Here is a 114573-nt window from a genome sequence, read left to right as displayed (position 1 = left end):
CACCCAGTCCGCTCAGCGTGAGCAGCCCTGCTGCAGCCCCAGCCAAGGCCCTTCCGGCACTCCGCTGTCCCGAGGCGAAGCGCAGTGCGGCCAGGCCGGTTCCTGCGAGGACATACCACTGGGCTACCCAGAACGGGTCAGGCAGGCCACTGGAAAGCCGGTAGTTCAGGCCGTACTCCCCGTCCAGCTCAAAGATCGCGGCCCGCTGTACCGCAGCCACCACGGTCACGAAACCTGCTTCGGCGACGACCCGGCGCACCGTTCCCGGCGCCTCGTTGCAGGCGACACCCACAGCCGCGGCCAGTGCAACGGCCGCTGCCCACGCCGTCGCGTCGGGCCGGACACCGGTCGACGCGACCAGGCAGAGCCCGGCAAAGGCGGCTCCAGCCAGCGACCAGCGGCGCACGGCGTCAGCTGTAAGCTGTCCGCGTCGGTACAGCCGCGCAGAGTACAGCCCCACTGCCGCCAGGCCGGTCCCGCACAGCCAAGGCAAATACCTGCCCCACGCCCCCGGAACGTCCTGGAAAATCGAGTCGCCGAGCGTTGAGCCGCCGGCCAGTACCGCCAGGGACGCCGGCGCATACAGCCAGGGCAGTCCCTCAACATGAGAGGCAGCGAAGCACACCGTGGCGAGGACCAGCAGCGCGGCCCCAAGCACCCAGTCCGATGCCATCGGTGCCACAAACAGGGCTGCCACGGCGAATGATCCAGCCGCGGCAAGCCACTGCCAGTGCTCGACATCCGCGACGGGCACGTTCCGCCCGCGCCGCAGCACGCCGGCGACGGTAGCGAGCAACGCCATACCCAAGAGCACCGCCGCCGTCCCCGTGTAGTCCAGGACGGGAGCCGCCAGGAACGCCATGCTGCCTCGCTGGCCGGCGTTGGCGAACCCGACCACCGGGCCCAGCGCGAGTACGGCAAACAACAGCGCGTAGACCCCGAAGTAGAGGGAGCCGCGTGCCACGAAGAACCGGCTGGCCACGACGGCCGAGACCAGCAGCAGAACCAGCTCCAGGAGCACCACCCAGCGTCCGCCGTCGTCGTCGGAAACCCTCCCCCAACCGCTTTGCGCCTGCCAGGCGTAGGCCAGCGGAAGCAGAGCCTGGCCCGCCAGGGTGATCCAGACGGCCGCCTGCTGGAAAGGGACCTCAGCCAGCCGCGAACGCATAATCCAGCGGACGCCGTGCTGCGCGGCAAGGACAAAGGCAAAGGTCACTGAGACCGCCGTCGGAGATGCTGTGACGTCGTAGCTGAGGACAGCAGCGAGGGCCGCTGTGAGCAGCCTGGCCGCCGCAAAATACCAGCCCTTCCGGGCCGGCTGGGCGGATGCCACCACCATGACCGCAGCGAACACGGCATGGATGCCCAGAAGCCCTTCAACAACCAGAAGCTCACCGCGGCTGAACGCCAACAGGAAAGCCAACGACGACGGCGCAAACCAGACCGCGGTGCCGTTCGACCTGAAGACGTACCCCGCAGCCGTCGAGGAAAGCGCGGTCACGGCCGCGGCGAAGGTTGCCTGCCAGCCCTCCGGCTCGGTGGTCAGCAGCGCTGCGGACGCCAGTAGCTGGAGCAGCAGCACGACGCCGGGATCCACCAGGACTCCCCGCGGCGCCTCTCCCCGGACGGCGGCGGCCATCGGGAAGACCAACTGGATGGCCAGGAAGAGGACCAGCACGGCGGCAGGTTGGATTTCGTCGCCCGCGATGACTGTTGCTCCGGCCTCTTCCTGGAGAAGATCAAAAGCGGTCAGCACCAGTACCGTCGCCGCCAGGCGTCCGAGCCACCAGTAGGTCCAGCGATGCTGCCGCACGCGCATCCGGACGCCGGAGGCGAACAGATAACCCAACACCAGCAGCAGAGCAGTGTTCCCGGCTGCCTCGGTCACAGCAAGGAATGCCACCGGGACACATAGCGTGGAGGCCGCCAGCGGCAGGGCCTCCCACACCGTTGCGTTCCACGCAAGCTCGCTCTCCGGCCGCGGCACAACGAACAGGCCTATCGCCAGCGCGGACAGCAGTTGGATGATGACGGCAGCCCAGACCCACCCATGCCCCGGCGTAGTGTCAAGGAGCACCAGCAGGACGACCATGGCCAGTCCGGCGGCTCCGAAGCCGGCAAGCGTGGCCTCCGGGGCCAGGGACCTGGCTCCTGAACGCTCCAGGACCGCCGAGAACGCCTGCTGGCACACCAGCGCCACCAGCAGGCCGAAAACTGAGGCGATGATGCGGTCCGGGCCGCCGTCAATTACCGCAGCGACCGTAAAAGGTACCGCCAGGGTCACCGATATCCGCGCTCCGAGCGCCAGGTTCCGCCGGAGTGCTCCCACCGCAAAAAAGGCGCGGGCGGTCCAGAAGAGGAACGCCAGTGCCAGCATGATTGCCACAGGCCAGGCTCCCATCGCATCGCCAAGCACTGCGGCGAGGAGCAGGGAAGCCACCGGAGCCCACTCGGCTGGCCCGCCCAGTCTGGCGGCCAAAACAAAGCTGGTGGCCAGCGCCACCGCCACGGGCATCCACAGGGGAACATCGCCCACCTGGCCGGGCGTCCCGTACCGGAAGAACTCCGCGGACAGGACGAGGCTGGCGTACACCACCGTGAGAAGTACCTGGATGCCGAACGTGGCCACCGCGTCCACGAGCCAACGCCGCCGGGGTGTGCCCGCGGACGCTTCGTGCTGGTTCTGCCGGCTGTCAGCCTGGGGGAACCACTGGCTCAACCTGGCAGCCCCGAAGGCCACGGCCACTCCCTGGACAGCGAGTAATCCTGCCGCGGCCAGAAAGGCGTCACTCCCCCGGCCGGTCAGGTGCCAGATTTCGACGGCGGCGGCCAGGCTAAGTGACATCCGCGCCGCGTAGAAGTTGGCAAGCCGGAGGCGGGTCCCGGGCACTGCGGCCAGCAGTCCAAAGTAGCAGCCGCACACGGCCATGATGAGCGCGTATTCGGCTTTGTCCAGCAGCAGCGGAACGCACGTGGCTGCCGCTGCGACGGCCGGCACCACCAACGGGTGCAGCACCATCAGGGGCCGCACATAGACCGGCGGCAGCCAGCCGGGCCGGACCAGGGCCAGGAGTGTGAGCATGACCGCCACACCGATCAGGGAAGCGAAATACCAGACCAGTGCCCCGCCCAGGACTGAGACGCCGGACCACGCCGTGGATGCCACGAAGGTCAGCGACAGATAAACCAGCACGCGGCTCTCCAGGCGGACTGCCGCGGCCACGTACGCCACGGTGCCAATCAAGGAGGTGATCAGCCAGGCCGTGGGGCCATGGTGGAGGGCGAAGTTGTACAGGGCTAGTCCGGTGACCGGAACCAGGGCCAGTCCGGTACCAGCAAATGCCACGGCCGCCGGCCGCAGGCGTGGCACCCGGGCGTGAAGAACGAACCCTGAGGCGTAGAACGCGGCAGTTACGGCGACGACTCCGGCGAAGCGCAGCATGGGAGGAAGGCTGGTACCGATGAACAGTGCAGCTGCGGCGACCAGGAGGAGGCTGGCTACGTAAAGCGTGATGTTGATGTTCTGCCTGTCCCGCTTCTCCCGCCGTGCCTGGCGTTCTGCCGGCGTCTCAGCCTGCTGCGGAGCGGCGAAGGGAATAGACGGCGGCACCGGGAGGTCCACTCGGGCTACCGGTGCCTGCCGGGCGACAGGCAATTCGGAAGCCGGGCCAGGCTCGATGAGGGAACCAACAGTGTGGACCGCTGCCAGTTCGGGCGAAACCACGGGGACTGCCAAAGGCGGCGGAACCGGCGCCGCAGAGCTGGTGGCCGGCCGGGGGCCATCCACTTTTGCCATAGCGTCCAGCCACCCCTGAAGGTGGCCGGCGCGATAACCCGCTTCATAAGATTCGTCCGGCATGGTGAACCCTCTCCGACGGGCAGGATGACCCCAGCCCCAATTAATCCAGTGATTGGATTAATTGTAGCAAAGAACAGCCCCGCTGCACTAGCAGCGGGGCTGTTCCAAACTTCTCGTCAGGCCGTCAGACGGCCATACCGATCAGTGGGATCAACAAGAATTACTTGATGATCTTGGTAACGCGTCCTGAACCAACGGTGCGGCCGCCTTCGCGGATAGCGAAGCCGAGGCCCTCTTCCATTGCGATCGGCTGGATGAGCGCAACGGTCATCTCAGTGTTGTCGCCAGGCATAACCATTTCCGTGCCTTCCGGCAGGGTGATAACGCCGGTTACGTCCGTGGTGCGGAAGTAGAACTGCGGGCGGTAGTTGGAGTAGAACGGGTTGTGACGCCCGCCTTCGTCCTTGGAGAGGATGTAGACGTTAGCCTCGAAGTCGGTGTGCGGGGTGATGGAACCCGGCTTGACGACAACCTGGCCACGCTCTACGTCATCGCGCTTCAGACCGCGGAGCAGGAGGCCACAGTTCTCGCCGGCCCATGCTTCGTCGAGCTGCTTGTGGAACATCTCGATACCGGTAACCGTGGTCTTCTGGACCGGGCGGATGCCGACGATCTCGACCTCGGAGTTGATGGCGAGGGTTCCACGCTCGGCGCGGCCCGTTACAACGGTGCCACGGCCGGTGATCGTGAAGACGTCTTCGATCGGCATCAGGAACGGCTTGTCACGGTCACGTACGGGGTCCGGAACGGACTCGTCAACGGCTTCCATGAGGTCCTCAACGGACTTGACCCAGATGGGGTCGCCTTCGAGGGCCTTCAGGCCGGAAACGCGAACGACGGGAGCGTCGTCGCCATCGAAGCCCTGAGCGGAAAGCAGCTCACGAACTTCCATTTCAACGAGGTCCAGCAGTTCTTCGTCGTCAACCATGTCCGACTTGTTCAGCGCAACCAGCAGGTAGGGAACGCCAACCTGGCGGGCGAGCAGAACGTGCTCGCGGGTCTGAGCCATCGGGCCGTCAGTGGCGGCAACCACGAGGATCGCACCGTCCATCTGTGCAGCGCCGGTGATCATGTTCTTGATGTAGTCAGCGTGACCCGGAGCGTCTACGTGTGCGTAGTGGCGCTTCTCGGTCTGGTACTCAACGTGGGAGATGTTGATCGTGATACCACGCTGGCGCTCTTCCGGAGCAGAGTCAATCGACGCGAAGTCGCGCTGCTCGTTGAGAGTCGGGTACTTGTCGTACAGCACCTTGGAAATGGCGGCAGTCAGCGTCGTCTTACCGTGGTCAACGTGACCAATGGTGCCGATGTTGACGTGCGGCTTAGTCCGCTCGAACTTTGCCTTTGCCACAGGTTCCTCCTAGAACGTTTTCAAATGACTTACCCTTCAACCGCGCTTGTCGCGGCAGAAACTCAGGCAAGTCTACTTGGGGGGCTTTGGATTGGTGAAATTGCAGATTCAGGAACTAATACTAGTCCCTCGAGCCTGTTCGTGCAGGTGGCCGGAATCCGGTCTGGACCGGGCCCCGGCCACCTGCACCAGGTGAGTTTCCGTCAACCGGAAGCGCACCCGAGTTTTTGCTGCGAAGTCGTAACGACTACTCGCCGCGGTTCTTCTGGATGATCTCGTCGGCAAATGCCTTCGGGACCTCGGCGTAGCTGTGGAACGTCATGGAGTACACAGCGCGGCCCTGGGTCTTTGAACGCAGGTCACCGATGTAGCCGAACATGCCGGACAGCGGAACGTGCGCACGGATGACCTTGACACCCTGTGCATCTTCCATGGACTGCATCTGGCCACGGCGGGAGTTGAGGTCACCGATAACTTCACCCATGTATTCCTCAGGGGTGCGGACCTCGACATCCATCAGCGGTTCGAGCAGGACAGGGTTCGCCTTGCGTGCGGCTTCCTTGAAAGCCATACGGCCGGCGATCTTGAATGCCATTTCCGAGGAGTCAACATCGTGGTAAGCGCCGTCAATCAGCGTCGCCTTGATGCCGACAACCGGGTAACCGGCCAGGACACCGTCGTTCAGTGCATCCTGGATACCAGCGTCAACCGAAGGGATGTATTCGCGAGGAATACGTCCACCGGTCACCTTGTTCTCGAACTCGTACAGCTCGCCCTCGGAAGTGTCCAGCGGCCCAATGGCAATCTGGATCTTCGCGAACTGGCCCGAGCCACCGGTCTGCTTCTTGTGCGTGTAGTCGTGACGCGCAACAACATTCTTGATGGTTTCGCGGTACGCGACCTGCGGCTTGCCGACGTTGGCTTCGACCTTGAATTCGCGGCGCATGCGGTCCACCAGGATGTCCAGGTGGAGCTCGCCCATGCCGGCGATGATGGTCTGGCCGGTGTCTTCGTTGAGGGAGACCTGGAAGGTCGGGTCCTCAGCGGAGAGCTTCTGGATGGCCGTGGAGAGCTTCTCCTGGTCACCCTTCGTGTTCGGCTCGATCGCAACAGAGATCACGGGCTCCGGGAAGCTCATGGACTCGAGGACGATCTGGTTGGCGGAGTCGCACAGGGTGTCGCCCGTGGTCGTGTCCTTCAGACCGATCGCTGCGTAGATGTGGCCGGCGGTAGCGCCCTCAACGGGCATTTCCTTGTTGGCGTGCATCTGGAACAGCTTGCCGATGCGCTCCTTCTTGCCCTTGGTGGAGTTGACCACCTGTGCGCCTGCTTCCACGTGACCGGAGTACACGCGGATGAAGGTGAGCTGGCCGAAGAACGGGTGCGCGGCAATCTTGAACGCCAAAGCCGAGAACGGCTCCTCGGAGGAAGGCGCGCGGACGATTTCCTTCTCTTCGTCGCGGGGATCGTGACCGATCATCGGCGGGACGTCGAGCGGGTTCGGCAGGTAGTCGATGACAGCATCGAGCATCGGCTGAACGCCACGGTTCTTGAATGCGGAACCACAGAAGACCGGGTAGAGCTCGGAGTTGATGGTCATCTTGCGGATGCCGGCCTTGAGTTCCTCGACGGAAATCTCTTCGCCTTCGAGGTACTTCTCCATGAGCTCTTCGGAGGACTCAGCAACGGTCTCAACGAGCGCTGCGCGGTACTCTTCAGCCTTTTCCTTGAGGTCAGCCGGGATCTCCTGGACCTCGTACTTCGCACCCATGGTGACGTCACCCTTGGAGTCGCCCGGCCAGACCAGCGCGCGCATTTCCAGGATGTCGACGACGCCGACAAAGTCGTTCTCAGCACCGATCGGCAGCTGCATGACGAGCGGCTTGGCACCGAGGCGGCCAATGATGGTGTCAACGGTGAAGTAGAAGTCAGCGCCGAGCTTGTCCATCTTGTTGACGAAGCAGATACGCGGAACGTTGTACTTGTCAGCCTGGCGCCAAACGGTCTCAGACTGCGGCTCAACGCCTTCCTTGCCATCGAAAACAGCGACAGCGCCGTCGAGGACGCGCAGGGAGCGCTCAACCTCAACGGTGAAGTCAACGTGGCCGGGGGTGTCGATGATGTTGATCTGGTTGTTTTCCCAGAAGCAGGTCACGGCGGCAGACGTGATGGTGATGCCGCGTTCCTTTTCCTGTTCCATCCAGTCGGTGGTCGAAGCGCCGTCGTGCGTTTCGCCGATCTTGTGGTTCACACCCGTGTAGAACAGGATGCGCTCGGTGGTGGTGGTCTTGCCGGCATCAATGTGGGCCATGATGCCGATGTTGCGGACCTTACTAAGGTCGGTAAGCACGTCCTGTGCCACGGTGTCTCCCTTTCGGATGGACTACACGTTCGCCGCCGGCTCGTGACGAGCCGGCGGCGTCCGGAAGTATTACCAGCGGTAGTGTGCGAAGGCCTTGTTGGACTCGGCCATCTTGTGGGTGTCTTCGCGACGCTTCACAGCGGCACCGAGACCGTTGGAGGCATCCAGGATTTCGTTCTGGAGGCGCTCGGTCATCGTCTTCTCGCGGCGGGCCTTGGAGTAGCCAACCAGCCAGCGCAGTGCGAGGGCGGTGGAGCGGCCCGGCTTGACCTCAACCGGAACCTGGTACGTTGCGCCACCGACGCGGCGTGAGCGGACCTCAAGGGAAGGCTTGACGTTGTCCATGGCCTTCTTGAGGGCTGCAACGGGGTCGCCGCCGGACTTGGCGCGAGCACCTTCGAGGGCACCGTAAACGATGCGCTCTGCGGTGGACTTCTTGCCGTCAACCAGCACCTTGTTGATCAGCTGGGTGACCAGCGGGGAGCCGTAAACGGGATCTAGTACGAGCGGCCGCTTGGGGGCCGGACCCTTGCGAGGCATATTACTTCTTCTCCATCTTTGCGCCGTAGCGGCTGCGGGCCTGCTTACGGTTCTTCACACCCTGGGTATCGAGGGCGCCACGGACGATCTTGTAGCGGACACCCGGGAGGTCCTTCACGCGACCGCCGCGAACGAGCACAATGGAGTGCTCCTGCAGGTTGTGGCCTACACCGGGGATGTAAGCGGTGACTTCAATGCCACCATTGAGGCGCACACGTGCCACCTTACGGAGAGCCGAGTTCGGCTTCTTCGGGGTGGTGGTGTAAACGCGGGTGCAAACGCCGCGGCGCATGGGGCTGCCGTTAAGCGCAGGAGCCTTGGTCTTTTTGACCTTAGGCGTGCGGCCCTTGCGGACCAGCTGGTTAATCGTAGGCACTCTCGTGTTCTCCGTTGGTTTGATCTCTACCGTCACGCGCAGGCGCCAGCCTGGGCACGATGGTTTTGGCGTTGCTCCTTGCAGCGGCCTCCGTAAACTTGCGCAGGCGTGCAAAAGCGTGGCATTCGTTGCGCACCTTACCCGCAACCCGGAAACAAGCTCCACCCAGCATCATGAGAACAAAACCAAAATGATGCTGCGGCGGCCTTCATCCACTGCCACACAGAACAATTACACAAAGTTTAGCACGGCTGGATCGCGGGCCTTAATCGGGTGTATGCGGAAGGCCCCGCCTCCACCAAGTGGAAACGGGGCCTTTCAACGCAATCGACTACCGGAAGTCGTTGCCGAGATCGTAGTCATCCAGCGGGATGGCGTGGAACTCAGGTGCTCCGTCGCCGCCCAGGGTGTCGTACGAGAAGTCACTGAATGCGCTCGGGCCGGTGAACAGGTTGGCCTTTGCTTCTTCAGTGGGCTCCACGGTGACCTCGGTGTAGCGCGGGAGGCCCGTGCCGGCCGGGATCAGCTTACCGATGATGACGTTCTCCTTGAGGCCGAGCAGCGGATCACTCTTGCCTTCCATGGCCGCCTGCGTCAGGACGCGGGTGGTCTCCTGGAAGGAAGCTGCGGACAGCCAGGACTCGGTGGCCAGGGACGCCTTGGTGATGCCCATGAGCTCAGGACGTCCGGAAGCCGGAGTCTTGCCCTCGGACACAACGCGGCGGTTGGCTTCCTCGAAGCGGCTGCGCTCGGCGAGCTCGCCGGGCAGCAGATCCGATTCGCCGGACTCGATGACCGTGACGCGGCGCAGCATCTGGCGGACGATAACCTCGACGTGCTTGTCGTGGATACCGATGCCCTGGCTGCGGTACACGCCCTGGACCTCGTCCACCAGGAACTTCTGCGCGGCACGGGGGCCCATGATGCGCAGCACCTGCTTGGGATCCACCGGACCGTTGATGAGCTTCTGGCCCACGGTGACGTGCTCGCCGTCCTCAATGAGGAGGCGTGAACGGCGCAGGACCGGGTAAGCGATCTCTTCGGATCCGTCATCAGGGGTGATGACGAGGCGCATCTGGCGCTCGGACTCTTCGATGGCGATGCGGCCGGCTGCTTCAGCAATCGGTGCGACACCCTTCGGAGTACGGGCTTCGAAGAGCTCCTGGATACGGGGCAGACCCTGGGTGATGTCGTCGCCACCGCTGGCGGAAACAGCACCACCGGTGTGGAACGTACGCATGGTCAGCTGGGTACCGGGCTCACCGATGGACTGTGCGGCGATGATGCCCACGGCCTCGCCGATGTCCACGGTCTTGCCGGTTGCCAGCGAACGTCCGTAGCACAGGGCGCAGGTGCCGACGCTGGACTCACAGGTGAGTACGGAGCGGACCTTGACCTCGGTGATGCCGGCTGCGAACAGCTCAGCGATCACAACGTCGCCGCAGTCGGTGCCTGCCGGAGCCAGGACATTGCCCTTGGAGTCAACGACATCCACGGCCAAGGTACGGGCGTACGCGCTGTTCTCGACGTTCTCGTCCAGGACCAGCTCGCCGTTGGCGTCTGCGACGGCGATGGCCGTCACCAGGCCGCGTTCGGTACCGCAGTCCTCTTCGCGGACAATAACGTCCTGGGACACGTCCACCAGTCGACGGGTCAAGTAACCCGAGTTGGCGGTACGCAGTGCGGTATCGGCCAGGCCCTTACGGGCACCGTGCGTAGCGATGAAGTATTCCAGCACCGACAGGCCCTCGCGGTAGGAGGACTTGATCGGACGCGGGATGATCTCACCCTTAGGGTTGGCCACCAGGCCACGGATACCCGCGATCTGGCGGACCTGCATCCAGTTACCACGTGCACCGGAGGACACCATGCGGTTGATGGTGTTCATCGGGGACAGGCTGTCACGCATCGCCTGGGCGATCTCGTTGGTTGCCTTGTTCCAGATCTCGATCAGTTCCTGGCGACGCTCGTCGTCGTCGATCAGGCCCTTGTCGTACTGGCCCTGGATCTTGGCGGCGCGCTCTTCGTAACCGGCGAGAATCACCGGCTTGTCCTTCGGCACCTCGATGTCGGAGATGGCGACCGTGACGCCTGAACGCGTGGCCCAGTAGAAACCTGCGTCCTTCAGGTTGTCCAGCGTTGCCGCCGTGACCACCTTCGGGTAGCGCTCGGCGAGATCGTTGACGATCGTGGACAGTTCGCCCTTGTCCGCAACGTTCTCAACCCACGGGTAGTCGGCCGGCAGGGTCTCGTTGAAGAGAACCTGTCCGAGCGAGGTCTCAACAAGCGCGGTCTGACCCGGCTCCCAGCCCTCCGGAGCTTCCCATCCGGCGTAAGGGACAAAGCCCTCAAGGCGGATTTTGACCTTGGAGTTCAGGTGCAGCTCGTGCAGGTCGTAGGCCATGATGGCTTCCGAAACCGAACTGAAGATCCGGCCTTCGCCAGCTGAACCGACACGCTTGGTGGTCAGGTGGTACAGGCCGATGATCATATCCTGCGAAGGCAGGGTGACCGGGCGTCCATCGGAAGGCTTCAGGATGTTGTTCGACGACAGCATCAGGATGCGTGCCTCAGCCTGGGCTTCGGGGCTCAGCGGCAGGTGCACTGCCATCTGGTCGCCGTCGAAGTCAGCGTTGAACGCGCCACAAACCAGCGGGTGGAGCTGGATTGCCTTGCCTTCAACGAGCTGCGGTTCGAACGCCTGGATACCGAGGCGGTGCAGGGTAGGTGCACGGTTGAGCAGCACCGGGTGTTCGGTGATGATCTCTTCGAGCACGTCCCAGACCTGCGGACGGTAACGCTCGACCATGCGCTTGGCCGACTTGATGTTCTGGGCGTGGTTGAGGTCAACCAGGCGCTTCATCACGAACGGCTTGAAGAGCTCCAGGGCCATCTGCTTGGGCAGGCCGCACTGGTGCAGCTTCAGCTGCGGGCCGACGACGATGACCGAACGGCCGGAGTAGTCAACACGCTTGCCGAGGAGGTTCTGGCGGAAACGGCCCTGCTTGCCCTTGAGCATGTCGCTCAGGGACTTCAGCGGACGGTTGCCCGGTCCGGTGACCGGACGGCCGCGGCGGCCGTTGTCGAAGAGGCTGTCAACAGCTTCCTGAAGCATGCGCTTCTCGTTGTTGACGATGATCTCCGGAGCACCCAGGTCAAGCAGTCGCTTGAGTCGGTTGTTGCGGTTGATCACGCGGCGGTAGAGGTCGTTGAGGTCGGAGGTCGCGAAGCGGCCACCATCCAGCTGGACCATCGGGCGCAGTTCCGGCGGGATCACCGGGACGGCATCCAGAACCATGCCAAGCGGGCTGTTGTTGGTAGTCAGGAACGCGTTGACAACCTTCAGGCGCTTCAGGGCGCGGGTCTTGCGCTGGCCCTTGCCGTTGGCGATAATGTCGCGCAGCAGGTCAGACTCGGCCTGCATGTCAAAGCCCTCAAGACGCTTCTTGATGGCTTCGGCACCCATGGAGCCTTCGAAGTAGATGCCGTAGCGGTCGCGCAGTTCGCGGTACAGGCCTTCGTCACCTTCGAGGTCTGCAACCTTCAGGTTCTTGAAGCGGTCCCAGACCTGCTCGAGGCGCTCGATGTCGGCGTCGGCGCGCTTGCGCACGTTGGCCATCTGGCGGTCAGCGGAGTCGCGGGCCTTCTTCTTGTCGGCAGCCTTGGCGCCTTCACCTTCCAGGCGCGCAATTTCGCCTTCGAGGTCCCGGGCGATCGCCGCGATGTCGGAGTCGCGGTTGTCGATCAGCTGCTTCTTCTCGATGTCGTGCTCAACCTGCAGGTTGGGCAGTTCCTCGTGGCGGGAAGCTTCGTCGACGCTGGTGATCATGTAGGCGGCGAAGTAGATGACCTTTTCGAGGTCCTTCGGAGCCAGGTCAAGGAGGTAGCCCAGGCGGGACGGAACACCCTTGAAGTACCAGATGTGCGTGACCGGTGCGGCCAGCTCGATGTGGCCCATGCGCTCACGGCGGACCTTGGCACGGGTGACTTCAACGCCACACCGCTCGCAAATGATGCCCTTGAAGCGCACGCGCTTGTACTTACCGCAGTAGCATTCCCAGTCACGGGAAGGGCCGAAGATCTTCTCGCAGAAGAGGCCGTCCTTCTCGGGCTTGAGCGTGCGGTAGTTGATGGTTTCCGGCTTCTTAACCTCGCCGTAAGACCAGCCACGGATGTCTTCCGCGGTGGCGAGGCCGATCTGCATGAGGCCGAAGGAGGATTCGCTGGACATATGGTCCCTGTTCTCTCTTGTTCTCTAAATTCTGAAGTCTTGGGTTACGGGAAGAGGGAGGCTGATGTCCGACGGCGGGTGGTCACCCGCCGTCGGACATCCACCTGCTAAACCTCTTCTACGGAACTGGGCTCTGCACGAGACAGATCGATGCCCAGTTCTTCCGCAGCCGTGAAGACTGCGTCATCAGAGTCACGCATTTCAATTGTGGTTCCGTCCGTGGAGAGTACTTCCACGTTCAGGCACAGTGACTGCATTTCCTTGATCAAGACCTTGAAGGACTCAGGAACGCCCGGCTCGGGGATGTTCTCGCCCTTGACGATTGCTTCGTAGACCTTCACACGACCATGGATGTCATCCGACTTGATGGTGAGCAGTTCCTGGAGCGTGTAGGCGGCGCCGTAAGCTTCGAGCGCCCACACTTCCATTTCACCAAAGCGCTGGCCACCGAACTGTGCCTTACCACCCAGCGGCTGCTGCGTGATCATGGAGTACGGGCCGGTGGACCGGGCATGGATCTTGTCGTCCACCAGGTGGTGGAGCTTCAGGATGTACATGTAGCCGACCGAGATCGGGTCCGGGAACGGCTCGCCGGAGCGGCCGTCAAACAGGCGGGTCTTGCCTGAGGAGTTGATCAGGCGCTCACCGTCGCGGGTCACGTTGGTGGAGTCAAGCAGGCCCGTGATTTCCTCTTCGCGGGCGCCATCGAACACCGGCGTTGCAACAGTGGTCTGGCCACTCTCGCGCGGCAGGTTCGGCAGCTGCTTGACCCACTCGGGCTCGCCTTCGATCTTCCAACCGGTCTTGGCAACCCAGCCGAGGTGCGTTTCCAGCACCTGGCCGACGTTCATACGGCCCGGAACACCCAGCGGGTTCAGGACGATATCAACGGGGGTACCGTCGGCAAGGAAGGGCATGTCCTCGATCGGAAGGATCTTGGAGATAACACCCTTGTTGCCGTGACGGCCGGCGAGCTTGTCGCCGTCGGTGATCTTACGCTTGGCAGCCACGTAGACGCGGACCAGCTGGTTGACGCCCGGGGGCAGTTCGTCGTCGTTGTCGCGGTCGAAGACGCGGACGCCGATGACGGTGCCGGACTCGCCGTGCGGAACCTTCAGGGAGGTGTCGCGCACTTCGCGGGACTTCTCACCGAAGATGGCGCGCAGCAGGCGCTCTTCCGGGGTCAGCTCGGTTTCACCCTTCGGGGTGACCTTTCCGACCAGGATGTCGCCGGCTTCAACTTCGGCACCGATGTGGATGATGCCGCGCTCGTCCAGGCCTGCCAGGACTTCCTCGGACACGTTGGGGATGTCACGGGTGATTTCCTCGGCACCAAGCTTGGTGTCGCGGGCATCGATCTCGTGCTCCTCGATGTGGATGGAGGAAAGAACGTCCTCGGCAACAATGCGCTGCGAGAGGATGATGGCGTCCTCGAAGTTGTGGCCTTCCCATGACATGAATGCCACGAGCAGGTTCTTACCGAGGGCGAGTTCACCCTGGTCCGTTGCCGGGCCGTCAGCGATGATGCCGCCGACCTCAAGGCGCTGGCCTTCGTTCACCAGGACACGGTTGTTGTAGCAGTTGCCCTGGTTGGATCGGGCGAACTTGTTGATGCGGTAGTTGGTTTCCGTGCCGTCGTCGTTGAGCATGATGACGAGCTCAGCGGAGACCTCGGTGACCACACCGGCCTTCTTCGCGATGGTGACGTCACCGGCGTCGACTGCAGCGGCGCGCTCCATGCCGGTGCCCACGAACGGGGCCTCGGACCGGACCAGCGGCACAGCCTGGCGCTGCATGTTGGCACCCATGAGTGCGCGGTTAGCATCGTCGTGCTCGAGGAACGGGATCAGGGCCGTAGCCACGGACACCATCTGGCGCGGGGAAACGTCCATGAACTCGACGTCGGCGGCGGGAACCAGCACGGGCTCGCCTCCACCACCACGGGCGCGGACCAGGACGGTCTCTTCGGCGAACTTCTTGTTCTCATCCAGCGGAGCGTTGGCCTGAGCAATCAGGACCTCTGCTTCGTCGTCGGCCGTCAGGTACTGGACCTCATCGGAAACGACGCCCTCGGACACGAGGCGGTACGGCGTCTCGATGAAACCGAACGGGTTGATGCGGCCGTAGGAAGCCAACGAACCGATCAGACCAATGTTCGGGCCTTCAGGGGTTTCGATGGGGCACATACGTCCGTAGTGGGACGGGTGAACGTCTCGGACTTCCATGCCTGCGCGGTCACGGGACAGACCACCCGGGCCAAGCGCGGACAGACGGCGCTTGTGGGTCAGGCCCGACAGCGGGTTGTTCTGATCCATGAACTGGGACAGCTGGGAAGTTCCGAAGAACTCCTTGATGGCTGCAACAACCGGGCGGATGTTGATCAGGGTCTGCGGCGTGATGGCTTCGACGTCCTGGGTGGTCATACGCTCGCGGACAACGCGCTCCATACGGGACAGGCCGGTGCGGACCTGGTTCTCGATGAGCTCGCCGACGGCGCGGATACGGCGGTTGCCGAAGTGGTCGATGTCATCGATCTCGACGCGCAGCTCGTGGTCCTGGCCGTCGCGCTTGCCCGTGAGGGTCTTCTCGCCGGCGTGCAGTGCAACCAGGAACTTGATCATCGCCACGATGTCTTCAACGTGCAGGACCGAAGCTTCCTTGTCGCCAAGGGAGCGGTCGATGCCAAGCTTGCGGTTGATCTTGTAACGGCCGACCTTGGCCAGATCGTAGCGCTTGGAGTTGAAGTACAGGTTGTCCAGCAGGGACTGGGCAGCCTCGACTGTGGGCGGCTCGCCCGGTCGCAGCTTCCGGTAGATATCCAGCAACGCGTCTTCGCGGGTCTCGGTGGCGTCCTTCTCCAGCGTCGCGCGCATGGAGTCGTACTGGCCGAATTCTTCGAGGATCTGGCCTTCGGTCCAGCCAAGGGCCTTCAGCAGGACGGTGACGGACTGCTTGCGCTTGCGGTCGAGGCGTACGCCGACCTGGTCGCGCTTGTCGATCTCGAGCTCGAACCAGGCACCACGGGACGGGATGATCTTCGCAGTGAAGATGTCCTTGTCGCTGGTCTTGTCGGCGGTGCGCTCAAAGTAGGCGCCCGGGGAACGGACCAGCTGGGAGACGACGACACGTTCGGTGCCGTTGACAACGAAGGTACCCTTCTCCGTCATCAGCGGGAAGTCGCCCATGAACACGGTCTGCTGCTTGATTTCGCCCGTGTTGTTGTTCATGAACTCGGCCTTGACGTACAGCGGTGCCGAGTACGTTGCGTCCCGGTCCTTGCACTCGGCCATGGTGTACTTCGGATCAGCGAATTCCGGATCGGAGAAGCTCAGGGACATGGTGCCCTGGAAGTCCTCAATCGGGGAGATCTCTTCGAAGATGTCCGACAGTCCGGACGTAGTGGCGACGCTGAGGTCGTTTTCTTCGACGGCTTTCGCGACGCGTGCCTGCCAGCGTTCGTTTCCGACCAGCCAGTCAAAGCTGTCCGTCTGCAGGGCAAGAAGATTCGGAACGTCAAGCGGTTCGTGAATCTTTGCGAATGAGAGCCGGCGAGTGGCACCATCAGTGCTGTCGGCGGTGTTAGCGGTTTCGTTATTAGAGGTGCTCGAGGCGACCAAGAGGGATCCTTCCACAGACCTTCAGGCGTTTTCAGATCTCCCCCGCTGTGCACCCTGCAGAATGACTCCGCAGTGCTACCAATCCGGTTCCGCTATATGACCCGGGGCCCGCGCTGCCCATACAATGACGTTGTTGACGGCACGTTGATGGTCAGCTGCCAGGCAAAGCCCACCGCTATATGAAGGCTGAAGGTAAACAGGGAAGACGCAAATATCTACGATACGGCAAAACCGATTACGTGTCTACCCCACATCGTGCGTTATTGCAAGACCCATCTTTTTTGTTCCGGCAGACCGCCTCAGAGCAGGAGCGTGACGCCCTCGGCAGTGCACTCCTGTGCGTTGGCAAAGACCGCGTCACGGACCAGATCCTTTGACGACTCATCCACCACGCCGCCGCTTTTAACCGCCGAAGAGCGGTCCAGGGACAGGACGCTCAGGGACGTAAACAGCCCCTTTTGGTTGCCGGACACAGCATCTTTGGCGTCCTGGGCGGCCAAGTAGATGTCTTCGTAAGCGTTAGCGTCACCCTGGATGGCCTTGTACTCAGCGAAGAGCGCATTGAACTGCTCGCAGGCGGCCTTGACCCCTCCTGCCTGGGGAGCCGGGGCGTCGGAGGAGCGCGACGGCGTCGACTGCGAAGGTGCGGGGCTGGACGTTTCCGACGGCGACGGACTGACCGGAGCAGGTGTGGCTACGGAGCAGGCAGTCAGCCCGGCGAGGCCGGCGAAAGCCGCCGCGGCGAGGATTTTCTTCACGATGCTGCTCCCTGTATGCGATCTGCGAGTGCCATTGCGGACGGAGGGTCCCTGTGCTTAAGTGCCCGCCGTCCACCCTACTGAGGCGTCCGCCGTCGTGCACGTCGCGGGGATGGGTAGTTCTCCCCGGCCGCCGGATGGAATTGCCCTGCCCCGGCCGGTGTTTGGATAATTAGGTGAGGAAGCTCACGGTAGCCTTGGCCTACATCGTTTCAGATCGGGAGAGATAACAATGGGCAACTCCACAGACAACACTGACGTTGTCATCCTTGCAGCGGCGCGGACCCCACAGGGCCGGCTGAACGGGCAACTGGCGAGCTTCACCGCCGTCGAACTCGGCGCCCACGCCATCAAGTCCGCCATCGCGGCCAGCGGTGTGGCTGCCGGCCGCGTGGACGCGGTAATCATGGGACAGGTACTGCAGGCCGGCGCGGGCCAGAACCCCGCCCGGCAAAGCGCCATCGCGGCGGGCATCGGCTGGAATGTCCCGACCGTCACCATCAACAAGGTGTGCCTGTCCGGCCTGACCGCCGTCATAGATGCGGCCCGCCTCATCCGCAGCGGTGACGCCACGGTGGTGGTGGCCGGCGGACAGGAATCCATGACGCGCGCGCCGCACCTGCTGCCCGGCTCCCGCCAGGGCTGGACGTACGGCGCGGTCCAGGCCCTCGATGTCGCGGCGCACGACGGACTCACTGACGCTTTCGACGGCCAGTCCATGGGGCTCTCCACCGAGACCCGGAACCTGGCCCTCGGCATCGACCGGACATCGCAGGACAACGTGGCTGCCCAGTCGCACCAGCGCGCGGCGCTGGCCGCGAAGAACGGCGTTTTCGACGACGAAATTGCACCCATCAGCGTCAAGCAGCGCAAGGGCGACCCCCTTGTTGTCTCCACCGACGAAGGCGTGCGGCCGAACACTTCCGTCGAAACGCTGGCGGGCCTCAAAGCCGCCTTTGTCACGGACGGCACCATCACGGCCGGCAATTCCTCTCCCCTGTCCGACGGCGCCTCCGCACTGGTGCTCGCGTCGCGGAAGTTCGCGGAAGACAACGGCCTGGAGTACCTCGCCGTCGTCGGGAAGCCCGGACAGGTGGCCGGCCCGGACAATTCGCTTCACTCGCAGCCGTCCCACGCCATCCAGAGCGCCCTCGACCGGGCCGGCTGGAGCACGGCCGACCTGGACTTCATCGAGATCAACGAAGCCTTCGGTTCCGTGGCGGTGCAGTCACTGAAGGACCTGGACTACCCGCTGGAAAAGTGCAACATCCATGGCGGCGCCATCGCGCTGGGCCACCCCATCGGAGCTTCCGGAGCCCGGTTGGCCCTGCATGCCGCACATGAACTCAAACGGCGCGGGAGCGGCAAGGCTGCAGTCTCGCTGTGCGGCGGCGGAGGGCAGGGCGAAGCGCTCCTGCTCTACCGGGACTGATGGCTCCCTCGGCGGAATCGGCCGACGGCGGCGGCAGGGCACGGTTCCTTGCCGACGCCGCGGCGCGGGGCCTCGACGTCGAAATAGTGGAACGGCTGGCCGCCTCCAGCCTGGAGGAAGCGGCAGGCATCCTCGGCATCACCCCGGCGGACATCGTGAAATCCCTGGTGGTCAAGCACAAGGACGGCAGCTTCCTGTTCGCCCTGGTCCCCGGCGACCGGCAGATCTCCTGGCCCAAGCTCCGGGGTTTGGTGGGAGTCAACAAGCTGTCGCTGCCGCCGGCCGACGTCGCACTGGATGCCACAGGGTATGAGCGCGGCACCATCACGCCCCTCGGCAGCACGAAGGCCTGGCCCGTCTACGCCGACCGGACCATCACCGGCCGGCGGATCTCCATGGGCGCCGGGCAGCACGGCTACAGCGCCTTTGTGGACGCGGATGCCCTCACCTCGGCGCTGGACGCCGTGGTCGCGGACATCTCGGACCCGGCCTAGAGCAACGCGGGGTCACATTCGGCCCCTCCGTAGGCACTTATTGGGCCGGATGTGACCCCGCGTTGGGGTTAAAAGCAGGAAACCCCGCCCACCGAAGTGGACGGGGTTTCCTGTTGGAAAGCGAGTGTTACTTGAGGGTAACGGTGGCGCCGGCAGCCTCGAGCTGCTCCTTGGCCTTCTCGGCAGCTTCCTTGGTTGCACCTTCGAGGACAGCCTTGGGAGCGCTGTCAACCAGGTCCTTGGCTTCCTTCAGGCCCAAGGAAGTGATTGCGCGAACTTCCTTGATCACTGCGATCTTCTTTTCGCCAGCAGATTCGAGGACGACGTCGAAGTCGGTCTTCTCTTCGGCTTCTTCAGCAGCGGCGGCCGGGCCGGCAACGGCTACAGCAGCAGCGGTAACTTCGAAGGTCTCTTCGAAGAGCTTGACGAACTCGGAGAGCTCGATGATGGTCAGTTCCTTGAAAGCTTCAATGAGCTCTTCGTTGGTGAGCTTCGCCATGGTGTGGCGTCCTTCCTATAGGTGGTGCTTGGCGGCCTGGGCCATTGCCTTCACACCGGAGTCTGGTTTGAAGAAGAGTTAGTTCTCTTCGGTGGCTGCGGCCTCGGCCGGAGCTTCGGTCTCTGCTGCTTCTGCGGCCGGGGCTTCTTCAGCGGCGGGCGCTTCGGCAGCTGCCGGTGCACCGTTCTCTTCTTCAAGCTTGAGGCGCAGGGCGTCAATGATGCGTGCAGCGGCGGCAGCAGGAGCCTTGAGGATTCCTGCAACCTTGGCGAGCTGCAGCTCGCGGGACTCGAGTGCTGCCAGGGCAGCAACTTCGCTGGCGTTCAGTGCCTTGCCCTCGAAGTAACCGGTCTTGATAACCAGCTGCTTGTTGGTCTTGGCAAAATCCGTCAGGCTCTTGGCCGCTGCAACTGCGTCACCCTTGATGAACGCGATTGCAGTGGGGCCGGCGAGCTGGCCGTCGAATGCTTCGACACCAGCTTCCTTGGCTGCAATGGCGGTCAGGGTGTTCTTGACGACCGAGAACTTGGTGTCCTGGCCGAGAGAAACACGCAGCTGCTTGAGCTGTGCAACAGTGAGCCCACGGTATTCGGTCAGGACAGCGGCGTTCGATTCCTTGAAATCGTTAGTGATCTCAGCTACTGCTGAAACCTTTGCAGGCGTTGCCATAACCCTCCTTCCGGGGATAGTGCCGGTATTCGACGGTCCCCGCTCAAGGTGAGCTAAAACTAAAAACGCCCCGCGCAGATGCACGGGGCTTGGCTCAACACAGTTTCAAACCGTGGAGCTTTGCTTCGTTCACCTGCGCCGGCCGCCCTACGTTCAGGGTCCTTCGTCCAGAAAACCACTTGACCTCCAGCGCACAAACTACAGAGTTGAGCTGTGTTCAGGAGAGTGGATTTCCAACAACCGACGGTCTTTGGTAGTTCAAGCTTACGGGACGCGCCGCCCCTCTACCAAATCGGGCAAATCGGCGCTCAGCTCTTGCTGGTACCCAGGTGCGGGAGTTCCTTTTGCCAGATGCCCGTGACGCCCGCCGTCGTGAACCCCAGTTGCTTGTTGACGGTCAGGAGGTACCTGTTCTCCGGCGCGTTCCATGTGTAGATGACCCTGGCATCGGGGAACTGTTCGGTCAGCCGTTCCATGTTGGCCACCTTGATCAGCAGCCCCAGTTTGTTCCCGCGGTGTTCCTGGAGCACCAGGGTGTCGTCCTGGAACACAACGTCTGCCCGGTGAGCCAGGACGGTGATGGTGGTCAGGCCCACCAATGCGCCGGTGGCGAGGTCTTCGACGGCGGTAACCACTGTCCGCCGTCCCTGCGCAATAGTGGCCTTTTCGGCTTCGCGGAGGATGCCGCCGTCGAACACCATATCCTGCTCAACGGGAGCCTCCAGCGAGGGGTCGACGTCGGCGCCCGCCTGGTTTTCCAACACGGCCACCGCCTCCAGCCATTGATCCGGGCAACGGTCGGTCCAATGATGCAGGAGGTACCGCCCGTTGTTGGCTTCGTCGGCTTCCGTCTGGAGGTCGGCGACGAGCTTAGTGTCCAGCGGCAGGGCGCAGGAGCTGAACTGTTCAATGTGCTGCAGGGTGTACCCGGTCTTCTGGGCAAACTCGACCTCACGGCTTTCCAGCGGCACAAAGCCCTGCCCCGAGCCCGGCACCAGCTGGGCTTTCTCGAACTCGTGTAGGGACGCGCCGGGGTGGTTGGTGTCCACCAGGATCATGGTCCGCCCCTCTGCCCGCGCCAGGTGTTCGGCGGCGAGCAGCAGCTTCCTGCCAACGCCCTGCCGCTGGAATTCGGGCAGTATGTCCAGCGTGAATTCGGCGAGGTCCAGGTTGTCAGTCAGGGGCAGGGCGATGTCCACCGTACCCACGATCTCGCCGTCGACCTTGGCCACCAGGATGATCTGGCGTTCGTAGGGGTCCTCGAGCTCCAGCAGTTTCTCGAGCGGCGCGTAGGCCAGGTCGTCGCTCCCCCACGTCTGCATCCGGACCTTGCGTCCCACCTCGACGGCGGCAAGGAAGTCCGCTGCGTCCGGCGAGTCCAGCGAATCCGGGATAAAAAGCTGCTCGATCTTCACGTCGTTTGCCATAAGGGGCATCATCCCAGCCGTTTCTGCCACTCACCTTCATAGCCAGCAGGCTTGAATCCAAGCGAAATATTTATCGCCAGCATATGCTGGTTTTCGTTGGCATTCCACGTAAGGACCGACCGCGCGGCGGGCCACCGCTGCTGCGCCAGACGCAGGTTCGTGAGTTTGACCAGCATTCCCAGGCGGTGTCCCCGGTGCTCCGCGGACACCAACGTATCCTGCTGGATCACGGTTGCTGGCACGTCGGGACGCCAATTCAGGACTGTGTACGCCGCAAGTGCGCCGGACACGCTGTGCACCGCGCCGGCGACCTGGACCTGGACGCCGCTGCGGGCCAGCGTCCGCTCGTCCTCCCGGACACGGGCCACGTCCCAATCCTCGGCGCCCCAGTCCAACCCGGCCGTGGGCACGTCCGTGCTCATCCGGGCCTTCAGGACGGCGTACTCCGCAACGAATTCGTCAGGGCAGGACTCTGCCCAGGCAACCATCGTGTAGTCCCGCGCAAAGGCGGACGCCTCTGCCTCAAAGATTTCCAGACGCTCCGGCGGCACAGGCAACGCGATGCGGCTGGACCTCTCCACCTGCTCCAGCTCATACCCGGCCCCGGACGCGAAGGCGGTTGAGGGCTCGTCCCGCGGGAGTCCGCCGGCTCCTGATTTGGCCGGAAGCAACCCGGCCGAATACTCCACCAGCTCCAGAGGGATCTCGCAGTACGCGTCAAGCGACGTCCTGCCCCGCCCTGCCGCGGCCGACTCTGCGTACTCCAGCAACTGGCGACCCCACCCGCGCCGCCGGTGCGCAGGGGCCACCAGGACGTCGATCCCGGCGGTGGTGGTGTTCTCACGCAGCGGCAGGGTGACTGAACACATGCCCACCAGCTCCGTGCCCAGCCTCGCGATGTAGAGGTGCCGCTCCTCATACTCATTGCCCCGCCAGAATTCCATGGCCTCGGCCACGGTGGGGCAACGGTCGAGGTCGCCCCACTTTTCCAGCTCGTGGGCTTCGCGGAGGGCCTGGCAGGCATGGAAGTCCGAGGCGCCGTCCGGGCGTCCCCCGCCGCTGGAAGTGCCGCCGTCGGGCGTTTCCGGGATACGAACGGCGGTGATGGCCAGGTCGGTCATGCCCCCAGCCTAGCCATCGGTGCGATTTAGTCGAGGAAGGGGTTAAGCAAAGGGACCGCCCGGCGCAATGCCGGACGGTCCCTGTGTATATGCCGGACGGAGCCGGCAGGCGCTGTTGAGGATTAGACCTCGGTCAGTACCTTGGTGACGTTGGGGTCAACGGAGATGCCCGGACCGAACGTGGTGGCAACGGTGGCCTTCTGGATGTAGCGGCCCTTGGAAGCGGACGGCTTCAGGCGAAGGACCTCTTCCAGTGCTGCTGCGTAGTTCTCGGCCAGCTTGATGGCGTCGAAGGAAACCTTGCCGATGATGAAGTGCAGGTTCGAGTGCTTGTCGACGCGGAAGTCGATCTTGCCGCCCTTGATGTCGTTAACAGCCTTGGCGACATCCGGGGTGACCGTGCCGGTCTTCGGGTTCGGCATCAGGTTACGGGGACCCAGTACCTTACCAAGACGGCCAACCTTGCCCATGAGGTCAGGGGTGGCTACAGCTGCGTCGAAGTCGGTCCAGCCGGCGGCGATCTTTTCGATCAGGTCATCGGAACCAACGAAGTCGGCGCCGGCAGCAATTGCTGCTTCTGCCTTGTCGCCCGTTGCGAAAACGAGGACGCGGGCGACCTTGCCGGTGCCGTGGGGCAGGTTGACCGTGCCGCGGACCATCTGGTCAGCCTTACGGGGGTCAACGCCCAGGCGGAAGGCAACCTCAACGGTGGCGTCGAACTTGGACGGGTTCGTGTCCTTGGCGAGCGTCACTGCCTCGAACGGCGCGTAGAACTTCTCCGCGTCGATCTTGGCGGCTGCTGCCTCATATGCTTTGCTGCGCTTTGCCATGCTGCTTACTTCTCCTTGTGCAGTTGTGGTCTGCGGACCGCGCTGGGCCCTGCCACAGTCGGGAATCCGGCATGGAATCCCAACATTTTAATGTTTCAGTGGTGCCGGTCGCCCGGCGGGTGAAGGCTCTTAGCCCTCGACGGTGATACCCATGGAGCGGGCGGTGCCGGCGATGATCTTCGCTGCGCCTTCGAGGCTCGTGGCGTTGAGGTCTTCCATCTTGGTGGTGGCGATCTCGTTGACCTGGGCCTGCGTCAGCTTGGCAACCTTGACGGTGTGCGGCGTGGGTGAACCCTTGGCAACGCCTGCAGCCTTCTTGATGAGCTCTGCAGCCGGCGGGGTCTTGGTGATGAACGTGAATGAACGGTCTTCGTAAACCGTGATCTCCACGGGGATGACGTTTCCGCGCTGGGCTTCTGTGGCAGCGTTGTACGCCTTGCAGAATTCCATGATGTTGACACCGTGCTGGCCAAGCGCAGGACCGATCGGCGGGGCCGGGTTAGCGGCACCTGCCTGGATCTGCAGCTTGATGAGGCCGGTGACCTTCTTCTTGGGAGCCAATGTAGGGTCCTTCTCTCAATAACGTCCTGGGACACAGGAGCGTGCCTCAGGTTTTTGGCCGCCATGGCGAGGCGGCCGGCCGTTCCGGAACTGCTAAGCGGGCAGCGCCGGAGCGAATTCTGTGCGTGGTGCTAGATCTTGGTGACCTGGTTGAACGCCAGGGTGACCGGGGTTTCGCGCTCGAAGATGGAGACGAGTACCACGAGGGTCTGGGATTCCACCTTGATTTCGGAGATCGTGGCCGGGAGGGTCTCGAACGGACCTTCCTTAACGATGACGGATTCGCCAACCTCGAAGTCAACGTCAACCGGTGTAGCAGCGTGCTTGACCGGCTTGCCCTTCTCGGCCTGCTCTTCTTCGAAGACCGGGGCGAGCATGGAAAAGACCTCATCGAGGCGCAGCGGCACGGGGTTGTGGGCGTTGCCCACGAAGCCGGTGACGCCGGGGGTGTGGCGGACGGCGCCCCAGGAGGCGTCCGTCAGGTCCATGCGGACCAGGACGTAGCCGGGGATGCGGACGCGGTTGATGACCTTGCGCTGGGCGTTCTTGATCTCAACGACTTCTTCCATCGGCACCTGGATTTCGAAGATGAACTCTTCCATGTCCAGGGTCTGGATGCGGGTCTCAAGGTTGGCCTTTACGCGGTTTTCGTAACCGGCGTAGGAGTGGATGACGTACCAGTCACCCTCCTGGCGGCGCAGTTTGGCTTTGAATTCCTCAGCGGGATCAACCTCGGCCTTGGCGGCCGCAGCGGCGAGGGCGTCGGCCTCTTCCGAATCTTCGTCGGAGTCGTCGCCGTCAACGTCTTCCTCTGAAGCGTCAGAGTCGTCGTCGGAATCATCAGCGTCGTCAGAATCGGCGAAGTCGGATTCGGACGCAGCGGACTCAACCTCAGACTCTTCACCGGCTTCTGCCGTGACGTCCGTGGACTCTTCCAGCTCAGTCTCGGTTACCTCGAGCTCCTGCTCAGACACTTGGTCTCCTGCTTCCTCATTGCCTAACATGCCTATTTAAATGGCTCAATTCCGCACACTGACGTGGCTTCCTCCGGTTTACCCGGACCAGACCACGCAGCCTGCGGACGATTCGCCTTAGCGGTCCCCGGGAGCTATCCCGCCGAAGACCCAGCTGACAGCGGTTCCAAAACCGATGTCCAGCAGGCTGACGATGACCATCATGATGGCCACGAACACCAGCACCACCAGTGTGTAATTGATCAGTTCCTTGCGGGTTGGTGCAACAACCTTCTTCAGTTCGCCGATGATCTGGCGGACGAAGAGTGCAATGCGAGCGAAGAAGTTTGCCTTGGCGTCCTTCTTAGCTGGGCGGCCCTTGGAGCTGCTGGCAGCTGTTTCGGTCACCTGGTCCTCACTCATCTTTGCAATGTTGGATTACCCGGTCCTGATCAGACCATGGTTGCTGCGCTTGCTCCGGCATTCCGCCGGAACAGCTTGCGCAGGGCAGACAGGACTCGAACCTGCAACCTGCGGTTTTGGAGACCGCTGCGCTACCAATTGCGCCACTACCCTATGGATCAAAAACCGCACCTGACGAAACTTCCGCAGTTTGCACTGGGGCGCACGTCATCATCCGTGTTTTCAACACCGGAGAACCAGTCTACGCAACAACTTCGTGTTCGTCGAACCAGCCTCATTCCGGGCCCTTCGCGCCGCTGGAATTGGTGACCTGACCTGCAGTCATAAATCCAATCCGGCAACCCGAACGATCCGGTGAACAGCATAGAGTAGATCACGTCGAATTCCACCATTCAGCCTTCGGGCTGCAAGCGAAGAACGGACCCTGCCATGTCTGCCGCCCGCGTTTCCCAGCGCATTTCCGCCATTGCCGAATCCGCAACCCTGGCCGTTGACGCCAAGGCCAAGGCGCTGAAGGCAGCCGGCCGGCCGGTCATTGGCTTCGGCGCAGGCGAACCGGACTTCCCCACCCCGGACTACATCGTCCAGGCGTCGATTGAGGCCGCCAGCCAGCCCAAGTATCACCGCTACTCCCCCGCCGGCGGCCTGCCGGAGCTGAAGAAGGCCATTGCCGAGAAGACCCTCCGGGATTCCGGCTATGCCGTGGACGCGTCCCAGGTGCTGGTGACCAACGGCGGCAAGCAGGCCGTGTACAACACCTTCGCCACGCTGGTGGATCCGGGCGACGAAGTGATTGTTCCCACACCGTTCTGGACCACGTACCCGGAGGCCATCCGGCTCGCCGGCGGTGTCCCGGTTGAGGTCTTCGCCGGTCCGGAACAGGATTACCTCGTCACGGTGGACCAGCTTGAGGCGGCCGTCACGGACCGCACCAAGATCCTGCTGTTCGTCTCGCCGTCCAACCCCACGGGTTCGGTTTACTCCCCCGAGCAGGTCGCCGAGATCGGCAAATGGGCCGCAGCCAAGGGCCTCTGGGTGGTCACCGACGAAATCTACGAGCACCTGACCTACGACGGCGTCCCCTTCACGTCCATCGCCACCGCTGCCCCTGAACTGGGCGACAAAGTTGTGATCCTCAACGGCGTCGCCAAAACCTACGCCATGACCGGCTGGCGCGTGGGCTGGATGATCGGCCCGGCCGACGTCATCAAGGCCGCCACCAACCTGCAGTCCCACGCCACCTCCAACGTCTCCAATATCATGCAGATCGCCGCCCTCGCAGCAGTTTCCGGCCCGCTCACCGCCGTCGATGACATGAAGGTTGCCTTTGACCGCCGCCGCAAGGCGATCGTCGCCGGGCTGAACGCCATTGACGGTGTGGAATGCCCGACGCCGAAGGGTGCCTTCTATGTCTACGCGGACGTCCGCGGGCTGCTGGGGAAGGAATTCCCGACGGCGGCGGGCAGCGCCACGCCGTCGACCTCCGCTGAGCTGGCCACCCTGATCCTGGACGAGGTGGAGGTGGCTGTGGTGCCGGGCGAGGCCTTCGGCCCCTCCGGCTACCTGCGCCTCTCCTACGCCCTGGGCGACGACGACCTGGCCACGGGCGTGGCCCGGCTCCAGGACTTCCTGGGCAAGGCCAAGTAACCCGTTTAAACCACGATGCGCTATCACTTTTGGTCCCTAAACAGCGCCGATAACGACCAAGAGTGATAGCGCATCTTTGGGCTAGAGGAGGCGGCGTTCGGCGGCCCATTTGGTGAGCTCGTGCCGGCTGGAGAGCTGGAGTTTGCGCAGCACCGCCGACACGTGGGTCTCCACGGTCTTGATGCTGATGAACAGTTCCTTGGCCACTTCCTTGTAGCTGTAGCCGCGGGCGATGAGGCGCATGACTTCCAGCTCGCGGGCCGACAGCCGGTCCAGCTCGTCGTCGGCGATGTCTGCCGGGGCGGTGCCGAAGGCGTCCAGTACGAAGCCTGCCAGCCGGGGTGAAAAGACGGCGTCGCCGCCGGCCACCCGGAAGACGGCGTCGGTGATTTCGGCACCGGAGATGGTCTTCGTGACATACCCCCGGGCCCCTGCCCGGATGACCGCCACCACATCCTCGGCAGCGTCCGAGACACTGAGGGCCAGGAACTTGGTGGACCCCAGGAGGGTGGCGGAACCGGCGATGACTTCGCGCCCGCCGCCGCCGAGGCCGCCGGGCAGGTGAACGTCCAGCAGCACCACTTCCGGACGCTCATGGGCGATCACGGCAATGGCCTGCTCCACCGTGGCAGCTTCGCCGACCACCTGGATGTTCGCGTCAAGGTCGGCTTTAAGGCCGGAACGGAAGATGGCGTGGTCGTCCACGATCACCACCCGGACCGGCTGCGCGGGGCGGACTGGTCCGGTCCCCTGTACGTTGTTCATGATTTCCCTTCCGCGTTGTCCGTTTGGAGCGCCGGCAGGCCCAGGCGCACCTCAGTGCCGTCCGGAGTGCTGGTGATGGAGGCTGTGCCGCCGTGGCGCTTCATGCGTCCGATGATCGATTCCCGGACGCCCAGCCTGTCCTCCGGTACGTCGTTGAGTTCGAAGCCCGGTCCGCGGTCCTTGACGTAGACCTCGGCGCGGCCGTCCGAAACTTCGAGGTAGACCGAGACGGACCCGCCGCCGTGCCTGGAAGCGTTCAGCATCGCCTCCCGGCTGGCCTGGACCAGGGCCTCGTGGGCTTCGGTCATGGCCGTGTCCCCGACGCTCACCACCTCCACGGCGTTGCCCAGGAAGTCCTCCACTTCGGCCGCGGTTGCCTTGATCCTTTCCGAGAGCTGGCCGACGTCGCGGCCAGGGTCCTGGAACAGCCAGCCCCGGAGTTCACGTTCCTGGGCCCGGGCCAGGCGGACCACGTCGTGTTCGTTGCCGGCCCGCCGCTGGATCAGGGCAAGGGTCTGCAGGACAGAGTCGTGCAGGTGGGCAGCGATCTCGGCCCGTTCCGTTTCGCGGACCCGGCCGGCACGCTCCGCTTCGAGGTCGCGCCAGAATTTGAGTGCCCACGGCAGGAGCACCAGCACGACGCCACCGAGCACCGCCACCGACGCGAGCAGCGCCAGCCAGGTCTGTTCCCAGGATCCGGAGCCGGACACCATCACCAGCACGCCGGCGACCACCAGGGCGAGCCCCGCAGCGAGGCGGGCCCAGCCGCCGGCCTGGTCGGCCTTGGTTTTGTCCAGCAGACCGGCACGGCGGGTCTCGTCGAGCTGCATCCAGGCGATGGCTGCGCCGCCCAGCACGGCCGCGGCCGGAATGAGGGTCCCCAGGGGCACGTCTACGCCCAGGAGCTGCGCGATCAGGATTCCCGCCACCAGGAGGAGACCGGCTCCCAACAGGATTTCCTTGCCGTAACGCATGCTGCGGAACCGGAACCACGGCGGCCTGCCTGCGTGGCCCGCCAGGGGCGGACCGTAGCCCCCCGCAGAGGGGCCAGGCGGCACCGCCGCGGTGCCGTAGCTGTTGGCTGGCCCCGCCCCGGGAGCGTACGCAGCGGCGGGGGCGGCAGCACCGGCGTCGGACATTCCCCAAGGCGGCGCGCCGGCGGGCGGCGCAGCACCGAATGCCGGGTCAATCCGCACGGGCGGCACGAGGCTGACGGCCGGGGCAATGGGCGACGCCGGCCGCCTGGCGTTGCGTCGGGCGCTTTCGTCAGCGGTGGGGACCATGATCCACAGCCAGCCGTAGAAGGCCAGCCCGGCACCGCCGGCCAGGGTTGCCAGCGCCATGCCGATCCTGACATTCTTCACCGGCCAGCCCAGATGCGCCGCGAGGCCGGAGCACACGCCCGCGATGATCCGGTCGCTGCTGCGCACCAGCGGTGGGCGGGTAAGGGCTGTGCTCATGTGTCAATCCAAGCACGGATCAGGGTTCCCCGGACCGGATTCGGGCCTGAACCGGGGGTAGCTCAGGGACGGTTCAGGGTGTTCCCCAGTAGAGCGGGACAGCCCGGGACGGCAGGATCGAAGTATGAACTCGCACACCCCCACCCCCGATGACGGACAACCCACGGAACCACTCCCACCCCGCGGAAGCGAACAGCCGACCGAGCCGCTTCCTCCCCGCGGAGCAGAACAGCCCACCAAACCCCTGACGCCTGGTCCGGATGCGTCGCAGGACGCCCCTGCCCCGTCGCAGGACACACCGCAGGAGGCGCCACAGCAGCCGCCCTACGGCCAGCAGTCCGGCCCCTACGCCGGCCCTTACACCAGTGCCAAAGCACCAGGCCAGTCCACTGACTTCTTCCCCTGGATCCGCAGCCACGGCATCCAACGCGGACGTGACCGCTGGATCGGCGGTGTCTCCAGCGGCATCGCACACCGGATGGGCATCGACCCGCTGATTGTCCGCGGCATCTTCATCGTCCTCACCCTCTTCGCCGGCATCGGCGTCCTGCTCTACGGCCTGGCCTGGGCGTTCCTCCCCGAGCCTGACGGCCGCATCCACGTCCAGGAGGCCGGCGCAGGACGGTGGTCCACCGGCATGACCGGTGCGCTGGTCACCACCGTGGTGGGTCTTACCGGTCTCGGCGGCGGCTTCTGGGGCTGGAGCCGCAACGGCTTCGGTGGATTCCTCTGGACCGTCTTCTGGGTGGGCGGCGCCATCTACCTCATCTACTACCTGACCCAGCGAAACAAGGCCCGGAATGGAGCTCCCATGAATGCCACCCCGCAGCCGGCCGGATCCGGCGGAAACGCCGCCTTCGCGGCCGCCTACCCCACCACCCCCTACACCTCGCCGTACTCTGCTACCGCGACCGGCTCCGGCGGTACCCCTCCCTACACGCCGACACCGCCTTCGGGCCCCACCCCGCCCTACGGCAGCGGCGGCTTCCCGGGCGGAGGCAACTACGGCGGCGGCAACTACGGCGGCGGCTACCAGCCGCCACAAGGCCCGGCGCGCCCACCCAAGGTCCGCCCCGGCGGCCCCGGAGCCCCTGCGGTAGCAATCACCGCCGGAACGGCACTCCTGGTGGGCGGCGGGCTCAAAGCCCTCGACGCCGGCAACGTCATCAACCTCGGCGACTCCGCCAACGCCATCGTCTGGGCCAGCGCCGCGGTGGTCCTGGGCCTCGGCATCCTCGTCGCCGGCCTGCGCGGCAGGACCTCAGGGGTCCTCGGCTTCTTCGCAGTGGTTGCCCTGATCATCGGCGGCATCTTCAATGTGGTGGGCAACGGCGACAGGGTCCGCTTCACCCAGGTGGACTGGACGCCCGCCAGCATTGAGCAGGCCAGGGACGGCTTCGACGTCACTGCCGGCCGCGGGACTGTGGACCTCACGCATCTGAAAGTGGCCGCCCCGCTGCCATCCGACGTCGTTGTTCCCTTGAAAATCACGGCCAGCAACGTCACGGTGGCCATCCCTGACAACGTCCCCGTGGACATCAAAGCCGACATGACAATGGGCAACATCCACGAAGGCGCCAACCACCGCAGCGGCATCTCCACCAGGGAGAGCAGCTACAACACGGACCTGCCCGGCGCCCGCCTGGTGGTCGAAATCGACGGCACCTTCAGCAACGTCACCATCCAGGAAGGGAACTGACATGAGCAACGTTGATCCGGCACCGGATTCATTCACGAAGGAAACGCCGACGGCGGACATCACCGGGCCTGCGGGTCCCGCACCCACCAGGGTGGGAACCGTGGTCTGGGGCCTGGTGGTCCTGGCCCTCGCCGTCCTCATCATCATCGCCCAGCTGGGCGTCGTCACCCTGAACGGCACCTATGTGCTGATCGGCCTCATGATCGGGGCCGGGGCCGCGCTGGTGGTTGGCGGGCTGCTCTCGGCACGGAAACGTGACAACGAACCCACAACAGGGAAGTCTTGAGCCATGGACAAGTTTTTCAGCATCGTCAGGGGCTTCGGCCTGAAACGTGGTCCCGAGCGCTGGCTTGGCGGCGTGTGCGGAGGGATAGCAGCCAAACTCAACGTGGATGTGGCCTTCGTGCGGATCGCATTCCTGGTCTTCTGCCTCCTCCCCGGACCCGCAGTGGTCTTCTATGTGGCGGCCTGGCTGATCCTTCCGGACCAGCAGAACTCGATCCCACTGCAGTCCTTCCTGGACCGGCGGTCCATCAACGGATCCTGACCACTGGCAAACAGGCCCCCGCACCGCGGAGTACTCCCCTCAGGGAGCTCCCCGGAGCGGGGGTCTTTTTGCTGCCTGTGTCCACCGGCCGGTGGACACCAGGTTCAACCGCCCGGGCCTGTTGGCCGGTACCCGGTGGCTGCCACGCTGGAAGCATGAACTCCTCTACAAGCCCGGGGCAGCGGCCGGCCGCTGCCGCCATCACCGCCCGCGGCCTCAACAAGGCTTACCGGCTGCCCAAAGGCGGCACCCTCACGGCCGTAGACCATCTGGACCTCACCATCCGTGCCGGCGAAACGTACGCCCTCCTGGGCCCCAACGGGGCCGGCAAGTCAACCACCATCGAGATGCTCGAGGGGCACCGTAAACCGGACAGCGGCGAGGTGAAGGTCCTGGAAACCCGGCCGTGGAAAGCTCCGCCGTCCTTCCGGGCCAGGATCGGGATTGTGCTGCAGGAGGCCACCGATTCGGGGGAACTCCGGGTTTCGGAGGCACTGCGGTCACTGGCCTCCTGCTTTCCTGCGCCGAGGCAGGTGGACGAGGTCATCGATGCCGTGGGGCTGGGCCGCAAAGGGGGCGTCCGCATCTCCACGCTGTCGGGCGGGCAGCGGCGCCGGCTGGACGTGGCACTGGGGATCATCGGCAACCCGGAAGTCCTGTTCCTGGATGAACCCACCACCGGATTCGATCCCGAAGCCAGGCGGCAGTTCTGGGACCTCATCCGCCAGCTGAGCAGCGGCGGGACCACCATTGTGCTGACCACGCACTACCTGGACGAGGCCGAACAGCTGGCGGACCGGATCGGCGTGATCAACCACGGCCGGCTGATCGCCGAGGGCAGCCCTCACGACATCGGCGGCCCCGGCCTCCGCGTGCCGCGCGTCCGGTGGCGGGATGCATCCGGCCTCCGCGAGGTGGTGACGGAGCAGCCGGCTGCACTGGTCAATTCACTGTCCGACGGCGGCGCAACCGAGCCGGCGGAGCTCGCCGTCGTCCGTCCAAGCCTGGAAGACATCTACCTGCAACTGATCGGGGCGGCCGATGGGGCCGAACTCGCCGCTGAACGTACCCAGGCAGCACCCTCCACGTCAGGAGCCCTCCGATGAGCACAACATTCCCTTCATCCGCCGCCCGCGAAGCCGTCCGCCCTGCCTGGCGTCCATCAGTAGTGCGCCTGGGGCTTGGCCGGATCGTGCTGGAAATCAAACTATTTAACCGGGATGTGCTTTCACTGGTCCTGGTGCTGTTTTTCCCGATCCTGATGATGTCCCTGTTCGGCACCGTCTTCGGTGACGAGCCGGAATTCGGGGCGGATCCGAACGGACAGGGCGGCATCACCCCGGCGCACTACTATTTGCCCGGCATGCTCGCGCTGAGCACCATCCTCAGCGGTTTCCAGAACCTCAGCAGCTATGTTGCCACCGAGCGTTTCAACGGCACAGTGAAACGGCTGGCCGGAACTCCGTTGCCCGCTGCCTCGTATTTCATCGGAAAAACGGGGCAAACCCTCTACCTGATCGTGGCGCAGACAGCCCTCCTGCTGCTGGCGGCCACCGTCCTCTTTGACGTGCCACTGCCCCGCGAAGCCGGGCAGTGGGGCCTGATGGCGTTGCTCATGGTTCTGGCGACAGCTGCGTGGGCCACGGTCGCGATCGCCTTCACGGCGCTGCCCAAGTCTGCCCAGAGTGCCTCGACGCTGGCGGTCCTGCCGGTACTGCTGCTGTCCTTCACCTCAGGGGTGTACTTCCCGTTTTCCCAGCTTCCGGACTGGCTGCAGTCCATCAGCAACTTCTTCCCGCTCCGCTGGACGGCGAGCGCCTTCCGGTCGGTTTTCCTCCCTGCCGGCTTCGAGGCCGTGGAGCCGGGCGGAACCTACAACCTGCCCTTCACGTTCCTCGTGCTGGGCTTGTGGGTGGCCGCGGGTGCAGTCGTGGCCCGGCTGGCGTTCAAGTGGCCGCCGCAGAAGTAGCAGGCCCTGTGCCACACCAATCGTTGGTCTTGGTGGCCCGGCGACACGCCGATAGGGTGCACCCATGAGCTATATCAGCGGACGGACCGAGCGGCTGCTGCCAGCCCGCTCCGTGTGGACCACCTCCATGGTGTGGTGGCATGCGGGTTTCTACGCCGCCCTTGCCAGCGTGTCCTATCTCGCCCTCTTCGGCAATGAGCGGGAGGACGGGACGCCGCTGGTGATCGGGGCGCTGGCGCTACTGGGGGTTGCCTACCCGTTCCTCACCCGCACCAGGGACCTCCGCACGTCTCGCCCCTCCGTCTACGTGGCACTGCTGGTGGCTGTGGTGGTGTTCCTGTCGTTTGTTTACGACGGCGCCGGCGTCCTGCTGTTTGTGGCTTTCCCGCAGGTCTGGATGTTTACTTCCTCGCAGCGCCAGGGTGTGGCCGCCACCGCGATCCTCTGCGCGGGGGTGGCCGTTGGACAGGTCAGCCGCTGGGGGCTGACCGGCACCGAGGTTTACGGCATCACCGCCCAGCTGGTGACGTCGTTCGTTGCCAGCTGCATGATCGGCCTCTGGATCTCGAAAGTCATCGAGCAAAGCGAACAGCGGGCCGAGCTTCTGGCCGAGCTGGACGCCACCCGCCATGAACTCAACGTGGCGGAGCAGGCCCGTGGCGCCCTCGCCGAACGGGAACGGATGGCCCGGGAAATCCACGACACCCTGGCCCAGGGCTTTACGTCCATCGCCATGTTGTCGGAGGCGGCGCAGGCCCAGCTCCGGGTCCAACCACAGGATCCGGCCGGGCTGCTGCGGAGCCTGGCGGCCATCTCGGACACCGCCCGGGAGAATTTGACGGAGGCCCGTGCCCTGGTGGCTTCGGGCGTCCCGTCCGACGTCCAGGGCGGCGACCTGCTGGCCGCATTGCAGCGGCTCCCGGACACGCTGCACCTGGATGGCATCCGGCTGACCGCGGCATTGCCCGACCGCCTCCCGCCGCTCCCGTCCACACAGCAGGTGGCGCTGCTCCGGACGGCACAGGAAGCCCTGAACAACGTCCGGAGGCACTCGGGGGCCACCGCCGCGGAACTGCTGGTGGATATGCCGGCAGGCGGCCCGCCGCTGCTCCGGCTGACCGTGACGGACAATGGGCAGGGATTTGATACCGCGGCCGGCCACCAGGGGTTTGGGCTGAAATCCATGGCTGCCCGGCTGGACGAAATAGGCGGCCGGCTCCAGGTCACGTCATCACCCGCCGGCACACGCCTGGTGGCTGTCGTCCCGACGGCGGCACCAGGGGTTCGCGACGCGGACGCCGGGCTGGGGACGCACACACCAGGAGCCGGGGCATGAGCGCCCCGGGAACTGTCACGGTGGTCCTGGCCGACGACCACCCCGTCGTCCGGAGCGGCCTTGCCGCGCTGCTGGACACGGCAGAGGGCATCGACGTGGTGGCCGCCGCGGCCAACGGCCAGGAGGCGGTGGACGCCGTCAGCCGGCTACGCCCCGCCGTCGTACTCATGGACCTGCGGATGCCCGTCCTTGACGGCGCCGGCGCCACCGCGCAAATCCGGGACCGGTTTCCCGACACCAAGGTCCTGGTGCTGACCACGTACGACGACGACTCCGACATCATGCGCGCGGTGGAGTCCGGCGCGGTGGGCTACCTCCTCAAGGACACGCCCGGGGACCGGATCATCGAGGCCGTGCGCGCTGCCGCGCGTGGTGAGACGGTCCTGGCGCCGCCGGTTGCGGCCCGCCTGGTCTCGCGCATGCGGTCGCCGGAGCTGCCGCGGCTCACGGCCAGGGAGGTGGAGGTCCTCCGCTGCGTCGCCCAGGGACTGAGCAATCCGGAGGCAGCCGCACGCCTGCACATCGCCGAAGCGACGGTCAAAACCCACCTGCTGAGGATCTTCAACAAGCTGGACGTGGACGACAGGACCCGGGCCGTGGTCCTCGCCATGGAACGGGGCCTTTTGTAACCAGTTTGTGTCGTACCCCACACCGACCACTAGAATCTAGGGTGAGCTCAGCGTGGCGCTCTGCCTGTAAACCTTCACACCAGGATTTGAGCCGAGACATGAAAATTGGAATTCTTACCAGCGGTGGCGACTGCCCCGGACTGAACGCCGTCATCCGCGGAGCCGTCCTGAAAGGCATCGCCATCCACGGCCACGAATTCGTGGGGTTCCTGGACGGCTGGCGCGGCGTCGTTGAAGGCGACATCATCGACATCCCCCGCGCCATGGTCCGCGGCATCGCCAAGCAGGGCGGCACCATCCTGGGAACGTCCCGCACCAACCCGTTCGAGAACGGCGGCGGCCCGGACGTCATCAAGGCCCACATGGACCGGCTGGGCATCGACGCGATCATCGCCATCGGCGGTGAGGGAACCCTCGCGGCTGCCAAGCGCCTTACCGACGCCGGGCTGAAGATCGTCGGCGTCCCCAAGACCGTTGACAACGACCTCGACGCCACGGACTACACGTTCGGTTTTGACACCGCAGTCCAGATCGCCACGGAGGCCATCGACCGGCTGCGCACCACCGGCGAATCGCACCACCGCTGCATGATCGCCGAGGTCATGGGCCGCCACGTGGGGTGGATCGCCCTGCACGCCGGCATGGCCGCCGGTGCCCACGCCATCCTGATCCCGGAGCAGAAGGTCAGCATCGAACAGATCACCGAATGGGTGCAGGAAGCCCACGACCGTGGCCGCGCACCCCTGGTGGTGGTGGCCGAAGGCTTCGTGCCGGACCACATGGAAACGCCCCACTCCGAACGCGGCCTGGACACCTTCGGCCGGCCCCGGCTGGGTGGCATCGCGGACCAGCTGGCCCCCGAACTGGAGGCCCGCACCGGCATCGAAACCCGGGCCACCATCCTTGGCCACATCCAGCGCGGCGGCGTCCCGTCGGCCTTCGACCGCGTGCTGGCCACCCGGCTGGGCATGGCCGCCATCGACTCCGTGGTGGAGGGCTACTGGGGCACCATGGTGGCGCTCAAGGGCACCGACATCGAGCACGTGGGCTTCGCGGAAGCGCTGGGCAAGCTGAAGACCGTTCCGCAGAACCGGTACGACGAAGCCGCGGTCCTGTTCGGCTAAGCCGCCTCGGCGCGAACGTACAGTTGAGGCCCCCTTTTGAATGCGGGCCCCAAGTGTACGTTCGCGCCTCCCTGTGCTGGGTAGGCTGGGGAGATGACTCTTGACCCCGGTTCCGCCGCCATCATCCAGCTCGCGTGGGCCCGGCGGCTGGGGCTCGACGACGACGCTTTCGCCGCGTCGCTGGCGTCCGGCGAGCGGATTGTCCGGGCAGACGACTCGGCGAAGACCGTTGACTTTGTACGGCTCTTCGGCAGCTCAGCCCTGGTGGGCCCGCAATGGGTGATTGACGCCGCCGCCGCAATTCCGGACGAAGAGATGGCCCAGCACGTCACCCTGCTGACCATGACCCGTGCCCATGGCGGCCACGGCCTGGGCGCGGCCGCGCTGTTCTTCGCCGACGACCTGCCCCTGAAGCAGCCGTCCGACGACCTGACCGTATCCCACGGCAACCCGGAAGCGATCGAGCTGGAAGGGCTGTGCCCGCCGGACGACGTCAACGAAGTGGGGCTCTCGGACCTCGAAAACCGGTACACCATCGTCCATGAGGTGGACGGCCGGCGGGTCCCGGTAGCCTGCGGAGCCTACTCGGAGTGGGAAGGCCTGCTGGGCCACCTTGGCGTACTGGTGGATCCGGAGTGGCGGCGGCGCGGGCTTGGCTCGCTGGCGGCATCCATTGCTGCCCACGAAGCGCTCGCGGCCGGACTAACCATCCAATGGCGTGCCGAGGTCAGCAACACCGGATCAGTGGCCCTGGCCCGAAAACTTGGGCTGTCCACCGGCGGGATCCACACCAGCGTGCACCTGGGCTGACACCGCGCCCCAGCCATTCACCGCTTTGGGTTTGGCGAAGAACAGCGCCACTGCTGCCCCCACCAGGATCACGGCCGCCGGCAGCAGGATGGACTGGCCCATCGCCGTCGAAAACCCCTCATGGAGGGCTTCCGGAAGCCGGCCGGAGAATTCCATGCTTTCGCCGCCGGGTCCCCCGGCGGGAAGTTCTGCAGCCAGCCGCGACTGGATCAGCACTGCAATGGCCGCGCTGCCCAGCACGGCGCCGATCTGGCGGGTGGTGTTGTAAACGCCTGACCCGGCTCCGGCCTGGCGCGGCGGAAGGTTCCGAGTCGCCGTCGAACTCAACGGAGCCCAGATGCCGGCGTTGGCAAAGCCCAGCACGGCGCTGGGCAGCAGGAACAGCAGGATGGGCGTGTCCGGGTGCATCAGGACCGAGTTCCACACCAGCGCCACGGCCATCAGCACCAGACCACCGGAGGTGATGTATTTGGGGTTGACGCGGTCGATGATCTTCCCCACCACGGGGGCGAGTCCGCCGGAGATGAGCGCCATGGGCACCATCATCAGGGCCGACTGCGTCGGGGTCATGCCGCGGACCATCTGGTAGTAGAAGATCAGCGGCAGCCCGAAGGCGGTCACGGTGAACCCGACGGTGGTGATACCGATGTTTGCCAGCGAAAAATTACGGTCGCGGAACAGGTCCAGCGGCAAGAGCGGCTCACCCTTATTGAAACGCTGCCAGGCGATGAAGCCGGCCAGCACCACAATCCCGGCGATGATCAGGCTCCAGACGCTGAGCGGCCCGGCGATGGTGCCCCAGTTGTAGGTCTCGCCCTCCTGGATGCCGAACACCAGCAGGAAGAGTCCGACGGCGCTGAGCAGCACGCCGGGGATGTCGAACCGGTGCGGGTGGGTGCTGAGGGACGGGACAAAACGCCAGGCGAGGATGAAGCCCACGATCCCGACCGGGATGTTGATGAAGAAGATCCATTCCCAGCCGAGGCTGTCCACCAGGACGCCGCCGAGGATGGGGCCCACCAGGGTGGCCATGCCCGCGGTGGCTCCCCAAAGCCCCATGGCGGCACCGCGCCGGTCCGGCGGGAAGATCCTGGTGATCACGGCCATGGTCTGCGGCGTCATGATGGCAGCACCGAGGCCCTGCAGGACCCGCGCGGTGATCAGGGACTGGATGTCGCCCGAGAGCCCGCACCACAAGGACGCGAGGGTGAAAACCACCAGGCCCAGGAGGTACAGCTTTTTGGGACCGAACCGGTCACCAAGCCGGCCGGTGATCAGCAACGGCACGGCGTACGCGAGGAGGTAGGCGCTGGTCACCCAGATCACGGCATTGATGTCCGTGCCCAGCCCCTCCATGATGCTGGGGTTGGCCACCGAGACGATGGTGGTGTCGATCAGGATCATAAAGAACCCGATCACCAGTGACCAGAGGGCAGGCCAGGGCCGGGCCACGTTTTCCAAAGGTCAGTTCCCCAGCAGCCCGAGGATTTCGGTGCGGGCGAACATCTGCGCGGCGGCCCGGGCCGACGGCGTACCGGCGTCGGGATCGGCTCCGGCGTCCAGCAGCACCCGGGCAACGTCCGTGTACCCCTTGAACGCCGCCCCGGCCAGGGGCGTCTGGCCGCGGTCATTGGCGGTGTCAGGCTCGGCCCCATGCTCCAGGATCAGCTGCACGGTCTCCACGTGGCCGTGGTAGGCGGCCAGCATCAGCAGCGAATCCCCGGCGGCGTTGGTCATGGTGGCCGGAGCCCCGGCGCTGAGGTAGCCGCGCAGGAGCCCGGTGTCGCCTTCCCTGGCGGCCTGGAACAGCTTGTGGGCGAGCGCGACGGTTTCGTCGTCAGGTACCGGTGAGCCGGGTGTTGCCGGGCCGGATGCGGTGTTTTCTGTCATTAGCGGGTCCCCCTCAGGAATCCAGTCTGGCGCCCCACGACCTGGCCGGCGTCGGGCGCAACAATCACTTCCTGGGCGGCGGTGTACGGTTCCTCGCCGTCCAGCACAGTCAGTATTTCATCGGGTGAAACGGACCTTTTGATGACGGCCAGGGCCACGGGGCCCATTTCAAAGTGCTGGGCCACGGAGGTCACCGTGCCGACCTTCCGCTCGCCGAGCAGGACCTGGCTGCCCGGGGCCGGCATGGTGTGCTGCGACCCGTCCAGCTGGAGGAACACCAGCCGCCGCGGCGGATGGCCCAGGTTGTGCACCCGGGCTATGGTCTCCTGGCCCTTGTAGCAGCCCTTGGACAGGTGCACGGCAGTGCGGAGCAGGTCCAGTTCGTGCGGGATGGTTTTGTCGTCGGTTTCCGAGCCGAGCCGTGGACGCCAGGCAGCGACGCGGAGCGCCTCGGCCGCCAGCACACCTGCAAGCGGCCTGTCCCCCACCGTCTGCTCCAGCTCGGCGGCCGGTACCAGGTACTCGAACCACGGGCGTTCCAGCCCGGGGTGGTTTTCTTCCGGAACCACTGCGTACGAGTAGCCGCCGGCGCCCACATGGGGCCAGGGATCCCGCCACGCCTGCAGGCCGGACCATTCCGGCACTTCCTTGGTGGACCCGAGCACTGCCCAGTCTGCGGAGACATCGGTGATTTCGACGCGCAGCATGAACTTCATCCTGTTGAGCCACTCAGCCAGCGGCCCTGCCTCGGCGGCCTCAACGATCAGCCAGGTGGTCCCGCCGTCGTCCACCACCCGGGCGTCGAACTCGATCCGGCCCTGGATGCTGAGCAGGAGCAGCTCGCTTGATTCCCCAGGCTGCAGGCCGGTGACCAGCTGCGAGGACAGCGTGTTCAGCCAGCTCAGCCGGTCCGGACCGCTGACAGTCACCACGCCGCGGTGGGAGAGGTCGACGACGGCGGTGCCGGCAGCGAGCGCGCGCTGCTCGCGCAGCGGCTCACCGTAGTGGGATGCGACGCCGGCGTCAGCGCCGCCGCCCTCGACGGCGCCAGGGCGCGACAACAAGGGGCTGGGAGTAGTCATACTGGGGGCAACGTCCTTTGGTCAGTGTGTATTCCGGTCACGGCAGCGGGTCTCGACCACCGGTGGGGACTAGCGGTATTCCGGGTTTTCGAAATCGAACCGTGTTCCGGCTTTCCATTCTTCCGGAAGGTTGCCGTAGGCAGGAATCCCGCCGGCGTCCTTGAGCATCCTGGCGAAATGCAACAGGTTCCAGGTCATGAACGTGGTGTTCCGGTTGGTGAAGTCGGATTCGGGGCCGCCGGACCCTTCGTCCAGGTAGCTCGGGCCGGGGCCCACCGGACCGATCCAGCCGGCGTCGGCCTGCGGCGGGATGGTGAAACCGACGTGCTGCAGGCTGTAGAGGACGTTCATGGAACAATGCTTGATGCCGTCTTCGTTGCCGGTGATCAGGCAGCCGCCCACCTTGGGGTAGAACGCCCACTGCCCTTTGCTGTTCAGCTGCCCCGAGTGGGCATAGAGCCGTTCGATGAGTTTCTTGGTCTGCGAGGAGTTGTCGCCCAGCCAGATGGGGCCGGCAACCACCACGATGTCCGCTTCCTGCACCGCCGGATAGAGCTCGGGCCACTCATCGGTGGACCAGCCGTATTCGGTCATGTCCGGATACACGCCGCTCGCGATGTCGTGGTCTACGGTCCGGATGATGCGGGTGCTGACGCCCTGCTTTTCCATGATGCGTCGGCTGACTTCGATCAGGCCCTCGGTGTTGGACGTCTGCGGGGATTTTTTCAGCGTCCCGTTAAAGAACAGTGCCTTCAGATCGCTGTAATCAGTGGTGTTCTGCGGTGCAGCCATGACGCTCCCTGTGATTCACTCGCGGGTGAAGCCTAGGAAACCAAGTGTACTGACGGCCAGGGCGGCGCAGGGGTCAGGAAACTTTTTTCAGGAACGCCGAGGCATGCGCCTCGAGACCCTTGCCCGGCTGCGATGTGCCGCCGGCGGCGACGTCCCAGCGCCAGAGCAGGTTGCCATCCACCAGGCCGAAGATCCGGGTGGCGGCGCTGTAGTCCTTGGAGTGGCTGCCGCGCATCACCATGTCGGTGGTGAGCTGGATCTGCGGTCCCTTGATCTGGCCGTAGTACAGCTCGGAAATTCCGCCGGGGTGCGCAATGGAGACGGAGATGTCGAACCCGCCGTCGTTGTTGCGCAGGGCTTCCACCTCGTCGGCGCTCTTGAGGGCCGGGACGATGTCCGCCGGGATCAGGCCGGGGCCGCCGTCGGCGTCGAGCTGTTTGCGCTCCAGTGCCCAGAAACCGGTCTCAACGGTGAGCGGCCGCAGGCGCGTGCCGTCGTCGGCCGTTAACCAGCTCTCCGCGCGGTACTGCAGGTACGGCAGACCGTTATGCGTGAAGGACACGTGCTGGAAGAAGTGTTCCGAGTCCTCGTCGCCGCTGCCGAGCCGGCCGCTGCCTTCCCACTCACCAATGAGCCAGGAAAGCGGAACGAGTTCGGGAGTCAGGTCTGTGGGAATCTCAATCGGCACAGCAATTACCTCGGGAAACGGCTAGCTGGTGGAAACGGTCTACTTCTGGCCTTTGAAGAGGCGGTAGACAACAAATCCCGCGAACCAGGCCATGGAAAGGCTGGCGATACCGAGCAGGACAAGGAAGAAAATTTCAAATGCAAGTACGGACATGATGCCATCCTAACGCTTAGTAGATGAGTAGTTTGTCTATGAAGTACGCCAGCGAACCCACGGCCGAAACCGGTGCAAGACCCATACTAAGAGCCGCCAGAAGATTAAGTGGAGCGCCCCGCAGTGTGACGAGCCGGCGGAAGCTGACCAGCACCGCCCCAACCACTACGCCGAAAATGGCTGCCGGCAGGACGGCGATGTCGGAAAAAACCAGGCCCGCGAGCGGCCCGGCAAGCCCCGCCATAACTATGCCCAGCGGCGCCACAATACTGTCAGGCCAGCGGATGAGTCCTGCCAGCAGCGCCACGGCCGCGCTGATCGCCGCGACCAGCAGCATTTCCCTGACTCCATTGAACCGGGCCCCTGCGATCCAGCCGGCGCCGAGGCAAGACAGCAGCACGCCGGCGCAGCAACCCAGTGTCGATTCAAGCCGCTGGGCCTGGCCGGTGCCGCGGATGAGCTGGACCACAAACACGGCCATCATTCCCAGCGCCATAAAGGCCGGCGTCCAGTCCAGGAATCCCGGGGCAGGAACGAATCCGGCGGCAAGCGCCGACCCGACACCGGGCAGTGCGATAACGGCGGCCAGGGTCTTTTTCGCCGGGATGCGGAGGAAGTGGGGCCAGCCGATGCCGACTGCGAGCGCCACCACCACAGCGACAGCAAGCAGTGCCTCCGGGGAGGTATACACGCCGGCAATGATGGCCACCAGGCCGGCCATGCCGAACGCGCCGATGGTCCACGACGCCAAAGAGCGGGCCGGGGCTTGCAGATCCGCACTCATGCGGGACCTGGCTCTGACGTGCGCGGCTTCAACTCTGCACCCAATTCGCGGCATTCCCATTCTGGCTGGAGACCGGGAAGGCGGTTCGGCCCCCGGCAGGGCACAGTGCCCTGTGGTTCAATCCTGCCTTATGTGACCGGCTTGTGTCGCAAAACGGACACGTCCAAGGTCCGGATCAGTGTCTGTTGCGGGGCCGTTGGGTATACTCAAAGCTCAGCTACGCTTCCTGCTACAGTTGCCGGCCGGATAGTTCCATCGACGGCCCAGACCGCAGCAGTGAGACAGTACCGGCCGGTGAAAACCCGGTTCAGTCGCCCAAAGATGCGCGGACGGCCCTTGGAGGAATAATGTCGCACATCCTGTTATTGACGAACAGCACCGGCTCATCGGTGGACATCCTGCCTGCCCTTGAACTGCTGAACCACCGCGTGCATATCCTGGCCGCCGAACCCACTGCCCTGCTTGAAACCGATCCGTGCGACATCGTGCTGCTGGATGCCCGCAAGGACCTGGTGGGCGCCCGTTCCCTGACCCAGCTCCTGAAGGCCACCGGCCTGAGTGCACCGCTGGTCCTGATCCTGACCGAGGGCGGCATGGCTGCGGTTTCCTCCGCATGGGCCGTTGACGACATCGTGCTGGACTCCGCCGGGCCCGCCGAAGTGGAGGCCCGCATCAGGCTGTCCGTGGCACGGGCCGTCCCGGACGCCGACGATGCCCCCACCGAGATCCGCGCCGCCGGCGTTGTCATCGACGAAGCGAGCTACACCGCCCGCGTCAACGGCGCCCCACTGAACCTGACCTTCAAGGAGTTCGAACTCCTCAAGTACCTGGCCCAGCACCCGGGACGCGTGTTCACCCGCCAGCAGCTGTTGACCGAGGTCTGGGGCTATGACTACTACGGCGGCACGCGCACTGTGGACGTCCACGTCCGGCGCCTTCGCGCAAAGCTCGGCGCCGACCACGAAAACCTGATCAGCACCGTGCGCAACGTGGGCTACCGGCTCACCCTGGTTCGCCAGCAGGAAGACGAACTCACGGAAGCCTGAGCCTGCCAACGCAACTGCCTGATAACACAACAGCCCCGGACCACTGGTCCGGGGCTGTTGCTTGTTGTGGAGGACATACGGGTCGAACGTATCGAGGCCACCCCACTGGTGGATCCCCCTCGCATCCGGCGATGCCGCCTGATCGGATATCGACTATACGGTCCAGCCACGCACCTATCAAATCGGCACAGCTGCGCCCCGGGCGTATAGCCTAGCTTCATGACCCCAGCACATCCGGAAAAATGGCCCGTCCTCGTCGTCAAGGGCGGTGTGGATGACCAGCTGCTGAAAGACTTCAGGGGGCTCCTGTCGGCGGCGGAGGAATCCGACGGGAATCCCTCGCTCTCCGAGCAGACGGTGGTCACGCTCCGAGCCGGCGATTCGGCGGAGCACTCCCTCCTGAGCCTTGCGCTCTACGCTCCGGATGAGGATTCGGATCCCGCCACCGGCCAGGACCTCGCCGGGTTCGCGGTAGTGGTGGAAGAGTCCGACGGCGGCGGGGTGCTGGAGATCGCGGTCCACCCGACATACCGGAACCAGGGTGTTGCCGACCGCCTGGTGGGTGCACTGCAAACAGCACGCGGACTGGACGGCCTGAAGGCCTGGTCCCACGGCAACCACGAGGCCGCGGCGGACCTCGCCGCCCGGTACGGCTTCGGCCCCGTCCGGGAACTGTGGAAAATGCGGCTGGCCACTGCCTCCGCCGAGCTTCCCGACGCCGGGCTGCCGGACGGCGTCTCACTCCGGGCCTTTGTCCCGGGCCAGGACGAGGGCGCCTGGCTGGCGGCGAACAGTGAAGCGTTTGCCCACCACCCGGAGCAGGGCGGGATGACCCGGGCCGACCTCGACGCCCGGATGGCGGAAGACTGGTTTGATCCGGCGGGGTTCCTCCTGGCCGTAGACGGGTCCGGCCGGCTGCTCGGTTACCACTGGACGAAGGTCCACCCCCGGCACGGCGGCCACCCGGCGATCGGTGAGGTCTACGTCGTCGGCGTCGCCCCCGCGGCGCAGGGAATGGGCCTGGGCAAAGCGCTGACAGTGGCCGGCATCCGCCACCTCCAGAACCTGGGCCTCCACGCGGTCATGCTGTACGTCGACGCCGACAACGCCGCGGCAGTACGCCTCTACCAGCGCCTGGGCTTCACGCGCTGGGACATGGATGTGATGTACGGGCCCGTTTCCGCGGGTTAGTCCAATCGACTGACGCACGGTTTCCGCCGCCCGAAATCTAGGGGTCCGCGCCGCTGAATGCTTGTAAGGTTGAAACAGAACCGCGCCGGCCGTGAAGCCAGCATCCAGCGCCAGGTAAGAGGAGAACCCATGAAACCGGAACCCGCCGGAACAGTCACGTCCGAAGGCGCCGCAGCGCCGGTCAGGGCCCGTTTTGGTTCGTCCGAAGTTCCGGCGTCGCGCGCCACGCAGGACCGGATCGACATCCCCGAGTTCGCTCCCAACCTTGAGCCTGAGGGCGATATCCGGCCGGACCGGTTCCTGGACCGTGAACTGAGCTGGCTGGCCTTCAACTCCCGCGTACTGGAACTGGCCGAGGACCCCACCCTCCACTTGCTGGAGAGGGTCAGTTTCCTGTCGATTTTCGCGTCCAACCTGGACGAGTTCTTTATGGTCCGCGTCGCCGGACTGAAGCGTCGCATCGCCACGGGACTGGCCGTGCCGTCCCCCGCCGGCCTCAGCCCCGTGGAAGTCCTGGAAAAAATCGGTGACGAAGCCCACCGGCTGCAGCAGCGCCACGCCCAGGTCTTCGCGGAGCAGATCCGTCCGGCCCTGGCGTACGAGCACATCCACCTCATGCACTGGGATGAACTGGACGACGCCGCGAAGCAGCAGCTGAGCGCCATGTTCGCCGAGAAGGTCTTCCCCATCCTGACGCCGCTGGCCGTGGACCCGGCGCACCCCTTCCCGTACATCTCCGGGCTGTCCCTCAACCTGGCAGTGGTGGTCCGCAACCCTGTCAGCGACAAGGAACTCTTCGCCCGCGTCAAGGTTCCGGACCAGCTTCCGCGGCTGATCTCCATTGACGGACCGCGTGCCGGCGCCGTGGCAGGCCGGGTTGCCCGGTTCATCGCCCTCGAAGAAGTCATCGCTGTCCACCTGGACAAGCTCTTCGCCGGGATGGAAGTCCTGGAGCACCACATCTTCCGCGTCACCCGCAACGAGGACGTCGAAGTGGAAGAGGACGACGCCGAGAACCTCCTGCAGGCGCTGGAGAAGGAACTCCTGCGCCGCCGGTTCGGCCCGCCGGTCCGCCTCGAGGTCACCCACGACATCAACCCCAACATCCGGGCCCTGCTGATCCGCGAACTCGGTGTGGAAGAGTCCGAGGTCTACTCCGTCCCCGCGCCGCTGGACCTCCGCGGGCTGTCAGTGATTGCCGGCATCGACCGGGCTGACCTGCACTACCCCAAGCACGTTCCGCACACGTCCCGGTACCTCAACGAGTCCGAGACATCCAAGGCAGCCAACGTATTCGCGGCCATGCGCCGCCGGGACATCCTGCTCCACCACCCGTACGACTCCTTCTCCACGTCCGTCCAGGCCTTCCTGGAGCAGGCGGCCGCGGACCCGAAGGTGCAGGCCATCAAGCAGACCCTGTACCGGACCTCTGGCGATTCACCCATTGTGGATGCGCTGATCGATGCCGCCGAAGCCGGCAAGCAGGTCCTCGCCCTGGTGGAGATCAAGGCCCGCTTCGACGAACAGGCGAACATCTCCTGGGCGCGGAAGCTGGAGCAGGCGGGTGTCCACGTGGTCTACGGCATCGTGGGCCTCAAGACCCACTGCAAGCTGTCGCTGGTGGTCCGCCAGGAAGTGGACGGGCTCCGCCGCTACTGCCACATCGGCACCGGAAACTACCACCCGCGGACCGCACGCTACTACGAGGACCTCGGCCTGCTGACCGCCAACGACCAGGTGGGCGAAGACCTGTCCAAGCTGTTTAACCAGCTCTCCGGCTACGCGCCCAAGTCAACGTTCAAGCGCCTCCTTGTGGCGCCCAGGTCGGTCCGCTCCGGGCTCATTGACCGGATCGAGACCGAGATCCGCAATGCCCGTGCCGGACTCGCAGCCCGGGTCCAGATCAAGGTCAACTCCATGGTGGATGAGGCGATCATCGACTCCCTCTACCGCGCATCGCAGGCAGGCGTGAACGTAGACGTCATTGTCCGCGGCATCTGCTCCCTGCGCCCCGGCGTGCCGGGCCTGAGTGAGAACATCACGGTGCGCTCCGTGCTGGGCCGGTTCCTGGAACACTCGCGGGTGTTCGCCTTCGCGAACGGCGGCGATCCGGTGGTCTATATCGGTTCGGCGGACATGATGCACCGCAACCTGGACCGCAGGGTCGAGGCGCTGGTGCAGCTCGCCAGCCCCGATGACGTCACCTACGTCCTGGACCTGCTGCGCCGCTACATGGACCCGGAGACGGCCAGCTGGCACCTGGACAACCAGGGCGACTGGAACCGGCACCACATCGCCGACGACGGCACCCACCTTGACGATGTCCAGTCCTGGCTGCTCGCATCGCGGCCGCGCCAGCGCTCCTTGAGCCGCCGGTAGGGCAGCGGTGTTGGCGAGCGATACACCGGTAGCAGACCAGACAGACCATCCCGGTGAGCCGGTGGCCGTTACGGCCGCCGGCGCACTGCCGTGGCGGATCACCAAGGACCGTCTGGAGGTCCTGCTGATCCACCGGCCGCGGTATGACGACTGGTCCTGGCCCAAGGGAAAGATCGACCCAGGCGAGACCATTCCCGAATGTGCCGTCCGCGAGATCCAGGAGGAGATCGGGCTGACCGCCCAGCTTGGCATCCCGCTTCCGCCCATCCACTACCACGTGGCGTCCGGGCTGAAAGTGGTCCATTACTGGGCAGTCCAGGTCAACGGCGCAACCCTCCGGCCTGACGGCAAGGAGGTTGACAGCGTGATGTGGTGCGCCCCGGAGAAGGCGGCTTCGCTGCTGTCCAACCCGTCCGACGTCGCGCCCCTTGAATACCTCATGGAGGCCCACAAACGCCAGGAGCTGGCCACGTGGCCGCTCATTGTGGTGCGGCATGCCAAGGCGAAGCCGCGCTCGTCCTGGACCAAGGCCGAAGGCGAGCGGCCGCTCGCCGCCACGGGCATCAGGCAGGCCCAGTCCGTGGGGCGCCTGCTGCAGGTCTGGCGGCCACAACGGGTGGTCAGCAGCCCGTGGCTGCGTTGCGTCGCCACCATCGCGCCGTACGCCAAAGCTGTGGACGCCAAGGTCAAGCTCGTGGACGCGCTGACGGAGCACCGGCACGGGCGGAACCCGAAGAAAACTGCCGGCGTGGTGTCAGCGCTGCTGGATAAACAGCGCGGCGTAGCCGTCTGCACGCACCGCCCGGCCCTGCCCACCGTCCTGGACCAGCTGGGCAAGTCCATGTCCGGCCGCCTGCGCGGACTCCTGCCGGATGCGGATCCCTACCTGGCCCCGGGCGAGATCCTGGTGTTCCACGTGTCGCACCACAGCAAGCAGCGGATCGTGGCCGTGGAACAGTTCAAGCCGTTCGACGACTAGGGCTTGGCGATTAAGGCACGGCCGGCCTGACATTGACCCCCCGGGGCTTTGTATCAAATACTTGATACATTGACGCACAAATCTTGGGGGATAACGTGCCGAACGACGGTCTTGAATTTGCGGTCCACAATGTTCCGCCCATGGTCCTGCTGGGGCCCTTCCTGTTGGCTGTTGGCCTGTACCTGCTCCTGCGGTGGGTGATCCGGGCCCCGGGCGGAGGCGCTACGTCCGTCACGGTCTCCCAGCATTCGCTGTGGATCGGCGCGATCGGATGGCTCGCAAGCTCCCTCCAGTCGGCGGGAAGTGCCGGCATCCTTCCCGCCGGAAGCACTTCTCCCCCGCTGGCCACCCCCTCGAGCATCCTCGGCGCCTTGGCGTGGCCCATCCTCGGCTGCCTCGCCGTCCATGCAATCGGCCAGCTGAGCTATCCCGGACCGCAGCTCCCCCGCAGGCTGGCTTCGTTGGGGATCCGCCGCATCCGGGACTTCCTGCCGAGCACCCTCGCGTGGACCGTGCTCGCGATTTTTGTGGGCTCGGCCGTGCACATCGGCTGGGTGGCAACGCTCCACGGGTATGAAGCCATCCCCTTCAGCACCTTGTCGGAAGGCAACCAGGGCTTCCGCCGTATCGGCGGGGACGGCCGGATCCAGGGTTCGATCCTCGCGGCCTGCCTGGGTGCCGGCTGGCTGGCACTGGCCCTGGGTACGCTCCTGGTGCTGACGCTGATCAGCCGCCGGAGGCAGCTGGAGGCCCTGGACGCGGCGGAAAACGACCTGCTGCGGACCATCGCCATGAACAGGCTCCTGCGGACCGTTGCGACCATCGCCGCAGGACTGGCTGCGATTGCGGGAAACTTCGCGGCACGGCCAGACCCTTCGGCCAACGTCAGCAGCTGGACCAACCCGGCCGGATTGGCGGCATTCGTGGTGCTGCTGGTCATGTGGGTGTGGGCTCCGCCGAAACTTCCGAGCGCGGAGGCAGGAGGGGCCGGTATGCGTATGGCGGAATCTCCTGCCTCCGCACACCCGGCCACCCGCCTGTCAGTTTCGCTCGGAGCAGCGATGGGGCTCGCCCCGCTCGTCGCCGCCGCGCTGGGCTTCTTTCTTGCCGGTGCCGGTCTCCCGTGGCAGCCGGTGATCCTGGTTACGCTGATGGCCACAGCCGTGCTGCTGGTCGCCGCGGCCGGCGAGCTCCTGCTGCACCGCAACTACGGCTCCCCCGAAGTTCCCCGGACCTGGCCGCGGCAGGCGGTCAGCCCGGCCCTGCTCACCACGGCGATCGCCGCCGTCGCGCTTTTAGCAGTGGTCCTGGTGGTTACCGCGGCAGGTGGGTTGAAGCTGCGCGAGGCAGGGCTCGACGTGTCCCGGAGCTGGGTGGCCGCCGTGCTGGCCACCGTAGCCGTTGCGGCCATCGCCTGCCTGCCCGTGGCCGCGGCCCGGGTGCGGCGCGGAATTCCCACCGGCGTCCCCGGCCTCGACGCGGCACTGCGGGCCATCACGGTTCATCGTGTGGTGCGGACAATCGCCGCATACTGCCTGGCCCAGGGCGGCGTGCTGCTGATGACTGCCGGCGATGCTTTGCCGCCGCTGCTGGGACTGCCCGCGTCGACCCCCACCTGGCAGCCGGCAGCCGTCGCAGGCGCTGCGCTTGCGGCGGCCGGTGTGGTGATAGCAGTGATCCCGGTCAGGGGATTCGCCCGCGTTCCGGCAGCCCCGGTGCAGCCCGTTCCGGAAGGGTCGCGGTGAACGCCGGCATCTCCGTGGACCTGCGGTCGGCCACCCCTCCGTATGAGCAGATCCGCTCGCAGATCAGCTCGCTGATCGCCATCGGGGCGCTCCCGGCCGGCAGCCGGCTGCCCACCGTCCGGAGCCTTGCCGCGGACCTGGGCATCGCGGCTGGGACCGTGGGCCGGGCCTACAAGGAGCTCGAGGCGGCCGGCCTCATTGAATCCCGACGGCGGAACGGAACCGTGGTTGCGCACACCCCGCCGGGCCGTGCCGGCCAGGCAGGCGGCACCGTGCCGGAAGCGGTGAGCGCCGCCGTCGACCTGCTGGTCAGTGCCGGCCGCGAGGCCCGGCTCAGCGATGAGCTGCTGCTCGATCTGGTCCGAGGGAAGCTGAGAAAGGGCTGACGGGCTGCATGGCCGAGGCGTTTTTCAGCTTCACCGCGACGTCATCGGCGGCTGCGGGCGGAGCGCCCCGGTAGACTTTAGCCGTGAGCATCCCTACGCCTTATGAAGACCTCCTGCGCGATGTCATGGCCCATGGCACGCACAAATCCGACCGTACAGGGACCGGCACCACCAGCGTGTTCGGCCGCCAGATCCGCTTCGACCTGGCCAAAAGCTTCCCGCTGATCACCACCAAACGCGTCCATTTCAAGTCCGTCGCCGTGGAGCTGCTGTGGTTCCTGCGCGGCGAATCGAACGTGAAGTGGATGCAGGACCAGGGCGTCACCATCTGGAACGAATGGGCTGACGCCGAGGGCGAGCTCGGGCCGGTCTACGGGGTCCAGTGGCGCAGCTGGCCCACTCCGGACGGCGGCCACATCGACCAGATCGCCGAGCTCGTGGAGAACCTCAAGTCCAACCCGGACTCGCGCCGGCACATTGTGTCCGCCTGGAATGTTTCGGAGCTCAAGGACATGGCGCTGCCGCCGTGCCACGCGTTCTTCCAGTTCTACGTCGCGGACGGCAAACTGTCCTGCCAGCTGTACCAGCGCTCCGCGGACATGTTCCTGGGCGTTCCGTTCAACATTGCCTCCTACGCCCTGCTGACCCACATGGTGGCGCAGCAGGCGGGCCTGGAGGTTGGCGACTTCGTCTGGACCGGCGGCGACGTGCACATCTACGAGAACCACATGGACCAGGTCCTCAAGCAGCTCGAGCGCGAACCGTACGAGTACCCGCAGCTGGTGATCACCCGGAAGCCGGCGTCGATCTTCGACTACACGCTGGAGGATTTCGAAGTGGTCGGCTACCAGCACCACCCCACGATTAAGGCTCCGATCGCCGTATGAGCACCGAGAACACAGCAGACCCGCAGGCGTTTTCCGAGGAACTCGCCGGTTCCGTCACCGGCGTTGGCCTGGTGTGGGCACAGACCTCCGGCGGTGTGATCGGCAAGGACGGCGACATGCCGTGGCACCTTCCCGAGGACCTGAAGCATTTCAACCGGCTGACCATGGGGCACCCGGTGATTATGGGCCGCAAGACGTGGCTGTCGTTCCCGGACAAGTACCGTCCGCTTCCCGGCCGCACCAACATCGTCATCACCAGGCAAAAAGGCTGGGGTGAGTCGCCCGAGGCGAAGGGCGCCGTCGTGGTTCCGTCCCTGGATGACGCGCTCCTTGAGTCCCAGTTCGTCGACGGCGGCGAGACGGTGTGGATCCTGGGCGGCGGCGAGGTGTTCCGCCAGTCCACCGATCTCGCCAACGTTGCGGTGGTCACCACCATTGACGTGGAGGCCGACGGCGACACGTTCGCTCCAGAGCTTGGCGAAACCTGGGAAGCGGCTGCTTCTGTTCCGCCGGACGGCTGGCTCACGGCCGCCAACGGCACGCAGTACAGGTTCACCAAATGGGTTAGGACGCAGGGCTGAGATGCTGAAGAAACCAGAGACCCTTTTTGTCCTCGGGTACATGCTGCTGCCGCTGCTGGCACTGCTGTCCGCCATTGTTGGCCTGACGATGATCCTGGGCGGCAACAAAATCGCCGGGGCCATCGTGCTGGTGGTGGTGACGCAGGTGTTCGCGTTCGGCGCGTTCTACGCGCTGCGGCTCCGCAAAGCCGCGGTGCTGGAGGAGAGCGACCGGGGCTGACGCCTTGCCGACCGGGCGGATGGGGAGCACAACCCATCGCGGCCGCAACGATCCGATATTAGAGTTATGCGGGCAGCCTGAAGAACATTTGCTGCAGAGACATTTGGGGGATGATGCCTTGTGGCAGGAAACATTTGGGGCGCCGACGTCGCCGAGCTCCGGACGCTGGCGCAGCAGTTCGGAAAAGCGTCCGACACACTGCTTACCCAGTCGACGCTGCTGAGCAACCAGATCAACAACAACCCTTCATGGAAGGGCCAGGACGCCGCCAGGTTCCGCTCCGACTGGAACAGCAGCCACCGTGCAATGCTCCAGCAAGCGGTCTCCGCGCTCAAGCAGGAGTCAAAGAAGCTGCTGGAGAACGCTGACCAGCAGGAGAAGGCGAGCAACGCGGCGCCTGGATCCGGCGGCGGGCCGGGAGTCTCCGCGGGCGTTCCCGGCGCGCCCTTCATTCCGTTGGGTGAGGACTGGATGTCAAACGGAGACTCACCTTTCCGCAAGGGCTGGGACGCCTACAACGGTGTCCTCGGCCTGAAGGCCGTTCCGCTCGGCCTCCGGGACATCTCACAGTTTGCCGCCCGGCACGGCGACGAAATCCGGGCATTATCGGCGGCGGGGCAGGACTGGAACGCCCTGAAGCGGCTCTTCAACGCGGACCTGTGGGAGGCCTCTGCCCGTGCGGACAGCCTTCGCGGTGCCTTCTCCGGAACATCTGACCTGCTGAGCGGCAAATTCGGCGATTTCGCAGAGATGGCCCGGGGCGCCGGGGCAGCTGATATCGGCCCACTGGCAAAATTTGGCCTGAACGCCGCCGGACACGCTCTCGGCGGTATCAGTGTTGGCCTGGATGGCCTCGACACGATCAATGCAATCCGCGCTGGCGAAACCGGGGACGCCCTGAGATCGGGATTTAAGACAGCACTCGGCGTCGGCTCATTCTTCCCGCCACCGGTGGGGGTTGCGTGCATGGTGGTAGGCGGCGCGTGGGCGGCCGTCGAGCTGATTCCCGGGGCCAAAGACACGATTGACCACGTGTTCGATGCCGGTGGAGAAATTGCCGAAGACGTCGTAGAAAACATCGGCGAAGGCGTCAAGAACTTCTTCGGCTTCTAGCCAGCTCCTCACTCATAGGATGATAAACATGACTGCAGAACAAACAGAGACAGACACTTCTCTCGGATTTGGCCAGGCCGAAATGGCCTACCTCCTGCACCTGCAACCGACGGCTGGATCCCATGCCAGCGCCACGTGGCTACGCCTCAGCGAAGAATCCGGGAACCAGGAGCTTATCCGTGCAGGGCTGTCGTCCCTCATAGCCCGGGGCCTGGCAACCGTAGATGGCTCCGACGTCGACTTCGACATGCGGGTGGATATCGTGGCCTACACCCTGGCGAATGCCCAGAGGTGGACGCAGTTGGATTTGCTCGTAGGCGCTGCGGAAGGCGACTCCGTGTTGCACGCCGAGTCAGACCGGACCAAGCTGCTTCTTCAGCCGAGAACCATGATGAGCTGGTTCGCCCTTCCGCAGGACCCCAACGTGTCCGCCGAAGCCGCCGAAGCCTACATAGTCCGCGACCACTTGACCAAGAACCCGGACGGTGGCGTCAGGATCAGGACCGGCCTGCTCCGCGGCGGGCGGCAGCTACTCATCCGCAAAGACAGCCGTGGCTGGGTTCACGCAGTGGCGCTCGATGACGTTGTTGGGGATGAATCACTGGCGCAGTCCGACGACGAACTGACCGCCGCGCTGAGCGCCTTCAGGTCTGAAGCCGGGGCAGCCGATGGCATCTGATCAGTCGGTGCGAAGCATCATTGTAGACCGTCCCTACTACTACGCCACCGGGATGGAACGAACGGTCTACGCCTATACCCAGGACGAATGGGGCATCGGTGGCTCGCAGCCATCCGGAAACTACTCGGTCCACACCACGACAGGCCTGTACATCGTCACGATCCTGATGACGATACCCGCCATTGTTGCGCCGCTGATTGTGATCATCGGAGTTGTCGGCCTCAACATCCTTCTTGGTCTCTTCGGGCTTGTATTTACGGTGCTTTTCACCGGCGGGTGGCTCCTCGCGATCCGTAGCCTCCGCCGGGAATGGAATGCGTCCAAGCTGCGGCGCCTGAAGGGGCTGCCCAAGCCGCGCTTCGCCCTCAACGACGACAAGGCCCGCAGCTGGTTCGAAGCCAATCCGTCCGGGATTGCAATAACCCGCGAAAACTTCCCCGACAGCACCCGTCCGTTCCCGGGTGAACCGAACTAGGCGACGCGCACGAAGGACACCCCGGCTGAACCCGGCCGGGCGGCGTGACGTAACCGACTGCGCAGTGCCGGTTCCGAAGTCTAAACTGTACGAATGACTAAAGCAGCTACCCCGTCCGTTGGACTTGTCGGTTGGCGTGGCATGGTCGGTTCCGTCCTGATGCAGCGCATGCAGGACGAGGGCGACTTCGCCAACATCAACCCGGTGTTTTTCTCCACCTCAAACGCAGGAGGTGCCGCCCCGTCGTTCGCTGATGGGGCCGGCAAGCTCGAGGACGCGTTCGACGTCGACACGCTGGCGAAGCTGCCCATTATTGTTACCGCCCAGGGCGGGGACTACACCAAGCGCGTGCACACCGAGCTGCGCGGACGCGGCTGGGACGGTCTCTGGATCGACGCCGCCTCCACCCTGCGCATGAACGACGACTCGATCATCGTGCTGGACCCGATCAACCGCGACGTCATCGACAAGGGCCTGGTCAACGGCACCAGGGACTTCATCGGCGGCAACTGCACCGTGTCCTGCATGCTGATGGGCCTTGGCGGGCTGTTCAAGAACGGCCTCGTCGAATGGGGCACGTCCATGACCTACCAGGCTGCTTCAGGCGGCGGCGCCCGGCACATGCGCGAGCTGCTCAGCCAGTTCGGCACGCTCAACGCCGAGGTCAGCTCGGAACTGGACGACCCGGCGTCGGCCATCCTGGAAATCGACCGCAAGGTCCTGGCCCACCAGCGCACCGACATCGACGCCTCCCAGTTCGGCGTGCCGCTGGCCGGTTCGCTGATCCCCTGGATCGACGCGGACCTGGGCAACGGGCAGTCCAAGGAAGAGTGGAAGGCCGGGGTTGAGACCAACAAGATCCTGGGTACCTCGGACGAGAACCGCATCATCATGGACGGCCTCTGCATCCGGATCGGCGCCATGCGCTCCCACTCCCAGGCGCTCACGCTCAAGCTCCGCGAGGACCTGTCCGTGGCCGAGATCGAGAAGCTCCTGGCCGAGGACAACCAGTGGGCCAAGGTCATTCCGAACACCAAGGAAGCCTCCATGGCCGAGCTGACTCCCGTGGCCGCATCCGGCACCCTGGACATCCCGGTGGGCCGTATCCGCAAGATGGAGATGGGCCCGCAGTACATCAGTGCGTTCACCGTCGGTGACCAGCTGCTCTGGGGCGCCGCCGAACCGCTGCGCCGCATGCTCAACATCGCCACCGGGAACCTGTAACCCCAGGTTTTCCCATCGGCGGCCGTGGCCCGCTTGGACTGTGCTGCCCAGCACCGCTCAAGCGGGTCAGGGCCGCTTTTGCGTTAGGTGCGTGGCTCAGCTGTCGAGGAACGCCAGGTACTGCTGGGCGGCTTTGTTGAAGGTGGCTTGAGCCCCGGGTCCGAGCGGCTTGGCGTCGTCAAAGAGTTCAGGCACGACGGCGGCGCTCCCTGTGGTCCCGGCGCGCGCCCAGGTGCCGATCGCCTCTCCCCCGGCCACGATGGTCTTCTTGAACACTCCGTTGCCGCCGGGAACGATCTTGTTGGCGTGCTCCGGAGCCAGAACCAGGCTACGGTCCTGGTAGCCGAGCACAAACTCGTCAAAGCCGGGCAGCAGGAGGACGGACCGCTGGCCCGGCACACCGTCGTCGAGCAGTGACGCGGTCTCCGGTGACATCCAATAGCTATTGTCGCCGAATTCGAGCTCGACCAGCTGCCTCCTGACCAGCTCAAACGCGGGCCGCACGTCGGTCAGGGGGATTTGCGTCCACCATGCGAAGTCGCGGATGGTGGCGGGGCCGTGGCTCCGGAAGTAGCGCAGCATGAACTCGGCGATTCCCTCCTGCCGCTCAAGAGTCCGCGACACCGGGATCCATTCATCGAAAGCCACCAGCAGCTGCTGGTTCCCGGCCAGGGGGCCTTGGACCAGCCATCCGTGCCGGCACAGTGTCCCCAGGATGTGGATCCCGCGCTGGCCGGTGGTGGGCTGCCCCGCCGCCTCAAACACCCCGAAGAGTTCAGTCCTGCTCAAGGAACCGCCACCGGCCACGCGCTCCAGCGCAACGTCGCGGCATTTTTCGATGTCCGCCCACGTGATGTCCAGCTCCCGGTGCCGGCCCGCAATGCTGCGGGTGAGCCGCTCGGCGGTAAGTCCCAGCATCCAGCGAAGATCCTCCGGCGCCACGAGGTGAAGAGTGCCCCGCATCGGCCAGGAGCGGACCACGCTTCCGTTGTCCAGGGCCTCCCGGACGTCCGTCAGCCCGGAGCCGGGAACGCGAAGGCCAACAGCCCACATCGTTTCCTGCAGGTTCTGTGCCTGGGAAGCCGTCATCCAGCGGACAGCTTCCGGCGCAGAGCCCAGCCCCGGCCCAAGAAGTCCCTGGGAGGCCAGCCGGAGCCTGCCCATGACCTTGCTGCTCACGCGCTTCGATGACGTTCCTGCCATGCCCTCATCCTAGGTTGTCAACGAACGCCCCAACATGGTTGAACGCCCGGGTTTGGGCAATCCCCGGCCGCCATGGTCCGCGCCCCAAGGCCTGGCGGCTAGGGTAGAACCATGACTTTGGGGAGTTTGTGGCAGTTGTTCGCGCGCGAAACAAAAGGGTGGCTGGTGGGAGGGACCGTTTCGGTCCTGATTGGTGTGGCGGTGGGGGTTCCGGCCGTCACCGGGTTCCTGGCAAACGGCGAATCAGAACTTTCGCTGCTGCTGTCATCGCTGGCCTTCAGCCTCGGCGGAGGCTACGCCGTCCTCTTTCCCGGGATCCGGGTATGCCGCGGCACACTCCACATTCTTCGCGACTGGAAGCGCCACCCGCTCAGCGGGAAGGCCCTCTGGATCCTGTCACACGCCGTTGCCGTTACGGGCCTGGCGGTCTGCATCCTTGCCGGCGGCGGAAGTCCGTCCCTCCCGGGGCTCCTGGTCTGGCTGTTCATGGGCCCCTACCTCGCCCTGACCGGCTGGGCCGCGGCCGTGCTCGGGATGGCGGCGAACGTCCGGCTCCTGGCCGGAGAACTGGGCGCGAACGACAACGCCGGCCTCCCGGATGACGCTAAAGCGCCACGCCGATAAGCAGCGGTTCCGGGTGCAGTTCAATGCCAAAGCGTTCGACGACGCCGGCACGCACCTCCCGCGCGACGGCCACCATGTCCGCGGCGCTGGCGGAGCCGCGGTTGGTGACAGCCAAAGTGTGTTTGGTGGAAAGCGAGGCCCGTCCGCCGGACACGCTGCCGTCCTCCAGCCCGTAGCCTTTGCCGAACCCCGACTGGTCGATGAGCCAGGCAGCGGACAGTTTCACCAACCCGTCGGTCCCTGCCGGATACCGCGGCGCAGAATCGGGCAGCCCTGACGCCACCTCAAACGGAACGATGGGGTTGGTGAAAAACGAGCCGGTGGAATAGGTGTCCCGGTCTGCCGGGTCCAGCACCATGCCCTTGGAGGCACGCAGCCGCAGCACCTCCCGGCGGACATCGTTGGAATAGGCCCGTTTGCCGGGCTCCACGCCCAGGGACCGGGCCAGCTCGGCATAACGGATGGGGGCGCTCATCCTGCCCAGCGGCAACTGGAACTCCACCGTCAGCACCACGTAGCGGGGCGATCCGTCGACGGTGGTCTGCTTGAGGATTGAATCGCGGTACCCGAACTTCAGTTCGGAGTTGGTGAAGGTCTGCACGGCGTTGCGGGTCCGGTCCCAGGTCCGCACCGCGGCGATGGTCTGCGAGACGTCCGAACCGTAGGCCCCCACATTCTGGACCGGGGTGGCACCCGTAGCGCCGGGGATGCCGGCCAGTGCCTCGATCCCGGACCAGGCGTGCAGCACCGCGTGCTCCACCAGCGCATCCCAGTTATGCCCGGCCTGGACCACAACGGCAACGCCGCCGCAGGAGTCCTCCGCGTTCACGGTGAATCCTTCCGAGGCGATTTTGACCACCGTGCCGGGGAACCCGTCGTCGGAAATCAGCAGGTTGGAGCCGCCGCCGATGATGAGGACCTGCTCCCCCGCCGCGTCTGCCGCCCGCACGGCGTCGATAATCTCCGCCTCGGTCCTGGCCTCGATGTACTTGCCGGCGGGGCCGCCGACGGCGGCCGTGGTCAGGGTGGAAAGGAGTGTCTGGGTCACCAAACCAGCCTAACGCAGGGGAAAGCTAGGGAATTTTACGCGCCACCGGCGAGAGCAGGAAGCTCATCACCAGCATCACCATAACGGCCAGAAGCGAATGGAGGATGCCAACATGTTCGGCCAGCAGGCCCAGCAGCGGCGGGCCGCACAGGAAGGCGCCGTAGCCGATCGTGGAGACGACCGAGACGCGTGCGGCTGCCTTCGCGGGGTCGTCGGCGGCGGCGGACATTCCCACCGGGAAGCCCAGCGAGGCGCCAAGCCCCCAGATGGCCAGGGCCACAAACGCGAGCCACGGCACCGGGGCGAAGACAAACAGCCCCAGGCCGATCACGGCCAGCGCGGCGCACCAGCGCATCACCGGGACCCGGCCAAAACGGTCCAGGACCAGGGTGCCGGCGAACCGCCCGATGGTCATGAACGTGACGAAAAGGCCGTACCCGGCCGCACCGGCGGCATCCGCCTGGCCGTGGCCGTCGGCGAGGGCCAGGGCAACCCAGTCGCCCGCCGCCCCTTCAGCAAGTGCCAGCCCCAGGACCATCACGCCCAGCAACAGGGTGCGTTTGTCCCGCCAGGCCTGGGCGATCTTCCGCTTGTTGTCCAGCGGGACGTCCCCGCGACCCGTCGCAGCGGCAGTGATGACGGGGATCGGTCCCGTGGAGGGGTCCCCGAAGTTATCGGGGACATATGCCCGCTCCCCCGCCACGGGGGTGACATCCGCGCGGAACCAGGCAGCCGCCGTCGCCACCGACACGGCAACTACGGCGCCTGCCGCCGCAAGGTGCCAGAACACGGGGACCGAGGCCGCGGCGGCCCAGGCGCCAAGTCCGGCGCCGGCCACCGTGCCCAGGCTGAACGCGCCGTGCAGCCGGGGCATGATGTGCCGGCCCACCGCTCGCTCCACCGCTGCGCCCTCCACGTTGGAGGCAGTATTCCAGCTGGCGGTGCCCAGGCCGATGATGGCCAGGCCAACGGCCACCGCCACGGGTGTGGCGAGGACCGACGTCCCGAATCCTGCGATCGCGAGGCCGCAGCCCACCATGATGCTGCCCGTCCGGATGGTCCGTTTCGACCCCAGCCGGAGCACAATCAGGCCGGACGCGGACACCGAGATGAAGGAACCCAGCGTCATGCACAGCAGGAGCATGCCGATGTTGCCCGGCGTCAGGTCCAGTCCGTCCCGGATGGCCGGCAGGCGCGACACCCAGGACGCGAACGCCAGACCGCTGGCGCCGTAGGCCACCACCACGGCGTTGCGCCAGGCGGTGACCTCCGGAGCAACTTTTGCTGTGCTGGTCAAAGGCTCCCTGCGGTTCAGGAGAGCCTGACCACGGCCTGGGCCTTCATCAGTACTTTCTGGCCGGCCGAGACCACGGTGAGGTCAACGCGGGCGGTGCCGGCATCGGCGTCGAGCTTTCCAATGGCGCCGCTGACTTCGATGGTGGCCCCGGGCTCGTTGGTGCCGGTGGTGTCCACCACCAGCACGGGCTTGGTGAAGCGGGTCTGGAAATCGACGACGGCGGCGGGGTCGCCTGCCCAGTCAGTGACCAGCTGGACGGCGGCACCCATGGTGAACATGCCGTGCGCGATGACGCCCGGGAGTTCGACGCCGGTGGCGAAGGCTTCGTTCCAGTGGATGGGGTTGAAGTCGCCGGACGCGCCGGCGTACTTGACCAGGTCCGTGCGGCTGACCGCGACGGTGCGGCTGCCGATGTCCTGGCCGACCGTGAGTTCGCTGAAGGTGGGGCTCATGGTTACTGTCCCTCTCCGCGGACGAGGATGGATGAGGTGGTGGTGGCGACGCTCTCACGCGAATCGTCCGCGGCGAGGGCAAAGATTTCCTGGCGGGTGGTGATCATGGCCCCGCCGCCCATGGCACGAACTCCGTCAACGTGCAGTTCCGCCACCAGCCGGTCGCCGGCGAAGATGGGGCGGTGGTGGATGAAGCGCTGGTCGGCGTGGACCACGCGGGTGAAGTCGATGCCGGCGTCCGGATCCTCGATCAGCTGCGCGTCGGCGCGCTGGGCGATGATGATGGCGAATGTGGGTGGCGCCACCAGGTCACTGTGGCCAAGGGCCTTGGCTGCCTCGACGTCGAAGTGGGCAGGGTGCGTGGCCTTGACGGCGCGGGCGAACTCGCGGATTTTCTCGCGGCCGACGTCGTATACCTCTGCGGCAGGGTAACTGCGGCCCTGCAGGTCCGGATTGATAGTCATGGGTTCAAGCCTATCGTTGCCAGGCGTTCGGGAGGGTCTTGCATCACGCTGATATGATGAATTTATCATTCCATCAAGTGGTTTCATTCAGGAGCGCTCCGCATGTTGACGCCCGCCCAGGCTCCGTTGTATGAGATCAAAGCCAACCTGTTCAAAGCGCTGGCCCATCCCGCACGGATCCGGATTTTGGAGCTGTTGGCTGCCGCCCCGGAGAACACGGCCGCGGTGAGCTACCTCCTCGCCGAGACCGGGCTGGAAGCCTCCCACCTCTCGCAGCATCTGGCCACCCTGCGAAAGCACAAGGTGGTGACGTCGGTGCGGTCCGCCAACGCCGTGACCTACCGCCTGGCGCACCCTGGTGTCTCAGAGCTCCTTGCCATCGCACGCACCTTCCTGCTGGACAGCCTCGCTGACTCCAACGAACAGCTCCGGCTGGCCCACCAGCTGCCGGCAGGGCACCTGCGGGAGGGATCCGCCCCGTGAGCCACGACCTGCGCCCGGCCTCCCGCAGGCTCAGCCGGTACCTGCCTTCCCGGACCGACTACACCGGACTCCGGCAGTCCTGGCGCGCGGACCTGCTGGCGGGCATCACTGTGGGCATCGTGGCACTGCCGCTGGCGCTGGCGTTCGGCGTCAGCTCCGGGGTGGGCGCCGAGGCCGGCCTCATCACGGCCATCGTGGCCGGTCTGGTGGCTTCCGTCATGGGCGGGTCCCCCGTCCAGGTGTCCGGGCCCACCGGCGCCATGGTGGTGGTCCTTGCCCCGGTGGTGGCCGTCCACGGAACCGGCAGCGTGGCGCTGCTGTCCGTGATGGCGGGACTGCTGGTCTGCATCCTGGGAATCAGCGGCCTGGGCCGGGCCGTGGCGTTCATCCCCTGGCCGGTAGTGGAAGGCTTCACGCTGGGCATCGCCGCCATCATCTTCCTCCAGCAGGTTCCGCTGGCCACCGGCACCTCCGGCATCCCGGGGCACAACACCCTCCTGGCAGCCATCGAATCCGCGTCCCGGGCAGCGCCGCCCACAGTCCTGCTGACGCTCGCGCTCGTGGCGGGGGTCGCCGTCGTGATGATCCTGGTGCAGAAGCTGTTCCGGGCCCTTCCCGCGAGCCTGCTCGCCGTGCTGCTGGCCACCTCGGCAGCCGAACTCCTGCAGCTGGACATCCCGCGGATCGGTCCACTGCCGCACTCCCTGCCGTCCCCCACGTTCCCCGCACTTGATCTCGATTCGCTGGGCAGCCTGGCGATGCCGGCCGTGGCCATTGCGTGCCTGGCGGCCATCGAATCCCTGCTCTCGGCGCGGGTGGCCGCAGGAATGAGAGGTCCGGACGGCACACCCAACAGCGCCTACAGCCCTGACCGCGAGCTCACAGGCCAAGGCCTTGCTTCCGTCGCCGCCGGCTTGTTTGGCGGAATGCCGGCCACCGGTGCCATCGCACGGACGGCCGTCAATGTGCGCTCGGGAGCCAAAACCCGGCTGGCCGCCGCCATCCATGCCGTAGTCCTGCTGGGCATCGTCTATCTGGCATCGGGCATGGTCAGCCGGATCCCGCTGGCAGCCCTGGGCGGCGTCCTGATGGTGACAGCGGCGCGGATGGTGTCCCGGCGGACCGTTGCCGCGATCCTCCGCTCAACGCGGTCGGACGCTGCGGTCTTTATCATCACGGCCCTCATCACCGTGGCTTTCGACCTGATCGTCGCGATCCAGATCGGGCTGGCCGCGGCGGCGCTCTTCACCCTCCGGAAATTCGCCTCGCTGAGCAGCGTTCAGCGCGAAGAGGTTTCAGGGCCGCGCGCGGAAGGTGATGAGCATATTGCCATTTTCCGGCTGGACGGTGCCATGTTCTTCGGCGCGGCAGAACGCATTCTCCAGGAAATCAGCCAGGTGAAGGACATTCAGGTGGCCATCATCAGGCTCTCCCAGCTGCGGATGCTCGACGCCACCGGCGCCCATGCCCTCGTGGAGGTCATTTCTGCCTTAGAGTTGCGCGGCATCACGGTATTGCTCAAAGGAGTCCGGCCGGACCACCTGGCCGTGGTCACCAACGTGGGAGTGATCCGCTCACTCCGACACCACAAACATCTGTTCACTGACCTTCCGGCGGCTGTGGCGCATGCCCGCAGCCATGTCCGCCGGAACGCGGCCGCAGCTAGCGCTTAAGCTTCTTCCGGATGGCCTGGCCGCGGACCACGATCCCTGCGATGTGCAGCAGCAGGCCGAGCCCGATCAGCGGCAGGGACGCCGTGGCCAGGCCCTGGTTTCCCGTGGTGTTGCCGATCAGGTTCAGGACGATTCCGACGCCGATCAGCCCCATGGCGCTGAACACCATGACCTTGTAGGCGGTGGGCGCGGTGTTCCAGAATTCGTTCAGCACCGTCCAAGTCTACCGAGCGGGCTCAGAACAACGATTCCTGCACGGCCGGCACCTCCGAGGCGAAGTCGCCCAGGACGATGGTCCGGGCAGCCAGCCGGCCGAGGTTCACCACAAAGGCGGCGTCCGTTCCGTCCAGCCGTGCCAGGGCGTTGGTCCCGCTGAGGGCCGCGATGCCAAAGCCGTGCCGGCCGCCGTCGAGCGCGTGCGGGTAGGCGTGCCGCGCCGTGGATTCGCAGAGCCCGGTTGCCTGCGCCGGCCTCACCCACTGTTCGTCCACAATGCTGAAATGTACGACGGCGGCGCGAGCCAGCAGGGTCCTCACTGCGGCTGCGTGGCGGGCGTTGATGGCATCCAGCCCGGATCCGGGAAGGGGCTGCACGAGAGCTTCCTCCTTGGCCGCGGAACGTACCTGCTGGGTGAGTCCGGCTTCCTGGGTGACCATGTCCTCCAGGATCCGCACCACCCTGCCGTCATGTGCCCTGGCCACGTACCGGGCCACCACCGCGCCCTGTTCCGCGAGCCGGTTCCATTTCCGCAGGTGGGACGCGGTTCCCACCTTGCTGGCGCCGCCGGCGAAGGTGGCAACATACAGCCAGTGCTGCTGCATCAGGTAGGTCCGCAGTCCGGCGGGCACGCGGCCGCCGCGGTGGAAGTCGTGGATGAGCCGGGAGTCGTCCAGCACAAAGCAGCGCTCGCACTGCTTGCCTTTGGCGGCAGGAGCGGCGGCCGGGCACAGCACGTGGTCCCGTCGTGACTCCGAGTGGACTTTGTGGTGCCCCAGGCAGAACCTGCCACCGGCCGCCACCTGGAAGCCGAGCCTGGCACCCGGGTGGAGGCTGACCTCCCGGAACTCGCCCGATGGCGGCTGAAGGCGCAGGACCGGACTGCCGCCGTCGTACTCCTGCCCCGGGGCCGGCTCCCCGTCCCAAAAGACCCCGTGCACCAGATAACGGGTATCGGTCACGGGGTCTCCTGAACTGGACTGGGCTAGAGCGCCGGCTGCACGCCAAAGGCTACCGCGAGCTTCATGATCTTCTCGGCGCGGCCCAGGCGGGGCAGGTCCGAGCCGTCACGGATGACGCGGCCGTTGGCCTCGAAGTCGGACATGAAATCCGTGGCCCAGGCGACGTCCGAGGGCGTGGGGCTGATGACCTCGTTGATGATGGCGGTCTGGTCGATGGCGAGGCACAGCTTACCCGTCATGCCCATCATCACGGTGACGGCGGTCTGCTCGCGCAGGATGGGGTGGTTGGTGCCCACGGTGGGTCCGTCGATGGGGCCGGGCAGGTTGCCCACGCGGCTGGCAACCACCAGCTTGGCGCGGGGGTAGGCCATGGCTTCCTGGGTGGCGGCCATGCCGGTGTCGCGGCGGAAGTCGCCGGAGCCGAAGGCCAGGCGGAAGGCGCCCTGGGCCTTGGCGATGTTGTTGGCTTCCTCGATGCCCAGGGCGGATTCCACCAGCGGGATGACCGGCGTTTTGCCGTCCATGCGGTGGAAGCTTTCGGTGACCTGGTCAGCGGATTCGGTCTTGGCGAGCATCACGCCCAGAAGGCCCGGGGTGCCGCGCAGCCCGGCGAGGTCCTCGGCCCAGAACGGGCTGGTGGCATCGTTGATCCGGACCCAGGCCTTGCCGCCGCCGGTGAGCCAGTCCACCACGTGGCCACGGGCGCGGTCCTTCTGCGACGGGTCCACAGCGTCCTCGATGTCGAGGATGATCGAGTCGGCGCGGGAAATGGCCGACTGGTCAAAGAGCTCCGTTTTCATGGCATTGACGAGAAGCCACGAACGGGCGATCTCTGCGGGGATATTGCGTTCCGGCCGTACGGTCTCGGTGGCGGTGGTAGACGTCATGTATCTACCGTATCCGCCCGACAACCGGCACGCCGAAGAAAACGGCTCCCTTGTGAGGATCAATACGAACTAAAAGGGATGTGACTGGTCCCTGCTTGGAATTACGGGAGGTTGCTGCCCCTGGCGGTGACCCACAGCCCGTACCACTGGGCCCTGGTCATGGCCTGTGCCACCCGGGCGGCGTCCGCGCAGGCGGCGATTCTTGCCGGGTTCACGGTGCCGATCACCGGCGCGATCCCCGCGGGGTGCTTCATGAGCCAGCCGAGGAGGACGGCCTCCCCGCTGGTGTTGTGTTCGCGGGCCAGCTCCCCCACCAGCTCGGCGGTGGCAGCCTCGGCCGCTGTGGGGTCGTCCGGGCCGGCCCCGGTGTACAGCCCACGGGCCAGGGCGCCGTAGGCCTGCAGCGTGATGCCGTTGCCCGCACAGTACTCCAGCGTCCCGTGCGGAAAGCTGTAGTCCAGCGACTCGGCATGGTTGACCAGGACGGTGCTCTCCAGCCAGGCGCGCTTGAGCAGGCTCATCTCCAGCTGGTTGGCCACCACGGGCACCTCCAGCCGGTCCTGCAGCGCCTGGATCTGCGCTCCCGACATGTTGGACACGCCAAGCGCCCGCACCTTGCCCTCCGCCAGCAACTGCCCGACGGCGGCGGCCACCTCCGCAACGCCGGTCAGCGGATCGGGGCGGTGCAGCAGGAGCACGTCCACGTAGTCCGTCTGCAGCCTCTGCAGGCTGGCGCCGACCCGTTCCAGGATGGACTCCCGGCTGAGGTCATAGTGCCCGGCCAGCCCGGGCTCGCCCAGACGGATCCCGCACTTGGTCTGCAGCCGGATCCTCTCGCGCAGGCCGGGCGTTGCCGCCAGGACCTCACCGAATACGGCCTCGGACTTGCCCCGGCGGTAGATGTCGGCGTGGTCGAAGAGTGTGATTCCGGCAGCCAGCGCGGCCTCGACGGCGGCGGCGGCCTCGTCCACATGGACGGTCCCGTGCGGCTCGTCGGACCAGCTGCCGCCGAGGCCCATACATCCGTAGATGAGTTCCTGCGGCGAGTTTGGGACGTTGTGTTCAGTCATGGCGTCACTCTTTCACGGGTCGCGGCAGACGCACAGGTGGCGGGGCCCGGCCGGGCCCCGCCACCTGTGCGTGCTATGGAGTTAGGTCAGCGCAGCCAGACGGTGCTGTTGGCGCCGAGTTTGCCGTCCTCCAGCGGGGAGCTGCTGACCAGCACGGTCCCTGCCGGCAGTTCGACGGCGGTGTCCCCGAAGTTGGTGACGGACTGCCAGCCGCCCGGGCGGCTGAAGTGCAGGACCTCGGGGTTGCCGGTTTCCACCCACTCCAGTTCCTCGTCGGCCTGGAGTTCCCGGCGCAGCTTCAGGGCCGCGCGGTACAGCTCCAGGGTGGAGTTTGCGGTGCCGTCCTGTGCCTCGACCGCGTACTTGCTGAACCAGTCCGGCTGCGGCAGGTGCGCGCCGCCGTCGCCAAAGCCGAAGGAGGTCCCTTCGACCTTCCAGGGCAGCGGCACGCGGCAGCCGTCACGGCCCACCTCAACACCCTTGCTCCGGAAGAAGGAGGGGTCCTGGCGTTCAGCGTCGGGAATCTCCGCCACTTCCTGCAGGCCCAGTTCCTCGCCCTGGTAGAGGTAGGCGGAGCCGGGGACGGCGAGCATCAGCAGGGTGGCGGCGCGGGCGCGGCGCTCGCCGAGCTCCACATCCAGGTCCTCCTTGGGGCCGCCGGCCAGGAGCCAGTCCTTGCCGTCCTGGCCCTTGGCGTGCTTCTTGCCTGCTGACGTCTTGGGCAGGCCGTAGCGCGTGGCGTGCCGGACGACGTCGTGGTTGGAGAAGACCCAGGTGGAGGACGCGCCGGTGGCGGCGGCTTCAGCCAGGTTGTGGGTGATGATTTCGCGGAAATCGTCGGCGTTGAAGTCGGCCTGGAGCAGGTCGAAGTTGAAGGCCTGGCCCAGGCCTTCGGGGCTGGCGTAGCGGGCGCGGCGGGTGGCGTGGACCCAGGCTTCCGCCACGGCGGTGCGCGGCGGGTTGTATTCGTTGAACACCTCGCGCCATTCGACGTAGATGTCGTGCACGTCGTCGCGGTCCCAGAAGGGGTGCGAGCCGTCGTCGAACCCGTCTGTGCCGGTGTTGGCCGCGCTCAGCTCCAGCTTGGAGAGCAGCGGTTCGGTGAGGTCCTTGGTGAGGGCATGCGCCACGTCCACGCGGAAGCCGTCCACGCCGCGGTCGGACCAGAAGCGCAGGGTCTTCAGGAAGTCATCGCGGACCTCGCGGCTGGACCAGTTCAGGTCCGGCTGCTCCTTGGCGAAGATGTGCATGTACCACTGGCCGGGGGTTCCGTCGGGTTCGGTGATGCGCTCCCAGGCCGGTCCGCCGAAGACGGAGTCCCAGTCCGACGGCGGGAACTCGCCGTTGGGGCCCTTGCCGTCACGGAAGATGTAGCGCTCACGCGCGGCCGAGCCCTTCGGCGACGCGAGGGCCTCCTTGAACCATTCGTGCCGGTTCGAGGAGTGGTTGGGAACGATGTCGGCGATCAGCTTGATGCCCGCGGCGTGCAGGGCCTTGGCCATCTCGTCGAAGTCCGCCAGGGTGCCCAGCTTGGGGTCCACGTCGCGGTAGTCGTCCACGTCGTAGCCGCCGTCGGCCAGGGCCGACGGGTAGAACGGGCTGAGCCACACAGCGTCGATCCCCAGTTCATTCAGGTACGGGACCTTGGCCGTGATGCCCTTGATGTCACCCAGGCCGTCGCCGTTGGAATCGGAGAAGCTGCGCGGGTAGATCTGGTAGACCGCGGCCTGGCGCCACCAGTTGGGATCGGCCAGGCGGTCAGAGTCGGACAGGGTTGCCAGAGTGGCAGTGGTGGACAAAGGATGATCCTTTTCTTTTTGTTGGGTTGTTGTTGCTGGGTGGATGGTTCTGGCTATTTGACGGCTCCGCGCATGACTCCGGACAGTACCCAACGTTGGGCCAGGATGTAAACCACCAGGGTGGGTGCCATGGCCATCAGGTAGGACGCGAACGCGAGGCTGTAGTTGGTGTTGAATTCGCCCTGGAACAGCATCTGCACCACGGGCAGGGTCTGCAGGGCGGGGTCGGCGATCATCATCTGCGGCAGCAGGAAGTCGTTCCACGAACCCAGGAAGGCGAAGATGCCCACAGTGGCGTTCATGGGGGCCAGCAGCGGGAAGATGATCTTCCGGAACACCTGCCAGGTGGTGGCCCCGTCCATCCGGGCCGATTCCTCCAGCTCCACCGGAATGGACCGGACGAAGGCGATGTACAGCAGCGCGTTGAACGATATTCCGCCCAGCACGTGCAGGAAGACGACGCCGGCCGGGTTGTCCAGGCCAAGCAGTGCAGTTTGCTTGATCAGCGGCAGGATGATGACCGGAAACGGGATGAACATGGCCGAGAGCAGGTACACAAAGGAGCCGCGGAAGAACCGGTGGTTCCAGTTCCGTGCGATCGCGTAGGCCACCAGTGAGCTGCAGGCCAGTGAGCCCAGGACGCTGAGGACGGTGACGAAGGCCGTGGACATAAAGGCGCGCGGGAAGTTGGTGGCCACGTACGCTGCGGCGAAGTTTTCCCAGTTCATCGGGCTGGGCCAGGCAAGGCCGGTCCCGGTGCCGATCTGGTCCGGGGACTTCAGTGCCATGGCCACGGTGAAGTACAGCGGCAGCAGCACGGTCAGCGAGGCCACCAGCATGAGCGCGGTGAGCCACCAGTTGACCTTGAAGCCTTCGCGGCTGGACCTGCGGTTCCGGCGGGCTGTTGCCTTCGTCGCGGCGGGCGCGGTGCGGGTGAGAGTTGGTGAAGTCATTAGAGAGAAACCCCCCGGCGCTGGATGAGGCGCAGCTGGATGACGGAGATCAGCAAGGTGATCAGGAAGTAGATGACGGCGTTGGCCATCTGGTACGAGTAGTCGCCGCCCGTGAAGCCGGAGAAGATGCGCATGGCCACCGACTGCGTCGCCATGCCGGGACCGCCGCCTGTGAGGCCCACGATGATCTCGTAGGTTCCAAGGAATCCCTTGAATCCGAGGATCACGTTGATCACCAGGTAGCCAAGGATGAGGGGCAGCGTGAGGCTGAGGAACTGCCGGAAGCTGCCGGCCCCGTCCAGGTCCGCCGCTTCGTAGACTTCGGCGGGCACACTCTGGAGGCCGGCGAGATAAATGATGGTGGCCCCGGGCGCGGCCTGCCACACGGTGACCAGCACAATGGCCAGCCAGGCGAGGTTTTCGTTGGCCAGGATGCTGGTGGCCAGCGGGGTGACTCCGAACCGCTCAGCCAGGACCGGAAGCGTGTTCGAGAACAGGTAGTTGAACACAAAGGACACGATCAGGGCGGACAGGACCATGGGGATGAAGAACACGGTGCGGATGCCGGTGCGCCACTTGATCTTCGCATTCAGTCCAAGCGCGATCGCCAGGGCCACAACGTTCACCACCACGGTGGTGGTCAGGGCAAAGACAAACGTAAAGATGTAGGACTGCAGGACAGCCGGATCCTTGAAGATGTTGACGTAGTTGGACAGCCCGATGAACTTCCAGTCCCCGTAGCCGGCATAGTTGGTCAGGCTGAAGAACACGCCCACCAGTGCGGGCAGGGTGATGAAAAAGGCGAACAGCGCCAGGACCGGCACCACCATCCAGTAATACGTGGGGTCGATCCGGCCCTTGGACCGGACTGTTGGAGTACCGCCGGAGTCGGTGCGCGGGGACAGGGCTGCCTCGGCCGCCAGGGAAGTTGTTGTCATGGGGGCTCCTGGAATCGGGGTGGGCATCAGACCGCTGTCCGTTCGGCGACGCGGCGCCATTCGTCGTCGAGCGCGGAGAGGAACTGGTCGCCGTTCTTGCCGTACACAAAGGACTGGATGTAGTTGTTCACCGGAACTGAGGGCGGGAAATACGTGACTGCGCCCTGGAAGTAACGGGCGTCCTTGATGGAGTCGTTGAGTCCGCTGATCTGCGGGTTGGTCACGGCCGGGGCCTCCTTCAGCGGTGAGAAGGCGGCGTTCTTTTCGTTGTAGGTGTTCACCACGTCCGGCTCCAGCAGGTAGCTGACGAACCGCTGCGCCGCTGCCATGTTCGGGGTGTTCCGCGTGATGGAAAGCGCCATGTCCACGTTGACCCGCGCCTTGGTGTCGTCCGGGTTGTTGGTGACGGGCAGCGGGAAGGTGCCCAGCCGGATGGCCGGATTGGCGGCGACAAGCTGGGACAGCGCCCACGGGCCCTGCAGGTATATGGCTGCCTGGCCCTTGGCGAACGCGGCATTGCCGTCAGCGTAGTTCTTGCTGGCTGCGCCGTTCTGCGCGTACGACGCCAGCTGCAGCATCTTGGGCAGCGCCGGTCCGAAGTTGTTGGTGAATGACTCGGGGGCGGCGGTGCTGATGCCGGCGCCGGCGGCCGTGAGGTTCGTGAAGAATTCGGCGACGTCGAGCGAGCCGCCGGCGACGTAGTCGAACATGCCCTGCGCCAGGGTCCAGGGGTCCTTGTAGGTCCCGTAAATCGGGGCGATTCCGGCCGCCTTGAAGGTTTCGCAGGCCGCCACGAATTCGTCCCAGGTCGTAGGGACGGCCACGCCGTTGGCGTCAAAGATGTCCCGGTTGTAGATGACTCCGGCCGCAGCCACCGAGAACGGCAGGGCGCTGGTCTCGGTGCCGTTGTACTGGCCCCAGGAGCTGATGAGCTCCTGCATCTCCGGGTTGATGGTGGAGGCTGCCGGGAGGCCGGCGAGGTCGGCGAAGATGCCCTTCTTCACGAAGTCGGCAGTGGCCTGGGCGAAGCCGCGGGTCACGACGTCGGGCGGGTCGTTCCGCACCAGACCGGGAACAAAGTTACCCTCATTGAAGTCCTGGATGACCTTGATGTCCGGGTTCAGCGCCTCGAAGTCCTTGATCACTTGGTTGAAGTAGTCCACCACTTCCGGCTTGTTCTGCATAAAACGCAGGGTGGTGACGCCGTCCTGCTTGCTGGCGCTGGCGCCGGCACCGCAGCCGGTAAGGGGAAGGATGGCGGCCGCGCCGGCAAGGCCGGCTGCGCGGAGCAGGGAACGCCTGCTCAGCAGAGATGCCGGGACAGAGGCGTTCACAGGGCGCGGACTGACGTGGCGGCGTGGCGCGGACGGGGCTGGGACTGGGGCGGGCAGTGCTTCGGGATGCAGTTCACAATTGCTCCTTTGCAAAGGGCTGATAGTAAAAGCCAGTGGTCGGCGGCCGTCCGGCCCACCATGCTCTAAGTGTTTATTTGGAATCTAAATTTAGTTCCTCAAGTATTATGTGGTGCAAAGCACAGAGAGGTCAACACCATGTCGGAAGTTTCCTCGGCAACGCCCCAGTTGTTGCGGCGCGTGAGCGCCGGAGCCGTCCTGGACTTCATGCGCGCCTCGGACGCGGTGACAGTCACAGAGGTCATGGAGGCCACCGGGCTCACCCGTGCCACGGCCATTTCGGTGTGTGAGGACCTCATGGAGCGGGGCTGGATCCGGGAACTGGAGAACCAGCGGGCGTTTGGCGGCTACCAGAAGGGCAGGCCGGCACGGCGGTTCGAGCTCAACGATCGCGCCGGCTACGTCCTGGGCATGGACGTTGGCATCTCCAAGGCCACCGTGGTGGTGTCCGACCTCCGTGGAAAAACACTGGGCAGGTCCACCCAGCCCTTCGCCGACGCCGAAATTTCCGCCGAAGAACGCATCGCGGTCATCGACCGCGCCGCCATGCTGGCGCTTGACAGCGTGGGGGCCACCCCCGAGTCTGTCCTTGCCGTCTGCGCGGGGATCGCGGCTCCGGTGGACCGCAACGGCGAGGTGCTGGTGACCCAGCACTTCTGGGGCCTGTTCGACGTCGGCCTGAAGTCCGCCCTGCGCGACCGGCGGGGCTGGACGGTACTGCTCGAAAACGACGCAAACCTGGCCGCTCTTGGTGACCGCTGGAGGGGCGCTGCTGCCGGCGTCGACGATGTTGTGGTCATCCTCGCCAGTGAGCGCCTCGGCTCCGGGGTGATCGACGGCGGGCGGCTGCTGCACGGCCGCGGCGGAGGCGCCGGCGAGCTGGCCTTCCTGGACATGGTGGAGGGCGTGGGAGACACCTTCGGCGTTGCGGCGCTGGCCCGCGGCTGGGCGGCCGATGCCCTCGCGGGCAAAGCCAGGACTTCGCTGCGGGACCATGCCGAAGGCGCAGAGGCTGAACAGGTGTTCGCAGCCGCCGCCGCCGGCGATGCAGTGGCGCTGAAGATCCTGGAGCGGATTGCCGACAGGATGGCCCGCGTGATCGGGGCCGTGGCCACCATCATCAACCCCGAGCTGGTGGTCATCGGCGGCGCCGTGGCGAACTCCGCCGGTGTGCTGCTGGATCCCATCGCCGAGCGCCTGACAAAGTACACCGTCACTCCCCCGCGGGTGGCAGTGTCCCCTCTGGGCGATTCGATCGTGACCGTGGGCGCTGTACGGTGCGCCCTCGATTACGTGGAGAAGAACACCCTGGACCTGGAGCTCACAGCGCCGGCCTGACGCGCCCCGCCCATCTCTCCCCCACGGCGCGAACGTACACTTGAGGCCCCAAATCCACGCGCGAACCGGCAGGTAATGCCCTTAAAACTCAGTTTTGAGGGCATTACCTGCCAGTTCGCGCTGGGGTTGGTGCGCTACGCTATTCCGGCATGATCATGGTCCGCAGGTCCAGCTGGCGCAGCACCCGGTCCGCAACTTCGGGGTCCATGTCCGGTTCGTTGCGCGCCAGGACCACTTCCTGCCGTGCCGCGTCCAGCGCGATGGTCTGGACAGCGATGGCCAGCCCGCGGCCCCGAACCCGGAGGTCATCCACGCTCTCGTTCCGAAGGCTGCCGTCCAGCAGTTCGGCGTGCAGGCGGCCCATCTTCGCCTTCACCAGCGCCACTTTCTCGGGCGGGAGGTCCTTCATCAGGTCGTGCTCCTTCAAAGCCGCCACGGCGGCGGCCTGTGCCCGCTGGGCCAGGACGCGGGCGGCGTCCCGCTCCTCCGACCCGTCGTTGGAGGCCTTCAGCACGCGCATCAGCCAGGGTAGCGTCAGCCCGGGCAGGACCAGCGTAGCCAGCAGCACCGCGCAGGCAATCACCAGCAGGTAGTCGCGGGCCGGGAACGGTGTTCCGTCAGCCAGGGTCAGCGGCAGTGCCAGGGCAAGGGCAAGGGTGGCCAGTCCGCGCATGCCGCAGCAGGTCAGGATGAGGACTTCCTTGCCGGAAGTGGGCTGCAGGACGTTCTTGCGCTTCCGCGCGCCCACCGCCAGGACGGCGAGCCACAGGAACCGCACCGCAAACACCAGGACGCACACCAGCGCCGCCACACCCAGCATGCCAACGATGTCGCTGCCCTCGGCCCGGATGACGTCCCTGATCTCGAGCCCCACCAGGCCGAACGCCAGGCCGGTGACCAGCAGTTCCACCACGTCCCAGAAGGCAGTCCTGGTGACCCTTTCGGCCGCATCCTGCGGGCGGGTATGCCGCTGCATCTCCAGGGCCGTGACCACAACGGCGATCACGCCTGAGGCGTGCATCTCCTCCGCCAGGATGTAGGCGGCGAACGGCACCACGAGAGTGACCGCGCTGCGCGCCACCATCGAGGCCACGAGCCGGGTGATGAGGGCAGTCAGCCAGCCCATGGCGATGCCCACCACCACCGCCACCGCAGCGCCAATGACAAAGTCGAGGACGACGTCGGGCCCTATCCTGGTGCCGCCCACGGCAGCGGCCACCGCTGCCTGGAAGATGACGATGGCGGCGGCGTCGTTGAACAGGCCCTCGCTTTGCAGGACGGTGATGAGCCGGCGGGGCATGTGAACCCGGCCGGCCACGGACTCCACGGCCACCGGATCCGGCGGTGCCACCATGGCACCCAGGGCGATGGCCGCAGGAATGCCGATCCCCGGAATCATGAGCCACGCCGCGCCCGCCACCACGGCTGTGGTGATGACCACCAGCGCGACCGCCAGCATGATGAGTGTCCGCCAGCGGACCCGGAAGACCGCCCACGAACTGCGCTGGGCCGTTGCGAAGAGCAGCGGCGGCAGGAAAATGGGCAGGATCAGTTCGGGCGGGATGTCCAGGTCGGGGAAGCCCGGGATGAAGGTGAGGCAGACCGCCAGGAGCAGCATCAGGACCGGATACGGCAGTCGGAGCCGGTCCCCCAGGCCCACGGCCACCACGGTGGCCAGCAGGAGCCCGATAATGAGTGCCAACTGATCCATGTGCCTGCTTCCCCAGTGGGGCGGCCTGTCCCGCCGTCCGGCGGGAGGCGGTGCTCCCTGTTTCAGCTTATCGGGGCCTCAAGTGTACGTTCGCGCTTATGTGTTGCGGCGCTTATGTGTTCCGGCGCTGGGCTACGGCTGCGGTTCCAGGGCGGCAGCGATGGGCAGCGTGCCGTCGCGGAATTCGATCGTCCGGTACGCGGTCTCGGGCAGGTCCAGGACCGCTGCGGCCACACTCGCGGTGTTGCTGCGGGATGTTTCCCGGCCGCCTCCGAGTACGGGGTCGACGTCGATCCTCCCGGTCCCGGGATTGTCCGTCAGTGCGCCGGGCCCCAGGATGGTCCAGGCCAGCCCGGTGCCCCGCAGGTACTCATCCGCGGCCGCCTTGGCCTCCGCGTAGGCGAAGAAGCTGTGGTCCGCCGGGACGCCGTGGTCCGGCCCCGCGCCGAGGTAGGACACCATGACATACCGCCCGACGCCGGCCTCCGCCGCCGCGTCCATCGACCGGATGGCGGCGTCACGGTCCACCGCGTACGTCCGCTCGGGATTACCGCCGCCGGCCCCGGCTGACCAGACCACGGCGTCGTGGCCGGCGAGGCACCCGGCGATCGCCGCCGTCGTCGAATTTTCAACGTCAAGGACCGACGGCGTTGCCCCCGTTGCCGCGACGTCGGCCGCGTGGTCCGGGTTGCGGATGATCGAGGTGACGCTGTGCCCCTCTTCCGTGAGCAGGGTGGACAGGTGGAGGGCCACTTTGCCGTGGCCGCCGATGATTGCGATGCGGGTCATTCCCCCATTCTGCCCCTCCGGCCCATTCGCTGCCTTCAGGAGGGCACCGGCAGGCCGCGCGGTCAGGCTGGCGCTGTCAGGTGAGCGTGCGGTAGCGGAGGTAGACCACGCCGTGTCCGAAGGTGCGCTCTCCTACGAGCTCCAGCCGCAGCTTCAGGCCGTCCGGCAGGAAGCGCAGGCCGCCGCCCACCGCCACCGGGTTGAGGAACAGCTGGCACTCGTCCACAAGCCCGGCGTCGAGCGCCGCCGCGGCCAGGGTGGGACCGCCGATACTGATGGTGCCGTCCGTGGCTGCCTTCAGTTCCCGGACGGCGTCGGGGTTGAACGTCCGCTCGATCCTGGTGCGGGCGGTGTCCACGGCTTCGAGGGTGGTGGAGTAGACAACCTTGTCTGCCCCCTTCCAGATCCTGGCGAAGTCCTGGATCACGGGCGGCTCGTCGGTGGTATCCCATGCTTCCCAGGCCGACATCACCTCATACATGCGACGCCCGAGCAGGAAAGTGCGGACCCCACGTTCGAGATCGTTGATAAAGGCGTGGACCTCCTCGTCCGGGGCGCTCCAGTCGAAGTTGCCGTCCCGGTCCGCGATGTAGCCGTCCAAGGATGCAATGCCTGAGTAGATGAGCTGGCCCATGCGCCCCATTCTGCCCCGGGCCGCGGTGGATGGACAGGCCCTGGCCGCCGTACAGCACCGCGCCCTGCGGTGAGGGGTGAGCTCTCGGCGGTAAGTCCCGGCTTTAGCGCCGAGAGCTCACCCCTCATTTGATCGTGAACTGCTGCGCCATGGTCCAAAGGTTGGTGGTGGTCCAGTAGATCAGGACGCCGATCGGGAAGAAGACCCCGCCCACGGCGAAGACAAGCGGCAGGACATACAGGATCATCTTCTGCTGGCGTGCGAAAGGAGTGTCCGGAGATTCGTCAGGCAGGTTCCTGGCCATAATCCGTCGTTGCGTGATGAACTGCGAGGCCGTCATGGCCAGGATCATCAGGACAGTCAGCACTGCGACCGACGCGGAGTCGCCGGCACCGCCGTGCAGCACGGACGCTGACAGCGGGGCACCAAAAATGCTTGAGGCATCGAACTGCAGCGCCTGTTCGTGACTCATCGCTCCGATGCCCCGGCCCTGCCCGGCCGCGGCCGGGATGCCGGAGAGCACCTGGAACAGCGCGAAGAAGAACGGCACCTGGATCAGCATCGGCAGGCATGCGGAAAGGGGGTTGGTCCCGTGCTTCTTGTAGAGCGCCATCTGTTCCTGCGCCATCGCCTGCCGCGACAGCTGATCAGTCTTGCCCTGGTACTTGGCCTGCAGTTTCTTCAGGTCCGGCTGCAGGAGCCGCATCCGGCGTTGGGCGGTGACCTGCCGCAGGAACACCGGAATCAGGGCGGCACGGATGATCAGCACAAGGCCGATGATGGACAAAGTCCACGTCCAGCCGCTGGCCGCAGGCATTCCGGCACTGCCCAGGAGGTCGTGGATCCCGACCATAATGCCGGACACCAGCCAATTGAACGGCACCATTATTGTTTCGAAGAAGTCCACTGCTATCCCCCATCGCCGGCTGCAGCAAAGCTACGGCGAAAAGGAGCGCTTGTCACGGCCTCGCACCGCGGCGGCCACACGTCGTGCGGGGAAACAGAAAAGCCCCCGGAATCTCGGGGGATTCCGGGGGCCTAGCCTGTAGCGGTGGGGAGGCTCGATCTCCCGACCTCACGATTATGAGTCGTGCGCTCTAACCAACTGAGCTACACCGCCACGAATGAGAAAAACCTGCGCCAAGCCGGTCAAAACCGCCTTGACACAGGCCCTCATCCAGAGCCCCCCACCGGAATCGATCCGGTGACCTCGTTCTTACCAAGAACGCGCTCTACCACTGAGCTAGGGGGGCAACGAGTAAATACTCTACCGGAAGATTTCGCCACCAACAAATCGGCGGCCGGACGCGGCCCGGAGCCCGAAAAAGCGCGTAATTCCTGGCCTGAAAGTGCCTCCGGAGGGCTGATGCGGGGCTGCCAGGGCCAGTCCGGGAAGCGGGTGTGACGAAGCGAACATACGGCCTGGAGGATTGATGGGTTAAATGCCGATGGGCCGGCTCGAAAGCCGGCCCATCGGGTGGAACGCGTCAGACTAGCTGACGGTTACCACTTGCCCTTGCGGTTGAAGTCGCGCTGTCCGCCCTCGTTGCCGTGGCGGGGCTTGCGTGAGCCGTCGCCGTGGCCGCCGAAGCGGGAGTCGCTGGCCTGGCCGCGGGTGGCGCCGCTGTCAGCGCCAACGGGACGCTCGCTGTAGGAACGGCCGCCGCGGTCAGCGGAGGAACGCTCGCCGTCAGTCTTGCGGAATTCCTTCTTGAACCCGCCGTTGCCCTTGAAGTTGCCTCCACGGTCGCCGCCGCCGGAGTAACCGCCGCGGTCGCCGCCACGGTTGCCCTGGTAGCTGCCGCGCTCGCCGCCGCCGGAAGGCTTGCGGCCGTTGTCCAGCTCGAGGTGGATCAGCTCGCCGCCGATCCGGGTGCGGGAGAGGGCGCGCAGCTGCTCGGGGCTCAGGTCCGCCGGGAGCTCCACGAGGGAGTGGTCCGAGCGGATGTCGATGCCGCCGATCTGGGCCGAGGAGATGCCGCCTTCGTTGGCGATGGCGCCCACGATGGAGCCCGGCATAACGCGCTGGCGGCGTCCGACGGCGATCCGGTAGGTGGCGTTGCCCTCGGTGAGCGTCCGGGTCGGTCCACGGGAGCCGAAGCCGTCCTTGGCGCGCTCGCGCTTCTGGAACTCGGGAGCTGCGGGCAGTTCCTTCACCAGCAGCGGCTGTCCGCCCTGGGCCATAACGGCCAGCGCAGCAGCGATCTCCGAGGCGGGAACGTTGTGCTCTTCCTCGTAGGAGGAGATGAGGTCACGGAATGCGGCGACGTCCTCGGACTCGAGGGTCTCGGTGATGCGCTCGGCGAACTTGCCCAGGCGCAGCGTGTTCACGGTCTCGGCCGTGGGCAGGTGCATCTGCTCCACCGGCTGGCGGGTGGCCTTCTCGATCGAACGCAGCAGGTACTTCTCCCGCGGCGTCATGAACAGGATGGCGTCGCCGGAACGGCCTGCACGGCCGGTGCGGCCGATGCGGTGGACGTAGGACTCGGTGTCGTGCGGGATGTCGTAGTTGACCACGTGGCTGATGCGCTCCACGTCAAGGCCACGGGCCGCGACGTCGGTGGCCACGAGGATGTCGATGCGGCCTTCCTTCAGCGCGTCGACAGTGCGTTCGCGCTGCTGCTGCGGGATGTCGCCGTTGATGGCGGCCGCCTGGAAGCCCCGCGCCTTCAGCTTGTCGGCCAGGTCCTCGGTAGCCATCTTGGTGCGCACGAAGGCGATGACGCCGTCGAACTCTTCAACCTCGAGGATGCGGGTCAGTGCGTCGAGCTTGTGCGGGCCCATGACCTGCAGGTACCGCTGGCGGGTGTTGGCGCCGGTGGTGGTCTTGGACTTCACCGAGATTTCGGCCGGGTTGTTCAGGTACTGCTTGGACATCCGGCGGATCTGGCTCGGCATGGTGGCGGAGAACAGTGCCACCTGGCGGTCGGAGGGGGTCTGCTGGAAGATCTGCTCCACGTCTTCGGCAAAGCCCATGCGCAGCATTTCGTCGGCCTCGTCCAGCACCAGGTACTGGAGTTCGGACAGGTCCAGGGAACCCTTGGAGATGTGGTCGATCACACGGCCGGGGGTACCGACAACAACCTGGGCGCCGCGGCGCAGGCCAGCGAGCTGGGGGCCGTAGGCGGAGCCGCCGTAGACGGGGAGGACCGTGAAGTCATCGATGTGCTTGGCGTACGAGGTGAAGGCCTCGGCAACCTGGAGCGCGAGCTCGCGGGTCGGGGCCAGGACCAGGGCCTGGGTCTTGCGGGACGGGCCGTTGAGGTCGTGGAGCTCGGCCAGGCGGGACAGTGCCGGTACTGCGAATGCTGCAGTCTTACCGGTGCCGGTCTGGGCGAGGCCCACGACGTCGCGGCCTTCAAGCAGCAGCGGGATGGTTGCTGCCTGGATGGGGGAAGGCTTCTCGTAGCCGACATCCTGCAGGGCGGCCAGGACGCGGCCGTCGATGCCGAGGTCGGCAAACTTGATGCCCTCTTCTTCCTCTTCCTCAGCCTTGGCTGCGGGAGCGGCAGGCGCTTCCTCAGCCTTGGCTGCGGGAGCTGCCTCGGTGGCGGGCTCAGCAGCCGGCTCGACGGCGGGAGCAGCTTCGGAAGCGGGAGTCTCGGCGGGCTCGGCTGCGGGAACAGCGGCCTCAGTGAACTCGATGGTGGCGGTTTCGGCGGTCACGGCTTCAGCGGTGGCGTCGTTCTGATTTTCGGGCATAGGGAAATTTCCTCATCCATAGGGGGCCAGGCGGCACTACCCGAGGTGAGCGGAGCCGCAGTACATGTGCCGTGGATGCCGGGCAAACATTGACCGGCCGGTCACGTAGAAGTCCGGCGCTTTCGCAATCCCGTGGCAGGACTTCCCGCTGCATCTCTTGGCTGCTATCCCAGCAGTCTGTACAGCGTTTTCTTTAGCCGGCTCTCCCTATGAAAATGCCCGCTTCACATTTGCGGGCCCCAACACTTGCCAGTCCTGCCTCAAAAATTGGGCAGGAATAAGGGATTTCCGGAGTGGGGGATGTTTCAAGTGTAAGGCACAGATGCGCCCAGCACTAAATTAACGGCCGACGGCGGCGGTGAGCTTGCGCACATTACCACCGGCTCCGGCCGAACAAGGCATTCGGACTGCCTCCGGGCAGGCGCCCCAACGGGCGTCCTGGCTACCGCCCCAGCCGCCGCTGCAGCACCTCGAACTTGTCGTGGTATTCGGGCTGGAGGCGGATCTCGCCGTCGGCATCGGCATCCCGGAGCGCCTCCATGATCTCGAGGTCCGGCTCGCTGAACCACCGGCCGATGGTGATTCCGTGCTTGGGCACATAGATGCGGTGGATGTGGTCGCCGGCCCGGATGGTTCCGGTCCGGATCACGCGCAGGTAGGTCCCCACCCGGCCCGCTTCCGTGAAGCGCTTGACCCATTGAGGCTCTCCCATCCGGCGCTGGAAGGCTGCGCACGGGACCCGTGGTGAGGTGACTTCCACTTCGACGTCCAGCCCGATCTTCCAGCGTTCGCCGATTACTGCCCCGGTGGTTTCGATTCCGGCAACCCGCAGGTTCTCGCCGAAGATCCCGGGCGGGACGTCCCGTTGAAGCTCCTTCGCCCAGTAATCGGCGTCGTCCTGGGAGTAGGCGTAGATGGCCTGGTCTTCACCGCCATGGTGGATCCGGCTCGCCTGTACGTCGCCGTGGACGCCGAGTTTGTGGACCTTGACGGGTCCTTCCACCGGCCGCTTGTCGATGGCGGTGACGCCCACGCTCCCTTCGTCGGGAAGGAGCTGGTGGACGCGGCAGACGGCTAGCACTGATGCGGTTTCCATGGCTCCAGTGTAGGTTCCCGGCGTTACAGCCGGCGCTGGAACCGGGGATGGGCAGTTCTCTCCCGTTTCGTGCTCGCAGCCGGACCGGGCAGAGACTACGCTGAATTCAGGATTCGAGATTCCGGCGCGAAGGTGCGCCCACATTCAACATGGACTACCGAGGGGGGGACGCCGTGGACCCGAACAGGGATCCAGAGCACGATCCGCAGAAGGACCGGCCCGGCAACGGCCCGCAAGGCAGCACCGGCGGCGCTGCAGACAACACCGCCGGCGTTACACCGCCAGACGCGCCAAAACCCCCGCCCTGGCAGGTCCCGAAACCGGAACTGCGCCCCGAGCTCCTGAACCAGCCCACCCCGAGCGTGGACCCGTTCGCCAAGGACCGCGAGCGCCAAACTCATGAGGCCGCGGCCCGCAAGAAGCGTTCCCAGCGCCGGACCGTGGTGGTGGGACTCGGGGTGACGGCGCTCCTGGCCGGCACCATCACCGCCGTCGTGGCCAGCAACCAGGACGAGGCGGATTACGCCCAGGTGTGTTTCAACGACGAAACCGGCGAGCGCGTGGATGACACGCAGTGCAACAGCTCCGCCGGACGCAGCGGAGCGCTCTATGCCTGGTACTTCTACTCCCGCGGCGCCAGCGTGCCCGCGGTGGGCCAGAACCGCTCTGCCTACCCCAGCTACACCAGCACCATCCCCAGCGGAGCCAAGGCATCCACGGGGTACAGCACCAAGGGCGGAACCGTCAGCAGGGGCGGCTTTGGCAGCAGCTCCAAGGGCGGAAGCACGGGGGGCTAGGCGTGAAGCGGTTGTTATCGGAGCCTCGGCCCGGCTGGAAGCAGAAGATCGAAGAGCAGGGCCTGGTCTTCTCCACCACCACCATGCCTGACGGCAGGAAAATCGAATACTGGCACGAGGCCGCCTACTACGAATTCACCATGGACGAGGTGGAGACCCTGGAGGTCACGGCCGAGGACATGCACAAGATGTGCCTGGAGGCGGCAAAGTTCCTGGCGACGGGGGCTATGGGCAACATCGGCATCGGCCCGCAGGCTCTGGAGCTCGCCGCTGAGTCCCTGCAGGCCGGCGACATGGATGTCTACGGGCGCTTCGACTTCATCTATGACGGCCAGGGCGGACCGGCCAAGATGCTCGAGTACAACGCCGACACCCCCACGGGCCTGATCGAGGCCGCCGTCGCCCAGTGGTTCTGGCTGCAGGACGTGTTCCCGGAAAAAGACCAGTGGAACGGCATCCACGAGGCCCTGATCCGGCAGTGGAAGAAGATGCAGTACCGCACCGGGATGAGCACCCTGCACATCGCCCACTCCGAGGCGGAGGAGTCCGGCGAGGACTGGATGACGGCCGCCTACATGCGGGACGTCGCCAGCCAGGCCGGCTGGACCACGATCGGCATCAACATGTCCGACATCGGCTGGGATCCCAACCTCAACCGCTTTGTGGACCTGGACAACTTCATGATCAGCACCATGTTCAAGCTGTACCCGTGGGAGCTGATGATGAAGGAGCCGTTCGGGCACCGGCTGCTGCAGCGCGCGCACAATCCCCGCTGGGTGGAGCCGGCGTGGAAGATGCTGCTTTCCAACAAGGCACTCCTCGCCGCGCTCTGGCACCTCTACCCGGAGCACCCCAACCTGCTGCCCGCGTACCTTAACGAGCCTGGGCCCCTGAAGGAATGGGTTGCCAAGCCGCTGCACGGCCGCGAGGGAGACAACATCAGGATCCACGCGGAGGGCATCAGCATGGAACAGCCGGGCGGGTACGGCCGTGAGGGCTGGTGCTACCAGCAGTTCCATCCGCTGCCGGACTTCGACGGAAACCACCCGGTCCTGGGCCTCTGGGTGGTGGACGGCGAGTCCGTGGGATGCGGGATCCGGGAGTCGGATGGCCCCATCACCGACTACTTCTGCCGTTTTGTGCCCAACACCATTGACGCCCCGGCGCCGCTCTCAGCGCAGGCCCACTCCAACAAGGCAGGAATCGCCCTATGAGCCCCCTGACATTCCCGAGCCCGGTGGCCGCATGAGCGCGGAGACTACGACGGCGGGCGGCGGTTCCGGCGGACCCTCCGGTGGTGCCGTTCCCGCCAAGGGCCTGCACGCGGGCATCCTGGACCTCGGCGACTCGGTCATGCTGGGCCTTGCATCCACGGCGCCCGTGTATTCGCTGGCTGCGACGCTGGGCCTGATCGTGGCCGTCAACGGAAACTACACTCCCCTCATCCTGCTTTTGGGGTTTGTCCCGGTCCTGTTCATCGCCTACGCGTTCCGGGAACTGAACAGCGCCATGCCGGACTGCGGCACTACGTTTACCTGGTCCCGCCGGGCATTCGGTCCCTGGGCCGGCTGGCTGGGCGGCTGGGGAGTTGCCCTGGCGGGGATCGTGGTCCTCGCCAACCTGGCCCAGGTGGCCGGGCAGTACCTGTGGCTGCTGGTGGGCGACGGGTCGCTGGCGGAAAACAGCCTTTTGGTCACGGCCACCGGTGTGCTGTTCATCGTTTTTATGACCCTGGTGAACTACCGGGGCATCCGGCTGGGCGAGCACGTCCAGCGGGTCCTGACATATGTGCAGTACATCTCGCTGGGTATCTTCGCCCTGGCCATCATTGTCCGGATCGCCGGCGGTGCGCCCGAGGGCCAGGCCTTCGACATCGAGTGGTTCAACCCGGCCGGGGCCTTCGCCGATCCGGGCGCCGTAGTGCACGGGGCGCTCCTTGCCCTGTTCATCTACTGGGGCTGGGACACCTGCCTGGCCGTGAACGAGGAAACCGAAAACCCTTCCACCACACCCGGCCGCGGCGCTGTCATTTCGGCGTTTGTCCTCGTGGCCATCTACGTTTCCGTGGCGCTGCTGGTGATGATGTACGCAACGGTCGGGACCGAAGGCATCGGACTGGGCAACGAGGCGAACCAGGCCGACGTGTTCCTGGCCATGAAGGACGTGGTCCTGGGCCCGTGGGGCTGGCTGATCGTGGTGGCCGTCCTGGCCTCCGTGCTGTCCTCCACACAGACCACCATCCTGCCCACGGCCCGGGGCACGCTCTCGATGGGCGTGCACGGTGCGCTGCCACCAAAGTTCGGTGAAGTCCACCCGCGCAACCAGACGCCCGGATTCTCCACCCAGGTCATGGGCGCCGCTGCCGTGGTGTACTACGTGGCCATGAGCTTCCTCAGCGAGAACCTGCTCTCTGATTCCATCAGCGCCATCAGCCTGTTCATCGCCTTCTACTATGCCCTCACCGGTTTCGCGTGCTTCTGGTATTTCCGCGGCACCCTCCGGGAATCCGCCCGCAACCTCTGGTTCCGGGGCATTCTTCCCCTGCTCGGTGCACTGATGCTGACGGCGGCGTTCTTCATCTCCGCCGTCCAGATGTGGGACCCCGCCTACGGTGACACGGAAATCCTGGGCGTGGGCGGCGCCTTTGTCAGCGGCGTTGTACTCCTGGCCCTCGGCGTTGTACTGGCCGTAGTCTGCCGGTTCCTGCCCTCGACGCGTGGATACTTCACCGGCAAGCCACGGGTCACCGCATGAGCAGCCCGGACCCTTCCGACGTCCTTGTCCTCGATTCCCTCCTGAGCGCGGAGGAGCTGTCCCTCCGCCAGAAGATCCGCGACTTCACCGACCAGCGGATTAAACCCGACATCGCACGCTGGTATGAGGACGCCGTCTTTCCGCTGGAGCTGGCTCCGGAACTGGGCGAGTTGGGCGTCCTGGGGATGCACCTGGATGGCTATGGCTGCCCCGGCCGGTCCGCCGTCGAATACGGCCTCGCGGCGATGGAACTGGAGGCCGGTGACTCCGGCATCCGCACCTTTGTCTCGGTGCAGGGGTCCCTGGCCATGACGGCGATCCACAAGTGGGGTTCGGAGGACCAGAAGCAGGAGTGGCTCCCCCGGATGGCCGCCGGCGAGGTGATCGGCTGCTTCGCCCTGACCGAGCCCACCGCCGGTTCGGACCCGTCGTCGATGACCACCTTCGCCCGCCGCGACGGCACCGGGGACGGGGCAGGCTGGGTGCTGGACGGTGCGAAGCGGTGGATCGGGCTGGCGTCCGTGGCCGGCGTGATGGTGGTCTGGGCCATGACCGACGACGGCATCCACGGTTTCCTGGTGCCGGCCGGAACCCCGGGCGTCACCGCCACGCCCATCACGCAGAAGCTGTCCATGCGCGCCTCCATCCAGTGCGATGTGGTGTTCGACGGCGTCAGGCTGGGACCGGAGGCGCTGTTGCCGGCTGCCCGGGGCCTCCGCGGACCGTTCACCTGCCTGAACGAGGCGCGGTACGGCATCGCCTGGGGCGCCATGGGGGCTGCCCGTGATTCGTACCAGGCAGCCCTGGCCTACTCGCAGGGGCGGCTCCAGTTCGGCAAGCCGCTGGCCGCGTACCAACTGACGCAGGAGAAGCTGGTGAACATGCTGCTGGAGATCCAGAAGGGCACCATGCTGGCCCTTCATTTGGGACGGCTGAAGGACGCCGGTGCACTGACGCCCGAGCAGATCTCACTGGGCAAGCTCAACAATGTCCGGGAGGCCATCAAGATCGCCCGGGAAGCCCGCTCCATCCTGGGCGGCAACGGCATCACGCTGGACTACTCGCCGCTGCGGCATGCCGCGAACCTGGAGTCGGTCCGCACCTATGAGGGCACCGACGAGGTCCACACCCTCGTGCTGGGCCAGCACATCACGGGCTTCGGCGCGTTCCGTTAAGCCCTCCCCGCCCAACTAGGTAGCGCTATCTGTCGTTATGAGGGCTCATAACGACAGATAGCGCTACCTAGTTGGGAGGGGCTGCGCGCAAAACTCCGGCAGGGGACCTACGCGGAGAAGCCGCCGTCGGACTTGATCAGCTGGCCCGAGACCCAGCGGCCTGCCGGGGAGACGAGGAAGGCCACCGTGCCGGCGACGTCGGCCGGCGTACCCAGGCGTCCGCCCGGCTGTCGGCGGGAGAGTTCCTCCCGGACCTCGGGGGTCATCCAGCCCGTGTCGACCGGGCCGGGGTTGAGTACGTTCGCCGAAATACCCAGCGGTCCGAGCTCCCGGGCCGCGGCGATCACGATCCGGTCCAGTGCCCCCTTGGAGGCACCATAGGGCAGGTTGAAGGCGGTGTGGTCGCTGGTCAGCGCCACGATCGCGCCGCCGTCGTCGCCAACCTGCCGGGCGAACGCGGCAATCAGCTGCCAGCTCGCCCGGGTGTTGACGGCGAAGTGACGCTCGAACGCCTCCACGGTGGTGTCCAGGATGCCGGAATCCACGGACTCGGCGTGGCTCAGCACCATGGCGGCCAGCGGCCCGGCCAGCTGGTTGGCTTCAGCCATGAGCCGGTCCGGGGCAGCGGGGTCCTGCAGGTCGGCCGGCACGGTATGGACGCGGGCGCCGATCGCTTCCAGCTCGGCGGTGAGGCGTACGACGTCGTCGGGCTGGCTCCCCCACGGCATCCGGCTGTCGTAGTCGTGCCAGTAGCTCAGGACCAGGTCCCAGCCATCGGCCGCCAGCTGCCGCGCGATGCCTGCACCGATGCTGGCAAGCCTGCCTGCCCCGGTGACCAGGGCGGCCTTCCGCGGGGCGGGTTCAACCGGATGGGATTCCATCAGGTCAGCCTAGCGGGGCGCTGGTCCCGCGGCCGCTTCAACCAAAGCCGCAGCCGGGACTGTATCCAGCGGTTCGGCAGGGGCCAGGGCGCCCCGGCGGAGGACCGCAAGCCAGCACAGCAGGACCGCGGCGGCGCAGAACACACCGGCGCTGGAGGCCATGATCCACAGCCCGGGCGTCTGGACGTCCAGGTTTTCGGCGTCGAACGCCATCCCAATGGATTTGGGCGAAAAGAAGAACGCCAGGACCGAGAGCAGCAGGACGGCCGTCATCCCGGCGCGCAGGCGCCGGTAGCGCTCCGGGGTTTCCCGCAGTGTCCAGGCGAAGGCGGGAAGGACCGCGGCGGCCCAGACCCAGTGGTGGGACCACGAGACGGGACTGATCAGGAGCATGGCCAGGGCGGTCGCGGACATGGCCACCACCCGGGCGCCCTGGTCGGTGGCGAGCTTGATGACGGCGGCAGCCAGTGCCACCACCAGCAGGCTCAGGAGCAGCCAGGGAACGGTGACCGCGGACGCCGGGACGCCGAAGTGCAGCAGCGCGCCCTTGATGGACAGGTTGTCCACGTAGCCTGCGCCGCCGATCCGTGAAGTGTCCGGCAGGATCTCCAGCCAGAACTGCAGGGACTCGGCGGGTCGGATGAACCAGCCGAGCAGCACGGTGGCCGCGAAGCCTGCGCCCATATTGGCCAGTCCGCGCCAGTCCTTGCGGACCAGGTAGTAGAGCCCAAACACCAGGGGCGTCAGCTTAATGCCGGCGGCCACGCCCACCAGGAAGCCGCTCCCGGGCATGCTCCGGTTCCAGCGGTGGTTCCGGGACAGCAGGTCGGCGGCCATAAGGCCCATCAGGAGGATGTTGACCTGGCCAAAAGCCAGCGTCTCCCGCCACGGGCCAAGGCTCAGCATCGCCAGGAGGACAGCGGCGGCGATCCACCGGCTGCGGGGCGTGTCGAACGTCCGGCGCCAGTCGGCCTTGGCGTTCCAGTAGCGCACGGCAAGGAGTGAGAGCCAGGCGGCCACCGCCACGCCGGCGGCGTTGAAGACCTGAAGGGCGAGCGGCTCCGGGAGCCTCGCCAGCACGCTGAAGACCAGGGCCGCGAAGGGCGGGTAGGTGAACGGCAGGCCGGGACCGCCGGCCCATTCAACGGTCGGACCGTACAGCTCGGAGACGGCCCAGCCGGCGTCGTTCAGGATCTTGCCGCCGTGCCAGTACACGCTGAAGTCCAGGCCCTGCTTGTTCCATCCGGCCAGCAGGAACCAGACGAGTACCGCGACGACGACGGCGGGCAGCCACAGGGCTGCGGTCCTCCCCAGCGCCAGTCCCCAAAGTCGTGGGCCGGGAGCCCTCGGAGCTCTCATTGTGTCGACGTCGACTAAATCCAGGTCACGTTCTGCCATCCGTTGTCCCCCAAGGTCGCTAGCTGCGGGTGGCCGCTTCGCAGGTTGCATCATTGGAACGGCGGCTGGCCGTAGCTACATACTACATATGCATGCGGCGGATTCGCGGCACGTGAACGGCAGGTTTTACGCCGCGGCTACCGTCTCGGGCTCCCGTGCGGCGGCGTCCTTGCGGATGGTGGCGCTGATGACGGCGGCGACGGTGCACATGGCTGCGGCCCCGAACCAGGCGTAGGTGTACTGGCCGGTGGCGTCGCGGATGGCTCCGGCGCCCAGGGCCGCGGCCGCCGCACCGAGCTGGTGGGCGGCGAAGACCCAGCCGAACACCACGCTGCCGTCCGCGCCGAACGTCTTGCGGCAGATGGCAGCCGTGGGCGGGACCGTGGCCACCCAGTCCAGTCCGTAGATCACCACAAAGACGATCATGCTGGGCTGGACGGTTGCGCTGAGGAGCAGCGGCAGCACCAGCAGGCCGATGCCGCGGAACTGGTAGTAGACGGCGAGAAGGATCCGGGGGTTGAATCGGTCGGTCAGCCACCCGGACGCGATGGTCCCCACGATGTCGAAGATCCCGACGACGGCGAGCAGTCCCGCGGCCGTGGTTTCGGCCATGCCGTGGTCGTGGGCGGACGGGATGAAGTGGGTGCCGATCAGGCCGTTCGTGGTGGCGCCGCAGATCGCGAAGCCCGCCACGAGCGCCCAGAACGTCCGCACTTTGCTGGCCCGCTTGAGGACCTGGAGCGCGCGGACCGCGGCGTTGCTGCTCCGGCCGGGTTCGGGCTCAGCCGCAGACGGCGCAGTTACCCCCTCCTCGGGCGCGGTTTCGCCATAAGGCAGCACGCCGACGTCGGCCGGCGAGTTCTTGAGGAACTTCAGCACCAGCGGAACCACGGCGAGGGCGCCGGCAGCAATGAGCAGGGATGCCTGCCGCCAGCCCGGATCCTGGGCCAGCATGGCAATAAACGGCAGGAAGACCAGCTGGCCGGCCGCGCTTCCGGCGGTGAGGATGCCGATCACCAGGCCGCGGCTTTTGGCGAACCAGGTGTTGGCGATGGTGGCGGCGAAGACCAGCGCCATCGAGCCTGTGCCGAGGCCGATCAGCAGACCCCACGTGAGCAGGATCTGCCAGGACTGGTTGACCAGGACAGTGAGGGCGCTGCCGGCCCCGATCAGCACCAGCGCGGTGGCGGTCACGGCGCGGATCCCGAACCGTTCCATCAGGGCGGCGGCGAACGGAGCGGTCAGGCCAAAGAGGACCAGGTTGATGCTGACGGCAGCCGACAGGACTGTGGTGGACCAGCCGAACTCCTGCTGCAGCGGCACCATCAGCACGCCCGGGGCGGCCCGGAACCCGGCGGCGCCGACGAGGGCCAGGAACGCGACGGCGGCCACGATCCAGGCGGGATGCAGCCGGCGGCGGGAGGTTTCGGTGCCGCTCATGCGGCTGTTGCCAGTTGCATGGGCGCCTCTGAACGGGCAAGGCTGTGCCAGCTCGTGTTGGCGGCTGTGAGCCGCTCCCCGCATCCGGTGCAGGTGTCCGCTGACGTGGTCCGCTGTCCGCAGCCGGAGTGGATCACGTACATGTGGGCCTGATCGGACGGTGCGGGGAGATGCTTTTCCGCCCACATGATGACGGCGTTCAGGACGGGGAGGGCGTCCTCGCCCTTGGCGGTCAGGACGTACTCGTGGCGGGTGCGGCCGCCGCCGTCGTACGGCCTCTTGCCCAGCAGCCCGGACTCGACCAGCCCCGCCAGGCGGTTGGTGAGCACCGAATCGGCCACCGCCAGCCGGGATTTCATGGCGTCGAAGCGCCCGTTGCCGAAGAACACCTCGCGGAGCACCAGCATGCTCCAGGGGTCGCCCAGGATGTCGAGGCCGCGTGCCATGCTGCAGGTGCGGGTGGACCAGTCGGATCGGAGTGCCATACGGGCACCCTAGCTAACTTTCTTGAAGAAAGCCAGGCTTGCGGCGCGACGGGCTGTAGGCCACCGCCCAGTACGCCAGCAGCGCCACGCCGCAGAGGACGCCCAGGCTGGTGACGGCCAGCTGGAACTGGGTCTGCGGATCCTTGCCCCACTCGTTGGCGCCGGCCATCATGGCCAGGTACTTGGGCGTGAGGTAGAACGCCACGGCCGATACAGTCACGATGATCCAGCCGTACAGCCGCATTTTCCCGGTACGGGAGGGGACCCGGTGCATGGCGAAGGCCATGGACGGCAGCGCCACCGCCATCCAGACCCAGTGGTGGGACCAGGAGACGGGGCTGATCAGCAGCATCAGCACGGCGGTGGCGGAGACGGCTACGAAGTTCTCGTCCGCTGCCACGGCCCACTTGATGACCAAGGCGGTCAGCGCGGCGAGTCCCAGGGAGAGCACCAGCCAGAGCACGCTGGTCAGGCCGGAGTCGGGCAGGCCCACATGGAGCAGGAGGCCCTTGACCGAGAGGTTGTCCAGGTAGGCGGGCCCGCCGATCCGGCCGGTGTCCGGCAGGATCTTGGTCCAGAACGTGAGCGAGGCGTTGGGCAGCACTGCCCAGGCCAGGCCGATGGAGCCGAAGAAACCGGCCGCCATCCAGCCGAGGGCCTTGAAGTCGCGGCGCACCAGGAAATAGAGGCCGAAGGCCAGCGGGGTGAGCTTGATGCCGGCAGCCAGGCCGATCAGCAGCCCGGCGGGCCAGCGGATCTCCCCGGCCCGGTCTTTCCCGTACAGCGCGAAGTCGGCCAGGATCAGGCCCATCAGGATGATGTTGATCTGGCCGAAGTCGAAGGTGTCCCGCCACGGGCCAAGCAGCAGGATGGCACCGGTGCCGGCGAGTGCAATGGTACGGAACCGCCAGTCGGCGAAAGATGTGCGCCAGCTGCGGAGCCCGAAGTAGTGCCGGGCCAGCCAGGCGGCCACCACGGCGGCCCCCACCAGCGCCGTCGTGATAAAGATCAGGCCGCTGGTCCCGAGCGGCAGCAGCGCCAGCCCGGCGAACAGCAGGGCCGCGAACGGCGGATACGTGAACGGCAGGCCGTCACGCGCCGCGTACAGCTCGTTGACGCCGGTCTCCCCCGTCTGCAGCACACGGCTGCCGCCGTAGTAGTACACCTCGAAGTCGTTCATGAGCGGAATGTAAGCGGAGTACAGCACCATCAGGGCAGCGACGACGGCGGCAGCACCGGCCGCCGTCGCGATCCAGCCGCGGGTGGTTCCGGAGGCCAATGCCGGGGAGGTTGCGGTCACCGGAGGAACGTGAAGGCGTGCTCGAGGTCCGCGATGAGGTCTTCAACGTCCTCGATGCCGCAGGACAGCCGGATCAGGTTGACGGGAACGGCCAGTTCCGTGCCCTTGACCGAGGCGTGGGTCATCTCCGAGGGGTAGTTCATCAGCGATTCGATGCCGCCCAGGGATTCCGCCAGCGTGAACACGGAGGTGTTTTCCGCGACCGTGCGGGCCGCCGCCTCGCCGCCCTTGAACTGCACGGAGACCATGCCGCCGAACTTCTTCATCTGCTTCTTCGCCAGTTCGTGGCCGGGGTGCGAGGGCAGGCCAGGGTACAGGACCGCCTCCACCTCGGGGCGCTCCAGCAGCCATTCGGCCACGGCCTGGCCGTTGTCGCTGTGCCGGTCCATCCGCACGCCCAGGGTCTTCAGGCCCCGGGTGGTGAGGAACGCGTCCATGGGGCCGGACACCGCGCCCACGGCGAACTGGACAAAGCCGATCTTCTCCGCGAGTTCCGCGTCCTTGACCACAATGGCGCCGCCCACCACGTCGGAGTGGCCGCCGATGTACTTGGTGGTGGAATGGACCACGACGTCGGCACCCAGGGCGAGCGGGGTCTGCAGGTAGGGGGACGCGAAGGTGTTGTCCACCACCAGGAGGGCCCCGGCGTCGTGCGCCACCTTGGCGAGGGCCTCGATGTCCGTGATCTTCATCAGCGGGTTGGAGGGTGTCTCCACCCAGACGAAGCGGGTCTTGTTGGCTGCCACGGCCTTGCCCACGGCGTCCAGGTCAGCCATGTCCACGGGGGTGTTGCCGATCCCCCAGTCGCCGAGCACGCGGCTGATCAGCCGGTACGTTCCGCCGTACGCGTCGTTGCCGAGGACAATGTGGTCTCCGGGCCGGGTCAGGGCACGGATCAGGGAGTCCTCCGCCGCCAGGCCGGAGCTGAAGGAATAGGCGTGGGTTCCGCCCTCGAGCGCGGCAAGCTGTTCCTGCAGGGCGTCGCGGGTGGGGTTGCCGCCGCGGCCGTATTCGTAGCCGTCGCGGAGGCCGCCGATGCCGTCCTGCGCGTACGTGGAGCTGAAGTGCAGCGGCGGAACCACCGCGCCGGTGCGGGGTTCGAAGGCCTGGCCGGCATGGACAGCGCGGGTGTTGAAGCCCTGGTTTTCAGAAACAGACATCGAAGGTCCTTTCATTCGGTGATCGAGCTTGTCGAGATCCGGGTTTCGACGCGCTCAACCACCGGCGGTTAGTTGCTGAGGTAGGCGAGGAGGTCGTGCCGGGTCAGGATGCCCACCGGCGCCCCTACAAACGTCACCATCACCGTGTCCACGTCGGACAGCAGCGCACGGGCCGCCGAGATGGTTTCCAGCGAGCCGATGACGGGGAGTTTGGGGCCCATGTGCTCGGAGATCTTGTCGGTCAGCTTTGCTTCGCCGCGGAACAGCTTGGCGGTCAGGGTCCGCTCGTCGACGGCGCCCAGGACCTCGCCCATGACCACGGGCGGCTCCTGCGAGAGGACCGGGATGTGGCTGACGCCGAACTCGTTCATGATGGTGATGACGTCGCGGACGGTCTCGTTCGGGTGGATGTGCACCAGGTCCGGGAGTTCGCCGGTCTTGGACTTGATCACCTCGCCCACGGACGCTTCCTCGCCGCCGGAGAGGAAGCCGTAGGACCGCATCCACTGGTCGTTGAAGATCTTGGCGAGGTAGCCGCGGCCGGAGTCGGGCAGGATGACCACCACCACGGCGCTTTCCGGGAGGTCGCGGGCGGTCCGCAGCGCCGCCACCACGGCCATGCCGGACGAGCCGCCCACCAGCAGCCCTTCCTCGCGGGCCAGCCTGCGGGTCATGGCGAAGGAGTCGGCGTCGCTGACGGCGATGACGTCGTCCGGGACGGACTTGTCGTAGTTCGCCGGCCACATGTCCTCGCCCACACCCTCGACGAAGTATGGCCGCCCGGTCCCGCCCGAGTACACCGAGCCTTCGGGGTCCGCCCCGATGATCCTGACCCGGCCGCCGTCGGACTCCGCGCGGTCCGCAGAGACCTCCTTAAGGTACCGGCCCGTGCCGGTGATGGTGCCGCCGGTGCCGGCGCCGATCACGCAGTGCGTGACCTTTCCGTCCGTGTCGTTCCAGATCTCCGGCCCGGTGGTCTCGTAGTGGCTGCCGGGTGCGGCCGGGTTGGAGAACTGGTCCGGCTTGTAGGCGCCAGGGGTCTCCGAGACGATCCGGTCCGAGACGCTGTAGTAGCTCTGCGGGCTGTCAGGGGCGACGGCGGTGGGCGTCACCACCACCTCAGCGCCGTAAGCCTGCAGCACGGCGCGTTTGTCCTCGCCGACCTTGTCCGGCACCACGAAGATGCACTTGTAGCCCTTTTGCTGGGCCACCAGGGCCAGCCCCACCCCGGTGTTGCCGGACGTGGGCTCCACGATGGTTCCGCCCGGGAGCAGCTTGCCGTCCCGCTCGGCGTCCTCGATCATCTTGGCCGCGATGCGGTCCTTGATCGATCCGCCGGGGTTCAGGTACTCCAGCTTGACCAACACCGTGGCTTTGATGCCGTCCGTCACGTGGTTGAGCTTGATGAGGGGGGTCTTGCCGATGAGGTCCAGGATGGACTGGGCGTACTTCATAGGTACAAAGTTACCGTCTCCGGTGACGGGCCTTGCCCAGGGTCAGCTCCCTGCCGTGGAATCCGTCTGCCAGAGGCCCATGATGTTGCCTTCGGTGTCCTTGAAGTAGGCGTAATAACCCATGCCGGGAACGGCATCCTTGGCCTGGGCCACCGACCCCCCGGCGGACTCGACCTTGGCCAGCGCGGCGTCAACGTCGTCCACATCGATAGTGATGATCGGCGTTTTGAGGGTGTCCGTGCGCGGGAACAGGGCGCCGTTGATGGCACCTGGCGCGCTGGGCATGCCTGTCTGTTCGTCCGACGGCGTTGTAATGGCGCTGGTGTAGTCCATCCCCTGCATGGGGATCAGGTTCCAGCCAAATGCGCCTTCGTAGAACGTATTGGCGCGTTCCCTGTTGTCGGCGGGGATCTCGAAATGCACAACTCCAGCCACTGCATGCTCCTTTGGATGCGGATGAAAAGGCGCGGACACCCCGCGCCACACGATGGAGTCTAGTCCCGGCATCCGTGGCCCGTAAGGGGCTCCGGAACCCGTTTTGTCAGCCCACCGTGGGACGATTGCTGTATGACCATCGCAGCTGCACCCGCCAGGCTGGCCGCCGCCGCGGACGCCTCCGTGCGGTGGCATCCGGATGGTCCCTACAGCCTGCCTCAGACGCTTGGCGTCCTCCTGCGCGGCACCGGGGATCCGTCGTTCTCGTCCGGGCCGGACGGGTTCTGGACGGCGTTTACGACGCCGGACGGCCCGGTTTCGCTGCGCCTCACCAGTGCGGCGGACGGGGCGGTTGACGCCCAGGCGTGGGGGCCCGGTTCCGGCGCCGCCATCGCCGGGGTGCCCCGCCTCCTGGGCGCCGGGGACGACTGGTCGGCGTTCGACGAGCCGGCCTTCCACGCCACACTCCCCCGGATGGTCCGCGAAGCCCGGCGCCGGAACCCCGCCGTCCGGCTGCCCTCCACGGGCCGGATCGTTGATGCGCTGGTGCCCACCATCCTTGAGCAGAAGGTCACCGTCATCGAAGCCCGCCGCGGCTACCGGTACCTGATGTACCGCTACGGGTCCGCGGCCCCGGCCGCCGGCGGCGCCGCACCGGCCGGTCTCCGCGTCCAGCCCTCCGCCGAGCAATGGCTGCGCATCCCTTCGTGGGAGTGGCACAAGGCCGGCGTTGGCCCGCAGCGTTCCGCCACGGTCATGCGGGCGCTGCGCTCCGCCGTCGCGCTTGAACGGCTGGCAGCGCTGCCGTCAGCCGAGGCGGCGGCGAAGATGCAGGTCATCCCCGGCGTCGGGGTGTGGACCGCGGCGGAGGTGGTGCAGCGGACCCACGGCTGCCCGGACTCCATCGCGGTGGGCGACTACCACCTCGCGGCCTACGTCGGTGCGGCGCTGACCGGCAGGCGGACCGATGACGCTGGCATGCTGGCGCTGCTTGAGCCCTGGAAAGGGCACCGCCAGCGCGTGGTGCGGATGATCGGCCTGAGCGGGTTCCGCAAACCCACGTTCGGGCCGCGGATGACCATCCAGGACCACCGCGGGCACTGACGCTTTTTCCGTGGACTCGCGCCACCGATGGGTATAGCGTGGCGCCATGGAGCCCGCACCAGAGCCCCGGATTTCCGAAATTCTCTGGAGTCACCCGTGATCCACACAGACAAGCTGACCAAAACCTTCACCGTCAAAAAGGAAACTGTCGAAGCCGTCAAGGGCGTCAACATCGACGTCGCCCCCGGCGAACTCGTGGCATTCCTCGGGCCCAACGGCGCCGGCAAGTCCACTACCCTCCGGATGCTGACCACGCTGCTGCGCCCCACCTCCGGCTCCGCGACCGTGGCCGGGGTGGACGTTCTGGCGGACCCGGCCGGCGTGCGCGCCCGGATCGGCTACATCGGCCAGGGCAACGGCGGCGGCCACAGCTTCCGGGTCATCGACGAACTCGTGATGCAGGGCCGCTTCTACGGCATGAACTCCACGGACGCCGCCGCCCGCGCGCAGGAACTGTTGAAGTCCCTGGACCTCGCCGACCTTGCCAAACGGACGGTCATCAAACTGTCCGGCGGCCAGCGGCGGCGCATGGACGTGGCCCTGGGCCTGATGCACTCGCCACGGCTGCTGTTCCTGGACGAACCGTCCACAGGCATGGACCCGCAGAACCGGGCCAACCTGTGGGAGCACATCATGCGGATGCGCGCCGAACACGGGACCACCATCGTCCTGACCACGCACTACATGGACGAGGCCGATCTGATGTCCGAACGCGTGATCGTGATCGACCACGGCGAAATCATTGCCGACGACACAGCAGCCCGGCTGAAGGCCAACCTCGCCGGTGACCTGCTGGCCGTCGAAGTGGCCGCGGACGCTGCATCCGGCGTGCGCGGGCTGCTCGGCCGTGCCGCCGCGGGCGGGGAGGTCAATGAGAACGCGTACGACGGCGTCGTCCGCTTCCGTCTCCGGCTCACCGAAGGCGCCCGGCTGGCGCCGGCCCTGCTGAAGGAAATGCACGACGCCGGCGCTCCCGCACAGTCGCTGGAGCTGAAACCGCCGACGCTGGACGACGTGTTCCTGGAACTGACCGGCCGCAACCTGCGGGAAGGAGCAGACCGCTGATGACTGCGCAAAGCACCGCCGAAGTCCTGAAGAAGCCGAACCTTGGCCAGGTCCTGCGGGACACGAAGTTTGTGTTCTGGCGCGAGATGCTGCTGCCGCTGCGGGATCCGTTCTCGCTGATTTTTTCGCTGATCCAGCCGCTGGTGTTCCTGGGCCTGTTCGGCCCGCTGCTCGGCGCTGCCGTCGGCGCACCCGCGTTCGGCGGCCAGTCCACACTCCAGTGGTTCCTGCCCGGCGTGGTGGTGATGATCGCCCTGTTCGGCACGTCCATGACCGGCTCCAACCTGCAGTACGAGCTCATGACCGGTTCGTACGAACGGATCCTGGCCACGCCGCTGTCCCGTTCCTCTCTGATGATCGGACGGGCGCTGAAGGAATGGGCGCCGCTGGTGGTGCAGGGACTGCTGATCGCCCTGGTCTGCATCCCGTTCGGCTTCGTCTTCTACCCGCTGCACGTGCTGGCCGGGCTGGTCATCCTGGGCATTTTCGGCATCGGGCTCGGCGCGCTGTCCTATGCGCTGGCACTGGTCTCGCAAAACAAGGAGTGGATCTTCTGGGGTGTGCAGCAGACGCTGCTTTTCCCGCTGATGATCCTCTCCGGCATCATGCTGCCCATCGAAGCCGGCCCCGACTGGATGAAGACCGCCAGCCTCTTCAACCCCTTGACCTACCTCGTCAACGCCGAGCGGGAACTGTTCGCCGGCAGCATCGGGACGGACACGCTCCTGGGCCTGCTCGCCGCATCGGTGACTGCCGCCGTCGGACTGGTGGTTGGTATCCGGGCGATCAACCGCAACCTCAGCTGAGTCCCCTCCTCCAAGGCAACGCGGGGTCACTTTTGGCCCAATAAACCTCGATTATTGGGCCAAAAGTGACCCCGCGTTGCTTTAGGAGGCCGGAGTGTCGTTGCCGTTCCGCTGCAGGAAGGCCAGCACCGCGGCCACCCGGCGGTGCACGCCTGTCGCGGGGAGGCGGAGCTTGGTGAAGATCGAATTGACGTGCTTCTCCACGGTGGAGGAGGACAAGTAAAGCGACTGTTCGATGCCGGCGTTGGTCCTTCCCTGTGCCATCTCCCGCAGCACGTCGAGTTCACGCGGCGACAACTCCGAGAGCGGGTTGGCCCCGCCCGCGCTCCGGCGGCGCACCAGCGTGTCGACGATCTGCGGGTCGATCACCGAACCGCCCATCCGCACCTCGCGGAGGGCGTGCACGAGGTCCTCGAGGTCGCCGATGCGGTCCTTCAGCAGGTAGCCAAGGCCGGCCGAGCCGTCGGCGAAGAGCGCGAGCGCGTAGCTTTCGTCGGCGTGCTGCGAGAGCACCACCACGCCTGTGTCCGGGTGGCCAACCCGGATCGCGCGGGCCGCGGAGATGCCCTCCATGTGGTGCCCCGGCGGCATCCGGATATCCGTGAGGACCGCATCGGGCGAGAACCGGCGGACGGCATCGAGCAATTCGGTCGCGTTGCCCGTGCACGCGACCACGTCGATCTCGCCGGAGTCCTCCAGCAGCCGGCGAATCCCCTCGCGGACGAGGTAGTTGTCCTCGGCGACCACCACCCGCAGCACACCCTGCTCATCCAACGTGGTGCCCTTCCCGCTCGATAGGAAGGTCCACCAAAACAGTGGTGCCCGTTGGGTCGTGGCCTGAGACGTTCAGGCTGCCCCGGAGCGCAGCCACCCGGTCGCGGATGTTCGCCAGGCCGCCACTGGAGGCCGGCGCAAGAGTGCCGATGCCGCACCCGTCGTCTGTGATCGCGATCTGCAAATGCCCGTCCTTCCGGGCGAGCCCTACCGAGGCGAACGTCGCATTCGCGTGCTTCGCCGTGTTTGCGAGCGCCTCCCGGACCACATAGTACGCCGTCGTTTCCACTTCCTCTGGGAAGCGCTCAGCCCTGACGGTGTCGTCCGCTTCCACGGTCAGCGGGATGGGGAACCTGACCGCGCTCGACTCGATGGCCGCCACGAGGCCGTTATCGCTGAGGACCGGCGGATGGATGCCATGGGCGAGTTCACGCAGGTCGGTGAGCGTCTCCCGGGCCTGGTCCTGCAGCCCTGCCAGCTCATCCGCCGTAAGCTCGCCCCGCTGCAGCCGGTTCCGGGCGAGGCGGAGTCCGGCGATCTGCGCGACCACGTTCTGCTGGATCCCGTCGTGCAGGTCCCGCTCGAGGCGCTTGCGCTCATCATCCTGCGCGGCGACGAGCCGCTCCCTCGACGCACTCAGCTCGTCAAGCTGCTCGGCGAGCTGGGCGCTCAGGCGAACGTTCGCGACGGACGCCGCAGCCTGGCCGGCGACCGTACCGAGCAAGGCACGTTCGCCGTCGCTGTAGTCACCGCGCCGGCGGGGCCCGAGCTCGATGCGGCCCAGTGTCTCATTAGCCCGGTCGAGGTCGCAGGAGGCGACAGCTTCCCCCTTCACATCGCCCGCCACTCCGGTGGGAGACGCCACAGACCTGCCGTCAGGACCTGCGAGGAAGATGCGGACCCAGGATGCATCGAGCCCATCCCGCACGGCTGCCGCCAGCCGGGACATCAACTCGCCGGGCTCGACGGACTGCTCCAAGCGGGAGCCCAGCTCGCTGAGCAGCATGAGCTGCCGGTCCCGGTCTCCAAAGACGGCGCGCTGGATCCAACGCTGCAGCCAGCCCCGGACCGGCAGCAGGCAGACAGCGAGCAGCGTGGTCAGGAGGACGGCCCCGATAGGCGTCAAGCCGTCTGCGAACAGCACGGCGGGCGTCGCCGCGGCGAGCCCGTACAGCACAACGATCAGGAGACTGGACGAACGCGCCGCCAGACGTCCACGGTCAACCGCCGGGATGTCAAAGGCGCCGTAACGCAGGATGCCGTGGATGGCCGCGAGCGGGATGGCGATGAGCGAAACGAAAACGGCCGCCGTGGTGAAGGCGTTGGGCGGGCCGTACAGAAACATCCCGTAGCTGAGCACCGTGGCGAGCACTACCCATGTCATAACCCGGGTGCGCGCACGGACGCCCTCGTCACCGAAGAGGGCACGGCTCAGGAGCACCCCTACGCCGAACCATACGGAGGGCCACTGGAAGACGACCCAATCCACCGCCGGGGCAGCCCCAACGAGCCAGGGCAATGCCAAGGGGTTGGGAGTCGCATCGCTGATGTCCAGGAACTGCGGCACCAGCAGGTGCGGGTTGGTGAGCAGCGAGAGGGGTGTCACCACCACCGGGACCCACAGGAGACCGACGGCGACGCGCTGCCACCGCCGTTCCGGGACACCCGTCGGGAAAGTCGCGAACATGCTGACCAGGCCTGCGCCCGCCACCGCGTCCCCCATCAGCCCGATCAGGTTCACGAGCGGGAACCACGGCTGCCCGATCAGCCCGAAGTTCTGACCCGCGAACACTTCGTACGCCGAGCTCACCGCCATGCCTGTAACGGCGGTGGCGACGAAGATCGCGGACCGGGACGATGAGACCGTCATCAGCCACATTCCGAAGACGAACATCGGCAGCACTCCGAGCAGCGGCCAACTGAGCCCGTGATTCCCCGGCGCGACAAATCCCCGGATGATAACGACGTAGATCAGCGACGCCGCTCCGATCGGAGCGAGCGTGGCGAGCAATCCCCATCGTCGGAGCACAATCCCATGATCCGCCTCCGGAACGCTTACCGGGAGGGGGTACCCACCCAACCCCCATGGTGGCTGGCCCCCAACTACCCTGCGGCCACCCGCGTTCCGGGCATGCCCTCCGGAAGCCTACGGTGGGCTCGAGCGGATGCCGCGGAACGGCGACCGCACGACTAGGAGGAGGACATCATGCGCAGGACATACTCGGCCTTCGCCTGGATCATCGCCGGCGGCGTTGTTGTCCAGGCTGCTTCCATCGCCTTCGCCCTCGGTGGCATCGGCCGCTACGTCCAGGACGGCGGTGTCATCGACAAGGCCCTCGTCGAGAGCCGCCAGGCGACGTTCACCGGGGACCTCGGGTTCCCGATCCACGGCATCGTCGGCGGGATGGTCATACCGCTCGCCGCCGTCGCGCTGCTCATCATCGCGTTCTTCGTGAAAGCACGCGGGGCACGCAAGTGGGCAGGCATCGTGCTCGCCCTGGTGGCGCTGCAGATCACCCTGGGCTACTCCATCGTCGACATGCCGTACCTCGGCCTCGTCCACGGTGCGAATGCGCTGGCCGTCCTGCTCGCCTCCGTCTACGCGGCGAGGCGGATCAGGCGGTCCGCGACGGCCGGTGCCGAGAAAACCGCCGCCGATGCCATCGCGACCTGACCTGGTCCGGCGCGTTGCCGCCGGCGTCGCGCTGACCGGTGCCCTAGGCCTGGGTGCGCTCGGATGGGGCTCAACTTTGCTGGGCGAGTATTCCGTCATGGACATGGGCGGCGGTCAGGCCGGCCATGTCCATAACGGTGCCACAGGGCCGGGTGCGGCCAGTACCGTCAGCGTGACCGGGCTGATCGCGGACCCGCTCCGGGCCCCTGACGTCCGGATCGAACTCGTCGCCCGCTGTCAGACGATCGATATCCCCGGCGGGCGCCCGGTTGAGGGGTACACCGTCAACGGCACGTCCCCGGGACCGACAATCCGCGCCCGGCAGGGCGACCTCGTCGAGGCGGTGTTCGTCAACGAGTCGGTCGCAGCCGGCGCCACCCTGCACTGGCATGGTGTGGACGTGCCCAACGAAGCTGACGGGGTCGCCGGGATTACGCAGGACGCGGTGCCGGTCGGCGGCCGCCATGTCTACCGCTTCACCGCGGACGACGCCGGCACGTACTGGTATCACTCGCACCAGGTGTCGCATGAGCAGGTCGGGGGCGGGCTGCTCGGTGCGGTCGTCATCGACCCCGCAGCGCCGCCGTCGAACCAGCACGACGCCGACGCCGTCGCGTTGCTGCACGTCTACGGCGGACAGCACACCCTCAACGGGCGCGTCCAGGACGAGCACGTGCCGGCCGGGCCCGGCACCGCCGTGCGGGTCCGGGTCATCAACACCGACCAGGGCACTGCCGCAGTCTGGTCCGCCGCTCCCATCCGGGTTGCCGCGACCGACGGGCACGACGTGAACGGGCCGGCCGCCGTCGAAGGCCGCAAAGTACTCATTCCTGCCGGCGGCCGGCTGGACGTCACGGTGCAGGCCCCTGCACATGGCTCCGCACGACTGCACGTCGGCGGGGCCCGAAGCATCACCATCGGCGATCCGGGTTCCGGAGCGCCTCCGTCCCGGCAACCCTCAGACACGCTCGACCTGCTGGCCTACGGCGAGCCGGCACCGCTCGGCTTCGACCCTCAGTCACCGGACCGAACGTTCGACTACGTGATCGGACGCCGCCTGGGCCTTATCGACGGCCGTCCCGGCAACTTCTGGACGATCAACGGGCAGCTCTTCCCGGACGTGCCGATGTTCCACGTGCGCCAGGGCGACGTCGTCCACATGCGCATCGTCAACGAATCAGGAGAGGTGCACCCGATGCACCTGCACGGCCACCACGTCGTTGTGCTTTCACGCGACGGCATCCCGGCGTCCGGCAGCCCGTGGTGGGTCGACTCACTCGACGTCCACCCCGGCGAGACATACGAAATCGCGTTCGTCGCCGACAACCCCGGCATCTGGAGCGACCACTGCCACACGCTCCCGCACGCCGTCGACGGCCTCGTCGCCCACGTGATGTACGAGGGAGTCACAACACCGTTCACCATCAACGGCGGCGCCGGCAACCAGCCCGAGTAGAAGCAACGCGGGGTCACTTTTGGCCCGATAAACCTCGAATATCGGGCCAAAAGTGACCCCGCGTTGCGGTTAGGGGCGGCGGGCCCGTCTGATGCGCCCGATGAGCTCCTGAAAACCGTTGGCGAGGTCGTCTGCATTGGGCTTGAAATAGGACCAGCCTGCGCTGATGAAAAATTCGTCACGGCGGTTATCGCGCGACTGCTGTTCCCTCGATCGGTGATGCGCGCCGTCGTACTGCACCGCGATCCGATGCTTTCGGTAACCAAGGTCGGCCTCGGGCGACCAAGGATTGTCGGGATCAAGACGGAGCTGCAATTCGGGCTCAGGCAGGTGTGCGTCCAACAGCGCCAGCCTAAGGAACGTTTCCGGGAACGAATCCGACCCTACCCGCATCTCATCCAATGCAAGCCGCGCCTTTTCGACGCCTTTCATGTTGGGATGCTGCCGGATCAGCAGCCGCAGTCCGTCTTTATAGGCTAACGGCAGGCTACGGAACTCCAACTCCGGTCGTGGATTGCGGATCAGTTGGTCTCCCATGGCCACGAGATATCGCAGGGGCAGCTGATGGGCCAGGTCAAGCCACGTCCGCGCGGGCCCGCTAACCCTGATCCCGTCAATCTCCACAACTTCACCGGAAATCACACGCACGCGGTGGCCGATGATGCCGGCCCGGCGAACCCTGGGCAACCCATGGGGCTTGCTGAGATGGACACACGGCTCCTGGCCCAGCCACGGAGGAAGGCCCAAATCGAAGAAAATCGCAGCGGTCTCATGGGACACCCAAGCGTCGGGCGTGGCAGCGCAGAGTACGCGTGCCCGCTCAATCAGCGAAACGTCCCGGCCAGTGTGCGCACGAATCAGGCGGCCTGCGCCAACAACGTCCTTCGCGCGCAAACGCTTTGGTGCGACACCCAGGGCGCGTGCCTGATAGATGGTGAAAGGCAGCTTGGAGAGTTCCTCGGGCAGTGGCTTCGCAGTAACCATGGCACCCAGTGTGCACTCTCCGAGGAATATCTTCAGAAGTTATCCACAGGACAGCCACGACCCCAGCAACGCGGGGTCACTCCCTGCCCAAAGAACCCGGATTATTGGGCCGGAAGTGACCCCGCGTTGCCCCTCAGAGGCCGAGGCGGGCGACGGCTTCCTCGCGCATCTCCACCTTCCGGATCTTTCCGGAAACCGTCATGGGGAAGCTTTCGCGGACGTCCACGTAGCGCGGGATCTTGAAGTGGGCCAGCTTGCCCCGGCAGAATTCGGCGACGGCGGCCGCGTCGAGCGGTTCGGCGCCGGGCCTGAGGATGACGCATGCCATCAGTTCCTCGCCGTATTTGGCATCGGGCACCCCGATGACCTGCACATCCTGGATGGACGGGTGGCTGTACAGGAACTCCTCGATCTCGCGCGGGTAGATGTTTTCACCGCCCCGGATCACCATGTCCTTGATCCGGCCCTCGATCACCACGTATCCGCCGTCGTCCATCCGGGCGAGGTCGCCGGTGTGCATCCAGCCGTCGGCATCGATGGCTTCCGCGGTCTTGTCCGGCTGGTCCCAGTACCCCTGCATCACCGCATAGCCGCGTGTGCACAGCTCGCCGATCCGGCCCCGCTCCAGCACCTCGCCGGAGCCGGGGTCCATGACCTGGCTTTCCAGCCGCGGCATGGTGCGGCCCACCGTCTCGGTTCGCTGCTGCAGGGTGTCCCCATTCCGGGTCATGGTGGACACCGGCGAGGTCTCGGTCATGCCGTAGCAGATGGCCACATCCACCATGTGCATCTCCGAAATCACCCGGTTCATCACCTCGACGGGGCACACCGATCCGGCCATCACGCCGGTGCGGAGCGTCGCGAGGTCGTAGGAGGCGAAGTCGGGCAGCGCCAGCTCGGCGATGAACATCGTTGGCACGCCATACAGCGAGGTCCCGCCGAAGTCCTGCACCGCCTCCAGCGCCGCCGCCGGACTGAAGCCGCGGCCGGGAATGATGGTGGCCGCGCCGTGGCTGAGCGCCGCCAGGTTGCCGATCACCATTCCGAAGCAGTGGTAGAACGGCACCGGAATCACCACCCGGTCGTGTTCTGTGTAGCCCAGCAGCTCACCGATGGAGTAGCCGTTGTTCAGGATGTTGTGGTGCGTCAGCGTTGCGCCTTTCGGGAACCCTGTTGTCCCTGAGGTGTACTGCAGGTTGACGGGATCGTGCGGGTCCAGTTCCGCCATCCTCGCGTTGAGGCCGGAATGCGCGACGGCGTCCGCCCCCTTGAGCAGCTCGGCGTACGTCAGCTCTGCCTCGTTGGCCGGGACACCGGCGTCGAGCCCGTCCACACCCGAATCCGGCAGGAACACCAGTTCCCGCAGGTCCGCGCACTCCGCGAGCGCCTGGCGTGCCATCCCCACGTAGTCGCTGGTCCGGTCCGACGGCGCCGTGACCAGCAGGCGCATGCCGTTCTGCTTCACCACAAACTCCAGCTCGTGGCTGCGGTAGGCGGGATTGACGTTGACCAGGATGGCACCGGCCTTCGCCGTGGCGTACTGCAGCAGCGTCCACTCGGCGCAGTTCGGGCTCCAGATGCCCACCCGGTCACCCTTGGCGACGCCCAGGGCGAGGAGCGCCCGCGCGAGGCGGTCGACGTCGTCGTTCATCTTGGTGTAGCTCCAGCGCCGGGCGTCGGCGCCCGGAACCGCCGCGGCTTCGATCAGCGCGTCATGGAAGGGAAAGCGGGCCACCATCCGCTCAAAGTTGGTGCCGATGGTCTCCTCGAGCAGCGGGACGTCAGTGTCCCCGGCTGTATAAGCGCGCATGCTGGCACGCTACCAACAGGAGCCGGGCATGAGAAGCGCAACAGGTGGGTGTCCGCGCGTAAACACGAACGGCCGTCAGCCGGCGGCCCGGTATTGTGAAAACCATGAGTGCACCCATCGACCTGCAGGCAACGTTCATCCCCAACGACGGCGAGTTCTTCCGTGTGAAGCTCGCCCTCGAAATCGCCATCGACGAGGTGGTGAATGAGCCCGGCTGCATCCGCTACGAGCTGACCGAGGCCACCGACGAGAAGCTGGTCCTGACGGAGCAGTGGGAATCCGAGGAACTGCTGGAAAAGCACTCCAAGGGCACTGCCGTCCAGGACCTGAACGAATCCCTGAGCGCGCTGCTCGCGGAGCCCGTCAAGCTGGAACGCCTGTAGCCCCTGATCACAGCGAACCGGTCTAGCGAGTACCGGTTAAAGGGAAGCGGGGCCTCCCAGGGAGAGGCCCCGCTTCGTGTGTTTAAGGAAAGATTACGCGTCAGGGATCTGGGTGCCGTCCTGCGGGCCGGCCGGCTTGCTGCCAGCAGCCGCCGCGGCTTCTGCCTGCGAGCGCGCCACATGCGCGTGCACCTCGTCCATGTCCAGTGCCTTGACGGCGTCAACCACCTGCTCCAGCTGCTGGGCGTTCAGGGCGCCCGGCTGCGAGAAGACCAGGACCTTTTCGCGGAACGCCATCAGCGTGGGGATGGACGTGATGCCGGCCTCGGCGGCGAGCTGCTGCTCGGCCTCGGTGTCCACCTTGGTGAACAGGACGTCGGAGTGCTTCTCCGACACTGCGCTGTACGTGGGCCCGAACTGCTTGCACGGACCGCACCATTCAGCCCAGAAGTCCACCAGGACAATGTCATTGCCTTCGATGGTCGATGCGAACTGATCACTGGTGATGTCAACGGTAGCCATGCCTTCAACGGTACGCGAGCAAGCCATGCAATGTCGCGGCCGGGGGCACCCTGTTCGCTTCCCGCGTCATCGGGAATAACTGCGGCGCCCCATATACAGCACGGACCGCCGAGCCTACCCTTGGGGTCATCAGCCGCTGAACGCCGCACCCAGGAGGGCGCATGACGCACGCAATCTCCACCAGGTCCCTGACCAAGAAATTCGGCCGGCGCGAAGTGCTCCACGGAGTGGACTTCACTGTCGAGGCAGGCTCCGTGTTCGGTGTCATCGGCCCCAACGGCGCGGGCAAGACCACCACCATGCGCTGCCTGCTGGACATCATCCGCCCTACGTCCGGGGAAGTCCGGGTCCTCGGCAAGGACCCCCGCGAGGGAGGCACGGAGCTCCGCCGCCGGATCGGCTACCTTCCGGGCGAGCTGTTCCTTGAGGGCCGGGTGACGGGCCGGAAGCTCCTGGCCCACTACCAGGCCATCAGCGGTCCGGTGGCCCCGGGCAGGATCGATGCGCTGGCCGAACGGCTGGGCCTGGACCTGGACAGCCACACCCGAAAGCTGTCCAAGGGCAACAAGCAAAAACTGGGCCTGGTCCAGGCTTTTATGCACGATCCCGAACTCCTGGTCCTCGATGAGCCCACCAGCGGCCTGGACCCCCTGGTGCAGCAGGAGTTCCACGCAATGATGCGCGAAGCCCAGCACAAGGGCCAGACGATCTTCCTCAGCTCCCACGTCCTCAGCGAGGTCCAGCAGACCGCGGACACCGTCGCCATCCTCCGGGACGGCAGGATTATCGCGGTGGAGTCTGTGAGCGGGCTGCGGGAAGGTGCCGTGAGGCACGTCCGGCTTTCGGCTACAGGAATTACAGCGCACGACGCCGGCGCGCTGCTGGGTGCGGTGCCCGGCGTCGGACACGTGGAGGTACTGGAGTCCGGCAGCGGCGTCACCCTGACGGCCACGCTGGAAGGGGAGATCCAGCCGCTGGTCCAGGCGCTGGCGTCACTGCAGCTCACCGATCTTGTCCTGGAGGAGCCCGACCTGGAGGAATCGGTGCTGAAGATGTATTCAAACCCGCAGGAGGCCGCAAAGTGAGCACCACCCTGCCGCTGTTCCGCCGGGCCTTTTTCGACACGTGGCGATCCACCCTCGGCTGGGCCGCCGGGCTGGCAGCCGCCACGTTCCTCTACCTCCCGCTGTACCCGTCCATCGGCGGCAGCGCCCAGATGCAGGACATGATCGATGCCCTCCCGGCCGAGATGACCAAGGCGCTCAACTACGACCAGATCGCCACGGGGCCGGGCTACACCCAGGCCACGCTCTACGGGCTGATCGGGTTCCTGCTGATGACCATCGCCTCCGTCGGGTGGGGCGCCGCGGCCGTGGGCGGCGACGAGGAATCAGGCCAGCTGGAGCTGACCCTCGCCCACGGTGTGACCCGCGTCCAGGTGGTGCTGGAACGCGCATTGTCCCTGTTCCTGAGGGTGGTGCTGCTCGCGGCGCTGGTTTTTGTGCTGGTCCGGCTGCTGAACGATTCGGCCCAGCTCGCCATCCGGCCGGAGAACCTGTTCGGCGCGGCAGTCCTGTTCGCCGGCCTGGCGCTGTTGAGCGGAACCGCCGCGCTGTGCGCTGGCGCCGTGTCCGGACGGAGGACCTACGGGCTCGCCGCCGGCGCCGCCGTGGGTGTCCTGGGGTACGTCTTCAACGCCGTCGGGCGGCAGAGCGAGGACGTGGAGTGGCTGCTCAACCTGAGCCCCTACCACTGGGCCTATGGGAATTCGCCGGTGGCCAACGGCGCGGACTGGGGTGCGGCCGGGTGGCTCTGGGGAATCTCGGCTGCCCTGGTGGCTCTCGCAGCTCTGGCGGTCAACAGGCGCGACGTCGGCGCGTAGCCGGTCAGCGCACCGGGTGGCCGCTGCCCTCCCAGAGGTGCGGGGCGGGTGTCCGGCTGCCGGGCAGGGCGTTCGTCTCGCGCCACTCGTGGATCCATTCCGGGAGCACAAGATCCGCCGGCGGCTGGCCGAACTCGCGCAGGATCTCGTCCTGGCTGACGGGTTTGCCTTTGCTGACCAGGCGGGTGGCGATGTAGGCACGGGCGTAAATCTCGCCGTCGGCCACCATACGCTGCTCAAAGTAGATGGCCTTGGCGTCCAGGCCGATGATCCTGGTTTCGATGGTGTAGTGCTGCCACAGTTGCAGGGACTTCCGGAAGGCGATGGTCTCCCCCGCCGCCACCGGGGTCCAGCCGCGCTGGCGCATCCGCTTCCAGACCCCGCTGCGGACCATCAGGTCGAACCGGCCCAGGTCCATGAGGGAAAAGTACATGCCGTTGTTGACGTGCATGGCGATGTCGATGTCGGTGGGCAGGACGCGCAGCGGCAGGGACGAGACGTCCCAGATGGTCAGCGCGGAGCGGCGGGCGGACGTGAACAGCATCAGGAGGGTGCGCAGTAGCAGGTGCATCCCCCAATATTACCGGCCAGTAACATTGTGGCAAGCACCCGGTTTTCATCCTTCCGGGAAGTTTAACGGCCTAAGCGGCGGTCCGATTCCAGGATTGCCCGCTCAAGGAAGGCCTCGAACAAGCCGTCGCCGACCCTGGGTTTTAACTGTGGGCTGTCGATCGCCGGTTGGGTGGCCTGATTTGCCCGCCCCACCGCGGTATCCAGCACAGAGCGGGCATCAGTCACAGCCACCGCATCGCCTTCCGCCGCTGCCGCGAGCATGGTGATGGCGCCTTGCAGGGCATCACCGTAGCTGGCTGCGGAGTCAATCCAGTGAATGGCGTCGTTACGGAAGCCCTGCACCGAGACGCGTGAAAGGACGTCAGGGAGCCTGCTGATGGTTGCCGCCCGGCGTTCCAGCGCCGAATCATCAAACGTGCCGGCCTCGTAGGATCGCCAGAACTCCTCCATGTCTGCCGCGAGCAATGGGGACTTCGCCGTCAGCTCATCAATGGTCCAGTGCCTGTTGAGATCTGCGAACGTCTTCACCGCATCCTGAACGTCCTTGTCGGGTCCGGCGATCCCTTCGAGGGCCGCATTCAAAGAATCCTCGCCGTCGGATCCTGGACCATTCCACATGTAGTCTGCAAAGCTGGCGAGCGCCGGCATTGACGCATAAGGCTGAACCATGGGATTGGCGGTGATTCCGGGGACCACGGTATACAAATCCCGGTTCCGGCCCACTACGGGTCCCAGAAACAGCCGGTCGGGGGCAAAGTCATTGACGGGATAGTTGTCCCAAAGAAAAATACGTCGAGGCTGATCCGGGGTGCCATATGCCAGGCTGGCCGCTTTCGCGGACTCGGGCGTGATGGTCGGGGACACGATGTCGGGGCCGGTCCATTGCACCAGGACGCCAGCGTCCAGCTTGGCGCCGAGTTCCTCCCGGTAGGGGTCGGTCTCCACACCGTTGAATTTGGTCGGCACCATCTCGAGTGGGTTGACATCCGGATTTTCCTGCACGAATTGCCGATTGATGCTGTTGAGGAAGGCCGCCTGTGCTGCGGCGAGCCCACGTTCGCCCGCCACGTTCGCCGCGCGGTCGTCCATGCATTGCAGGCCCAAATCAATGTCATCCAATGCAACTGCGAAAGTCTTGACCCCCAACTCGTGCACGGCCTGCATTTTGCCTAACGCTGATTCCAGGTCCGCCTTGTCGGAATAGCAGATATCCATACCCGGTGAGAGGGCGAAGACAAATCTCACATGGTTCCGTGCGGCGCCCTGAATGAGCTCCGATAACTCCTCCAGCTGGCGGCCGGTGTATTGCTGCCGCCACTCTCCGCGAAGCAAGGCGTCGTTCTTGGGAGAGTACATATAGGTGTTCAGCTTTTGCCGGCCATAGAATTCCAACTGATCCAGCCGGGCCTGGTGTGTCCACGGAGAGCCGTAAAAACCCTCCACCACGCCGCGAATGCTCATGAGGGGCCAGTCCCTAATGACCACGGGAACCCCACCCGAATCCTCCGCGACCTGCCTCAGGGTCTGCGCCGCGTAGTAAACGCCATCCTGGTCATGCCCGGCCAGCACGATTGCAGGTTGTCGGCCGTCCCAGCCTGCGGCCAGAACATAGCCCTCCGGCTTATCCAGTGCTTCCGCATTATCGACGTCCATAGCCGCCAAAGCCGGGCCGATAGACAGGTTGTCCTCAGGCGTGCCGATGTATACCCGGGTATGGCTTGTTTTGTAGCCGGCGGCGCCGGGCGCTTCCAGGGTGCCGCCGGCTTCGGCGATCATCTGCGTCACGATCTCAAGCGCGGCGTTATCGGTCCCCGGTCCTCGGTCAATCACGACACGCCCATGCAGCGACACAGATGTCCTGGCGGCTTCAATACTCTGCGGCGTTGGAAACACCCGCACGGATTCGGCGGACAGCTGTGGAGAAGGGGGATCCGGGTGTTGGTCCGCGACGAAGCCCCACAGGACCAGGACGGAAACGAGCAAGGACGCCATCAGCGTCGGGCCGTCCCTGGTTACACGCCTCTTCAAAGGCTTCCGCCCTAACGCCATAAATGGCACCTTCTCCCCCGCTGCAGGGCTTGACCATGCCGCCTGGCATGGCTGGGTTGACCGGTCCACGACATCGTCTCTGGGGGCTAGCATATCCGGCCACTCTCTGCAGACACCCGCGCTCTCTGCGTCCCTCCAAGCAGCCCACAAGTACCCGCAGCGGAAAGGGTAGGTATCCGATCCGTTTGCGCCAAGTAATCCTCGAAAAAACTCGGGTAATGCCTACTCGTGCCGCCTGCTCCGCCGCTTCCTAGACTCGAAATTCCTAGGGCCAAACAAAGTTGCTGGCGCATCCTCCGAGCTGGGGTGGATGATGCCGCTTCATAGTGGAGCTTCCGTATCTTCTGGGTATGCGGGCGGCTCCCATCGTGCGCATCCCTTCGCGGCGCCGGTCACTGACCGGAACCGCATCGCGCATCACACCTCGATCCGTCCCGCAACGAAAATTACCGGCGTCCGCCGCTTCTTTTCCTTGCCGGGGCCGACCTGCGATGGGCCACCCATGTACCAGTTGACCGCAAAAACCTCCGAACCGCCCCGCCGAAACTTCGAAACAGACGTCCCCCGGACAGAACTGACCCAAGACCGCAAACCCGTCAGTAACCGGCTCTGGGCAGGCATGGCCGCCGCGGCCGTGGTCTCCGCCGTCGGCGTCGGAGTCCTGGCCGGTCCCGTGCGCACAGCTGAGGTGTCTCCGCCCGCGGAGGCAAGCACGACGTCGGCCGCACCGGTAGTGAGCGTCGCACGGCCGTTGGTTGCGGCGCCCCTGGATGAACCGTACGTCGGCACCTTTGTGCCCGGTTCGGTTGAGGCTGCCACGGCGCAGCCGGAGGTGGCCGCCGCGCCGGCCGAGGCTCCCCCTGCGCCGGCTCCGGAGCCTGCGCCGGCTCCTGCCCCCGCCGGCGACTCCAACCGCTACACCGTTGTCCCCGGCGACACCGTGGGCGGGATCGCCGCGCGGTACGGCGTGGACATGAACGCGATGCTGGCCGCCAACGGACTGGGTGTTTACAGCATCATCGTTCCCGGCCAGACCCTGGTCCTGTCAGGTCCCGCCGTCGCGGCAGCAGCTCCTGCGTACGCACCTGCACCGGCTGCGGCAGGGCCCGCTCCGGCAGCAGCCCCGGCTCCGGTCCAGGCCGCTCCGGCCGTCCGGACGATCTACGTCGCAGGTGCCGGCGGACAGGCCATGGTGGACGCGTGCATCGGGCCGATCCATTTCACCCCCAATGACGGCTACTCGCTGTTCATCACCGAACACGACTTCTGCGGCGGCTGGGCACGGTTCTCCGGCATCGCGGTGGGCGAAACCATCAGCATCCCTGGCTACGGCACCTACACGGCGACAGCCCGCGGCCAGGTCCCCAACCCCGGTACCACCAACGACGTCCTCCGCGTGTTCGGAGGTTTCCCCAGGGCGATCCTGCAGACCTGCATCCCGGGGACCAGCCAGATGCTCCTGATCGCGCTGAACTGATTTTCCTCAGCTTGTCCGCGGTTCCGAACCGTCAGGGCCAGGAGCCGCGGACAAGGCCATGTCGAACCACAAGGGTTCGGGCCACAAAGTAACGCCACGGAGTGGGACTCCGTGGCGTTGCGGGTTTGAATTGCTGACTACACCTGCATTGGGCTGCGTTCCGAAATGTGCTCCACGAGCTCGCCCACACGCTGTTCGGAGTAGTTTCGGGCGATGTCACCCTGGCTGATGATGCCCACCAACTTGTGGTCGGCGATGACCGGGAGGCGGCGGATCTGGTGCCTCTCCATCAGTTCGATGGCGGCGTCAACGTTTGCGTCGGCGTCGACCCAGTGGGGCCGTCCGCTAGCGAGCTCACGGGCCATCATTTCGCGTGGATCGCGGCCGGCGGCGACGCACTTGAGCACGATGTCGCGGTCGGTGATCATGCCCTTCAACTTGCCGTCGTCTCCGCAGATGGGCAACGATCCGCAGTCCAGATCCTGCATCATCCGTGCGGCATCGGCGAGGGACTGTTCTTCCTTGATACACCGTGCATCCGTAGTCATGAATTCACGTACAACACTCATTGGTCCTCCTTCATCGATTGATGTATCGACACAGGGCACCGGGGCACGTGCGCCGATGGTGTCAGCCTACGCCGGGGCGAGCGCTGCTGTCGACGACGGTTTGAGGCGGACTCCGGCGGCATCATTTCCCCGGTAAGCGGTCAATTCCCCGTGGAACGCCAAGGGGAATTGACCACTTGAAGGGGAGTATCCGAAGACACGAAAAAGCCTCCGGAACCTGGTGGTTCCGGAGGCTTTCCTTGGGTGGCAGATGAGGGATTCGAACCCCCGTAGGCGTTGCCAGCTGATTTACAGTCAGCCCCCTTTGGCCGCTCGGGTAATCTGCCGAACTTCAAAAGAAGATCACCCCCGGCTGCAGTGTTCAGAACGTCCGTTTCCGGGCCGTTCCGCTTCCAGTAACCGCGGGCAAGACAACTTTACAGAACTTCTGCCGAAGAATCGAATCGAGCCCCGCGGCGTCCGGAAAACAGCGGAGAAACCCTGAAATGACGGGGCAAACGGGCCGGAATCAGGCCTCGCCGAGAATGCGTCCGGCGAGCCGCGCCTCAAATTTCACGGCCTGCTCCTCGGTGATCTGGTTCAGTTCGACCGCACGCAGCAGGTCCTGGCTTATGCCGTCCATCCGGGTCGAGGCATCCGCCACCGGACTGAAGATAATGGAGGCTGCAACGGCGGCCGCCGCAACGGACGTGGCCGCAGTGGCAACGGCGCCTGCGGCAGCAGCGGTGGTTCGGTTGACGTAACGGACGGCTTTGCGGTGCATGGTCTTTCCCTTCGCGCTCTTTCCCAACAACTCCAACTCTTAGACGCCGGGCTTCGTTCCCGCCCTGTGTCCGCTGAGAGGGAACTGTGAAAAACAGCAACAACCAAAGGAGTCATCCGTACTAGGCTGGAATGCAGACACCAGGCGTCCCCGGGGCGCCACCAATCGGCACCACCAGCACAAGGAGAGTCATGGCAGGCGAGTCAACGTTCGACGTCGTAAGCAAAGTGGACAAGCAGGAAGTTGCCAACGCGCTGAACCAGGCACAGAAGGAACTGGTCCAGCGCTACGACTTCAAGGGCGTCGGCGCCGAGGTCGACTTCAGCGGCGAGAAGATCCTGATGAAGGCGAACTCGGAGGAACGCGTCCTGGCCGTCCTGGATGTGCTCCAGTCCAAGCTGATCCGCCGCGGCATCTCGCTGAAGTCGCTGGACACCGGCGAGCCGTACCCCTCCGGCAAGGAATTCCGCCTTGAAGCTTCCATCAAGGAAGGCATCGAGCAGGACCTGGCCAAGAAGATCAACAAGCTGATCCGCGATGAGGGGCCCAAGGGCGTCAAGTCCCAGATCCAGGGCGACGAGCTCCGTGTCTCCTCCAAGTCACGCGATGACCTGCAGGCCGTTATGGCACTCCTGAAGGACTTTGACGAGGCCGACCTGCAGTTCGTGAACTTCCGCAGCTAGGACATAAATACTTTCGACGCCTAAAAACGCCGGCGCTACCTGTATTCGGGTAGCGCCGGCGTTTTTGCGTGTCGGGATTGATTCCCGGTGTCGCCAGATGCGGATGTCACCTTGCGGAAAGTACGACGGCGGCACGCGCGTTGCTCGGTGTCCGCTAGCTAAGCGGCCGGCCGGCCATCCGCTCCAGCCGGGCAATGCGCTCCTTCATGGGCGGGTGCGTGGCAAACAGCTTGGTCATCGCCCCGCCGCGGAACGGGTTGGCGATCATCAGGTGCGAGGTGTTCACCAGCTTCTGGTCCTGCGGGAGCGGCGCGATCCGCACGCCCTGCTCGATCCTGCCCAGGGCTGAGGCGAGCGCCAGCGGATCGCCGGTCAGCTGCGCACCGTCCTCGTCGGCGTCGTACTCCCTGGTCCGGGAGATGGCCAGCTGGATCAGGGACGCCGCGAACGGTGCCAGCAGGGCCATGGCGATCATGGCCAGCGGGTTGGAATTGCGCCGGTCGCCGCCGAAGAACAGCAGCATCTGGCCCACCGAGGTGATGACGCCGGCGACGGCGGCCGCCACCGAGGAGGTCAGGATGTCGCGGTTGTATACGTGCATCAGCTCGTGCCCCAGGACGGCGCGGAGCTCGCGGGCCTCGAGCAGCTGGACGATGCCTTCGGTGACGCAGACGGCGGCGTTCCGGGGATTCCGCCCTGTCGCGAAGGCGTTCGGGTTCATTGTGGGCGAGACGTAGATGCGCGGCATCGGCTGGTTGGCGCGGACGGAGAGTTCGCGGACGATCTGGTAGAGCTGCGGAGCCTGGTCCTCGGTGACCGGGTAGGCCTGCATGGAGCGGATGGCGATCTTGTCGCTGTTCCAGTAGCCGTAGGCCGTGGTGGCCACGCCGATAAGTGCCATGATCCAGATGGGTGCCGAGCTGCGGGTGTTGAGGCCAATGAGGCCGCCCAGGCCCAGCAGGACTGCCCAGAGGACGCCAAAGAGCGCCGCAGTTTTCAGGCCGTTGTAATGCTTGTGCACGTCCACTCCTCCACGTCTGCCCGGCACGTCCTACGGGACCGGGTTGCGGGCATCATACTTCCGAAAACCCGGCTGCAGCTGTGCGGCCAACCACGCCACGGCAACGCACAAAACCCCGCCGAGCAGCAGGACCCAGCCCTCAGTCAAAATCTTAGTCCCGCCGCC

The 114573-nt window shown here is 65.9% G+C and carries 105 protein-coding genes and 4 tRNA genes (2 of these 109 running past the window's edge); 43 read left to right on the top strand and 66 right to left on the bottom strand.

The genetic code is table 11. The features are described 5' to 3' along the window. The 8 genes from EYS21_RS01070 to EYS21_RS01035 form a co-directional block, all read right to left on the bottom strand. On the bottom strand, positions 1 to 3859 hold the 5' portion of the coding sequence (locus EYS21_RS01070; RefSeq protein WP_207307653.1) for a hypothetical protein. Its footprint begins 311 nt before the window's first position; the window shows 3859 of its 4170 coding nt (coding positions 1-3859); the start codon lies at positions 3857 to 3859; its stop codon lies off the left edge, out of view. A gap of 160 nt (positions 3860 to 4019) precedes the next feature. After that, complete coding sequence (tuf, locus tag EYS21_RS01065; protein ID WP_131131298.1) at positions 4020 to 5210, bottom strand: elongation factor Tu; 1191 nt, start codon at positions 5208 to 5210, stop codon at positions 4020 to 4022. 247 nt (positions 5211 to 5457) lie between these two features. After that, positions 5458 to 7572: an elongation factor G gene (gene fusA / locus EYS21_RS01060; RefSeq protein WP_131131297.1), complete on the bottom strand. Its 2115-nt coding sequence runs from the start codon at positions 7570 to 7572 to the stop codon at positions 5458 to 5460. Between the two features lie 69 nt (positions 7573 to 7641). Continuing rightward, on the bottom strand, positions 7642 to 8112 hold the full coding sequence (gene rpsG / locus EYS21_RS01055) for a 30S ribosomal protein S7 (protein ID WP_026531948.1): 471 nt from the start codon (positions 8110 to 8112) through the stop codon (positions 7642 to 7644). A 1-nt stretch (position 8113) separates the two neighbouring features. After that, positions 8114 to 8488 (bottom strand): 30S ribosomal protein S12, encoded by a 375-nt coding sequence (rpsL, locus tag EYS21_RS01050; protein ID WP_018773658.1) that lies wholly within the window; start codon positions 8486 to 8488, stop codon positions 8114 to 8116. A gap of 331 nt (positions 8489 to 8819) precedes the next feature. Then, positions 8820 to 12719: a DNA-directed RNA polymerase subunit beta' gene (locus EYS21_RS01045; RefSeq protein WP_131131296.1), complete on the bottom strand. Its 3900-nt coding sequence runs from the start codon at positions 12717 to 12719 to the stop codon at positions 8820 to 8822. Between the two features lie 107 nt (positions 12720 to 12826). Then, positions 12827 to 16336 carry a DNA-directed RNA polymerase subunit beta gene (rpoB, locus tag EYS21_RS01040; RefSeq protein ID WP_131131295.1) on the bottom strand — a complete coding sequence of 1170 codons (3510 nt, stop codon included), beginning with the start codon at positions 16334 to 16336 and terminating at the stop codon, positions 12827 to 12829. A 299-nt stretch (positions 16337 to 16635) separates the two neighbouring features. Beyond that, positions 16636 to 17094: a hypothetical protein gene (locus EYS21_RS01035; RefSeq protein ID WP_131131294.1), complete on the bottom strand. Its 459-nt coding sequence runs from the start codon at positions 17092 to 17094 to the stop codon at positions 16636 to 16638. A 232-nt stretch (positions 17095 to 17326) separates the two neighbouring features. Between EYS21_RS01035 and EYS21_RS01030 the strand changes: the two genes are divergently transcribed. Both EYS21_RS01030 and EYS21_RS01025 read left to right on the top strand, forming a co-directional pair. Continuing rightward, complete coding sequence (locus tag EYS21_RS01030; RefSeq protein ID WP_131131293.1) at positions 17327 to 18526, top strand: acetyl-CoA C-acetyltransferase; 1200 nt, start codon at positions 17327 to 17329, stop codon at positions 18524 to 18526. Continuing rightward, entirely contained in the window at positions 18526 to 19020 is a 495-nt protein-coding gene (locus EYS21_RS01025; RefSeq protein WP_131131292.1) for a YbaK/EbsC family protein, read from the top strand. Before EYS21_RS01030 ends, EYS21_RS01025 begins: the two co-directional genes overlap by 1 nt. A gap of 127 nt (positions 19021 to 19147) precedes the next feature. Here the strand turns inward: EYS21_RS01025 and rplL are convergent, their stop codons facing one another. The 9 genes from rplL to EYS21_RS00980 form a co-directional block, all read right to left on the bottom strand. Next, on the bottom strand, positions 19148 to 19519 hold the full coding sequence (gene rplL, locus EYS21_RS01020; protein WP_050684404.1) for a 50S ribosomal protein L7/L12: 372 nt from the start codon (positions 19517 to 19519) through the stop codon (positions 19148 to 19150). Positions 19520 to 19597: 78 nt separating this feature from the next. Next, positions 19598 to 20188: a 50S ribosomal protein L10 gene (rplJ, locus tag EYS21_RS01015; RefSeq protein ID WP_028269591.1), complete on the bottom strand. Its 591-nt coding sequence runs from the start codon at positions 20186 to 20188 to the stop codon at positions 19598 to 19600. Between the two features lie 308 nt (positions 20189 to 20496). Then, positions 20497 to 21615: a GNAT family N-acetyltransferase gene (locus EYS21_RS01010; protein WP_131131291.1), complete on the bottom strand. Its 1119-nt coding sequence runs from the start codon at positions 21613 to 21615 to the stop codon at positions 20497 to 20499. Positions 21616 to 21623: 8 nt separating this feature from the next. After that, entirely contained in the window at positions 21624 to 22736 is a 1113-nt protein-coding gene (locus tag EYS21_RS01005) for a GNAT family N-acetyltransferase (RefSeq protein ID WP_131131290.1), read from the bottom strand. A 122-nt stretch (positions 22737 to 22858) separates the two neighbouring features. After that, complete coding sequence (gene rplA / locus EYS21_RS01000; protein ID WP_131131289.1) at positions 22859 to 23566, bottom strand: 50S ribosomal protein L1; 708 nt, start codon at positions 23564 to 23566, stop codon at positions 22859 to 22861. A gap of 129 nt (positions 23567 to 23695) precedes the next feature. Then, complete coding sequence (gene rplK, locus EYS21_RS00995) at positions 23696 to 24127, bottom strand: 50S ribosomal protein L11 (RefSeq protein ID WP_024365990.1); 432 nt, start codon at positions 24125 to 24127, stop codon at positions 23696 to 23698. A gap of 131 nt (positions 24128 to 24258) precedes the next feature. Next, a complete protein-coding gene (gene nusG / locus EYS21_RS00990; protein WP_131131288.1) occupies positions 24259 to 25101 on the bottom strand; it encodes a transcription termination/antitermination protein NusG in 843 nt (280 codons plus the stop codon). 117 nt (positions 25102 to 25218) lie between these two features. Next, positions 25219 to 25503, bottom strand: coding sequence for a preprotein translocase subunit SecE (secE, locus tag EYS21_RS00985; protein ID WP_131131287.1), 285 nt, complete (start codon positions 25501 to 25503; stop codon positions 25219 to 25221). Between the two features lie 80 nt (positions 25504 to 25583). Beyond that, a tRNA-Trp gene (locus EYS21_RS00980) sits at positions 25584 to 25656 on the bottom strand. 276 nt (positions 25657 to 25932) lie between these two features. Between EYS21_RS00980 and EYS21_RS00975 the strand changes: the two genes are divergently transcribed. Further along, positions 25933 to 27150 carry a pyridoxal phosphate-dependent aminotransferase gene (locus tag EYS21_RS00975; RefSeq protein WP_131131286.1) on the top strand — a complete coding sequence of 406 codons (1218 nt, stop codon included), beginning with the start codon at positions 25933 to 25935 and terminating at the stop codon, positions 27148 to 27150. 81 nt (positions 27151 to 27231) lie between these two features. Here the strand turns inward: EYS21_RS00975 and EYS21_RS00970 are convergent, their stop codons facing one another. Together EYS21_RS00970 and EYS21_RS00965 are read right to left on the bottom strand one after the other, a co-directional pair. Further along, positions 27232 to 27915, bottom strand: coding sequence for a response regulator transcription factor (locus EYS21_RS00970; RefSeq protein WP_207307652.1), 684 nt, complete (start codon positions 27913 to 27915; stop codon positions 27232 to 27234). Continuing rightward, complete coding sequence (locus EYS21_RS00965; protein ID WP_131131285.1) at positions 27912 to 29375, bottom strand: ATP-binding protein; 1464 nt, start codon at positions 29373 to 29375, stop codon at positions 27912 to 27914. The genes EYS21_RS00970 and EYS21_RS00965 overlap by 4 nt, the downstream gene beginning before the upstream one ends. 124 nt (positions 29376 to 29499) lie before the next feature. Between EYS21_RS00965 and EYS21_RS00960 the strand changes: the two genes are divergently transcribed. The 9 genes from EYS21_RS00960 (at position 29500) to EYS21_RS00920 (ending at position 37489) form a co-directional block, all read left to right on the top strand. Next, a complete protein-coding gene (locus tag EYS21_RS00960; RefSeq protein ID WP_131131284.1) occupies positions 29500 to 31074 on the top strand; it encodes a PspC domain-containing protein in 1575 nt (524 codons plus the stop codon). Position 31075: 1 nt separating this feature from the next. Then, positions 31076 to 31360, top strand: coding sequence for a hypothetical protein (locus EYS21_RS00955; RefSeq protein ID WP_242633227.1), 285 nt, complete (start codon positions 31076 to 31078; stop codon positions 31358 to 31360). A 3-nt stretch (positions 31361 to 31363) separates the two neighbouring features. Beyond that, positions 31364 to 31621, top strand: coding sequence for a PspC domain-containing protein (locus tag EYS21_RS00950; RefSeq protein ID WP_131131283.1), 258 nt, complete (start codon positions 31364 to 31366; stop codon positions 31619 to 31621). 155 nt (positions 31622 to 31776) lie between these two features. After that, entirely contained in the window at positions 31777 to 32727 is a 951-nt protein-coding gene (locus EYS21_RS00945; protein ID WP_131131282.1) for an ABC transporter ATP-binding protein, read from the top strand. Beyond that, positions 32724 to 33590 (top strand): ABC transporter permease, encoded by an 867-nt coding sequence (locus EYS21_RS00940; RefSeq protein WP_131131281.1) that lies wholly within the window; start codon positions 32724 to 32726, stop codon positions 33588 to 33590. Before EYS21_RS00945 ends, EYS21_RS00940 begins: the two co-directional genes overlap by 4 nt. A 64-nt stretch (positions 33591 to 33654) precedes the next feature. Then, positions 33655 to 34926, top strand: coding sequence for a sensor histidine kinase (locus tag EYS21_RS00935; protein WP_131131280.1), 1272 nt, complete (start codon positions 33655 to 33657; stop codon positions 34924 to 34926). Next, positions 34923 to 35555, top strand: coding sequence for a response regulator transcription factor (locus EYS21_RS00930; RefSeq protein WP_131131279.1), 633 nt, complete (start codon positions 34923 to 34925; stop codon positions 35553 to 35555). The genes EYS21_RS00935 and EYS21_RS00930 overlap by 4 nt, the downstream gene beginning before the upstream one ends. A gap of 98 nt (positions 35556 to 35653) precedes the next feature. After that, positions 35654 to 36679, top strand: a complete 1026-nt coding sequence (locus EYS21_RS00925; RefSeq protein ID WP_131131278.1) for an ATP-dependent 6-phosphofructokinase — start codon at positions 35654 to 35656, stop codon at positions 36677 to 36679. A gap of 93 nt (positions 36680 to 36772) precedes the next feature. Further along, positions 36773 to 37489, top strand: coding sequence for a GNAT family N-acetyltransferase (locus tag EYS21_RS00920; RefSeq protein WP_131131277.1), 717 nt, complete (start codon positions 36773 to 36775; stop codon positions 37487 to 37489). On the opposite strand, the gene EYS21_RS00915 is transcribed toward EYS21_RS00920, so the two are convergent. The 6 genes from EYS21_RS00915 to EYS21_RS00890 form a co-directional block, all read right to left on the bottom strand. Then, positions 37421 to 38950, bottom strand: a complete 1530-nt coding sequence (locus EYS21_RS00915) for a DHA2 family efflux MFS transporter permease subunit (RefSeq protein ID WP_131131276.1) — start codon at positions 38948 to 38950, stop codon at positions 37421 to 37423. The two genes, EYS21_RS00920 and EYS21_RS00915, sit on opposite strands and share 69 nt — an antisense overlap. A gap of 3 nt (positions 38951 to 38953) precedes the next feature. Beyond that, positions 38954 to 39379, bottom strand: coding sequence for an ankyrin repeat domain-containing protein (locus EYS21_RS00910; protein ID WP_131131275.1), 426 nt, complete (start codon positions 39377 to 39379; stop codon positions 38954 to 38956). Beyond that, the gene (locus EYS21_RS00905) at positions 39379 to 40461 is read right to left on the bottom strand and encodes a folate-binding protein YgfZ (RefSeq protein ID WP_131131274.1); all 1083 of its coding nucleotides are present in this window, start codon (positions 40459 to 40461) and stop codon (positions 39379 to 39381) included. Before EYS21_RS00905 ends, EYS21_RS00910 begins: the two co-directional genes overlap by 1 nt. 69 nt (positions 40462 to 40530) lie before the next feature. Continuing rightward, positions 40531 to 41253 carry a flavodoxin family protein gene (locus tag EYS21_RS00900; RefSeq protein WP_131131273.1) on the bottom strand — a complete coding sequence of 241 codons (723 nt, stop codon included), beginning with the start codon at positions 41251 to 41253 and terminating at the stop codon, positions 40531 to 40533. A 73-nt stretch (positions 41254 to 41326) separates the two neighbouring features. Beyond that, a complete protein-coding gene (locus EYS21_RS00895) occupies positions 41327 to 41941 on the bottom strand; it encodes an FABP family protein (protein WP_131131272.1) in 615 nt (204 codons plus the stop codon). Between the two features lie 169 nt (positions 41942 to 42110). Continuing rightward, positions 42111 to 42878 carry a permease gene (locus EYS21_RS00890; protein WP_131131271.1) on the bottom strand — a complete coding sequence of 256 codons (768 nt, stop codon included), beginning with the start codon at positions 42876 to 42878 and terminating at the stop codon, positions 42111 to 42113. Positions 42879 to 43225: 347 nt separating this feature from the next. Between EYS21_RS00890 and EYS21_RS00885 the strand changes: the two genes are divergently transcribed. The 13 genes from EYS21_RS00885 to asd all read left to right on the top strand — a co-directional run bounded on the left by EYS21_RS00885 (position 43226) and on the right by asd (position 55783). Further along, positions 43226 to 43924, top strand: a complete 699-nt coding sequence (locus tag EYS21_RS00885) for a response regulator transcription factor (RefSeq protein WP_131131270.1) — start codon at positions 43226 to 43228, stop codon at positions 43922 to 43924. 219 nt (positions 43925 to 44143) lie between these two features. Further along, complete coding sequence (gene mshD, locus EYS21_RS00880; RefSeq protein WP_131131269.1) at positions 44144 to 45115, top strand: mycothiol synthase; 972 nt, start codon at positions 44144 to 44146, stop codon at positions 45113 to 45115. 129 nt (positions 45116 to 45244) lie between these two features. Continuing rightward, complete coding sequence (locus EYS21_RS00875) at positions 45245 to 47494, top strand: RNA degradosome polyphosphate kinase (RefSeq protein WP_131131268.1); 2250 nt, start codon at positions 45245 to 45247, stop codon at positions 47492 to 47494. 10 nt (positions 47495 to 47504) lie between these two features. Continuing rightward, on the top strand, positions 47505 to 48473 hold the full coding sequence (locus EYS21_RS00870; RefSeq protein WP_131131267.1) for an NUDIX hydrolase: 969 nt from the start codon (positions 47505 to 47507) through the stop codon (positions 48471 to 48473). 95 nt (positions 48474 to 48568) lie between these two features. Then, positions 48569 to 50218, top strand: coding sequence for a hypothetical protein (locus EYS21_RS00865; protein WP_242633226.1), 1650 nt, complete (start codon positions 48569 to 48571; stop codon positions 50216 to 50218). Further along, complete coding sequence (locus tag EYS21_RS00860) at positions 50215 to 50604, top strand: GntR family transcriptional regulator (protein ID WP_131131266.1); 390 nt, start codon at positions 50215 to 50217, stop codon at positions 50602 to 50604. Before EYS21_RS00865 ends, EYS21_RS00860 begins: the two co-directional genes overlap by 4 nt. Before the next feature lie 83 nt (positions 50605 to 50687). Then, a complete protein-coding gene (locus EYS21_RS00855; RefSeq protein ID WP_131131265.1) occupies positions 50688 to 51491 on the top strand; it encodes a thymidylate synthase in 804 nt (267 codons plus the stop codon). Then, positions 51488 to 52072 (top strand): dihydrofolate reductase, encoded by a 585-nt coding sequence (locus EYS21_RS00850; RefSeq protein ID WP_131131264.1) that lies wholly within the window; start codon positions 51488 to 51490, stop codon positions 52070 to 52072. The genes EYS21_RS00855 and EYS21_RS00850 overlap by 4 nt, the downstream gene beginning before the upstream one ends. 1 nt (position 52073) lies before the next feature. Beyond that, complete coding sequence (locus EYS21_RS00845; RefSeq protein WP_131131263.1) at positions 52074 to 52292, top strand: NF038396 family protein; 219 nt, start codon at positions 52074 to 52076, stop codon at positions 52290 to 52292. A gap of 120 nt (positions 52293 to 52412) precedes the next feature. Continuing rightward, positions 52413 to 53405, top strand: coding sequence for a WXG100 family type VII secretion target (locus EYS21_RS00840; RefSeq protein ID WP_242633225.1), 993 nt, complete (start codon positions 52413 to 52415; stop codon positions 53403 to 53405). Between the two features lie 28 nt (positions 53406 to 53433). After that, positions 53434 to 54084 (top strand): hypothetical protein, encoded by a 651-nt coding sequence (locus EYS21_RS00835; RefSeq protein WP_131131262.1) that lies wholly within the window; start codon positions 53434 to 53436, stop codon positions 54082 to 54084. A gap of 7 nt (positions 54085 to 54091) precedes the next feature. Next, positions 54092 to 54559, top strand: coding sequence for a hypothetical protein (locus EYS21_RS00830; protein WP_131131261.1), 468 nt, complete (start codon positions 54092 to 54094; stop codon positions 54557 to 54559). Between the two features lie 93 nt (positions 54560 to 54652). Continuing rightward, a complete protein-coding gene (gene asd / locus EYS21_RS00825) occupies positions 54653 to 55783 on the top strand; it encodes an aspartate-semialdehyde dehydrogenase (protein WP_131131260.1) in 1131 nt (376 codons plus the stop codon). Between the two features lie 96 nt (positions 55784 to 55879). Here asd and EYS21_RS00820 read toward each other — a convergent pair whose 3' ends face one another. Continuing rightward, positions 55880 to 56986 (bottom strand): winged helix DNA-binding domain-containing protein, encoded by a 1107-nt coding sequence (locus EYS21_RS00820; protein WP_131131259.1) that lies wholly within the window; start codon positions 56984 to 56986, stop codon positions 55880 to 55882. A 165-nt stretch (positions 56987 to 57151) separates the two neighbouring features. Here EYS21_RS00820 and EYS21_RS00815 point away from each other — a divergent pair, with 165 nt between their 5' ends. Next, on the top strand, positions 57152 to 57610 hold the full coding sequence (locus EYS21_RS00815; RefSeq protein WP_131131258.1) for a hypothetical protein: 459 nt from the start codon (positions 57152 to 57154) through the stop codon (positions 57608 to 57610). Here EYS21_RS00815 and EYS21_RS00810 read toward each other — a convergent pair. Genes EYS21_RS00810 through EYS21_RS00795 form a run of 4 tightly spaced genes read right to left on the bottom strand, consistent with a single transcriptional unit; the run spans position 57591 to position 60871 of the window. Beyond that, positions 57591 to 58658, bottom strand: coding sequence for a UDP-N-acetylmuramate dehydrogenase (locus EYS21_RS00810; RefSeq protein WP_131131257.1), 1068 nt, complete (start codon positions 58656 to 58658; stop codon positions 57591 to 57593). The genes EYS21_RS00815 and EYS21_RS00810 overlap by 20 nt on opposite strands. A 25-nt stretch (positions 58659 to 58683) precedes the next feature. Continuing rightward, positions 58684 to 59955: an MFS transporter gene (locus tag EYS21_RS00805; protein WP_131131256.1), complete on the bottom strand. Its 1272-nt coding sequence runs from the start codon at positions 59953 to 59955 to the stop codon at positions 58684 to 58686. 14 nt (positions 59956 to 59969) lie between these two features. Then, positions 59970 to 60407 (bottom strand): MaoC family dehydratase, encoded by a 438-nt coding sequence (locus tag EYS21_RS00800; protein ID WP_131131255.1) that lies wholly within the window; start codon positions 60405 to 60407, stop codon positions 59970 to 59972. Positions 60408 to 60409: 2 nt separating this feature from the next. Continuing rightward, positions 60410 to 60871 carry a MaoC family dehydratase N-terminal domain-containing protein gene (locus tag EYS21_RS00795; RefSeq protein ID WP_056344520.1) on the bottom strand — a complete coding sequence of 154 codons (462 nt, stop codon included), beginning with the start codon at positions 60869 to 60871 and terminating at the stop codon, positions 60410 to 60412. 102 nt (positions 60872 to 60973) lie between these two features. Here EYS21_RS00795 and EYS21_RS00790 point away from each other — a divergent pair, with 102 nt between their 5' ends. Beyond that, positions 60974 to 61354 (top strand): metalloregulator ArsR/SmtB family transcription factor, encoded by a 381-nt coding sequence (locus tag EYS21_RS00790; protein ID WP_131131254.1) that lies wholly within the window; start codon positions 60974 to 60976, stop codon positions 61352 to 61354. After that, positions 61351 to 63027, top strand: coding sequence for a SulP family inorganic anion transporter (locus EYS21_RS00785; protein WP_242633224.1), 1677 nt, complete (start codon positions 61351 to 61353; stop codon positions 63025 to 63027). Before EYS21_RS00790 ends, EYS21_RS00785 begins: the two co-directional genes overlap by 4 nt. Here the strand turns inward: EYS21_RS00785 and EYS21_RS00780 are convergent. The 8 genes from EYS21_RS00780 to EYS21_RS00745 all read right to left on the bottom strand — a co-directional run bounded on the left by EYS21_RS00780 (position 63017) and on the right by EYS21_RS00745 (position 71186). After that, a complete protein-coding gene (locus EYS21_RS00780) occupies positions 63017 to 63241 on the bottom strand; it encodes a DUF3188 domain-containing protein (RefSeq protein WP_131131253.1) in 225 nt (74 codons plus the stop codon). The genes EYS21_RS00785 and EYS21_RS00780 overlap by 11 nt on opposite strands. A 22-nt stretch (positions 63242 to 63263) precedes the next feature. Beyond that, positions 63264 to 64205, bottom strand: coding sequence for a DUF2797 domain-containing protein (locus EYS21_RS00775; protein WP_131131252.1), 942 nt, complete (start codon positions 64203 to 64205; stop codon positions 63264 to 63266). A gap of 23 nt (positions 64206 to 64228) precedes the next feature. Next, positions 64229 to 65092, bottom strand: a complete 864-nt coding sequence (locus EYS21_RS00770; protein WP_131131251.1) for a CoA ester lyase — start codon at positions 65090 to 65092, stop codon at positions 64229 to 64231. A gap of 101 nt (positions 65093 to 65193) precedes the next feature. Continuing rightward, entirely contained in the window at positions 65194 to 66162 is a 969-nt protein-coding gene (locus EYS21_RS00765) for an aldo/keto reductase (RefSeq protein WP_131131250.1), read from the bottom strand. 86 nt (positions 66163 to 66248) lie between these two features. Continuing rightward, positions 66249 to 67961: a glycoside hydrolase family 13 protein gene (locus EYS21_RS00760; RefSeq protein WP_131131249.1), complete on the bottom strand. Its 1713-nt coding sequence runs from the start codon at positions 67959 to 67961 to the stop codon at positions 66249 to 66251. A gap of 53 nt (positions 67962 to 68014) precedes the next feature. Continuing rightward, positions 68015 to 68914, bottom strand: coding sequence for a carbohydrate ABC transporter permease (locus EYS21_RS00755; protein ID WP_131131248.1), 900 nt, complete (start codon positions 68912 to 68914; stop codon positions 68015 to 68017). Then, positions 68914 to 69852, bottom strand: coding sequence for a sugar ABC transporter permease (locus EYS21_RS00750; protein ID WP_131131247.1), 939 nt, complete (start codon positions 69850 to 69852; stop codon positions 68914 to 68916). The genes EYS21_RS00755 and EYS21_RS00750 overlap by 1 nt, the downstream gene beginning before the upstream one ends. A 26-nt stretch (positions 69853 to 69878) precedes the next feature. Then, complete coding sequence (locus EYS21_RS00745; protein WP_131131246.1) at positions 69879 to 71186, bottom strand: extracellular solute-binding protein; 1308 nt, start codon at positions 71184 to 71186, stop codon at positions 69879 to 69881. Between the two features lie 216 nt (positions 71187 to 71402). Here EYS21_RS00745 and EYS21_RS00740 point away from each other — a divergent pair, with 216 nt between their 5' ends. After that, complete coding sequence (locus EYS21_RS00740; protein WP_131131245.1) at positions 71403 to 72602, top strand: ROK family transcriptional regulator; 1200 nt, start codon at positions 71403 to 71405, stop codon at positions 72600 to 72602. A gap of 139 nt (positions 72603 to 72741) precedes the next feature. Here the strand turns inward: EYS21_RS00740 and EYS21_RS00735 are convergent, their stop codons facing one another. The 8 genes from EYS21_RS00735 to EYS21_RS00700 all read right to left on the bottom strand — a co-directional run bounded on the left by EYS21_RS00735 (position 72742) and on the right by EYS21_RS00700 (position 80534). Next, positions 72742 to 74313, bottom strand: a complete 1572-nt coding sequence (locus EYS21_RS00735) for a Na+/H+ antiporter (RefSeq protein WP_131131244.1) — start codon at positions 74311 to 74313, stop codon at positions 72742 to 72744. A gap of 132 nt (positions 74314 to 74445) precedes the next feature. Continuing rightward, a complete protein-coding gene (locus EYS21_RS00730; protein ID WP_131131243.1) occupies positions 74446 to 75102 on the bottom strand; it encodes an SDR family oxidoreductase in 657 nt (218 codons plus the stop codon). A 76-nt stretch (positions 75103 to 75178) separates the two neighbouring features. Then, entirely contained in the window at positions 75179 to 75736 is a 558-nt protein-coding gene (locus EYS21_RS00725) for a dihydrofolate reductase family protein (RefSeq protein WP_131131242.1), read from the bottom strand. Positions 75737 to 75860: 124 nt separating this feature from the next. After that, a complete protein-coding gene (gene yidC / locus EYS21_RS00720) occupies positions 75861 to 76643 on the bottom strand; it encodes a membrane protein insertase YidC (RefSeq protein ID WP_131131241.1) in 783 nt (260 codons plus the stop codon). A gap of 139 nt (positions 76644 to 76782) precedes the next feature. Further along, positions 76783 to 76856, bottom strand: a tRNA-Met gene (locus EYS21_RS00715). Positions 76857 to 76917: 61 nt separating this feature from the next. Continuing rightward, positions 76918 to 76989 (bottom strand) — tRNA-Thr (locus tag EYS21_RS00710). A 250-nt stretch (positions 76990 to 77239) separates the two neighbouring features. Beyond that, entirely contained in the window at positions 77240 to 79438 is a 2199-nt protein-coding gene (locus tag EYS21_RS00705) for a DEAD/DEAH box helicase (protein ID WP_131131240.1), read from the bottom strand. Positions 79439 to 79880: 442 nt separating this feature from the next. Then, positions 79881 to 80534 (bottom strand): MOSC domain-containing protein, encoded by a 654-nt coding sequence (locus tag EYS21_RS00700; protein WP_131131239.1) that lies wholly within the window; start codon positions 80532 to 80534, stop codon positions 79881 to 79883. 149 nt (positions 80535 to 80683) lie between these two features. On the opposite strand from EYS21_RS00700, the gene EYS21_RS00695 reads away from it, so the two are divergent. Genes EYS21_RS00695 through EYS21_RS00680 form a run of 4 tightly spaced genes read left to right on the top strand, consistent with a single transcriptional unit; the run spans position 80684 to position 85260 of the window. After that, entirely contained in the window at positions 80684 to 81331 is a 648-nt protein-coding gene (locus tag EYS21_RS00695; protein ID WP_131131238.1) for a Tat pathway signal protein, read from the top strand. A 2-nt stretch (positions 81332 to 81333) separates the two neighbouring features. Further along, positions 81334 to 82545 carry a glutathionylspermidine synthase family protein gene (locus EYS21_RS00690; RefSeq protein ID WP_131131237.1) on the top strand — a complete coding sequence of 404 codons (1212 nt, stop codon included), beginning with the start codon at positions 81334 to 81336 and terminating at the stop codon, positions 82543 to 82545. Between the two features lie 31 nt (positions 82546 to 82576). Then, a complete protein-coding gene (locus EYS21_RS00685; protein WP_131131236.1) occupies positions 82577 to 84085 on the top strand; it encodes an APC family permease in 1509 nt (502 codons plus the stop codon). Beyond that, positions 84082 to 85260, top strand: coding sequence for an acyl-CoA dehydrogenase family protein (locus EYS21_RS00680; protein WP_131131235.1), 1179 nt, complete (start codon positions 84082 to 84084; stop codon positions 85258 to 85260). Before EYS21_RS00685 ends, EYS21_RS00680 begins: the two co-directional genes overlap by 4 nt. A 107-nt stretch (positions 85261 to 85367) precedes the next feature. On the opposite strand, the gene EYS21_RS00675 is transcribed toward EYS21_RS00680, so the two are convergent. From EYS21_RS00675 to EYS21_RS00640, 8 genes are all read right to left on the bottom strand, one after another. Further along, positions 85368 to 86141 carry an SDR family oxidoreductase gene (locus tag EYS21_RS00675; RefSeq protein ID WP_131131234.1) on the bottom strand — a complete coding sequence of 258 codons (774 nt, stop codon included), beginning with the start codon at positions 86139 to 86141 and terminating at the stop codon, positions 85368 to 85370. 9 nt (positions 86142 to 86150) lie between these two features. Then, positions 86151 to 87500 carry a glycosyltransferase 87 family protein gene (locus EYS21_RS00670; protein WP_131131865.1) on the bottom strand — a complete coding sequence of 450 codons (1350 nt, stop codon included), beginning with the start codon at positions 87498 to 87500 and terminating at the stop codon, positions 86151 to 86153. A gap of 165 nt (positions 87501 to 87665) precedes the next feature. After that, positions 87666 to 88979: an MFS transporter gene (locus EYS21_RS00665; protein ID WP_131131233.1), complete on the bottom strand. Its 1314-nt coding sequence runs from the start codon at positions 88977 to 88979 to the stop codon at positions 87666 to 87668. Further along, positions 88976 to 89464, bottom strand: coding sequence for a helix-turn-helix domain-containing protein (locus EYS21_RS00660; protein WP_131131232.1), 489 nt, complete (start codon positions 89462 to 89464; stop codon positions 88976 to 88978). Before EYS21_RS00660 ends, EYS21_RS00665 begins: the two co-directional genes overlap by 4 nt. 13 nt (positions 89465 to 89477) lie before the next feature. Continuing rightward, positions 89478 to 90764: a glycosyltransferase 87 family protein gene (locus EYS21_RS00655; RefSeq protein ID WP_242633223.1), complete on the bottom strand. Its 1287-nt coding sequence runs from the start codon at positions 90762 to 90764 to the stop codon at positions 89478 to 89480. Next, a complete protein-coding gene (locus EYS21_RS00650) occupies positions 90761 to 91924 on the bottom strand; it encodes a cystathionine gamma-synthase (RefSeq protein WP_131131231.1) in 1164 nt (387 codons plus the stop codon). The genes EYS21_RS00655 and EYS21_RS00650 overlap by 4 nt, the downstream gene beginning before the upstream one ends. A gap of 68 nt (positions 91925 to 91992) precedes the next feature. Next, complete coding sequence (locus EYS21_RS00645) at positions 91993 to 93378, bottom strand: cystathionine beta-synthase (RefSeq protein ID WP_131131230.1); 1386 nt, start codon at positions 93376 to 93378, stop codon at positions 91993 to 91995. A 42-nt stretch (positions 93379 to 93420) separates the two neighbouring features. Continuing rightward, positions 93421 to 93813: a VOC family protein gene (locus EYS21_RS00640; RefSeq protein ID WP_131131229.1), complete on the bottom strand. Its 393-nt coding sequence runs from the start codon at positions 93811 to 93813 to the stop codon at positions 93421 to 93423. A gap of 132 nt (positions 93814 to 93945) precedes the next feature. On the opposite strand from EYS21_RS00640, the gene EYS21_RS00635 reads away from it, so the two are divergent. The 3 genes from EYS21_RS00635 (at position 93946) to EYS21_RS00625 (ending at position 96788) form a co-directional block, all read left to right on the top strand. Beyond that, the gene (locus EYS21_RS00635; protein ID WP_131131228.1) at positions 93946 to 94917 is read left to right on the top strand and encodes a 3-methyladenine DNA glycosylase; all 972 of its coding nucleotides are present in this window, start codon (positions 93946 to 93948) and stop codon (positions 94915 to 94917) included. Positions 94918 to 95013: 96 nt separating this feature from the next. Continuing rightward, complete coding sequence (locus EYS21_RS00630) at positions 95014 to 95982, top strand: ATP-binding cassette domain-containing protein (protein ID WP_131131227.1); 969 nt, start codon at positions 95014 to 95016, stop codon at positions 95980 to 95982. After that, complete coding sequence (locus EYS21_RS00625) at positions 95982 to 96788, top strand: ABC transporter permease (protein WP_131131226.1); 807 nt, start codon at positions 95982 to 95984, stop codon at positions 96786 to 96788. The genes EYS21_RS00630 and EYS21_RS00625 overlap by 1 nt, the downstream gene beginning before the upstream one ends. An 81-nt stretch (positions 96789 to 96869) precedes the next feature. Here EYS21_RS00625 and EYS21_RS00620 read toward each other — a convergent pair whose 3' ends face one another. Continuing rightward, on the bottom strand, positions 96870 to 97562 hold the full coding sequence (locus EYS21_RS00620) for a response regulator transcription factor (RefSeq protein ID WP_242633222.1): 693 nt from the start codon (positions 97560 to 97562) through the stop codon (positions 96870 to 96872). After that, positions 97555 to 99591: a sensor histidine kinase gene (locus EYS21_RS00615; RefSeq protein ID WP_131131225.1), complete on the bottom strand. Its 2037-nt coding sequence runs from the start codon at positions 99589 to 99591 to the stop codon at positions 97555 to 97557. Before EYS21_RS00615 ends, EYS21_RS00620 begins: the two co-directional genes overlap by 8 nt. A gap of 177 nt (positions 99592 to 99768) precedes the next feature. On the opposite strand from EYS21_RS00615, the gene EYS21_RS00610 reads away from it, so the two are divergent. Both EYS21_RS00610 and EYS21_RS00605 read left to right on the top strand, forming a co-directional pair. After that, positions 99769 to 100236: a hypothetical protein gene (locus EYS21_RS00610; RefSeq protein ID WP_131131224.1), complete on the top strand. Its 468-nt coding sequence runs from the start codon at positions 99769 to 99771 to the stop codon at positions 100234 to 100236. Then, positions 100220 to 101692, top strand: a complete 1473-nt coding sequence (locus tag EYS21_RS00605; protein WP_131131223.1) for a multicopper oxidase family protein — start codon at positions 100220 to 100222, stop codon at positions 101690 to 101692. The genes EYS21_RS00610 and EYS21_RS00605 overlap by 17 nt, the downstream gene beginning before the upstream one ends. Positions 101693 to 101761: 69 nt before the next feature. Here EYS21_RS00605 and EYS21_RS00600 read toward each other — a convergent pair whose 3' ends face one another. Beyond that, positions 101762 to 102676 (bottom strand): hypothetical protein, encoded by a 915-nt coding sequence (locus EYS21_RS00600; RefSeq protein ID WP_131131222.1) that lies wholly within the window; start codon positions 102674 to 102676, stop codon positions 101762 to 101764. 133 nt (positions 102677 to 102809) lie between these two features. Next, entirely contained in the window at positions 102810 to 104486 is a 1677-nt protein-coding gene (locus EYS21_RS00595) for an AMP-binding protein (RefSeq protein WP_131131221.1), read from the bottom strand. A gap of 104 nt (positions 104487 to 104590) precedes the next feature. Between EYS21_RS00595 and EYS21_RS00590 the strand changes: the two genes are divergently transcribed. Beyond that, on the top strand, positions 104591 to 104869 hold the full coding sequence (locus EYS21_RS00590; RefSeq protein ID WP_131131220.1) for an antibiotic biosynthesis monooxygenase: 279 nt from the start codon (positions 104591 to 104593) through the stop codon (positions 104867 to 104869). A gap of 93 nt (positions 104870 to 104962) precedes the next feature. Here the strand turns inward: EYS21_RS00590 and trxA are convergent, their stop codons facing one another. Then, on the bottom strand, positions 104963 to 105391 hold the full coding sequence (trxA, locus tag EYS21_RS00585) for a thioredoxin (RefSeq protein ID WP_131131219.1): 429 nt from the start codon (positions 105389 to 105391) through the stop codon (positions 104963 to 104965). A gap of 161 nt (positions 105392 to 105552) precedes the next feature. On the opposite strand from trxA, the gene EYS21_RS00580 reads away from it, so the two are divergent. Continuing rightward, positions 105553 to 106476, top strand: coding sequence for an ABC transporter ATP-binding protein (locus EYS21_RS00580; protein WP_131131218.1), 924 nt, complete (start codon positions 105553 to 105555; stop codon positions 106474 to 106476). Beyond that, entirely contained in the window at positions 106473 to 107273 is an 801-nt protein-coding gene (locus EYS21_RS00575) for an ABC transporter permease subunit (protein WP_131131217.1), read from the top strand. Before EYS21_RS00580 ends, EYS21_RS00575 begins: the two co-directional genes overlap by 4 nt. A 4-nt stretch (positions 107274 to 107277) precedes the next feature. Here EYS21_RS00575 and EYS21_RS00570 read toward each other — a convergent pair whose 3' ends face one another. Together EYS21_RS00570 and EYS21_RS00565 are read right to left on the bottom strand one after the other, a co-directional pair. Then, complete coding sequence (locus EYS21_RS00570; RefSeq protein ID WP_131131216.1) at positions 107278 to 107844, bottom strand: acyl-CoA thioesterase; 567 nt, start codon at positions 107842 to 107844, stop codon at positions 107278 to 107280. 62 nt (positions 107845 to 107906) lie between these two features. Continuing rightward, complete coding sequence (locus EYS21_RS00565) at positions 107907 to 109838, bottom strand: beta-N-acetylglucosaminidase domain-containing protein (RefSeq protein ID WP_165478237.1); 1932 nt, start codon at positions 109836 to 109838, stop codon at positions 107907 to 107909. Between the two features lie 559 nt (positions 109839 to 110397). Here EYS21_RS00565 and EYS21_RS00560 point away from each other — a divergent pair. Beyond that, positions 110398 to 111372, top strand: a complete 975-nt coding sequence (locus EYS21_RS00560; RefSeq protein ID WP_131131214.1) for a LysM domain-containing protein — start codon at positions 110398 to 110400, stop codon at positions 111370 to 111372. A 137-nt stretch (positions 111373 to 111509) separates the two neighbouring features. Here EYS21_RS00560 and EYS21_RS00555 read toward each other — a convergent pair whose 3' ends face one another. From EYS21_RS00555 to EYS21_RS00545, 3 genes are all read right to left on the bottom strand, one after another. Next, on the bottom strand, positions 111510 to 111941 hold the full coding sequence (locus EYS21_RS00555) for a CBS domain-containing protein (RefSeq protein WP_131131213.1): 432 nt from the start codon (positions 111939 to 111941) through the stop codon (positions 111510 to 111512). A 244-nt stretch (positions 111942 to 112185) separates the two neighbouring features. Further along, positions 112186 to 112267: transfer RNA gene (locus tag EYS21_RS00550), tRNA-Tyr, on the bottom strand. A gap of 182 nt (positions 112268 to 112449) precedes the next feature. Further along, positions 112450 to 112704 carry a hypothetical protein gene (locus EYS21_RS00545; RefSeq protein ID WP_131131212.1) on the bottom strand — a complete coding sequence of 85 codons (255 nt, stop codon included), beginning with the start codon at positions 112702 to 112704 and terminating at the stop codon, positions 112450 to 112452. 191 nt (positions 112705 to 112895) lie between these two features. Between EYS21_RS00545 and EYS21_RS00540 the strand changes: the two genes are divergently transcribed. Further along, entirely contained in the window at positions 112896 to 113387 is a 492-nt protein-coding gene (locus tag EYS21_RS00540; RefSeq protein WP_131131211.1) for a YajQ family cyclic di-GMP-binding protein, read from the top strand. Between the two features lie 154 nt (positions 113388 to 113541). On the opposite strand, the gene htpX is transcribed toward EYS21_RS00540, so the two are convergent. Then, the gene (gene htpX, locus EYS21_RS00535; RefSeq protein WP_131131210.1) at positions 113542 to 114408 is read right to left on the bottom strand and encodes a zinc metalloprotease HtpX; all 867 of its coding nucleotides are present in this window, start codon (positions 114406 to 114408) and stop codon (positions 113542 to 113544) included. Positions 114409 to 114438: 30 nt separating this feature from the next. Next, a protein-coding gene (locus EYS21_RS00530; protein ID WP_131131209.1) for an MFS transporter crosses the window boundary here: on the bottom strand, positions 114439 to 114573 show its 3' end. It continues 1137 nt past the right edge of the window; 135 of the gene's 1272 nt are visible here — the last part of the coding sequence; its start codon lies off the right edge, out of view; the stop codon is at positions 114439 to 114441.

It is taken from the genome of Arthrobacter sp. S39, assembly GCF_004320525.1.
GTDB lineage: Bacteria > Actinomycetota > Actinomycetes > Actinomycetales > Micrococcaceae > Arthrobacter.
This window is presented reverse-complemented; position numbering and strand designations above follow the sequence as displayed.

Bases quoted from the DNA above. Each gene is read 5' to 3' on its own strand.
- rpsG (WP_026531948.1), bottom strand. From the start codon at position 8,112: ATGCCTCGCAAGGGTCCGGCCCCCAAGCGGCCGCTCGTACTAGATCCC.
- EYS21_RS01045 (WP_131131296.1), bottom strand. From the start codon at position 12,719: ATGTCCAGCGAATCCTCCTTCGGCCTCATGCAGATCGGCCTCGCCACC.
- EYS21_RS01030 (WP_131131293.1), top strand. From the start codon at position 17,327: ATGGGCAACTCCACAGACAACACTGACGTTGTCATCCTTGCAGCGGCG.
- EYS21_RS01025 (WP_131131292.1), top strand. From the start codon at position 18,526: ATGGCTCCCTCGGCGGAATCGGCCGACGGCGGCGGCAGGGCACGGTTC.
- rplL (WP_050684404.1), bottom strand. From the start codon at position 19,519: ATGGCGAAGCTCACCAACGAAGAGCTCATTGAAGCTTTCAAGGAACTG.
- rplJ (WP_028269591.1), bottom strand. From the start codon at position 20,188: ATGGCAACGCCTGCAAAGGTTTCAGCAGTAGCTGAGATCACTAACGAT.
- EYS21_RS01010 (WP_131131291.1), bottom strand. From the start codon at position 21,615: ATGGCAAACGACGTGAAGATCGAGCAGCTTTTTATCCCGGATTCGCTG.
- EYS21_RS01005 (WP_131131290.1), bottom strand. From the start codon at position 22,736: ATGACCGACCTGGCCATCACCGCCGTTCGTATCCCGGAAACGCCCGAC.
- rplA (WP_131131289.1), bottom strand. From the start codon at position 23,566: ATGGCAAAGCGCAGCAAAGCATATGAGGCAGCAGCCGCCAAGATCGAC.
- secE (WP_131131287.1), bottom strand. From the start codon at position 25,503: ATGAGTGAGGACCAGGTGACCGAAACAGCTGCCAGCAGCTCCAAGGGC.
- EYS21_RS00975 (WP_131131286.1), top strand. From the start codon at position 25,933: ATGTCTGCCGCCCGCGTTTCCCAGCGCATTTCCGCCATTGCCGAATCC.
- EYS21_RS00970 (WP_207307652.1), bottom strand. From the start codon at position 27,915: ATGAACAACGTACAGGGGACCGGACCAGTCCGCCCCGCGCAGCCGGTC.
- EYS21_RS00965 (WP_131131285.1), bottom strand. From the start codon at position 29,375: ATGAGCACAGCCCTTACCCGCCCACCGCTGGTGCGCAGCAGCGACCGG.
- EYS21_RS00960 (WP_131131284.1), top strand. From the start codon at position 29,500: ATGAACTCGCACACCCCCACCCCCGATGACGGACAACCCACGGAACCA.
- EYS21_RS00955 (WP_242633227.1), top strand. From the start codon at position 31,076: ATGAGCAACGTTGATCCGGCACCGGATTCATTCACGAAGGAAACGCCG.
- EYS21_RS00950 (WP_131131283.1), top strand. From the start codon at position 31,364: ATGGACAAGTTTTTCAGCATCGTCAGGGGCTTCGGCCTGAAACGTGGT.
- EYS21_RS00945 (WP_131131282.1), top strand. From the start codon at position 31,777: ATGAACTCCTCTACAAGCCCGGGGCAGCGGCCGGCCGCTGCCGCCATC.
- EYS21_RS00940 (WP_131131281.1), top strand. From the start codon at position 32,724: ATGAGCACAACATTCCCTTCATCCGCCGCCCGCGAAGCCGTCCGCCCT.
- EYS21_RS00935 (WP_131131280.1), top strand. From the start codon at position 33,655: ATGAGCTATATCAGCGGACGGACCGAGCGGCTGCTGCCAGCCCGCTCC.
- EYS21_RS00930 (WP_131131279.1), top strand. From the start codon at position 34,923: ATGAGCGCCCCGGGAACTGTCACGGTGGTCCTGGCCGACGACCACCCC.
- EYS21_RS00925 (WP_131131278.1), top strand. From the start codon at position 35,654: ATGAAAATTGGAATTCTTACCAGCGGTGGCGACTGCCCCGGACTGAAC.
- EYS21_RS00920 (WP_131131277.1), top strand. From the start codon at position 36,773: ATGACTCTTGACCCCGGTTCCGCCGCCATCATCCAGCTCGCGTGGGCC.
- EYS21_RS00910 (WP_131131275.1), bottom strand. From the start codon at position 39,379: ATGACAGAAAACACCGCATCCGGCCCGGCAACACCCGGCTCACCGGTA.
- EYS21_RS00905 (WP_131131274.1), bottom strand. From the start codon at position 40,461: ATGACTACTCCCAGCCCCTTGTTGTCGCGCCCTGGCGCCGTCGAGGGC.
- EYS21_RS00900 (WP_131131273.1), bottom strand. From the start codon at position 41,253: ATGGCTGCACCGCAGAACACCACTGATTACAGCGATCTGAAGGCACTG.
- EYS21_RS00890 (WP_131131271.1), bottom strand. From the start codon at position 42,878: ATGAGTGCGGATCTGCAAGCCCCGGCCCGCTCTTTGGCGTCGTGGACC.
- EYS21_RS00885 (WP_131131270.1), top strand. From the start codon at position 43,226: ATGTCGCACATCCTGTTATTGACGAACAGCACCGGCTCATCGGTGGAC.
- mshD (WP_131131269.1), top strand. From the start codon at position 44,144: ATGACCCCAGCACATCCGGAAAAATGGCCCGTCCTCGTCGTCAAGGGC.
- EYS21_RS00875 (WP_131131268.1), top strand. From the start codon at position 45,245: ATGAAACCGGAACCCGCCGGAACAGTCACGTCCGAAGGCGCCGCAGCG.
- EYS21_RS00850 (WP_131131264.1), top strand. From the start codon at position 51,488: ATGAGCACCGAGAACACAGCAGACCCGCAGGCGTTTTCCGAGGAACTC.
- EYS21_RS00845 (WP_131131263.1), top strand. From the start codon at position 52,074: ATGCTGAAGAAACCAGAGACCCTTTTTGTCCTCGGGTACATGCTGCTG.
- EYS21_RS00835 (WP_131131262.1), top strand. From the start codon at position 53,434: ATGACTGCAGAACAAACAGAGACAGACACTTCTCTCGGATTTGGCCAG.
- asd (WP_131131260.1), top strand. From the start codon at position 54,653: ATGACTAAAGCAGCTACCCCGTCCGTTGGACTTGTCGGTTGGCGTGGC.
- EYS21_RS00820 (WP_131131259.1), bottom strand. From the start codon at position 56,986: ATGGCAGGAACGTCATCGAAGCGCGTGAGCAGCAAGGTCATGGGCAGG.
- EYS21_RS00800 (WP_131131255.1), bottom strand. From the start codon at position 60,407: ATGAGCCCCACCTTCAGCGAACTCACGGTCGGCCAGGACATCGGCAGC.
- EYS21_RS00795 (WP_056344520.1), bottom strand. From the start codon at position 60,871: ATGACTATCAATCCGGACCTGCAGGGCCGCAGTTACCCTGCCGCAGAG.
- EYS21_RS00790 (WP_131131254.1), top strand. From the start codon at position 60,974: ATGTTGACGCCCGCCCAGGCTCCGTTGTATGAGATCAAAGCCAACCTG.
- EYS21_RS00770 (WP_131131251.1), bottom strand. From the start codon at position 65,092: ATGACGTCTACCACCGCCACCGAGACCGTACGGCCGGAACGCAATATC.
- EYS21_RS00765 (WP_131131250.1), bottom strand. From the start codon at position 66,162: ATGACTGAACACAACGTCCCAAACTCGCCGCAGGAACTCATCTACGGA.
- EYS21_RS00755 (WP_131131248.1), bottom strand. From the start codon at position 68,914: ATGACTTCACCAACTCTCACCCGCACCGCGCCCGCCGCGACGAAGGCA.
- EYS21_RS00750 (WP_131131247.1), bottom strand. From the start codon at position 69,852: ATGACAACAACTTCCCTGGCGGCCGAGGCAGCCCTGTCCCCGCGCACC.
- EYS21_RS00740 (WP_131131245.1), top strand. From the start codon at position 71,403: ATGTCGGAAGTTTCCTCGGCAACGCCCCAGTTGTTGCGGCGCGTGAGC.
- EYS21_RS00735 (WP_131131244.1), bottom strand. From the start codon at position 74,313: ATGGATCAGTTGGCACTCATTATCGGGCTCCTGCTGGCCACCGTGGTG.
- EYS21_RS00730 (WP_131131243.1), bottom strand. From the start codon at position 75,102: ATGACCCGCATCGCAATCATCGGCGGCCACGGCAAAGTGGCCCTCCAC.
- EYS21_RS00725 (WP_131131242.1), bottom strand. From the start codon at position 75,736: ATGGGCCAGCTCATCTACTCAGGCATTGCATCCTTGGACGGCTACATC.
- EYS21_RS00705 (WP_131131240.1), bottom strand. From the start codon at position 79,438: ATGCCCGAAAATCAGAACGACGCCACCGCTGAAGCCGTGACCGCCGAA.
- EYS21_RS00700 (WP_131131239.1), bottom strand. From the start codon at position 80,534: ATGGAAACCGCATCAGTGCTAGCCGTCTGCCGCGTCCACCAGCTCCTT.
- EYS21_RS00695 (WP_131131238.1), top strand. From the start codon at position 80,684: ATGGACTACCGAGGGGGGGACGCCGTGGACCCGAACAGGGATCCAGAG.
- EYS21_RS00685 (WP_131131236.1), top strand. From the start codon at position 82,577: ATGAGCGCGGAGACTACGACGGCGGGCGGCGGTTCCGGCGGACCCTCC.
- EYS21_RS00680 (WP_131131235.1), top strand. From the start codon at position 84,082: ATGAGCAGCCCGGACCCTTCCGACGTCCTTGTCCTCGATTCCCTCCTG.
- EYS21_RS00675 (WP_131131234.1), bottom strand. From the start codon at position 86,141: ATGGAATCCCATCCGGTTGAACCCGCCCCGCGGAAGGCCGCCCTGGTC.
- EYS21_RS00670 (WP_131131865.1), bottom strand. From the start codon at position 87,500: ATGAGAGCTCCGAGGGCTCCCGGCCCACGACTTTGGGGACTGGCGCTG.
- EYS21_RS00665 (WP_131131233.1), bottom strand. From the start codon at position 88,979: ATGAGCGGCACCGAAACCTCCCGCCGCCGGCTGCATCCCGCCTGGATC.
- EYS21_RS00660 (WP_131131232.1), bottom strand. From the start codon at position 89,464: ATGGCACTCCGATCCGACTGGTCCACCCGCACCTGCAGCATGGCACGC.
- EYS21_RS00650 (WP_131131231.1), bottom strand. From the start codon at position 91,924: ATGTCTGTTTCTGAAAACCAGGGCTTCAACACCCGCGCTGTCCATGCC.
- EYS21_RS00645 (WP_131131230.1), bottom strand. From the start codon at position 93,378: ATGAAGTACGCCCAGTCCATCCTGGACCTCATCGGCAAGACCCCCCTC.
- EYS21_RS00635 (WP_131131228.1), top strand. From the start codon at position 93,946: ATGACCATCGCAGCTGCACCCGCCAGGCTGGCCGCCGCCGCGGACGCC.
- EYS21_RS00625 (WP_131131226.1), top strand. From the start codon at position 95,982: ATGACTGCGCAAAGCACCGCCGAAGTCCTGAAGAAGCCGAACCTTGGC.
- EYS21_RS00610 (WP_131131224.1), top strand. From the start codon at position 99,769: ATGCGCAGGACATACTCGGCCTTCGCCTGGATCATCGCCGGCGGCGTT.
- EYS21_RS00605 (WP_131131223.1), top strand. From the start codon at position 100,220: ATGCCATCGCGACCTGACCTGGTCCGGCGCGTTGCCGCCGGCGTCGCG.
- EYS21_RS00600 (WP_131131222.1), bottom strand. From the start codon at position 102,676: ATGGTTACTGCGAAGCCACTGCCCGAGGAACTCTCCAAGCTGCCTTTC.
- EYS21_RS00595 (WP_131131221.1), bottom strand. From the start codon at position 104,486: ATGCGCGCTTATACAGCCGGGGACACTGACGTCCCGCTGCTCGAGGAG.
- EYS21_RS00590 (WP_131131220.1), top strand. From the start codon at position 104,591: ATGAGTGCACCCATCGACCTGCAGGCAACGTTCATCCCCAACGACGGC.
- trxA (WP_131131219.1), bottom strand. From the start codon at position 105,391: ATGGCTACCGTTGACATCACCAGTGATCAGTTCGCATCGACCATCGAA.
- EYS21_RS00580 (WP_131131218.1), top strand. From the start codon at position 105,553: ATGACGCACGCAATCTCCACCAGGTCCCTGACCAAGAAATTCGGCCGG.
- EYS21_RS00570 (WP_131131216.1), bottom strand. From the start codon at position 107,844: ATGCACCTGCTACTGCGCACCCTCCTGATGCTGTTCACGTCCGCCCGC.
- EYS21_RS00565 (WP_165478237.1), bottom strand. From the start codon at position 109,838: ATGGCGTCCTTGCTCGTTTCCGTCCTGGTCCTGTGGGGCTTCGTCGCG.
- EYS21_RS00560 (WP_131131214.1), top strand. From the start codon at position 110,398: ATGTACCAGTTGACCGCAAAAACCTCCGAACCGCCCCGCCGAAACTTC.
- EYS21_RS00555 (WP_131131213.1), bottom strand. From the start codon at position 111,941: ATGAGTGTTGTACGTGAATTCATGACTACGGATGCACGGTGTATCAAG.
- EYS21_RS00545 (WP_131131212.1), bottom strand. From the start codon at position 112,704: ATGCACCGCAAAGCCGTCCGTTACGTCAACCGAACCACCGCTGCTGCC.
- EYS21_RS00540 (WP_131131211.1), top strand. From the start codon at position 112,896: ATGGCAGGCGAGTCAACGTTCGACGTCGTAAGCAAAGTGGACAAGCAG.